This is a genomic window from Acidovorax sp. 56, assembly GCF_002749705.1.
GTDB lineage: Bacteria > Pseudomonadota > Gammaproteobacteria > Burkholderiales > Burkholderiaceae_C > Acidovorax.
This window is the reverse complement of sequence record NZ_PEEV01000001.1, coordinates 3,279,719-3,394,793: the sequence shown is the minus strand read 5'-3', so window position 1 is coordinate 3,394,793 and position 115,075 is coordinate 3,279,719. Positions and strand designations below refer to the sequence as shown.

General features: G+C 63.9%; 98 protein-coding genes. 51 read left to right on the top strand and 47 right to left on the bottom strand.

The window, feature by feature from the left end; translation table 11 throughout:
• Positions 1-11: 11 nt before the first annotated feature.
• From CLU88_RS14995 to CLU88_RS14970, 6 genes are all read right to left on the bottom strand, one after another.
• Positions 12-4,520 carry an EAL domain-containing protein gene (locus tag CLU88_RS14995; protein WP_099657273.1) on the bottom strand — a complete coding sequence of 1,503 codons (4,509 nt, stop codon included), beginning with the start codon at positions 4,518-4,520 and terminating at the stop codon, positions 12-14.
• A gap of 169 nt (positions 4,521-4,689) precedes the next feature.
• The gene (locus CLU88_RS14990; RefSeq protein WP_099658912.1) at positions 4,690-5,796 is read right to left on the bottom strand and encodes a 3-deoxy-7-phosphoheptulonate synthase; all 1,107 of its coding nucleotides are present in this window, start codon (positions 5,794-5,796) and stop codon (positions 4,690-4,692) included.
• A gap of 66 nt (positions 5,797-5,862) precedes the next feature.
• Positions 5,863-6,228, bottom strand: coding sequence for a cyclophilin-like fold protein (locus tag CLU88_RS14985; protein WP_143226012.1), 366 nt, complete (start codon positions 6,226-6,228; stop codon positions 5,863-5,865).
• Positions 6,229-6,289: 61 nt separating this feature from the next.
• Positions 6,290-6,811: a cyclophilin-like fold protein gene (locus CLU88_RS14980; RefSeq protein ID WP_233205482.1), complete on the bottom strand. Its 522-nt coding sequence runs from the start codon at positions 6,809-6,811 to the stop codon at positions 6,290-6,292.
• Positions 6,808-7,953, bottom strand: coding sequence for an MFS transporter (locus tag CLU88_RS14975; protein WP_199173534.1), 1,146 nt, complete (start codon positions 7,951-7,953; stop codon positions 6,808-6,810). Before CLU88_RS14975 ends, CLU88_RS14980 begins: the two co-directional genes overlap by 4 nt.
• A gap of 104 nt (positions 7,954-8,057) precedes the next feature.
• Positions 8,058-9,218 (bottom strand): alpha/beta hydrolase, encoded by a 1,161-nt coding sequence (locus CLU88_RS14970; RefSeq protein WP_233205481.1) that lies wholly within the window; start codon positions 9,216-9,218, stop codon positions 8,058-8,060.
• A 177-nt stretch (positions 9,219-9,395) separates the two neighbouring features.
• Between CLU88_RS14970 and CLU88_RS14965 the strand changes: the two genes are divergently transcribed.
• A complete protein-coding gene (locus CLU88_RS14965) occupies positions 9,396-10,301 on the top strand; it encodes a LysR family transcriptional regulator (RefSeq protein ID WP_099657270.1) in 906 nt (301 codons plus the stop codon).
• A 42-nt stretch (positions 10,302-10,343) separates the two neighbouring features.
• Here the strand turns inward: CLU88_RS14965 and CLU88_RS14960 are convergent, their stop codons facing one another.
• The 3 genes from CLU88_RS14960 to CLU88_RS14950 form a co-directional block, all read right to left on the bottom strand.
• Entirely contained in the window at positions 10,344-10,865 is a 522-nt protein-coding gene (locus tag CLU88_RS14960; RefSeq protein WP_099657269.1) for a C40 family peptidase, read from the bottom strand.
• 213 nt (positions 10,866-11,078) lie between these two features.
• Complete coding sequence (gene leuA / locus CLU88_RS14955) at positions 11,079-12,764, bottom strand: 2-isopropylmalate synthase (RefSeq protein ID WP_099658909.1); 1,686 nt, start codon at positions 12,762-12,764, stop codon at positions 11,079-11,081.
• Between the two features lie 330 nt (positions 12,765-13,094).
• Complete coding sequence (locus CLU88_RS14950; RefSeq protein ID WP_099657268.1) at positions 13,095-17,030, bottom strand: WG repeat-containing protein; 3,936 nt, start codon at positions 17,028-17,030, stop codon at positions 13,095-13,097.
• 198 nt (positions 17,031-17,228) lie between these two features.
• On the opposite strand from CLU88_RS14950, the gene CLU88_RS14945 reads away from it, so the two are divergent.
• A complete protein-coding gene (locus CLU88_RS14945) occupies positions 17,229-18,257 on the top strand; it encodes an IS30 family transposase (RefSeq protein ID WP_099655696.1) in 1,029 nt (342 codons plus the stop codon).
• 65 nt (positions 18,258-18,322) lie between these two features.
• On the opposite strand, the gene CLU88_RS14940 is transcribed toward CLU88_RS14945, so the two are convergent.
• Together CLU88_RS14940 and CLU88_RS14935 are read right to left on the bottom strand one after the other, a co-directional pair.
• Positions 18,323-19,003, bottom strand: coding sequence for a PolC-type DNA polymerase III (locus CLU88_RS14940; RefSeq protein WP_099657267.1), 681 nt, complete (start codon positions 19,001-19,003; stop codon positions 18,323-18,325).
• Between the two features lie 58 nt (positions 19,004-19,061).
• On the bottom strand, positions 19,062-19,382 hold the full coding sequence (locus tag CLU88_RS14935; RefSeq protein WP_143226011.1) for a hypothetical protein: 321 nt from the start codon (positions 19,380-19,382) through the stop codon (positions 19,062-19,064).
• Between the two features lie 204 nt (positions 19,383-19,586).
• Here CLU88_RS14935 and CLU88_RS14930 point away from each other — a divergent pair, with 204 nt between their 5' ends.
• Complete coding sequence (locus tag CLU88_RS14930) at positions 19,587-20,576, top strand: M28 family peptidase (RefSeq protein ID WP_199173460.1); 990 nt, start codon at positions 19,587-19,589, stop codon at positions 20,574-20,576.
• Positions 20,577-20,611: 35 nt separating this feature from the next.
• Here CLU88_RS14930 and CLU88_RS14925 read toward each other — a convergent pair whose 3' ends face one another.
• The 3 genes from CLU88_RS14925 to dinG are packed head-to-tail and all read right to left on the bottom strand — an operon-like array spanning position 20,612 to position 23,695.
• Positions 20,612-21,118, bottom strand: coding sequence for a macro domain-containing protein (locus tag CLU88_RS14925; RefSeq protein WP_199173459.1), 507 nt, complete (start codon positions 21,116-21,118; stop codon positions 20,612-20,614).
• 7 nt (positions 21,119-21,125) lie between these two features.
• On the bottom strand, positions 21,126-21,482 hold the full coding sequence (locus CLU88_RS14920; RefSeq protein ID WP_099657265.1) for a zinc ribbon domain-containing protein YjdM: 357 nt from the start codon (positions 21,480-21,482) through the stop codon (positions 21,126-21,128).
• Between the two features lie 50 nt (positions 21,483-21,532).
• The gene (dinG, locus tag CLU88_RS14915; protein WP_099657264.1) at positions 21,533-23,695 is read right to left on the bottom strand and encodes an ATP-dependent DNA helicase DinG; all 2,163 of its coding nucleotides are present in this window, start codon (positions 23,693-23,695) and stop codon (positions 21,533-21,535) included.
• Between the two features lie 1,487 nt (positions 23,696-25,182).
• Between dinG and CLU88_RS14910 the strand changes: the two genes are divergently transcribed.
• On the top strand, positions 25,183-26,262 hold the full coding sequence (locus CLU88_RS14910) for an ankyrin repeat domain-containing protein (RefSeq protein ID WP_158235606.1): 1,080 nt from the start codon (positions 25,183-25,185) through the stop codon (positions 26,260-26,262).
• Positions 26,263-26,379: 117 nt separating this feature from the next.
• Here the strand turns inward: CLU88_RS14910 and CLU88_RS14905 are convergent, their stop codons facing one another.
• From CLU88_RS14905 to CLU88_RS14890, 4 genes are all read right to left on the bottom strand, one after another.
• On the bottom strand, positions 26,380-28,299 hold the full coding sequence (locus tag CLU88_RS14905; protein WP_199173458.1) for a radical SAM protein: 1,920 nt from the start codon (positions 28,297-28,299) through the stop codon (positions 26,380-26,382).
• Between the two features lie 94 nt (positions 28,300-28,393).
• Entirely contained in the window at positions 28,394-29,449 is a 1,056-nt protein-coding gene (locus tag CLU88_RS14900) for a sensor domain-containing diguanylate cyclase (RefSeq protein WP_099657261.1), read from the bottom strand.
• 48 nt (positions 29,450-29,497) lie between these two features.
• Positions 29,498-30,043: a gamma carbonic anhydrase family protein gene (locus tag CLU88_RS14895; RefSeq protein ID WP_099658906.1), complete on the bottom strand. Its 546-nt coding sequence runs from the start codon at positions 30,041-30,043 to the stop codon at positions 29,498-29,500.
• Positions 30,044-30,221: 178 nt separating this feature from the next.
• A complete protein-coding gene (locus tag CLU88_RS14890; RefSeq protein WP_099657260.1) occupies positions 30,222-30,653 on the bottom strand; it encodes an ACT domain-containing protein in 432 nt (143 codons plus the stop codon).
• 115 nt (positions 30,654-30,768) lie between these two features.
• Between CLU88_RS14890 and argP the strand changes: the two genes are divergently transcribed.
• The gene (argP, locus tag CLU88_RS14885; protein ID WP_099657259.1) at positions 30,769-31,665 is read left to right on the top strand and encodes an HTH-type transcriptional regulator ArgP; all 897 of its coding nucleotides are present in this window, start codon (positions 30,769-30,771) and stop codon (positions 31,663-31,665) included.
• Positions 31,666-31,863: 198 nt separating this feature from the next.
• On the opposite strand, the gene CLU88_RS14880 is transcribed toward argP, so the two are convergent.
• Positions 31,864-32,505 (bottom strand): TetR/AcrR family transcriptional regulator, encoded by a 642-nt coding sequence (locus tag CLU88_RS14880; RefSeq protein ID WP_099657258.1) that lies wholly within the window; start codon positions 32,503-32,505, stop codon positions 31,864-31,866.
• A gap of 148 nt (positions 32,506-32,653) precedes the next feature.
• Here CLU88_RS14880 and CLU88_RS14875 point away from each other — a divergent pair, with 148 nt between their 5' ends.
• Entirely contained in the window at positions 32,654-33,778 is a 1,125-nt protein-coding gene (locus CLU88_RS14875; RefSeq protein WP_233205480.1) for an MBL fold metallo-hydrolase, read from the top strand.
• Positions 33,779-34,008: 230 nt separating this feature from the next.
• Here CLU88_RS14875 and CLU88_RS14870 read toward each other — a convergent pair whose 3' ends face one another.
• Complete coding sequence (locus tag CLU88_RS14870; RefSeq protein ID WP_233205479.1) at positions 34,009-35,487, bottom strand: PLP-dependent aminotransferase family protein; 1,479 nt, start codon at positions 35,485-35,487, stop codon at positions 34,009-34,011.
• Between the two features lie 76 nt (positions 35,488-35,563).
• On the opposite strand from CLU88_RS14870, the gene CLU88_RS14865 reads away from it, so the two are divergent.
• Together CLU88_RS14865 and CLU88_RS14860 are read left to right on the top strand one after the other, a co-directional pair.
• Positions 35,564-36,061, top strand: a complete 498-nt coding sequence (locus tag CLU88_RS14865; RefSeq protein WP_099657256.1) for an OsmC family protein — start codon at positions 35,564-35,566, stop codon at positions 36,059-36,061.
• A 1-nt stretch (position 36,062) separates the two neighbouring features.
• Positions 36,063-36,698, top strand: a complete 636-nt coding sequence (locus CLU88_RS14860) for an FMN-binding negative transcriptional regulator (RefSeq protein WP_099658904.1) — start codon at positions 36,063-36,065, stop codon at positions 36,696-36,698.
• A gap of 217 nt (positions 36,699-36,915) precedes the next feature.
• On the opposite strand, the gene CLU88_RS14855 is transcribed toward CLU88_RS14860, so the two are convergent.
• The 8 genes from CLU88_RS14855 to dnaA all read right to left on the bottom strand — a co-directional run bounded on the left by CLU88_RS14855 (position 36,916) and on the right by dnaA (position 46,013).
• On the bottom strand, positions 36,916-38,319 hold the full coding sequence (locus CLU88_RS14855) for a homoserine dehydrogenase (protein WP_099657255.1): 1,404 nt from the start codon (positions 38,317-38,319) through the stop codon (positions 36,916-36,918).
• A 129-nt stretch (positions 38,320-38,448) separates the two neighbouring features.
• Positions 38,449-38,643, bottom strand: coding sequence for a hypothetical protein (locus CLU88_RS14850; protein WP_099657254.1), 195 nt, complete (start codon positions 38,641-38,643; stop codon positions 38,449-38,451).
• A 99-nt stretch (positions 38,644-38,742) separates the two neighbouring features.
• Positions 38,743-39,003: an ATP-binding protein gene (locus CLU88_RS14845; protein WP_099657253.1), complete on the bottom strand. Its 261-nt coding sequence runs from the start codon at positions 39,001-39,003 to the stop codon at positions 38,743-38,745.
• Positions 39,004-39,158: 155 nt separating this feature from the next.
• Positions 39,159-39,560 carry a YkgJ family cysteine cluster protein gene (locus CLU88_RS14840; RefSeq protein WP_099657252.1) on the bottom strand — a complete coding sequence of 134 codons (402 nt, stop codon included), beginning with the start codon at positions 39,558-39,560 and terminating at the stop codon, positions 39,159-39,161.
• Between the two features lie 35 nt (positions 39,561-39,595).
• Positions 39,596-40,429 (bottom strand): DUF3883 domain-containing protein, encoded by an 834-nt coding sequence (locus CLU88_RS14835; RefSeq protein WP_233205478.1) that lies wholly within the window; start codon positions 40,427-40,429, stop codon positions 39,596-39,598.
• A gap of 29 nt (positions 40,430-40,458) precedes the next feature.
• Entirely contained in the window at positions 40,459-43,065 is a 2,607-nt protein-coding gene (gyrB, locus tag CLU88_RS14830; protein ID WP_099657251.1) for a DNA topoisomerase (ATP-hydrolyzing) subunit B, read from the bottom strand.
• 207 nt (positions 43,066-43,272) lie between these two features.
• On the bottom strand, positions 43,273-44,391 hold the full coding sequence (gene dnaN, locus CLU88_RS14825; RefSeq protein ID WP_099657250.1) for a DNA polymerase III subunit beta: 1,119 nt from the start codon (positions 44,389-44,391) through the stop codon (positions 43,273-43,275).
• Between the two features lie 143 nt (positions 44,392-44,534).
• Positions 44,535-46,013, bottom strand: coding sequence for a chromosomal replication initiator protein DnaA (dnaA, locus tag CLU88_RS14820; protein ID WP_099657249.1), 1,479 nt, complete (start codon positions 46,011-46,013; stop codon positions 44,535-44,537).
• Between the two features lie 410 nt (positions 46,014-46,423).
• Between dnaA and rpmH the strand changes: the two genes are divergently transcribed.
• The 7 genes from rpmH (at position 46,424) to CLU88_RS14785 (ending at position 52,309) form a co-directional block, all read left to right on the top strand.
• A complete protein-coding gene (rpmH, locus tag CLU88_RS14815; protein WP_005798102.1) occupies positions 46,424-46,558 on the top strand; it encodes a 50S ribosomal protein L34 in 135 nt (44 codons plus the stop codon).
• 63 nt (positions 46,559-46,621) lie between these two features.
• Positions 46,622-47,113 (top strand): ribonuclease P protein component, encoded by a 492-nt coding sequence (locus CLU88_RS14810; protein ID WP_099657248.1) that lies wholly within the window; start codon positions 46,622-46,624, stop codon positions 47,111-47,113.
• Positions 47,110-47,403: a membrane protein insertion efficiency factor YidD gene (gene yidD / locus CLU88_RS14805; protein ID WP_099657247.1), complete on the top strand. Its 294-nt coding sequence runs from the start codon at positions 47,110-47,112 to the stop codon at positions 47,401-47,403. The genes CLU88_RS14810 and yidD overlap by 4 nt, the downstream gene beginning before the upstream one ends.
• Entirely contained in the window at positions 47,400-49,103 is a 1,704-nt protein-coding gene (gene yidC / locus CLU88_RS14800; RefSeq protein ID WP_099657246.1) for a membrane protein insertase YidC, read from the top strand. Before yidD ends, yidC begins: the two co-directional genes overlap by 4 nt.
• 121 nt (positions 49,104-49,224) lie before the next feature.
• Positions 49,225-50,664: a tRNA uridine-5-carboxymethylaminomethyl(34) synthesis GTPase MnmE gene (gene mnmE / locus CLU88_RS14795; protein ID WP_099657245.1), complete on the top strand. Its 1,440-nt coding sequence runs from the start codon at positions 49,225-49,227 to the stop codon at positions 50,662-50,664.
• 85 nt (positions 50,665-50,749) lie between these two features.
• Entirely contained in the window at positions 50,750-51,241 is a 492-nt protein-coding gene (locus CLU88_RS14790; RefSeq protein WP_099657244.1) for a Crp/Fnr family transcriptional regulator, read from the top strand.
• Between the two features lie 111 nt (positions 51,242-51,352).
• Positions 51,353-52,309, top strand: coding sequence for a hypothetical protein (locus CLU88_RS14785; RefSeq protein WP_099657243.1), 957 nt, complete (start codon positions 51,353-51,355; stop codon positions 52,307-52,309).
• A 109-nt stretch (positions 52,310-52,418) separates the two neighbouring features.
• Here CLU88_RS14785 and CLU88_RS14780 read toward each other — a convergent pair whose 3' ends face one another.
• Entirely contained in the window at positions 52,419-52,721 is a 303-nt protein-coding gene (locus tag CLU88_RS14780) for a flagellar basal body protein (protein WP_099657242.1), read from the bottom strand.
• A gap of 53 nt (positions 52,722-52,774) precedes the next feature.
• The gene (locus CLU88_RS14775) at positions 52,775-53,737 is read right to left on the bottom strand and encodes a LysR family transcriptional regulator (RefSeq protein WP_099657241.1); all 963 of its coding nucleotides are present in this window, start codon (positions 53,735-53,737) and stop codon (positions 52,775-52,777) included.
• A gap of 127 nt (positions 53,738-53,864) precedes the next feature.
• Here CLU88_RS14775 and CLU88_RS14770 point away from each other — a divergent pair, with 127 nt between their 5' ends.
• From CLU88_RS14770 to CLU88_RS14730, 9 genes are all read left to right on the top strand, one after another.
• Positions 53,865-55,223, top strand: coding sequence for an aspartate aminotransferase family protein (locus tag CLU88_RS14770; protein WP_099657240.1), 1,359 nt, complete (start codon positions 53,865-53,867; stop codon positions 55,221-55,223).
• 17 nt (positions 55,224-55,240) lie between these two features.
• Positions 55,241-55,870 carry a DJ-1/PfpI family protein gene (locus CLU88_RS14765; RefSeq protein WP_099657239.1) on the top strand — a complete coding sequence of 210 codons (630 nt, stop codon included), beginning with the start codon at positions 55,241-55,243 and terminating at the stop codon, positions 55,868-55,870.
• 70 nt (positions 55,871-55,940) lie between these two features.
• Positions 55,941-57,461 carry a CoA-acylating methylmalonate-semialdehyde dehydrogenase gene (locus tag CLU88_RS14760; RefSeq protein ID WP_099657238.1) on the top strand — a complete coding sequence of 507 codons (1,521 nt, stop codon included), beginning with the start codon at positions 55,941-55,943 and terminating at the stop codon, positions 57,459-57,461.
• Between the two features lie 322 nt (positions 57,462-57,783).
• Positions 57,784-59,376 carry an ABC transporter substrate-binding protein gene (locus CLU88_RS14755; protein ID WP_233205609.1) on the top strand — a complete coding sequence of 531 codons (1,593 nt, stop codon included), beginning with the start codon at positions 57,784-57,786 and terminating at the stop codon, positions 59,374-59,376.
• Positions 59,377-59,481: 105 nt separating this feature from the next.
• On the top strand, positions 59,482-60,435 hold the full coding sequence (locus tag CLU88_RS14750; protein ID WP_099657237.1) for an ABC transporter permease: 954 nt from the start codon (positions 59,482-59,484) through the stop codon (positions 60,433-60,435).
• 13 nt (positions 60,436-60,448) lie between these two features.
• Entirely contained in the window at positions 60,449-61,384 is a 936-nt protein-coding gene (locus tag CLU88_RS14745) for an ABC transporter permease (protein WP_233205477.1), read from the top strand.
• 4 nt (positions 61,385-61,388) lie between these two features.
• Positions 61,389-62,426: an ABC transporter ATP-binding protein gene (locus tag CLU88_RS14740; protein WP_099657236.1), complete on the top strand. Its 1,038-nt coding sequence runs from the start codon at positions 61,389-61,391 to the stop codon at positions 62,424-62,426.
• A gap of 100 nt (positions 62,427-62,526) precedes the next feature.
• Positions 62,527-63,528 carry an ABC transporter ATP-binding protein gene (locus tag CLU88_RS14735; protein ID WP_099658900.1) on the top strand — a complete coding sequence of 334 codons (1,002 nt, stop codon included), beginning with the start codon at positions 62,527-62,529 and terminating at the stop codon, positions 63,526-63,528.
• 13 nt (positions 63,529-63,541) lie between these two features.
• Positions 63,542-64,726 carry an amidase gene (locus CLU88_RS14730; RefSeq protein ID WP_099657235.1) on the top strand — a complete coding sequence of 395 codons (1,185 nt, stop codon included), beginning with the start codon at positions 63,542-63,544 and terminating at the stop codon, positions 64,724-64,726.
• Between the two features lie 55 nt (positions 64,727-64,781).
• On the opposite strand, the gene CLU88_RS14725 is transcribed toward CLU88_RS14730, so the two are convergent.
• On the bottom strand, positions 64,782-65,318 hold the full coding sequence (locus CLU88_RS14725) for an ureidoglycolate lyase (RefSeq protein WP_099657234.1): 537 nt from the start codon (positions 65,316-65,318) through the stop codon (positions 64,782-64,784).
• A gap of 256 nt (positions 65,319-65,574) precedes the next feature.
• Between CLU88_RS14725 and CLU88_RS14720 the strand changes: the two genes are divergently transcribed.
• The 3 genes from CLU88_RS14720 to CLU88_RS14710 all read left to right on the top strand — a co-directional run bounded on the left by CLU88_RS14720 (position 65,575) and on the right by CLU88_RS14710 (position 69,020).
• Entirely contained in the window at positions 65,575-67,890 is a 2,316-nt protein-coding gene (locus tag CLU88_RS14720; RefSeq protein WP_099657233.1) for an NADP-dependent malic enzyme, read from the top strand.
• Between the two features lie 155 nt (positions 67,891-68,045).
• Positions 68,046-68,456: a ribonuclease domain-containing protein gene (locus tag CLU88_RS14715; RefSeq protein ID WP_099657232.1), complete on the top strand. Its 411-nt coding sequence runs from the start codon at positions 68,046-68,048 to the stop codon at positions 68,454-68,456.
• 138 nt (positions 68,457-68,594) lie between these two features.
• Positions 68,595-69,020 carry a barstar family protein gene (locus CLU88_RS14710; RefSeq protein ID WP_099657231.1) on the top strand — a complete coding sequence of 142 codons (426 nt, stop codon included), beginning with the start codon at positions 68,595-68,597 and terminating at the stop codon, positions 69,018-69,020.
• Between the two features lie 540 nt (positions 69,021-69,560).
• Here the strand turns inward: CLU88_RS14710 and rsmA are convergent.
• The 3 genes from rsmA to CLU88_RS14695 form a co-directional block, all read right to left on the bottom strand.
• Complete coding sequence (gene rsmA, locus CLU88_RS14705) at positions 69,561-70,340, bottom strand: 16S rRNA (adenine(1518)-N(6)/adenine(1519)-N(6))-dimethyltransferase RsmA (protein WP_099658899.1); 780 nt, start codon at positions 70,338-70,340, stop codon at positions 69,561-69,563.
• Between the two features lie 88 nt (positions 70,341-70,428).
• Entirely contained in the window at positions 70,429-71,871 is a 1,443-nt protein-coding gene (locus CLU88_RS14700) for a peptidylprolyl isomerase (protein WP_099657230.1), read from the bottom strand.
• A 12-nt stretch (positions 71,872-71,883) separates the two neighbouring features.
• Positions 71,884-74,295 (bottom strand): LPS-assembly protein LptD, encoded by a 2,412-nt coding sequence (locus CLU88_RS14695; RefSeq protein ID WP_369827650.1) that lies wholly within the window; start codon positions 74,293-74,295, stop codon positions 71,884-71,886.
• A gap of 115 nt (positions 74,296-74,410) precedes the next feature.
• Here CLU88_RS14695 and CLU88_RS14690 point away from each other — a divergent pair, with 115 nt between their 5' ends.
• The 5 genes from CLU88_RS14690 to CLU88_RS14670 all read left to right on the top strand — a co-directional run bounded on the left by CLU88_RS14690 (position 74,411) and on the right by CLU88_RS14670 (position 79,685).
• On the top strand, positions 74,411-75,550 hold the full coding sequence (locus CLU88_RS14690) for an aminoglycoside phosphotransferase family protein (protein ID WP_099657228.1): 1,140 nt from the start codon (positions 74,411-74,413) through the stop codon (positions 75,548-75,550).
• 227 nt (positions 75,551-75,777) lie between these two features.
• Positions 75,778-76,521 (top strand): 16S rRNA (uracil(1498)-N(3))-methyltransferase, encoded by a 744-nt coding sequence (locus tag CLU88_RS14685; RefSeq protein WP_099657227.1) that lies wholly within the window; start codon positions 75,778-75,780, stop codon positions 76,519-76,521.
• A gap of 188 nt (positions 76,522-76,709) precedes the next feature.
• Positions 76,710-77,867, top strand: a complete 1,158-nt coding sequence (locus CLU88_RS14680; RefSeq protein ID WP_369827649.1) for a GGDEF domain-containing protein — start codon at positions 76,710-76,712, stop codon at positions 77,865-77,867.
• 18 nt (positions 77,868-77,885) lie between these two features.
• Complete coding sequence (locus CLU88_RS14675) at positions 77,886-78,896, top strand: alpha/beta hydrolase (protein WP_233205475.1); 1,011 nt, start codon at positions 77,886-77,888, stop codon at positions 78,894-78,896.
• A 21-nt stretch (positions 78,897-78,917) separates the two neighbouring features.
• The gene (locus CLU88_RS14670; RefSeq protein ID WP_199173457.1) at positions 78,918-79,685 is read left to right on the top strand and encodes a DUF6882 domain-containing protein; all 768 of its coding nucleotides are present in this window, start codon (positions 78,918-78,920) and stop codon (positions 79,683-79,685) included.
• Positions 79,686-79,715: 30 nt separating this feature from the next.
• Here CLU88_RS14670 and CLU88_RS14665 read toward each other — a convergent pair whose 3' ends face one another.
• On the bottom strand, positions 79,716-81,188 hold the full coding sequence (locus CLU88_RS14665) for a sensor histidine kinase (protein WP_099657226.1): 1,473 nt from the start codon (positions 81,186-81,188) through the stop codon (positions 79,716-79,718).
• Positions 81,189-81,466: 278 nt separating this feature from the next.
• Complete coding sequence (locus tag CLU88_RS14660; RefSeq protein WP_099657225.1) at positions 81,467-82,141, bottom strand: response regulator transcription factor; 675 nt, start codon at positions 82,139-82,141, stop codon at positions 81,467-81,469.
• A gap of 195 nt (positions 82,142-82,336) precedes the next feature.
• Between CLU88_RS14660 and CLU88_RS14655 the strand changes: the two genes are divergently transcribed.
• Positions 82,337-83,506 carry an esterase-like activity of phytase family protein gene (locus CLU88_RS14655; protein WP_099657224.1) on the top strand — a complete coding sequence of 390 codons (1,170 nt, stop codon included), beginning with the start codon at positions 82,337-82,339 and terminating at the stop codon, positions 83,504-83,506.
• 23 nt (positions 83,507-83,529) lie between these two features.
• Here CLU88_RS14655 and CLU88_RS14650 read toward each other — a convergent pair whose 3' ends face one another.
• Together CLU88_RS14650 and CLU88_RS14645 are read right to left on the bottom strand one after the other, a co-directional pair.
• Positions 83,530-84,483, bottom strand: coding sequence for an N-formylglutamate amidohydrolase (locus CLU88_RS14650; RefSeq protein ID WP_099657223.1), 954 nt, complete (start codon positions 84,481-84,483; stop codon positions 83,530-83,532).
• Positions 84,484-84,623: 140 nt separating this feature from the next.
• Positions 84,624-85,589 carry a tripartite tricarboxylate transporter substrate binding protein BugE gene (locus CLU88_RS14645; protein ID WP_099657222.1) on the bottom strand — a complete coding sequence of 322 codons (966 nt, stop codon included), beginning with the start codon at positions 85,587-85,589 and terminating at the stop codon, positions 84,624-84,626.
• A 107-nt stretch (positions 85,590-85,696) separates the two neighbouring features.
• On the opposite strand from CLU88_RS14645, the gene CLU88_RS14640 reads away from it, so the two are divergent.
• Positions 85,697-86,653, top strand: coding sequence for a LysR substrate-binding domain-containing protein (locus tag CLU88_RS14640; protein WP_099657221.1), 957 nt, complete (start codon positions 85,697-85,699; stop codon positions 86,651-86,653).
• Positions 86,654-86,775: 122 nt separating this feature from the next.
• On the opposite strand, the gene CLU88_RS14635 is transcribed toward CLU88_RS14640, so the two are convergent.
• Positions 86,776-87,492, bottom strand: a complete 717-nt coding sequence (locus tag CLU88_RS14635) for a Crp/Fnr family transcriptional regulator (RefSeq protein WP_099657220.1) — start codon at positions 87,490-87,492, stop codon at positions 86,776-86,778.
• A gap of 263 nt (positions 87,493-87,755) precedes the next feature.
• Here CLU88_RS14635 and CLU88_RS14630 point away from each other — a divergent pair, with 263 nt between their 5' ends.
• Both CLU88_RS14630 and CLU88_RS14625 read left to right on the top strand, forming a co-directional pair.
• The gene (locus tag CLU88_RS14630) at positions 87,756-89,420 is read left to right on the top strand and encodes an adenylate/guanylate cyclase domain-containing protein (protein ID WP_099657219.1); all 1,665 of its coding nucleotides are present in this window, start codon (positions 87,756-87,758) and stop codon (positions 89,418-89,420) included.
• A gap of 150 nt (positions 89,421-89,570) precedes the next feature.
• On the top strand, positions 89,571-89,936 hold the full coding sequence (locus CLU88_RS14625) for a DUF4148 domain-containing protein (RefSeq protein WP_099657218.1): 366 nt from the start codon (positions 89,571-89,573) through the stop codon (positions 89,934-89,936).
• A 169-nt stretch (positions 89,937-90,105) separates the two neighbouring features.
• Here the strand turns inward: CLU88_RS14625 and CLU88_RS14620 are convergent, their stop codons facing one another.
• The gene (locus CLU88_RS14620; protein ID WP_099657217.1) at positions 90,106-90,606 is read right to left on the bottom strand and encodes a MarR family winged helix-turn-helix transcriptional regulator; all 501 of its coding nucleotides are present in this window, start codon (positions 90,604-90,606) and stop codon (positions 90,106-90,108) included.
• A gap of 235 nt (positions 90,607-90,841) precedes the next feature.
• Here CLU88_RS14620 and recA point away from each other — a divergent pair, with 235 nt between their 5' ends.
• Positions 90,842-91,912, top strand: a complete 1,071-nt coding sequence (gene recA / locus CLU88_RS14615) for a recombinase RecA (RefSeq protein WP_099657216.1) — start codon at positions 90,842-90,844, stop codon at positions 91,910-91,912.
• Positions 91,913-92,011: 99 nt separating this feature from the next.
• The gene (recX, locus tag CLU88_RS14610) at positions 92,012-92,470 is read left to right on the top strand and encodes a recombination regulator RecX (protein WP_099657215.1); all 459 of its coding nucleotides are present in this window, start codon (positions 92,012-92,014) and stop codon (positions 92,468-92,470) included.
• A gap of 77 nt (positions 92,471-92,547) precedes the next feature.
• On the opposite strand, the gene argC is transcribed toward recX, so the two are convergent.
• Positions 92,548-93,480, bottom strand: coding sequence for an N-acetyl-gamma-glutamyl-phosphate reductase (argC, locus tag CLU88_RS14605; RefSeq protein WP_099657214.1), 933 nt, complete (start codon positions 93,478-93,480; stop codon positions 92,548-92,550).
• Between the two features lie 177 nt (positions 93,481-93,657).
• Between argC and sucC the strand changes: the two genes are divergently transcribed.
• The 9 genes from sucC to CLU88_RS22830 all read left to right on the top strand — a co-directional run bounded on the left by sucC (position 93,658) and on the right by CLU88_RS22830 (position 105,011).
• Positions 93,658-94,818: an ADP-forming succinate--CoA ligase subunit beta gene (sucC, locus tag CLU88_RS14600; RefSeq protein WP_099657213.1), complete on the top strand. Its 1,161-nt coding sequence runs from the start codon at positions 93,658-93,660 to the stop codon at positions 94,816-94,818.
• A 15-nt stretch (positions 94,819-94,833) separates the two neighbouring features.
• Complete coding sequence (gene sucD / locus CLU88_RS14595; RefSeq protein WP_099657212.1) at positions 94,834-95,730, top strand: succinate--CoA ligase subunit alpha; 897 nt, start codon at positions 94,834-94,836, stop codon at positions 95,728-95,730.
• Between the two features lie 391 nt (positions 95,731-96,121).
• Positions 96,122-98,584, top strand: a complete 2,463-nt coding sequence (locus CLU88_RS14590; RefSeq protein ID WP_233205474.1) for a serine/threonine-protein kinase — start codon at positions 96,122-96,124, stop codon at positions 98,582-98,584.
• 17 nt (positions 98,585-98,601) lie between these two features.
• Positions 98,602-99,390 (top strand): Stp1/IreP family PP2C-type Ser/Thr phosphatase, encoded by a 789-nt coding sequence (locus CLU88_RS14585; protein WP_099657211.1) that lies wholly within the window; start codon positions 98,602-98,604, stop codon positions 99,388-99,390.
• A gap of 43 nt (positions 99,391-99,433) precedes the next feature.
• A complete protein-coding gene (locus CLU88_RS14580; protein WP_099657210.1) occupies positions 99,434-100,087 on the top strand; it encodes an FHA domain-containing protein in 654 nt (217 codons plus the stop codon).
• Positions 100,088-100,153: 66 nt separating this feature from the next.
• Entirely contained in the window at positions 100,154-102,406 is a 2,253-nt protein-coding gene (locus CLU88_RS14575; RefSeq protein ID WP_099657209.1) for a CHASE2 domain-containing protein, read from the top strand.
• Between the two features lie 94 nt (positions 102,407-102,500).
• Complete coding sequence (locus CLU88_RS14570; protein ID WP_099657208.1) at positions 102,501-103,295, top strand: MBL fold metallo-hydrolase; 795 nt, start codon at positions 102,501-102,503, stop codon at positions 103,293-103,295.
• A 250-nt stretch (positions 103,296-103,545) separates the two neighbouring features.
• Positions 103,546-104,079: a pilin gene (locus CLU88_RS14565; protein ID WP_199173456.1), complete on the top strand. Its 534-nt coding sequence runs from the start codon at positions 103,546-103,548 to the stop codon at positions 104,077-104,079.
• A gap of 131 nt (positions 104,080-104,210) precedes the next feature.
• The gene (locus CLU88_RS22830) at positions 104,211-105,011 is read left to right on the top strand and encodes a hypothetical protein (protein WP_143226010.1); all 801 of its coding nucleotides are present in this window, start codon (positions 104,211-104,213) and stop codon (positions 105,009-105,011) included.
• Positions 105,012-105,027: 16 nt separating this feature from the next.
• On the opposite strand, the gene CLU88_RS14560 is transcribed toward CLU88_RS22830, so the two are convergent.
• A complete protein-coding gene (locus CLU88_RS14560; protein WP_099657207.1) occupies positions 105,028-108,027 on the bottom strand; it encodes a fused MFS/spermidine synthase in 3,000 nt (999 codons plus the stop codon).
• Between the two features lie 94 nt (positions 108,028-108,121).
• Entirely contained in the window at positions 108,122-108,676 is a 555-nt protein-coding gene (moaC, locus tag CLU88_RS14555; protein WP_099657206.1) for a cyclic pyranopterin monophosphate synthase MoaC, read from the bottom strand.
• 163 nt (positions 108,677-108,839) lie between these two features.
• On the opposite strand from moaC, the gene CLU88_RS14550 reads away from it, so the two are divergent.
• Positions 108,840-110,348 (top strand): M48 family metalloprotease, encoded by a 1,509-nt coding sequence (locus CLU88_RS14550; RefSeq protein WP_369827648.1) that lies wholly within the window; start codon positions 108,840-108,842, stop codon positions 110,346-110,348.
• Here CLU88_RS14550 and CLU88_RS14545 read toward each other — a convergent pair.
• The 3 genes from CLU88_RS14545 to CLU88_RS14535 all read right to left on the bottom strand — a co-directional run bounded on the left by CLU88_RS14545 (position 110,316) and on the right by CLU88_RS14535 (position 112,155).
• A complete protein-coding gene (locus tag CLU88_RS14545; protein WP_099657204.1) occupies positions 110,316-110,669 on the bottom strand; it encodes a phage holin family protein in 354 nt (117 codons plus the stop codon). The genes CLU88_RS14550 and CLU88_RS14545 overlap by 33 nt on opposite strands.
• Before the next feature lie 105 nt (positions 110,670-110,774).
• The gene (locus CLU88_RS14540) at positions 110,775-111,272 is read right to left on the bottom strand and encodes a hypothetical protein (RefSeq protein ID WP_099657203.1); all 498 of its coding nucleotides are present in this window, start codon (positions 111,270-111,272) and stop codon (positions 110,775-110,777) included.
• A gap of 151 nt (positions 111,273-111,423) precedes the next feature.
• Positions 111,424-112,155, bottom strand: coding sequence for a TerC family protein (locus tag CLU88_RS14535; protein ID WP_099657202.1), 732 nt, complete (start codon positions 112,153-112,155; stop codon positions 111,424-111,426).
• Between the two features lie 536 nt (positions 112,156-112,691).
• Here CLU88_RS14535 and CLU88_RS14530 point away from each other — a divergent pair.
• The 3 genes from CLU88_RS14530 to CLU88_RS14520 all read left to right on the top strand — a co-directional run bounded on the left by CLU88_RS14530 (position 112,692) and on the right by CLU88_RS14520 (position 114,394).
• A complete protein-coding gene (locus tag CLU88_RS14530) occupies positions 112,692-113,384 on the top strand; it encodes a TerC family protein (protein ID WP_099657201.1) in 693 nt (230 codons plus the stop codon).
• Positions 113,385-113,574: 190 nt separating this feature from the next.
• Entirely contained in the window at positions 113,575-114,030 is a 456-nt protein-coding gene (locus CLU88_RS14525) for a DUF3717 domain-containing protein (protein WP_099657200.1), read from the top strand.
• 58 nt (positions 114,031-114,088) lie between these two features.
• Positions 114,089-114,394, top strand: a complete 306-nt coding sequence (locus CLU88_RS14520) for a hypothetical protein (RefSeq protein WP_099657199.1) — start codon at positions 114,089-114,091, stop codon at positions 114,392-114,394.
• A 101-nt stretch (positions 114,395-114,495) separates the two neighbouring features.
• Here CLU88_RS14520 and CLU88_RS14515 read toward each other — a convergent pair whose 3' ends face one another.
• Positions 114,496-115,056, bottom strand: a complete 561-nt coding sequence (locus CLU88_RS14515; RefSeq protein WP_099658894.1) for a YaeQ family protein — start codon at positions 115,054-115,056, stop codon at positions 114,496-114,498.
• Positions 115,057-115,075: the final 19 nt, after the last annotated feature.

Genomic DNA, 115,075 nt, shown 5'->3' with positions numbered 1-115,075 from the left:
CAAACAGGTTTTTAGCCCTGTGGATGGCTTTGTGGGCTGGCGCTCAAGAAGGCGTCCAGTTCAGGCTCAGGCAACGCCCTGCTGAACAAATAGCCCTGGTACAGCTCACACCCCGCCCGTGCCAGCAGGGCGCGCTGCTCGGTGGTTTCCACGCCTTCAGCGATCACTTCCAGCCCCAGGCTGCGCGACAGCCCGATGATGGTGTCCACGATGGCGGCGTCGTTGGGGTCGGTCAGCAGGTCGCGCACAAAGCTCTGGTCGATCTTGAGCTGGTCCAGTGGCATGCGCTTGAGGTAGCTGAGCGACGAGTAGCCCGTGCCAAAGTCGTCCAGCGAAAAGCCCACTCCGTAGGCGCGCAGTGCGGCCATGGTGGCGATGGTGGTTTCCATGTCTTCCACCAGCAGGCTTTCGGTCAGCTCCAGCTTGAGCTGGCCCGAAGGCGCCCCGGTGATGGCCAGCACCCGCGCCACGTCGTCCACAAAACTGGCGTTGCGGAACTGGCTGGAGCTGACGTTCACGGCCATGGTCAGGTCGCGGCGCAGCGGGTCGTCCTGCCAGCTGGCCAGCAGCTTGCACGCGTGGTGCAGCACCCAGCGGCCCAGGGGCAGGATGAGGCCGGTTTCTTCGGCCAGGGCGATGAAGTCCGACGGCGGCACCATGCCGCGCTGCGCATGCTTCCAGCGCAGCAGTGCCTCCACCCCGGCGATTTCGCCGGTCTGGCGCACCTGGGGCTGGTAGTGCAGCAAAAATTCGTCTTGCGCCAGGGCCACGCGCAGGTCGGCCTCCAGGGCGGCGCGCGCCGTCACCACGGCCTGCATCTGCGGGTCAAAAAACCGCAAGGTGTTGCGCCCGGCGGTCTTGGCCTGGTACATGGCCAGGTCGGCCTGCTTGAGCAACTCGCCCACGGTGGTGGAGGCCACGCCGGTGAACGGCGCGATGCCAATGCTGGGCGTGCTGCGGTACTGGTAGCCCTGCAATGGGTAGGGCATGGACAGCATGGCCAGGATTTTTTCGCCCACGCCGCGTGCCTGCAGCACCAGGTCGTCGCCCGCGGGGTTCAGCTCTTCCAGCATCACCACAAACTCGTCGCCCCCCAGCCGCGCCACGGTGTCCACGCTGCGCACGCACAGGCTCAGCCGCTTGGCCACTTGCTGCAGCAGCAGGTCGCCCTGGTCGTGGCCCAGGGTGTCGTTGAGCTGCTTGAAGTTGTCCAGGTCGATGAACAGCAGCGCCCCGCCCTGCTGGTGGCGCCGGGCCGCCACCAGGGCCTGGTGCATGCGGTCCATCAGCAGCATGCGGTTGGGCAGGTTGGTGAGTGGGTCGTAGAAGGCCAGCCGCTGGATCTCGCGCTCGGTGGCCTTGCGCAGGGTGATGTCGGTGTTGATGGCCAGGATGGACTGCGGCCGCCCGTCTTCGCCGCGCACCAGCGTCCAGCGGCCTTCCACGTCGATGGTGCGGCCATCGCGGTGCTGCTGCACCAGCTCGCCCGTCCATTCGCCATGCTCTATCGTGGCCTCGGTGGCCCGGAAAAACGGTGTGGGGTCTTCGTACAGCAGTGTTTGCACCGACTGACCCAGCACCTGCAGCTGGCTCCAGCCGTACATGCGCTCGGCGCTTTTGTTCCAGTAAATGATGCGGTGGTCCAGGTCGCGCACCAGAATGGCGTCTTGCGCCTTGTCGAGCAGCGAGGCCTGGTGGCGGATGCGGGCATCGGCCGTCTGGCGCTCGATCTCGGCCGAGGCACGCGCCGCAAAAATCTGCAGGGTGGAGGTGACAAAGTCCGGGTCGGCCAGGGGCTGCCTGAACAGCACAAAAATGGCGCCGATCACCTCCCCGTCTGCACTGCACAGCTGCTGGCCTGCATAGGCACGGGCGTTGATTTTGCTGCCCAGCGGCGAGCGCGGGTACTGCTGCAGCACCTGGTCGGCCACCACGTACTGGCGCTGCGTGAGCAGGTGCACGGTGGGGGTGTCGTCCATGGGCAGGTCAAAAGGCAGCTGCACCTGCCCATCGATCACGGTGGCCATGTTCACGGCCCTGGGCAGTTGCCCATCGCTTTGCTGCACCAGCCGGATCAGGCAACCCACCTGCGCACCCAGGGCCTCGGCCATGCTGCGCGCCAGTTGCACAAAAAATTCGGTGCCCGTGGTGGCCGATACGGCTGCGGCCACCTTGATGACCGAGTCCAGCATGCGCTGCTGCGCTTGGTGCGCGCGCAGGCTGTTGATGCCGAAGGCCAGGTCGTTGGCCAGCTCTTGCAGCAGCGCGACCTCTTGGGCGCTGATGTGCAGGATGTCGGGCGCGTACAGGTACAGCAGGCCAAAGGCGCGGCCCCGCTCGCGCAACGGCAGGCAAATGATGCCGTGAAAGCCGTTGTCCAGCATGCGCTGGGTCCAGTCGCCAAAGTCGTCGCTGTTGCGGATGTCGTGCACGATCACCGGCTCGCCGGTGCGCACGGCCCGCCCTGCAGGGCCCTGCCCGTTGGGGCTGTTGGTGTCCCAGCTCAGGTGCAGCTTGTCCAGGTAGCCTTGGCTGTGGCCCGCGTGGGCCACCTGGGCAATGGTCTTGTGCGCGTCGTCCTGTGCCAGGCCCACCCAGCCCATGCGGTAGCCGCCAATGTCCACCGCAATCTGGCAAATGGCCTGCAGCAGGGCCGATTCAGAGGTGGCGCGCACCAGGGTTTCGTTGCAGGCGCTCAGCAGCTTTTGGGCGCGCGCCATGCGGGCAATCTCGCGCTCGGCCTGCAGCCGCTCGGTGATGTCCACGGCCAGCACCTGGCGCGCCGCCAGGCCATTGAAGCTGATGCTGCCTGCCGTGATCTCGACATCGAACAGGCTACCGTCCTTGCGCACCTGGCAGCAGACTGAGGGCACATGCCGCCGCTCGGGGCTGATCGATTGCACCGCTGCGCGCACAGCTTCACGCTCGGTGGGGGGCCACAGGTCTAGCAGGTGCATCTGCAGCATCTCGGCCTCGGTGTAGCCGTACTGCGAGAGCATGGCTTGGTTCACGGCCAGCAGGCGCATGCTGGCGCGCTCGTACACCCACATGGGGTGCGGGTGTTCATTGAACATGAGCCGGTACTGCTGGGCCGAGGCCTGCAACTGGCTGGCCACATGCCGCAGCTGCACGGTGGTGCCCAGGGATTCGGTCAGTATCTCCAGCCGGTCCACATCGCTGCGCGAAAAGGCATCGGGCTGGTCGGAGGTGACCTTCAAGGAGCCCACGATGCTGTTGCCCGCCCGCAAAGGCGCCGCCATCACCGAACGCACGCCAAAGCGGTGGGGCATGGAGTCCATGTCCCAGCCCGCGGCCAGGGTGTCGTTGCACCACACGGTGCGGCCCTGGTGCAGCGCAGGCCACAAGATGCTGTCATGCACCGACAGCAGGTTGCCCTCGGGCCGCACCATGTCGCCCACCGAGGCTTTGGCCACCAGCTGTTCGGCCTCCAGCAGCTCAATCAGGGCGCCACGCGCGCCGGTTTGCTGTTGCACCGTGTGGGCCACCAGCTTCAGGGCCTCGGGCAGCGCCATGTCCAGCGACGAAATCTGCTGCTGCACCTGCAGCAGATCGGCATGGTGGCGGGCGTTGCGCTGGGCCTGTATCTCGGCCTGGTGCTGTGCAGACTCATCCTGAAAAGCGCCCTGGATGCGCTGGATCTCTCCCTGGGCATTGCGCACGGCCTGCCCTGCTGTGCGCACCCACATCAGCTGGCCTTGGGGGCTCACCATCTCGGCCACAGCGTTGATGGGCGTGCCCGCATGCATGCACGCTTGCCATGCGGTCTGCATGCGTTCGCGGTGGGGTGGTGTGTAGGCTGCCAGCACCTGCGCCAGCGTGGGGGCAGACTGCGCAAAGCCAAAGGCCGCCGCCATCTCGGGCGATAGGGTCAGCTGTTGGCTGGGCAGCTCCACAATCCAGCCGCCCAGGCGCGCCACGCGGCCTGCGGCCTCCAGGGCTTGGCTTTGCAGGCGCAGGGTGGCGTGCATCTGGTCGCGCTCTTGCAGCATCTGGCCCAGCAGGTGCTTTTGCCGGCGCAACTCCAGCTGGTCCATGGCCTGGCGCGCCAGCATCTGCAGCGCTTGCAGGGCCTCGGCGCTCAGGCTTCGGCTGCGGGTGTCCATCACCGCCAGCGTGCCAATGGCCTGGCCTTCGGCCGTCACCAGCGGAATGCACGCATAAAACCGGATATGGGGCTCGCCCACCACCAGCGGATTGGTGGCAAACAGCGGGTGCTGGGTCGCGTCTTCCACCACGGTGGGCACCTCGGGGGTGCGCAGTGCGTGGTCGCAAAAAGCGATGGAGCGCGGTGTCTCGCGCAGGGGCACCCCCACCGAGGCCTTGAACCACTGCCGCTCGGCATCCAGAAAGTTGACCACTGCCATGGGTGCATCGCACAAGCGCGTGGCCAGGGTGGCCAGTTGGTCGAAGGACGCCTCTTGCGGGGTGTCCAAAATGGCATAGGCCTGCAGGGCCTGCAGCCGGGCGGACTCTGCTGGCGACAGCACCGGCCCAGCCATGCTCACACGGCCCCCCTTGGCGGGAGGCTGCAGTGCATGGGCAGGGGGCTGTCAGGCAAAGTCACCGGCATGGAACGGGTGGTGAAGGTGTGTAAGGTGGGCTGCGGCCAATGCTACACCGTGACGCTGTGGTGACAGCGCGCCCCCGCCATGCCAATTGGGCTGGGGTTTATGCCTTGCGCAGCGCCCGGCGCGCACGCACCGCTGCCGCCAAGCCCTGCAGCACCGGCACCGTCTGCGCCATGCTGATGCAGGCGTCGGTCACCGACACGCCTTTTTGCAGCGCTTGCTCGGGCACGATGTCTTGGCGGCCTTCTTGCAGGTGGCTTTCGATCATCAGCCCGGTGATGCGGGCGTCGCCAGCAGCAATCTGCTGGGCCACCTCGCCCGCCACCGTGATCTGGCGCTGGTGCTGCTTGCTGCTGTTGGCATGGCTCACGTCGATCATCACCTGCTCGCGCAGGCCTGCGGCCTTGAGCACGGCGCAGGTGGCATCCACATCGGCCGCGCTGTAGTTGGGCTGCTTGCCGCCGCGCAGAATCACGTGGCAGTCCTGGTTGCCACGCGTTTCAAAAATCGCGGCCTGGCCCATCTTGGTCATGCCCATGAAGGCGTGCGCCGCCTGTGCGGCCTGGATGGCGTCGCTGGCCACTTTGACGCCACCATCGGTGCCGTTCTTGAACCCCACGGGGCACGACAGCCCGCTGGCCAGTTGGCGGTGGCTCTGGCTCTCGGTGGTGCGCGCACCAATGGCGCCCCAGCTCACCAGGTCGCTGATGAACTGCGGCGAGAGCAGGTCCAAAAATTCGGTGCCCACGGGCAGCCCGGTGGCCAGCACGTCCAGCAGCAGCTTGCGCGCCAGCTCCAGGCCTTCGTTGATGGCAAAGCTGCCGTCCAGGTGCGGGTCGTTGATGTAGCCCTTCCAGCCGACGGTGGTGCGGGGCTTTTCAAAGTACACGCGCATCACGACCAGCAGGTCGTCCTTGAGTGCATCGGCCTGGACTTTCAGGGCCTGGGCGTATTCCATGGCCTGGGCGTGGTCGTGGATGGAGCAGGGGCCCACCACCACCACCAGCCGGTCGTCCTGCCCGTGCAGCACACGCGAGATGGCGGCGCGGCTGGATTCAACCAGCATCAGGGCCGCATCGGGCGTGGGCAGCCACTCTTGCAGCAGGGCGGGCGTGATGAGGGGGCGCACGGCCTTGATGCGCGTGTCATCAATACGCGTGGTGTCGTGGGTGGAGATGGGGTTTGCGGAGTGGTGTGCGTGGGTCATGGTGGCCCCGATTGTCGCAGCGGCGGCCATCTGCAGCCTTTCAGCCGGCGCGCGAGTCGCGCAGCGTCATGCGTGGGGCGGCTGCGCCAGGGAGATCCTGACGTTGAGCGGGCCCGGTCGTTGCAAGGCCTGTGTGCCAGATACCAGGCGGCCTAGTAGCACCAGGCCTTCCGACGCCACACCGTCCCGGTAAAAAATGGCGAGATTGCCCCATGGCGCGTAGAAGCTGATATCGCCCGCTACCGGTGTCCACACCTGCGCTCCCTTGGCCGTGGTCAGCGCTCGCGGCAAGTCTGCAATCTTCTCTGTGGCGTCGTAGTCCAGCAGCCGCAGCGATATCGGCAGCAGCGTCGCAAAATCTCGCGCCGTGACGTTGTCCTGCAGCTCCCCCAGCGCGATCACCCTGCTGTCCACGCGGAACTCAATTTTCATGAACTGCATCTCCTCTCGAGGTACTGAGTGCGTTGGCATGTTTGGAGGTACAAGAGCCCGCCTACTGCCGCGAGAACGTGACGCGCACACCCTGCGTTCCCAGCGCTTGCGTGAGGGCAGCGGGATTGTCCACCTGGCCCAGGCGGGTGTAGGAATAGGATGCGTCGAACGTAGCGTAGAAGATCACCACGGTCCGGGTGCCGTACAAAAGAAGGTCGCCGCTGCGGATGGTGCCCGGCCGTGCGGCGCTGGTGGGCAGCGGTTCGCGCAGATCGGCGTGTTTTTCATTGCCGTTGAGCTCGGCCATCTCCAGCGACAGCGGCATGGCCGCTGCAAACGCCCGTGCCGCTGCCGTATCCGCCAGCGTGATGCCAAAGCGGCGCTGGCCGATGGTCATCCACGCGCGGCTGGGTGGCTGGGTTTGGGCCGCCGGGCTGGTCGCTGGCTGAGCGTGGGCTGTGCTCGAGAACGCGATCGCGGCCATGGCCCAAAGACCCATCCCCGCCAGTGCAGTACGGCGAATGCGTGCGTGGATGTGCCAGGCAACGGGCGTGAAGATTGGGAAAGCTGTGAAACAGGTCATGTCGTGTGTCCTATCGCAGTGGTGCGGTTAGCGCGCGCCGTCAGGCATACCAGAAATCCGCTGAGCAGCAGCAACCCGGCACTCAATGCAAACACGCTGGGGTACCCGTTCGTATCGAAGAGTACGCCACCAACAGTGGCACCTAGCGCAATCGACACCTGCACCACCGCCACCATCAGGCCGCCGCCGGCTTCAGCGTCGTGCGGCAGGCTGCGGGCGATCCAACTCCACCAGCCTACCGGGGCGGCTGTGGCCACCAGGCCCCATAACGCTAGCAGCGCGGTGGTGGTTGTCACCGACGAGCCAGCTGCCATCAACGCCAGTGCAATCGCTGCCATTACGGTCGGAATGATCGCAAGCGTTCCGTAAAAGCGCTTCCTCAAAAACCATCCGATCGCCACCGTACCAGCCAGACCCGATACCCCGATGACCAGCAGCACCAGCGACAGCGTGGTGGCGTCAACCTGCGTCACTGTCTCCAGAAAGGGCCGCAGATACGTGAACAGTGCAAATTGCCCCATGAAGAACACCCCCGCCGCCAGCATGCCCAGCAGCACACGCTTGCGCTGGAGCAGCGCCCACACCGAAGCACTGGAGCCCGCCTCACGCTGTCGGATCTCCATGTCCGGTAGGCTGAACCACAGCCACACATAAGCGATGACTGCGATGGGAACCAGGCTGAAGAACGCTCCGCGCCAGCCGACGACGGATGCCAGGTAGCTGCCCAGCGGCGCAGCAATCACGGTGGCCAGCGCGTTGCCGCCGTTGAAGATAGCCAGGGCGCGCGGCACGTGAGCCGGGGCTACCAGTTGTATCGCGGTTGCGGCCGACATTGACCAGAAGCCGCCGACCACCACGCCAATCAGTGCGCGCCCGGACATGTAAGTGGCATAGGTGTCTGCGAGGGCTACGACGAAGCCCGATACGCACATCAAAGCGGTCAGCGCCAGCAGCAGTGTCTTGCGGTGCACGTGGGCGGCCACGGTCGCAATGCCAAGGCTGGTGACCACTGCGAAGGCTCCTGAGATGGCCATGCCACGGCCTGCGACACCCTCGGTGATTTTCAAGTCAAATGCCAGCGGGGTGAGCAAGCTCACCGGCATGAACTCGGACGCGATCAGTGCGAACACGCACAACGACATCGCAAAGACGCCTCCCCAATGCTCTTGCCGCGCCTCTGGCTCAACCTGCAATGGGGCGTCGCACGCGCCTTGATCGGGGGCTGCTTGCAGGGCTTTCCGCTCTGTCATCCGGCGCTCGCAGCCACCAGGTGCTTGCCGAAGAACGCCGTGAGCTTGTCCCACGGGATCAGCGTCACCCGGTCATACAGGTCCACGTGGCCGGCGCCGGTCACCCAGTGCAGCTCCTTGGGTTCTGCCGCCTTCTGGTAGGCGTCTTCGCTGAACTCTCGCGAATGCGCTTCGGTGCCGGAGACAAACAACAGGGGGCGGGGCGAGATCGTCTCGATGTCGTTGAATGGGTAGAAGTTCATGAACTTGACATTGCTCGTGAGCGTGGGCTGCGTCGTCGTGCGAGGTGAAGCGCCCGGCGGCGTGAACTCGCCGCGCGGCGTGCGATAGAAATCAAAGAACTCACGCTGGATGGGGTGGGTGTCGGCTGTGAGCTCCAGCACTGTTCCGCCGGTGGTTTGCACTGGCGCGCCGTTGAACTCTGCCTGGCGCTGCTGCGCAGCGGTAGCGATGATCTGCTTGCGCTGCTCCAGCGTTTGCGAGCGGCGCAGCGCGTGGCGGTTGGCCGCGCCCATGTCGTACATGCTCACCGTCGCGATAGCTCTCATGCGCGGGTCGATCTTGGCGGCGCTGATCACAAAGCTGCCGCTGCCGCACACGCCGATGGCTCCGATCCGCTGCGGGTCAACGACGGCCTGGCTGCTGAGAAAGTCCACCGCAGCGCTGAAGCTTTCGGCATACAGGTCGGGCGACACGGCGTTGCGCGGCTGGCCCTCGCTGCTGCCCCAAAAAGGCAGGTCCAGCGACAAGGTCACGTAGCCCTGCTCTGCCATCTTGGTGGCGTACAGGTTGGCGCTTTGCTCTTTGACCGCCCCCATGGGGTGGCCCACTACCAGGGCGGCATGCTTGCGGCCACGGTCGAGGTTGTGGGGGACAAACAGGTTGCCCGCCACTGCCATCTGGTACTGGCTTTTAAAGCGCACCGGGCGCATCGTGACGCTCCGGCTGATGTAGAAGTTGTCGGCGCCGCTGGGCAAGTTTGCCGCAGCTTTCGTACCGGTGGCTGTCTGGGCCGATGCGCTGGCCGTGGCCAGCGTGCCGGAAGTAGCCGCTAGTGTCATACCTGCGCTTGCAGTTTTGAGGAATTCACGGCGATTGCCCGCACTGGCTTTGGGCTCTCTGAGAGCACCGGTGGCGTGGTCGATAAGCGTGTTCATGGGTCTATCTCCTGGGGTTGTACAAGGCGGCGAAATACCGCCGTGGACTCGTCGGGCGACGTTTGGGTCACCATGGGAGAATTTTGCGCATCTGGCCGGAAGTTGACTAGATAATGAATGCTTAATGCGCTTATTAGCCAATTAATGAATGGTGAAAAAACGAGGCGCAGCTAGTACATGCCAAGACGCAATTTCAACGATTTGCTGGCCTTCGTCACGGTGGCCCGTGATGGCAGTTTCACCAAGGCTGCGGGCACCCTGGGTGTCACGCAGTCCGCACTGAGTCAGGCCATCCGCGGGTTGGAAGAAAGCCTGCAGATTCGCTTGCTGACGCGCACCACGCGCAGCGTGGCGCCCACCATCGCTGGCGAGCGCCTGATGAAGGCCATCGGCCATCGCTTTGACGAGATCGAGTCCGAGCTGGCTGCATTGACCGAGCTGCGCGACAAACCAGCGGGCACGGTACGTATCACCTGCGGTGACAACGTAATGCATACGGTGCTGCTCCCCAAGCTCATGCCGCTTCTGAGCGAGTACCCGGACATCAAGTTGGAGTTCGATATGAACTATGGCTTTCGCAACATCGTGGCAGACCGTTTTGACGCAGGCGTGCGTATGGGCAACACCATCGACAACGACATGATCGCGGTCCCCATTGGCCCGCCGCTGCAGATGGCCGTGGTGGGCTCACCTGAGTATTTCCAGCGCCATCCCATCCCCAGGGTGCCAGGCGACCTGACCGCGCACCAGTGCATCAACCAGCGCATGCCAACGTCGGGCGGACTGTATGTGTGGGACTTCGAAAAACGCGGTCGCAAGGTGAACGTTCGCGTGGATGGTCCACTGATCTTCAACACAGCACCGCCGCAGATTGATGCAGCGCTGGCGGGGCTTGGCCTTTCGCTCCTACCGGAGGACGAGCTGATGCAGCATATCCATGCGGGCCGGCTGGTGCGCGTACTGCAGGACTGGTGCCCAAAGTTCGCTGGCTACCATCTGTACTATCCCAGCAAGCGCCAGCTGTCACCTGCCTTTCAGTTGGTGGTGAAGGCGCTGCGCTTCAATAGCGCACGGCGGCAGTAGCCGCAACGGGTGCGCCGACAAACGAGTTCCACCGCGCCTGAATTAGGGCCTGCGGAATGACGCGTTTTGTCGCGCCCAGTATTTGGATTCGAGGTGGTCCATGCGCACTTCGCCGCCGGTAGAGGGCGCATGTACAAAGCGCCCCTCCCCCACATAGATCCCGGCGTGCGAGGGGCTGCGGCCCCGGCCAAACACCACCAAGTCACCGGTGCGCAGCTCGCTGCCGTCAATCACCTGGCCCCAGCCGCTGAGCTGGGCCACCGTGCGTGGTGGGGCGGTGCCCACCTGGTTGCGGTACACGTAGCCAATGAGCCCGCTGCAGTCAAACCCCGATTCGGGGGTGTTGCCGCCGTAGCGGTAAGGCGTGCCCACCAGCCCCAGGGCGTGGATGGCAATGCCGTGGGCCTGCTCGTCTGACAGCGTGGTGCCCACAGACCGCTGCGTGGGCCAGGGGGCTGCATCTGCCGAGCCGGAGGACGGTGGGCGCACGGTGCCGCAGCCCACCAGCAAAACGGCGGCCGAGGCCAGCCACACAGCACAGAAAGATCGATGGAAAGATCGCATGGCCCGAAGGTTAACGGATGCTTGCCCGCATGGGGGCCAGGCGTTGGCTGGGGCAAGGTTATTTATCGTAAAAAGTGCCTGTAAGGCGCATCCAGAAAGCGCTAAAAGCTATGTTATTCATAGTAACCGATGCGGGGCAAAACACCGGCTTGTGACCGGTGTCTTGCATGCGTTGCCCAGTGCCCAGAACGGGCTTTGGGCCGTCACCGCGCCTCAGGCGCTTTGCGCCACCTGGGGCTGGGCCTGGGGGCGCCGCTGGGCCAGCCGGTTGGCCACGCTCACAATCGCCTGCACCGAGGCGGTGACGATGTTGTGGCTGGTGCCCGCACCGAAGGTGGAGCCTGTCACGCCGTCCATCGCGGCTTCCACAATGGCCAGCGCCTGGGCGTGGGCGCCGGTGCCGGTGGCGCGTTCTTCGTAGTGGTCTACGCGCAGGGGCAGGCCCAGTGCGTCCACTGTGGCGGCAATGGGTCCATTGCCCTGGCCGCGCAGCGTCTGGCGCACGCCTTCGATGGAGACATCCAGCTCAATGCCCTGCCCGTCTTCGTCCAGCCGGTGGCTGTGGCACACCACGGCCGGCTCGGTCGGTGCGCGCAGGTAGGTGGCCTGGAACAGCTCCCACAGCTGGGCGGCGCCCATTTCTGTTTCGCTGGTGTCGGTGTGGCGTTGCACCACGGCGCTGAACTCCACCTGCATGCGCCGGGGCATCACCACGCCGTGCTCGCGCTCCAGCAAGAAGGCAATGCCGCCCTTGCCCGACTGGCTGTTCACGCGGATCACGCTGTCGTAGGTGCGGCCCAGGTCCGCCGGGTCGATGGGCAGGTATGGCACCTCCCACAAAGCATTCGGGTCTTGCGCGGCAAAGCCCTTCTTGATTGCATCCTGGTGCGATCCCGAGAACGCGGTGAACACCAGGTCGCCCGCATACGGGTGGCGCGGGTGCACGGGCAGCGAGGTGCATTCCTCGGCCACGCGCGCCACGGCGGTGATGTCGGAGAAATCGAGGTGCGGGTGTACGCCCTGGGTGTACAGGTTGAGCGCCAGCGTCACGATGTCCACATTGCCGCAGCGCTCGCCATTGCCAAAGAGGCAGCCTTCCACGCGGTCTGCCCCGGCCATCATGGCAAGTTCTGCCGCAGCCACGCCCGTGCCACGGTCGTTGTGCGGGTGCACCGACAGCACGATGTGCTCACGCGGCACCAGGTGCCGGTGCATCCACTCGATCTGGTCGGCAAACACGTTGGGCGTGGCGTTTTCTACCGTGGTGGGCAGGTTGATGATGATGGGGCGGCCCGGGCCCGCGTTCCAGGCGGCAATGGCAGTTTGGCAGGCCTTGAGCGAGACATTGAGTTCGGTGGCGCTGAAGGTTTCGGGCGAGTACTGCAAGGTCCACTGTGTGCCCGGCTGCGCATCGGTGAGCTGCTTGAGGTAGCCCACATGGTGCGCGATGAGCTGCATCACCTGCGTCACGTTCATGCCAAACACAATGCGCCGCCACGCAGGCGCTGTGGCGTTGTACAGGTGCACGATGGCGCGGGGCGCACCCTTCACCGCCTCTACGGTGCGCGCGATCAGGTCTTCGCGCGATTGGGTCATGACCATGATGGTCACGTCGTCGGGGATCAGGTTTTCGTCGATGAGGCGGCGCACAAAGTCAAAGTCGGTTTGCGACGCGGCCGGAAAGCCGACCTCGATCTCCTTGAAGCCGATGCGCACCAGCTCGTGAAAGAGCTTCATCTTGCGCTCGCCGTTCATGGGCTCGAACAGTGCCTGGTTGCCGTCGCGCAGATCGGTCGAGAGCCAGATGGGCGCGCGGGCAATGGTGCGGCTGGGCCATTGGCGGTCGGGCAAATTGATGGGGGCGATGCCTTGGTACTTGGTAGCGGGTTTGGCGATCATCATGAAAGGCTCCACAAACGGTGGGTGCCAGGGCCGCGCAAGGTGAAGTGTGTGCGCAGTACCCCGGCACGGGGTCATCAAAGTTCAACGAACGGACGACATCCCCTACAGCCCTTTGCGTGTGCAAAGGCTGGTTTGTGGGCCGGGGTCAGGGGGAAGTCAGGTGTTGCGCGAAGTGGCAACAAAAGAGGCGAACGCAGGCAGACCCCGGCCGAGCACTAGTAGGCTTAGCGATAGGGTGGACAGGGGCAGGCTGCGTTGCATAAGAGCCAAAATGTTAGCACAGGCCCCAAACCACCTGTTTAGCCTGCCCTCCCCCGTGCCTGGGGATCAGGTGCGGTCTGGGCGTGGCGGGGCTAGCGCTTGCCCTGCCCTGCGGTACAGCGGCCACCAGCACAGCACGTAGGCGGCGACGAAGGCTGCGGTGGCGCCCAGCAGGGGGCGCGCGGGCTCGGCCCACACAAAGCGCCAGGCCCAATACAGCTCAGAAAGCCCCAGCAGCGTGAAGCTGGCCAGCCCTGCCCAGGCCCCTTCGGCCCGCCACGCGCCCACCGACACAAAGGCATGCCCCACCAGCGCACACGCGCCGCCCAACAGGTGCAGCAGCAACGCCAGCACGGGGCGCTGCTGCGCAAAGCCGACCAGGCCGCCCCGCGTGGCCGTTTGGGACGATGGGGTCAGGACCAGGCTGCCTGCCAGCAGCGCCACCCAGCCCCCTTGCCTGCGTGCGCGCTGCATCCACGGCATGCCGGGCGTGCGCTGCAAGGCCTGCCATTGCCCGGCCAATTGCTCTGCCAGCCTTTGGGCGATGGCGCCTTGCTCCTGGCTGTCGCTGATGGTCCGAACGGCCAGGGCCTGGGCGGCTTGCAGCACCTGGGGCTGCAAGCGTGCGGGCACATGCTGCAGCGCGCTGGCACTGGCGTGCATGGCCACGGCACACACCGCCACGGTGCGCCATGGCGTGGGCACATCGGCCAGCCGCCACCCCGCCTCGCGCACATGGTCGGCGCAGGCCTCTTCGCTCAGCATGGGGGCCGGGATCTGTTCCAGGGTCTTCACGCCCTGGCGCAGCGCAGCGGCATAGCGTGCGGGCGTCATCAGCCGCTTGGGCACAAAGCACACGGCGCTCTCGTCGGCCTGCAGGGCGGCATCCACCATGGCGTGGGTGATGCGCGCACGGGGCACGTCGGCCAGCGTGCGGGGGTGGCTTTGCAACTGCTGCACCAGCGTGGCCTCGTCCGCTGCCTGCATGTGCTCGCGCGCCAAGGGGGCCAGCCAGGTGGTGTCTTCGTGCGCGTCCCACTCGGCGGTGTAGGGCGATTGCAGCGAAAGCACGGTCGAGGCCTCCAGCGCCGCCTGCCGGGTGTGTCCCAGTGCCCGGTAGGCGCTGGCCAGCACGTAGTGCGCGTGCTGTGGGTAGCGTGTGTGTGGCAGACCCTGCAGCGCGTCTTCCAGCGCCTGCGCAGGTTGCTGATTCCACAGGTGGGCCCAGGCCCGCTGCACGTGCCAGTGGCTGCCATGGCGGGGCTCGCCCTGCTGGCGGGAACGGGCCAGGTCGTTGTCGATCAGCCGGGTGGTTACGTCCACGGCCAGGCGCTGGGGGACGTGGTGGAACACATCGTGCCGGTCCTCCAGCGCAGCCACGCACACCTCGGTGCTGCGCAGGGGCTCTGGGATGTCTTGCAGCGTGAGGCCGTTGGCGCGGGCCGATGCCAGGCACAGCGCGGGCGTGAGCAGTGCCAGGGGCACATGGGTGATCAGGCGGCCGTAGTCGTGTTGCACGGCGCGCTGCGCCAGTGCGGGGGTGACTTTGTCAGCAGCGATGTAGCTGATGTTGTAGATATCGGCCTGCAGCGCGGCGTGCTCCAGCGCATCGGTGCGCAGCCAGTGCGGCACATCGCGCAGCGGGGCGCCGCATTGCACGGCATGCAGGGCCAGGGCCGGGGTCAGCAGGCAGCCCCACAGGTCGTACAGGCTGTTGTGGTCCCACCGGTTGGGGGTGAGGGAGGGGACCTGGCTGCAGCGCTCGTCGTGCCAGTCCCAGTCGGGGTCTCCGGCATACCGCTCGCGTGCCAGCAGCAGCGCGTCCCGCGTCATGCAGTGCGGTGGAATCTCGCGGGCCTGGGCCAGGCCCTGGCTTACCAAGGCGTGCAGCCGCTCGGCCGTGTGCCATGCGGGCGGGATATCGCCCAGCACCTTGGGGGCTGCGGCCAATGCCTCGTCGACCAGGGCATCGTCCAGCCAGGCGGCAGGCACGTGGCCGATGGCGCTGGGGTCTTGCTGCACGGCGCGCTGCCAAGCCTCGCGTGTGGTGGGTGGGCTGTTGGCTGGCGGTGTCCCTTCAGCGCTGGGCACAGGGAGGCTGGGTGCAGCCATGGGCCGTAGTGCATCGCGTGCGTGTTGCGCGGCTTGAAGTGCGTCCACACTCGGGGCCGCCATCAGCCACAGCTCCCACCAGGCATCGCCATCGCCCGTGTCGGACCGGGGGTAAAGGCTGAGCCACAGGGTGTTGGACTCCGGTACGCACACCAGCTTGTCCGGCGTGTCTGCCACCAGGGGTTGGCGCAGCGGCAGGCTCCAGGCGGCCATGGGGGTGGCACTGTGCTGCCAGGGGGCTGCATGCTCTGGGTCGGGGTCGGCCGGGCCCCAATGGGCTTGCAAGCGCTCGTGCAGCGCTTGGCGTAGTTGCGCCACGGCGTGGGCCAGCCCTTCGCCCATGAAGGCGTAGGGCCCGTTGTGCTCTTCGCTCAGGTACGCACGGGCTACACGCCGCACGACCACCGTGTGGCGCTGGTCGGCCGCGTGGGGGTCGTTGTCTTCGCCGTCATCCTCTTCCCCATCGGCGTCGGGCGTGGCGGTGGCGCTGTGCTTCGGCAGGCCCTGGGCCAGCTGGTGCAGCCGCTCTTCGGCGTCGGTGGCCAGGGCCTGGGCGTAGCGGGCCACATCGTCAACGCAGGCGATCTGCTCCAGGTGGTCGTTGGCAGACCGATGGAAAAACGGGCGGGGTGGGCTGCAGTGCTGCAAGTTCGGCAAGGGGCCACTGCACCACAGCGTGTGGCCCTGCGTGTCGCGCAGCGACACCTGTCCCGCTTCGTACTTTGCGCGCCATACCACCTGGCCCTCTTTGTCCATCCAGGCTAAGTGGCCGTCGGTGGTCAAGAACGGCACCAGCGGTGTGTCAGGCAGGGTGTTGGGTATCCAGCCGTCACCGTCGGTCAGGGGCTCGAGCAGGCCCAGCGCTGCGGGCACCCAGCGGCCGCTGGTGTGCAGCAGCCCCCAGGCGCTGGTGGCGGGCTCTGGCCGCTGGGCGGGGCTGGCCAGCCGTGCCACGGCGCATTCGGTTTCGGCGCGGAAGTCGCTGGCGTAGCTCAGCGCGGGGCCCTGCAGCAGCTTGCCGTGGGCATCCACAAAGCGGGTGCCGTCATCGCTGTCTGCCACCAGCCCACAGGCCATATGGCGGCTGAGGTGGCGCCCGCCTTTGATCACCACCTTGCCCCGGGTGTTCAGGTAGCCGTGGCCGTTGTTCCAGCTGTCCGGCTCGTCGTAGTAGGCCAGCCCTTCGCTGTTGAAGGCCTCGATGCATGGGTAGCAGGGCTTGAGCACCCACTCCCCTTCCGCATCGATCAATCCCCAGGTTTCTCCGTCCACCGAGGCCGCGGTCACCGCATGGTCGTCAAAGGCACGGGCCTGCGCAAAGCGGGCCGCAATCACCCACTGCCCCTGGTGGTCCACATAGCCGCGCAGGCGCTGGTGGCTGCGCGGGTCCCACTGCTCGGCCAGTGCCAGGCCCACGGCTCCAAAGTTGTCCAGTTGGTGAAAGCGGGCTTCGCACGTGAAGCGGCCTTGGCGGTCGATGATGCGCCAGCCCTGCGGCCCCACCTTTACAGCGGCCAGGCCGTTGCGCAGGGGGCGGGCGTCTTCAAACTGCGGCGCAATCACCTCCTGCGCCAGCAGGTCGATGTAGCCCCAGCGCCCGTCGCGGCAAAAGCGGGCCAGGCCATCGTCAGAAAAGCCGCGCGCGTTGTCGAGCGTGGGCGCAATCAGCCATTGGCCCTGCGCATCGATGTAGCCCCAGCGGCCATCCAGGGCCTGCGCCGCGCTGATGAAACCGCCCTGCCCGTTGTCCTCAAACTCCACCACCTGGCGCAGCGCTGGGGTGGGCGCGATGGCCTGGTCGGCGTGCACGATAAGCAGCGCGTGTGCCTGCCCGTCCGCCCCCAGCGGTACCTTGGCCAGCCATGGCGTTGCCGGTGCAGTGAGTGTCATTGGGTTGTGTTCCTCCGGGCGGCATCGTAGCCACGCCCCCCGGCCCCCGTGGTAACCATTTGCACCCGTAGGCATGAACCCGACAAGCCCAGACTTTTGCCCTGCCCTCAGTGGCTTTATGAATTAGATAAAAAAGTGCCTCTAGCGCTGGCGGCCTCAAATCTGAAGTGCAACACCCCCTTCAGAATTGAGGCCTCCATGAGCAAAAGAACCTACGAGCAGATCACAGAATCCGAGCGCCACGCCATAGCGCTGGGCCTGCAGCAAAAGCAAAGCCTGCGGGCCATTGCCAGGGCTCTAGGCCGCAGCCCCAGCACCATCAGCCGGGAGATCCTCCGCAATGCAGGAGGCCATGGCTACGTCAGCCGGTTTGCCCAACAGCGCTGCCGTATTCGCCGCATCCATAGCCGCCCCCAGCCCAAGCTACTGCGCCCAGGCATCTTGTTCAAGCAGGTGTGCGAGTATCTGCGCCAGCATTGGTCGCCCCAGCAAATTGCCGGACACCTGAAGAAACTTCATCCCAACGACAGGCGCCAGAGAGTGTCACACGAGAGCATTTACACCTGCATCTATGCCCAGCCCCGGGGAGAGCTCAAGAAGGAGTTGGTGGCCTGTCTGCGCATGGCTCACGCCAAGCGCTGGCCCCGCTCCAAAGGCGAGGACCGCCGAGGAGAAATCACCGATCTTGTGAGCATTCACGTGCGCCCTCCAGAGGTAGAGGATCGCCAGCTTCCCGGCCATTGGGAGGGAGACCTCATCAAGGGGGCCCACAACGCCAGCGCCATAGGAACCTTGGTCGAGCGCACCACGCGCTTAGTGGTGCTGGTCAAGCTGCCACACCCCAACCCGGCTACGGCCGCACATGTGCTCAAGGCATTCAGCGACAAACTCAATGCAATTGCCAGCCCGATGCGCCAGAGCCTGACCTACGACCGAGGCCGCGAGATGGCCGAGCACGCCAGACTCACCCAGAACACGGGCATGAAGGTGTACTTCTGTGACCCCTACAGCCCTTGGCAGCGGGGCAGCAACGAGAACACCAATGGGCTGCTGCGTCAGTACTTCCCCAAGGGTACGGAGCTCAGTGGCTACACCCAGGAGCAGCTTGATGCGGTGGCCGATGAACTCAACGGGCGGCCCAGGATGACCCTGGGCTACAGCACGCCCTTGGAGGTCTATGCCCAGCACCTGCATCGCTTGACTCAGCAGCCTGAGTCTGTGCACTGAGCAACAGCAATCAATGTTGCACTTGGACTTGAATCCGCCGCTTGCTAATCAAGCGCTAGCAGCTATCAATCAAATAGCAAACACATCTGCTGCTGGGTGGCCTGTGCCGCTGCGGTCGCTGCCGTGGATCGGGGCTTTGCCTTGGCCTGCCGCTGTAGCCATTGCGGCAGGGCCTTGAGGGCGCAGCGCTGCATGCCTTGCAGCAGCACAAAGTCGGCCGCCGGCAGCTGCCATTGGGTGGTCAGGTCGTGCTGCATGCGCGCCAGCAGCGCGGCGGCCATCTCGGCATCGGCCAGCGCCCGGTGGGCCCGCTGCGCGCGCGGCAGGCCCAGGTGCTGCACCAGCGGCCCCAGCTTGTGGGTGGGCGCCTGGGGGTACAGCCGTCGCGACAGCAGCACCGTGCAGGCAAAGGGCTGCGGCGCGGGTGTGTCGGCCAGGGCCAGCTCGGCCTGCCAGAACTTGCTGTCGAACGACGCGTTGTGCGCCACCATGGGCGCGTCGCCCACAAACCGCGCCGCATCGCGCATCACGCTGGCAGCCTCGGGCGCCTCTTGCACCATGGCGTTGGTGATGCCCGTCAGCTCGGTGATGAAGGGCGGTATCCACACCCCCGTCTTCATCAGGCTTTGGAACCGGTCCACCACTTTTCCGCCTTCTAGCAACACGATGGCCACCTCGGTGGCACGCGCGCCTTGGCTGGGCGACATACCGGTGGTTTCAAAGTCGATGACGGCGATGGGAGGCATGGGATCTGTGTGACGCGGAGAGGGCCGCAGGCGTTGCGTGCTTTGGCAGTATCGCCGCTCAGCGGCGGCCCAGCAGCTGCCGAAGCGCACGGGCAATCGCGGTGGGCTTGTCGGACTTGTCGGCGTCGCCGCCTTCGGGATAGATGGCCTCGCAGCGCTCAGCATGCAAGGCCTCTTTCAGGCCGGGCGCCACGCTGGCGTGCAGTTGCTCACAGTCGCAGCGCAGCCGGGCCTTCACGGTGCGCTTGCGCGCATCGCGCACCTCGGCCACCCAGCACGCATCGCCGCAGCCACAAGAGCGGTAGACCAGTACCTCGCCTGCAGTAGGCCAGGGCAGCGGGTACTCGCCAGTGCCGCCTGCGGCATGGCATGAGAGCACGATGGCGCCCCAGGCCCATGCTGTGCATGCTGCGTGGCGGGCGTATCTGGTGTGTCGCGGTTTGGTTGGGGTCGGCATGGAAGGGGCGGTCTGTCGCGGAGAATCACAGGGAAGTGCCAAAGCGCTCCCCCGTCCTTCATTCCAAAGAACCTCAGATTTTCCATGCGAGTTCACCCGTTCGTGGTCCGCCTCCTGCAAAGTGTGTTGCGCATTTCCGCCGCATTGGTGGGCGTTTTGGCCGTGCTGGCGTGCGGGGTGCTGGTGATGACCACCATGCCATCGCACTCCTACCTGGGTGCATTGCCCGCCCTGACGCCGCAGGAATCTGCGCTGGCCGACCGCTTGCGTGCCCATGTATCCACCGTTGCCCAACAAGAGCACAACCTGCGCAACCCCGCAGCGTTGGATGCCGTGGCCACCTATCTGGAACAGCAACTGGCTTTGATGGGCTATGCGGTTGAACGGCAGGAATACACCGTGGCAGGCAAGCCGGTGCGCAACCTGCAGGCGATATTGCCCAGCCGCACGGCCCCAGGCCAGCGCACCGTGGTGGTGGGCGCGCATTACGACTCTGCCCACCACACCCCTGGCGCCAATGACAACGCCACGGGCACTGCCGCCGTGTTGGAGTTGGCCCGCAGCCTGCGCGACATGGGGGACGCCTCTGCCGACATCATGTTTGTGCTCTACACCAACGAAGAGCCACCCTATTTCAAAACCCCTTTGATGGGGAGCCAGGTCCATGCCAAAGCCCTGGCGGCACAAAAAACCCGCGTGGTCGCCATGTTGTCGTTGGAGACCATGGGCTATTACTCAGACGTAGCGGGTTCGCAAAAGTACCCATGGCCTCTGAGGCTGCTCTACCCCTCAGAGGGCAATTTCATCGCCTTTGTGGGGGCCACAGGCGACCTGGGTCTGGTGCGCACAGTGGTGCGCTCGTTTCGCTCGCACACCTCTTTTCCGTCGGAAGGCATTGCGGCGCCCCGGTTCATCCCCGGTGTGGACTATTCCGACCACGCGGCCTACATCGACGCAGGCTACCCCGCACTCATGGTGACGGACACGGCGCCCTACCGCTACCCGCACTATCACAGCAGCCACGACACTCCCGACAAGGTCGATTTCGAGCGCCTGGCGCGCGTGGTGTCGGGCGTGGAGCGCGTGGTGACTGAACTGGCCCGGCAAGCGCCATAGCCAGGTGCCCGTGCCGATCTTGGTCCCGGCGCTGTTTACTGCGGTGAATACCTCACCACCCTGACCTCTGCCTGAGTGGGTGTGGTGTTGAAGACCTCGTGCATCCATTGCAATGCCTGGTCGGCTTGTGCTCCGCCCGTGCCGCCACCAATCACGGGAAATGCCACAGAAGCGAACCGGTGTTGATTGACCACGGCCATGGCAGATTGCACCGATTTCTGGATTGACTGCTGCGAGGCCACCCACCACATGCTGATACCCGCCACGTGGATGATGCCTTGGTACGGGAGCCGCCCTGCCCCGGTGAGCACGGCGCTGCCTAGCGGCATGGGGCCATGGCGTGCCAGCTCACGAAAAGGCAGATACCCCGCCCGGCGTTTGATGGCTCCGGAAACGCCTTGCGGCACCAGCAACCACCACGGGATGATGTTGCGGTTCCAGGCGTTGACGATGACGTCCACGTCCTGGTTCAGCAAGTCGCCCTGCACCACCCGTACCACGGGCACCTGGGGTGCAGCATCTTGAAGTGGTGGGTGTGCCATCTGCGGCTCAGGCCTTCTTCAAAAACTCCGACTTCAGCAACATGCTGCCCAGGTCGGTTTTGCAGTCCACGTTGTGGCCGTCCGCACCATCGACCAGGCGGATGCTTTTGATCTTGGTGCCCTTCTTGAGGGTGGACGACGAGCCCTTGACCTTGAGGTCTTTCACCAGGATCACGGCGTCGCCATCGGCCAGGGGGTTGCCGTTGGCATCGCGCACGATGCCGTCGCCTGCATCTGCGTCGGTGTCTGCTGTGTCGGCCACTTGTGGCCATTCAAAACTGCAGTCGGGGCACACGTAGTTGGTGCCATCGGGGTAGGTGTTTTCCAGGCCGCATTGGGGGCAGGCGGGCACGGTGTGGGGCATGGGTTTCTTTCTGGTTGTAGTGGTGAAAAGGGCTGGCGACTTTACAGCGCTCAGAGTGGCGCGCGTTGTTCCAGCGCAAACGGTGGCAGCCCTTTGAGCAGGCGCTGGCCATAGCTGGTGCGCGTGAGGCGCTTGTCGTAGCAGTACACATGGGCCTGGTCGTCTTCGGTGCGGATGGCGCGGCCCACCCATTGCGCCAGGCGGATGGCGGTGGCGGGCACCACCAGCTCGCTGAACGGGTCGCGCCCCACGGCGCGCAGCCATTCGGCGCGGGCTTCGCCCACCGGGTCATCGGGCGGGGCGAACGGCAGCTTGGTGATGAAGACCGACTCGCACAGGCGCCCGGGCAAATCCAGCCCCTCGCCAAACGACTGCATGCCGAAGATGACCGAGGGCTCGCCGTTTTCCACGCGCTCGCGGTGGCGCTTGAGCAGCTGCGTGCGCGGCAGTGCGTTCTGCACCAGCACCACGCTGCGCATGGCGGTGGGCAATGCGTCCACGGCCTGTCGCATCTGCTCGCGCGAGGTGAACAGCACCAGCGCGCCGTATTCCACGCGGGCAATGTCGTGCAGCAGCGCATTGACCATCTCGGTGGTGAACTGCGCGGCGTTCTTGGGGTCCGCCCGGGTTTCGGCGGCAATCAGCGTGCCCTGCGCGGCGTAGTTGAAGGGGCTGGGCACCTCCAGCGTGGTGGCCGCCTCGTCGCCATGCAGGCCTGCCTCGCGCAAGAAGAAATCAAAGTGCCCGCAGCTGGTGAGCGTGGCTGAGGTCAGCACCGCACCGCGCACCGCGCTCCAAAGGTGGTTGCGCAGCGTGGTGCCGGGCAGGATGGGGCTGGCATGCGCTTTGACCACGATGAAGTCGCCATCCACCTCCAGCGTGAACCATTTGGCGGCCGGTACCGCGCCTTCGGGCGCATCCTGCAGCAGCAGTTGCGCGGTGGCGTGCAGCTCTTCCAGGCGCGGGGCCAGCATACCGATTTGTGCGTACAGCGTGGACAGGCGCTTGGCCTCGTCGGGCTTGTCACGCATCTCGGCGCGCAAGGCCTTGCTGATGGCGCGCAGGGCGTCGAGGAAGCCCTCGGCACTGGCGGCCAGCAGGCCCAGCGGCGCAATGAGCTGTTCGGGCAATTCGCCGCGTGGCACGCGCACGCGCGCCGGGCCCCAGGCGCTGGGCTGGCTCTTGAGCTGGGCGCCATACACCTCCATCACGATGCGCGCCAGGTCCTGCAGCGTCTGCCGCAGCTGGGCGGAATGCTTGGGGATGTCGGCAATCTCTTCGACCTCCAGCAGCGCCCCAATGCGCAGGCCCCGGCTGGACAGCCGCTCGATCCAGGTGATGCGCGACAGGTCCATGTTGCACGCGAACTGGTCGAGCGCCGTGGCGGGCAGGTGGTGGGCTTCGTCCAGCACCAGCAGGCAGTTGTCCAGCTCAGGCAACACCCGCGCGCCCAGCGACGACAGCAGCAAGTCGTGGTTGGCCACGATCACCTGCGCGCCCACCAGCTCCTTGCGCTTGTCGTAGTAGGTGCACTGGCTGAAGGCGGGGCAGTGCTTGCCGGTGCACGAGGCACCCTCGGCTGCCACGGGGCTCCACACCTCGGGCTCGGGCGGTGTGTCCAGGCTGTCGCGGTCGCCATCCCACGCGCCTTTCGACAAGGTTTGCGCCATCGTCGAATAGAACTGGATGCGCGCCTCGGTTTCGTGCCGGGGGCGTTTGGCGCGGGCGGCGGCTTCTTCCTCGGCAAACAGGTCGTCTTCGCCCTCTTCTGCCGCCTCGCCCGTGCCCGCCAGGCGGTCGAGCTTGAGCTTGCACACATAGCGCCCGCGCCCCTTGGCCAGCGCAAACTTGAAGGGCTGCGGCATCAGTGCGGCCAGTGCGGGCAGATCTTTGTTGACCAGCTGCTCTTGCAGCGCCACCGTGGCGGTAGAGATCAGCACCCGCGTGCCGCGCGACAGCGCCAGCGCAATGGCTGGCGCGCAATACGCCAGCGACTTGCCAACGCCCGTGCCCGCCTGGATGACGGCGATGGAACGCGTGGGCGCCGCCTCGCCACTTTCTTCATCCACCTTGCCCAGCGTGGCGCTGCTGAAGGTGCGCGCCACCTGCTCGGCCATCAGCCGCTGCCCGGTGCGGCTGCGAAACCCTTCGGTGGCCTGCACCACCGCATCAAACGACTGCAGGGCCGCCTGGGCCCATTCTGTAGAAGACATAACCACCTGCTGTAAGGGCGAGAGTGTGGCATGGCCGCTCTGGCCGCCTTGTTTGGCGGTTGCAGAGGCCGTTGGATGGATGGGAGGTGGCTTGGTTGTTGCTATGTTTTTTATAGCTGCTGGCGCTTTCAAGGTAAGCGCTAGAGGCCTTTTTTGCTTCATTGGCGACGGCCGCCATTTTTCCAAGCGCTTGCCGAGGCGCCCTACCCCCAAAAAAGCGCAAAACCCCGAAAAAGCAGTAGCTCGCGGAAGAGCGCTTTCCTCTGTTGGGTTTTCTGCGCCCGGCCACCGGCCTGTTCGGGTCAGTCCGCAGGCCCGTCCAAGGCCATGTAGCCGCCAATCGCCAAAAAACGGCCCTTCTGGCTACTTTTGAACCCCTGTGTTGATTAGTGAAAATTATTAAAAATAATCCTGGAAAAATATGAAAACCTGTTTTTCAAAAATCTACAAGGTCGAAAAATTCAATTTCTTAATTCGATTTTTAGATGAATTTTGATTTTTCTGAACTCATGTTGTTAATTTTTGGATTTTGTATTGTTGGCGAAATTATTGATTTTTTCTAATAAAATCCATGTTCTGCCAGTCAATTTTTAGGTGGATGTTTTGGTATTTTTTGATGACATTGGATTAGCCGTCTCATGGTTAATGCACAACGCATAAAAATATCCAAATTTCATGAAAATTGGATGAATCAAAAATACAAATAAAATTGATGAAGTGCCGAAACGCTTTCAAAAACGCCGTACCTCAGTTTGAAATGAGTTGGGGGTGAAGCGATAGGGTTGGGCCTCTGCGGCCGGGTGCGTGGTCGCCGTTTGAGGTAAGCCCATGGTCTGGGGATGTACGGGGGGCTGCCGTGGCCCGCGTGTGTACCCCCTCACCTTGGGCACGCAATTCGAGCAGACATAAAAATGATGATCTATTGTTTGGTAAGGATTTTTGAGAGAGTGAGCACTGGCGTTTTACTTTTTCGCAAGAGGACCAAGATGACCTGCTGTGCGTTGCATCCGCTTTGCAATGGGTTGAGATGTGCGGCTGCTGTGGATTGACCCTGTTGAGACGGTACAGGCTCAGATGTTCCATCTGCCTGTGGGTCACTGTTTCTAATCAAAAATCAATCCGCTCATTTGAATTTGGCATTAGACATTTTTAGATTATCTGAATTTAAGAGAGGTTGTTTCATGTATTCAGTTGTTTTGCAAAAACTATTTTATGGAATTTGCAAATGGCGGGCTCAACTTAAAAACAATCTTTGAAAATCCCTAAAGCCGATTTGCGGATCAACCCGCAAATCAGCGTGGCGGTATCCCTCTTGCGATGAATACACCGCCCATCACAAAAATCGGTGGATGCTCCCTGCGCTGCCGCGTGCCGGGCATGGGCTGGGCTGCCCGCGTGGGTTTGCGTGGCGCTGAGCTCCTATCATGGCCACTGCAGGCTTCCTGACAGTCCAGCCCGTGCAAGCGCCTGCCCATCGACGAGGGAACATGGAATACACGACGCGATTCACCTTGGTTTGCCATCACACCGACGATGCCGATGCGCTGCATGCAGCGTTCAGCGCCCCGCCTGGCGAGGCGTTGGAGGACTCCATCAAGGCCTTCTTTGCCGCCCGCAAGGTGGCTATCTATCCGCCGGATGGCATGGGGTTCGACCATTGCGAGCGCGCAGGCCTGGTGATCGATGCGGCCTTCACCTCGGGCTCCACGCATGCCGACGAGTTCATTGGGCCGTTGTCGAGGGTGTGCCACGCGCTGCATGCCGACCTGCGGGACGACGAAATTGCGCGCACCATGGAATACGGCTTTGTGCATGGCAAAAAGAAGCCGCCAGCCGATGTGATGGCCCTGATGAAGACCTTGGCCCCTGTGGCGCAACTGGGGCGCGTGGGCCGCACCATTGCTGCAACGGACCGCGCAGAAAACGACCTCAGCGATGCGCTGACCGTGGCCATCGGCCTTGCCAAGAACGCCGCCACCGTGCAGGCCCTGCTCGAAAAGGGGGCCGATCCCAACAGCAAGCTGCCCTCTGGCACCTCGTGCCTGAACCGGGCGGTGACCAAGAAGAATGCCAAGATCGTCCAGCTGCTGTTGCAGCATGGTGCCGACCCCAACCTGCTGCACCGGGGCTATCCCAACCTGTATGAAGCCTGCCGTTTTTCCGCGCCCAAGATCGTGGATCTGCTGCTGCAGTACGGGGCGGACCCGAATGTGCGCAACAAAGACTTTTCAGAGCACAGCTACCCCATCGAGATTGCCATTTACTACCACCAGTCCAAGGCGGTGCGGTCGCTGTTGGCCAAGGGGGCCAAGACCACGGGCATGCCCAAGATGGGCAACCTGCTGGACTTGAACGCCGGGTATTTCCACGACAACCACAGTGGCCACCTGCTGGAAAAGCAGGCCATCTTTGAACTGCTGGTGCAAGACCCCGTGCACCAGGCCGACTTGGTGCAGCGGCGCGAGCACCTGGTGGGGCTGCTGCACAAAGGCTTTGAACCCATGGACAAGACGCCCAAGGACCGCGCGGACTTTGACGCCCTGCTGGCCTACATGGCCACGGTGTGATGGCCGGAATGAGCGCGGAGCCTGCCCAGGGGCTTTCACCGGGGCGCACCCTGGCTTCGACGGGCTCAGCCTGAACGCATTTCGTTTGCCGAGCGACAGGGTGCTAAGCCCTGCGCTTTACCCCCGCTCGCGCAGTGCCCGCTCGATGCGGTCGCGCCGCACCGTTGTCTTGGGCACCTTGAAGGGGAACCAGCTGCGCACGTCTTCTTCCAGCCCGATGCCGTGCATGTAGTTGTAGATGGCCTTTTTGAGCGCGCTGCCCAGCGCGTCGTGGTCTACGCCCGTGGGGTCGATAAAGGCCACATCGTTCTTGGCAAAGTCGCCTGGTGGCAGCGGTGCCAGGGTCACGCCGTATTCCTCGGGGTTTTTGCCCACGGGTGAGTGCACGGTGCAGGCAAAGCGGTGAAAGAAGCCGCTTTGGATGCAGCCATTGGCAAACAACTGCCGCACGTACTCGAGCGCGTCCACGGTGTCCTGCACCGTCTGCGTCGGAAAGCCGTACATCAGGTACGCATGCACCAGGATGCCTGCATCGCTGAACGCCTTGGTCACCCGCGCCACTTGGTCCACCGACACACCTTTTTTCATGAGGGTGAGCAGCCGGTCCGAAGCCACTTCGAGCCCGCCGGAGATCGCGATGCAGCCGCTGTCGGCCAGCAGCTCAGCGAGGTCAGGGGTGAAGGTTTTTTCAAACCGCACATTGCCCCACCAGCTGATGCCCGCGTTGCGCTCAATCAGCTCGGTGGCCAGCGCCTTGAGCGCCTTGGGGGGCGCAGCCTCGTCCACAAAGTGAAAGCCCGTCTGCCCCGTCTCGCGCACGATCTGCTCGATGCGGTCGGCCAGCACCCCAGCACTCGCGCCCTCGTAGCGGCTGATGTAGTCCAGGCTCACATCGCAAAAGCTGCACTTCTTCCAGTAGCAGCCGTGCGCCACCGTCAGCTTGTTCCAGCGCCCGTCGCTCCACAGGCGGTGCATGGGGTTGAGCATGTCCAGCAGCGACAGATACCGGTCCAGCGGCAGGCCGTCCCAGGTGGGGGTGCCCACCTCGGCAAAGGCGATGTCGGCTTCCATCATGTTGATGTACTGCACCGCTGCGTCTTCGCTGCGCACAAAGGTGCGCACCAGCCGCTGGCGCCCGCGCTCGCCGCGCAGGTGTTCCAGCAGCGCCAGCAGCGGGCGCTCGCCCGCGTCCAGCGTCACGTAGTCAAAGTGGTCAAACACGCGCGGGTCGGCCAGCTCGCGCAGTTCGGTGTTCACAAAGCCGCCGCCCAGCACGGTGGCAATGTGCGGGTGCCGCGCCTTGATGGCCTGCGCAATGCGAAACGCCGCGTACACCGAGCCAGGGAAGGGCACCGACAGCAGCACCACGGTGGGCTGGTGTCGCGCGATGGCCTCGTGCGTGAGCTGCTCCAGCAACTCGTCCACCAGCGTGGGCGCGACCTGGGCTTTGGCCAGTGCCTGGGCCAGCGGGTCAAACGTGGGCTGGCTGCCCGCCAGCGATTCGGCATAGCGCACAAATTCAAAGCGCTCGTCCACCGCGTCGCGCAGCACGTCGGCCAGGTCGTTCAAATACAGCGTGGCCAGGTGCTTGGCCTTGTCCGTCAGCCCCAGTGCGCCAAAGGCCCAGCCCAGCGGGTCGCCACCGTCGTCGTCCACATACACATCCAGCGTGGCAAAGCGCGGCCCCTCGGGCAAAAAGTGCCGGCCCACGATGCGGTGCGCCAGGGTGCTGTCGCGCCCTTGCAGGAAGGCAATGGCGGGGCCGATGGTGGCGAGGTAGCGGTCTTGCTGCGCGGCAAAGGACTGCACGGCGGGGCTGCGCTGCTTGGCGGGCAGGGCTTGTACGCGCGCCGCCACATCCTGCAGGCCCTCGGGCGACAGCAGCCGTAGCACCAGCGCCAGCGCCAGATCTTCCTGGAACGCAGTGATGCCGCGTGAGCGGAGAAAGCCCGTGAGGTACGCGGTGGAGGGATAAGGCGTGTTCAGCTGCGTCATCGGCGGGATGACGGCGAGCACGCGGCACGGGGAAGAGGCCATGGAATCTCGGGGGTGGTATGCCCCGATTATCCCGGGCCCCCGGTTCTGCACCGGGTGTGTGGCTACTGCCGCCTGCGAGGGGCCGTTGCCAGGGTCAGCCGTGGGGGTCGGTCCCGCTGCGCGTTTGGGCCAAGGCGGCCTGGGCCTGGCGGCGTGCGTGCTTGACCTTGTACATGGTCTGGTCGGCCGTGCGCAGGGCGTCTTCGGTCTCTCGGTGCTGGTCGGGTGCAATGGTGGTCACGCCCACGCTGGCACCGGCGTAGTCCAGGGCTACGCCCGGCAGCGCAAAGTGACCCTGGGTGGCCTGGGTGATGCGTTGGCTGAGCACATCCTGGGCAGACTGCGCGACCTCGCCCGCATGGGCGCTCAGGCTGATCACCACAAATTCGTCGCCGCCCAGGCGGGCGGCCAGGTCCTCGGCGCGTAGCACGCCCCGCAGGCGCTGGGCAATGGCCACCAGGAACTGGTCGCCCACCGCGTGGCCGTGGGTGTCGTTGATCGCCTTGAATCCGTCCAGGTCGATGAACGCGATCTGCACACCCATCTTGCGCCGCAGCCCCTGCGCCAGCATGCGCTCCAGCGCCTCCATGAGGGCGCGGCGGTTGGGCAGCCCCGTGAGCGGGTCGGTGGCGGCCACGGTGGCCAGCTGCTCGTTGGCGGACAGTAGCTTTTGGATCAGCCGTTCGCGCTCCACCTGCTGGCCGATGAGGTACGCGAACAGGGTGAGGATGCGTTCGGCCTCGGGCGTGCGCGGGCGGGTGTGGGTGCTGGCCGCGCACAGCGTGCCGTACAGCACGCCGTCGCCCATGCGCACGGGTTTGCTCGCATAGGTGCGGATGCCCAGATCGCGTGCGGCTCCCGAATCGCCCCAGCAGGCGGGCACATCGTCGGTGAAGGTGCGGCCCTCTTCCAATGCGCGCTTGCACAGGGTGTCGTTCCACGGCACCACGAGGCCCTCGGGGATCTGCATGGCGCTGGAGTTGCGGGCATACAGCACATGCTGCACCCCCTGGGCCTCGTCGATGGAGGTGAGGTAGGTGGATTCCAGCCCCGTCACCGCCTCCAGCATTTCCAGCAGCGGGCGTGTCAGCTCCTCGACGGACCGGGCCGCAGAAACGGATTCGGAGAGTTGCTCAAGAATTTCGCTCATACGCCGGAAATTATGGCCGGGGCCGTGGCGCGTGCGGCAGCGCCGGGCTCAAAGACCGGGCGTGGGTGGGGCCAGGTAGTTGTTCTTCACCCGCACATAGTGCTCGGCCGAATACTTGAGGTAGGCAATCTCGGCGTCGGTCAGCGCCCGCTGGCGCACCGCCGGGCGGCCGATGTAGAGGTAGCCGCTTTCCAGCACCTTGCCGGGCGAGACCAGGCTGCCAGCGCCCAGCATCACGCGGTCTTCGATCACGGCGTCGTCCATCACGATGGAGCCCATGCCGATGAGGCATTCGTTGCCAATGCGGCAGCCGTGCAGGATGACCGAGTGGCCCACGGTGACGTAGTCGCCAATCACCAGTGGCGATCCCTCGGGTTTGCTGGCATTGCGGTGCGAGACATGGCCCATGGTCAGGTCTTGCACGTTGCTGAAGCGGCCCACGGTGATGCGGTTCACATCGCCGCGCAGCACGGCGTTGCACCACACCGAGCTGTCATCGCCCAGTTGCACATCGCCAATCACTTGCGCACTGGCATGGATGAAGACGTTGTGGCCCAGTTGGGGCGCAGTGTTGAGGTAGGGGGACGTGGGCATGTTTTGGCGTCGCGCAGGGCGAATAGGCAAAGTGGGGATGGGGTCGAAGTGTGCCTGCGTCTGCCGCAGGCGCTTGGGGGCCAGCATCATCCCATGAGCGCAAGCCCGTGGCGACACATGGCCGAACGCGCTTCGTTTTCACCTCGCGCGCCGGGCGCTGGGCCCGCTGCGTGCATGATCAACCCACTGCTGGCAGCACGGTGTGGCCAGCTCCAGCCAGCAGCACACAGGCGCGCTCACTGTCCGCCCTGGATAGCAGCAGGTGATCCCCGTCAAAGGTCGAAACGACAAAGACGCCGATGCCGTTCTCCGACAGGGGGCGTATCACCGACAAAACGATGCCCGTTTCGCCAAAAGCGAAGGGGCCTACAAAGCGGAATGCCACCCAGTCCCGGTCAGCCTGCACGCCATCGAGGACACGCGCCTGAAGGCAGGTGATGGACAGCTCTTCGCTGCTGCGGGAGATGGAAACGAACCCTTCACCATCGGCCCATGGCGGTATGGCCGCTTGGGGGGCGAGGCGGGCGATGGCATAGAGCGAAGGCAAGGCTTGCAGCGTGATGCTGCGGGCGCTGGCCCAAGCAGAAGTGATGGCGGGTGTCGTGGTCATAAGTGGGCGAAGAAGAACATCCCCAAATTGTGGAGGCCGCGCTGCCAATGTTCACCAAAGTTTGGAAAATCTCAGTTTGGCTGAGAATTTCTTAACTTTGAACGCTAAAGCTCCTATGGCACTGGATTCAAAACAATGTGATGCATTCCTGGCCGTGGCGGAGGCGGGTAGTTTTGAGCAGGCTGCGGCGGCGCTGCACATCACGCCTTCGGCAGTGTCTTTGCGCGTGCGGGGCCTGGAGGAGCGGCTTGGCCAGCCACTGATCGTGCGCGGCCGGCCCAGCCGTGCCACCCATGTGGGGCGGCAGCTTTTGCAGCACCTGCAACGCGCCCGTGTGATGGAACATGACCTGCTGGCGGGGATCATGGGCAGTGAGGGGGGCGGAGATGCGTTTTTCCCCATCACACTTGCGGTCAACGCTGACTCGCTCGCTACCTGGTTGCTGCCGACGCTGTCGGCTGTGGTGCAGCGTGAGCGCATTGCCATCGAGCTTTTGGTGGATGACCAAGAGCACACGCATGCGCTGCTGGAGACGGGGGTGGCCCATGCCTGCGTATCGGCCCAGCCGCATGCCATGCGTGGGTGCATGGCCGAACCATTGGGGCGCATGCGCTACCGGCTGGTGGCCACACCCGCGTTTGCCGCGCAGTGGTTCGGCCCACGTGGGATCACGCGGACCTCGGCGCGCCGGGCACCCGCTGTGGTGTTCAATCGCAAGGACTCGCTGCACGCCAATGCGTTGCTCAATGCGTTTGGCCTGCAGGGTAACGCCTATGTGAGCCACTACGTGCCTGCATCCGAGGCCTTTGTTGCGGCGATCCGGTTGGGGCTGGGCTACGGGATGGTGCCTGAGCTGCAGATCGGAGATGCCATTGAGCGCGGGGAGCTGGTGGATGTCATGCCCGAAGCCGTGACAGAGGTTGCCCTGTACTGGCATGGCTGGGCCCAGCAGCCGCCGCGACTGGAGCGCCTTGCTCAGCGGGTGATGGAAGTTGCCCGGCAGCTGCTCTAGGGATCCTCTGCACAAATCACCGCGCCGTGTGCATTTGCGGCCTCGGGCGGTCTGCCGCGTTGCAAATGCTCGCAATAGCTACAGCTATTGCTGCGCTTTGCGCTTTGCGCTTTGCGCCTTGCAGTCCATCCCGATCCGCAGCGCACACTTTCCGCTCGATTCGTGCAGAGGATCCCTAGCTGGCCCGCAGGCGGTGGTTCAGGCCCTGGCGTTCGGTGCCGGTGGGGCATACAGCCCCAAAAACATGTCCACCGCGTCGCCCATCACCTGCGCCTGCTGTGCGGGTGTGAGGGGCGGCTGGCCCATGGCCAGCTGGGGCCAGAAGGCAAAGGCCTTGATCATGCCCTGCAGCAAGTTGGCGGCGTAGGCCACATCCATACCGGGGCGCAGGCGCCCGTCTTGCTGGGCGGCGCGCAGCCAGCGCGGCAGGCCTTCCTCTTTGGCCGAGAGCTTGGTGGCGATGGCGCGTGCGCGCTCGGGCGTGTGCATCATGTCGGCCATGGCCACGCGGCTCAGGTCAATGAAGCTGGCGTCGTCCAGCAGGCGCATCTTGTGGCCCAGCAACTCCAGCAACTGGCCCCGCAGCGGTTGGTGGGGGTTGTAGACCAGCTCCTCGGGCGAGCGGCTGCGCTCCCACATCAGCATCAGGATGGCCTCGAACAGGTCTTCCTTGCTGGGGAAGTGGTTGTACACCGTGCGTTTGGAGACCTCGGCCGCTGCGGCCACGCGGTCCATGCTGGTGCCGTTGAAGCCGTGCTGGCGAAACTCCTCAATGGCGGCTTGCACGATGGCATCGCGCTTGCGGTCCGTCAGGCGGGTGGGGGAAGGCTGGGCACTCATGGGGGAAATTTTACACCGTGCAGTTTACTTTTATTAAAACTAAACTACACTGTGCAGTGCACATTTGCAAAACCACCGGAATTTGCCCATGCCCCGCCGTCTTTCCCGGGTCTGGACCATTGCCACAGTCTTGATCGGAGCCCTTGCCATGGCCGTTGTCACGTCGTCCTGCACCACCTTCCCTGCCACCACGCACACCGAAAACGCGCTGCAAGAGGGCGGCAAGTACCGCAATGCCAAGCCGCGCCAGTCGCTGGGGGCGGCCAAGACAGCCAAGGTGCTGTGGAACTTTGCGACGGGCAAAGACGCCGACACCGTGCCCCGCGCGCCCATCCCCGTGCACCCGGTGCTGCGCACCGACCTGCTGGCCGCGCCCGATGGCAGCCTGTGGCGCCTGGGGCACTCCACCATGCTGTTGAAGGTGGGCGGGCAGTTCTGGCTGACGGACCCGGTGTTTTCCGAGCGTGCCTCGCCCTTCCAGTTCATGGGCCCCAAGCGCTTCCATGCCCCGCCCATCAGCATTGACGAGCTGCCCCCCATCGAAGGCGTGGTGCTGTCACACGACCATTACGACCACCTGGACTACAGCGCCATCCAGAAGCTGGCACCCAAGGTGGCGCACTTCATCACCCCGCTGGGCGTGGGCGACCGGCTCATCGGCTGGGGCGTGCCTGCGGCCAAGGTGCAGCAGCTCGATTGGTGGCAGAGCACCACCGTGGGCGCGCTGGAGCTGACGGCCACGCCCGCCCAGCATTTCTCAGGCCGTGGCCTGACGGACAGCGACCGCACGCTGTGGGCATCGTGGGTGCTGCGCGTGGTGGGGGCTGGTGACGGTGGTGAATCCGCATCCAACGGCTTGCGCGTGTTCTTCAGCGGCGACTCAGGTTACTTCGATGGCTTCAAAGCCATTGGCGAGCGCTTTGGCCCGTTTGATTTGACGATGGTGGAAACCGGGGCCTACAACAAGGACTGGCCCGACGTGCACATGCAGCCCGAAGAAAGCCTGCAGGCCCACCTGGACCTGAAGGGCCGCTACCTCATGCCCATCCACAACGGCACGTTCGACCTGTCGCTGCACCCCTGGACCGAGCCTTTCGAGCGCATCACCGCCCTGGCCGAAGCCGCCCAGGTGCCCCTGGTGGCGCCGGTGATGGGCGAGCGCATTGACCTGCGCCAACCGGCCTTGTCTCGCCACTGGTGGCGCAGCGTGCAGGCCACGCAGCCCAGCGCAGCGCAGGGCCCAGCGCTGGTGGCCCCGGCGTCTGGAGTCTAGGGATGTCCTGCATAACTCCCTGCGGTCTGTGATAGCGCGGCCTCGGGCAGTCCGCTGCGTTGCTTTTCTTGCCAATAGCCCGGCTATTGGCTGCGAAAAGACGCCTTGCGGCCTATCCCGATCCGCACTATCACCGACTCGCGAGGGTTATGCAGGACATCCCTAGGGGCTCATCAAAGCGCGTATCCGGCTGGGGTGGTTTTGCAGGCGTCTTTGAACAGGCGCTGAGACTACCGCCCTGCCAGCGCCCCCACCACACGCGCCGCCGTGCGGATTTCCTCGTCTCCATAGCCTGCGTAGCCCAGCAGCCAGCCGCGCCGGGGCGAGTTGATGGCGTAGCGCGAGAGCGGGGCCAGCATCACGCCTGCAGCCTGGGCGCTGCGGGCCAGGGGCTCGTCATCGCTGCCTGTGGGCGCTTCGTGCAGCAGGTGCATGCCCCGGTCGCACGGGGGCAGTTGCCAGTGGCCACCGCTGGCTTCGGCCAGGGTGTCAATCAGCAGCTGCTGGCGGTGCAGGTACAGCTCGCGCATGCGGCGCAGGTGGCGCAGCAGGTGCCCTTCGGCAATGAAGCGGGCCAGCACGGCCTGCGTGTCGCCAGGCGCGTGCCGGTCGGTGATGGCGCGGGCCATGGCAAAGGCCTCGACCAGCGCGGGCGGCACCACCACAAAGCCCAGGCGCAGGCCCGGGTGCAGGGTTTTAGAAAACGTGCCCACGTACAGCACCCGCTCCGACCCCGGCAGGCTGCACAGCGCAGGCACGCGCTGGGCGGCGTTGCCGTACTGGAACTCGCCGTCGTAGTCGTCTTCCACCACCCAGGCATCGTGCTCGCGCGCCCATTGCAACAGGGCCTGGCGGCGCGGCAAATCCATGCGCACACCGGTCGGGAACTGGTGCGTGGGCGTGACCACGGCCATGCGCGCAGCGGGCCACTGCGCGGCGCCCTGGGCAATGCACAGGCCGCTGGCATCCAGCGGCACGGGCCGTGCCAGGGCGCCGTGGCCCAGCAGGCTGGCGCGGATGCCGGGGTAGCCGGGGTCTTCCACCAGCACCTCGTCGCCCACGTCCAGCAGCAGGCGCGCAATCAAATCAATGCCCTGCTGTGAGCCCGAGCACACCACCACCTGCGCCGCATCGCAGCGGATGCCGCGCGATGCCCACAGCCACTGCGCCACGGCCTGGCGCAGGTCGGGGTCGCCCGCCGGGTCCAGGTAGTGGGCGCGGGCGGCGCGCTGGGCTTGGCTGGCCTGGCGCGCCAGGCGGTCCCACACGGCAAACGGAAAGCTGGCCACCTCGGGTGCACCAATGCGAAACGCCCTGGCGGCCACCAGCGGCGGGCGCCAGCGTGCCGCCGTGTCGGCCACCAGCTGCCCGCGCCGCGACAGGCCCCGGGGTGGCGCTACCAGCGCGGGGGTGCTGGACGGCGTACTCGGTGGCGTGTGGGTGGGGCGCTGCGCCAGGGCCTGCGCCACATAGGTGCCATCGCCCACGCGGGCTTCGACATAGCCCTCGGCCAGCAGGCGCTGCACGGCCCACAGCACCGTGTTGCGCGACACCCCCAGCAGCCCCGCATGCGCACGCGAAGGCGGCAGCCGCATGCCCGCAGGCCAGCGGCCCTGCTCAATGGCGCTGCGCAACTGCGCATACACCTGCTGGCGCAAGGTGGCCGACGAAGGCGTGGCGCTGGGTGGATTGGCTCTGGCAACGGACACGAATTGGCTCCTTGTGAATGCGCTACGGCGCCTAAACTGAAGAACCATTGTAAAAACCCTTGCCGGAACTTCACCCATGGCTGCACCGCACACCGCCACCATCGTCTGGACCCGTGGCACCGATGACTTTCTGGACAAGCGCTACCACCGCAGCCACCAGTGGCAGTTTGATGGCGGTGCCACCGTAGCGGCGTCGTCGTCGCCGCATGTGGTGCCCCTGCCCTACTCGGATGCGGCGGCGGTGGACCCTGAAGAGGCCTACATCGCCGCCCTGGCCAGCTGCCACATGCTGTGGTTCTTGGACATTGCCAGCCGCGCGGGCTGGCGCGTGAACCGCTACACCGACGCTGCTGTGGGCACCATGGCCAAGGACGCCGAAGGCCGCCTGGTGGTAAGCCACGTGCAACTGCGGCCCGTCACCGCGTTCGATGCCGCCCATGCCCCCACCGCCGCCGTGCTGGCCGATCTGCACCACCAGGCGCATGCGGCCTGCTTTTTGGCCAACTCGGTCAAGACGCAGATCGACTGTGCGCCGGTGCTGGAAGTGGAAGCCGCTGCAAGGCAAGGAGCCTGACATGGCCAACGCGAACCGGCAGTTTCACGTGACCGATGCCCCCACCCTGCACGCGCTGGTGCGTGCGCAACCCTTGGCCACGTTGGTGATGGCGCATGCCGGGGCCCTGCACGCCAACCACGTGCCTTTGTTTCTGGACCCCACCCGTGGCCCGCATGGCACGCTGGTGGGCCATGTGGCGCGGGCCAATGGCTTGTGGCCGCTGCTGCCGCAGCAGGCCGTGGCCATCTTCCACGGGCCGCAGGCGTACATCTCGCCGTCGTGGTACCCGTCCAAAGCGGTGGATGGCAAGCAGGTGCCCACCTGGAACTACGCCGCAGTGCACGCCCATGGCGCGCTCACGGCGGTGGACGACCCGGCGCGCCTGCGCACCCTGCTGCACACCCTGAGCGAGCAGCACGAAGCCCACCGTCCCCACCCGTGGCGCATCGACGATGCCCCGCCCGACTACATCGACAAGCTGCTGCGCGCCATCGTGGGCATCGAGCTGGAGGTGCAACGCTGGGAAGGCCTGTGGAAGGTGAGCCAGAACCGCACCGACGAAGACCGCGCGGGCGTGGTGCAAGGCCTGCTGGCCGAAGGCACCCCAGCGGCCGAGGACATGGCGGCGCTGGTGTTGGGGCGGCTGATGGGGTGAGGCGCAGAGCCCATCGCCGCAAATTGCTATCAAATAAATAGCTGCTAGCGCTTTTCAATCAAGCGCTAGGGCCATATTTGATTAAAAGTTTCAGCCGCACCCTTTCACCCAGGCGGGGCTTGCCGATGCCTGGATGCGCCGTGTGGGCCGCGCTTCAACAGGCTTGGGGCGACGAGGGATGGGGGCACCAAGCAGCGCCCCGCAATCCCCAGGGCCATCACCCTTCCAGCGCCTCCACCCGCAGCGTCACCACCGGCCCAGCCACTGCTGGGTTGGCGGCCAGCGCGTGCACGGCCAGGTCCACCGTGGCTTGGGGGGCGGCGTCGGTCAGCACCAGCACCTGGGGCCCGCTGCCTGTGGGCAGTGCCTTCTCGCAGGCCAGCTCCACACGCTGCACGGGCACCTGCTGCGCCGCCAGCCAGGCGCCCACGGCCTCCACCTGCTGGGCGGTGTGCACCGGCACGCGCAGGTAGTGGCGGGTGTGCACGGCAGCGCGGGGCAGCACGGCCAGTTGCTCGTTCATCGCCTGGGGATGAAAGCCCAGGTGCGGCACACGCTGCGGTGCCCGGGTGCCCTCCAGGCGCGCCACGTCCACCAGGTCGGCAATCACGGCCGATGCGGTTTGTTCAGACCCAGCCCCCGCGCCGTAGAACATCGTCACCCCCGCCGCGTCGCCCTTGACCATCACCGCGTTCATCGAGCCGTTCACATGCGCCAGCAAATGCGTGGCGGGCACCAGGGCAGGCTGCACGCGCAGCTCCACACCGTCCACCTCCGCACCCACTGTCTCGTCTTTGCGCCGCCGGGCCACGCCCAGCAGCTTGATGCGATAGCCCAGTTGCTCGGCACAGGCCACGTCCAGCCCCTGCAGGCGGGTGATGCCCTCCACCTGCGCGTCGGCAAAGCGCACGGGCATGCCAAACGCATTGGCCGCCAGCAGCGTGATCTTGTGGGCCGCATCGATGCCCTCGATGTCAAACGTCGGGTCCGCCTCGGCATAGCCCAGAGCCTGCGCTTGCGACAGCGCCTCGGCAAAGCCCAGCCCCTCGTCGCGCATCTTGCTCAGGATGAAATTCGTGGTGCCGTTGATGATGCCCGCCACCCACTCAATGCGGTTGGCCGTCAGCCCTTCGCGCAGCGCTTTGACGATGGGGATGCTCACAGCCACCGCGCCCTCATACGCCACGGCCACGCCGTGCTGGCGCGCAGCGGCAAAAATTTCGTTGCCATGCACGGCCAGCAGCGCCTTGTTGGCCGTGACCACATGTTTGCCCGCACGGATGGCGGCCAGCACCCATTCCCGCGCCGGGCCGGTGCCGCCAGCGGCCTCCACCAGCACATCCACATCGGGGTGGGTGGCGACCTGCATCGGGTCGTTGGTCAGCGCCACATCGGTGCCCACCACGCTCATCGCCCGCGCCAGGCTGCGCGCGCACACCATCACCAGCTTGATGCCCCGCCCGGCGCGGCCTGCAATCTCGGCCTGGTTGCGCGCCAGCACCCTGAAGGTGCCAGCCCCCACGGTGCCAATCCCGATCATGCCCACGCGCAGCGGGCGTGTGGCCACCGCAACGGCGGGGCTGGACTGGGGCTCAAGACTCTGGACTGGATCGCGGTACATCGGCTTCTCCAAACATCAAACGAACAAACAAAAAAACCCAGCTGCCAGAGCTGGGTTTCGTGCATTCGTCTTGGAAGAGAAGAGAGAGCGATCACCAGGTGGCTGCCGAAACGGCCACCTGCGCTGCGCTCAGGTGGCCGCGGTGGTAATGGTGATCATCATTCGTGCACCCATTGCCCGCGTAAACGCAGGCAGCATCATGCCCATGCACGCAAAGGCTGCGGCAGGTGCGATGACGGAGGATGGAGTGAACGACATGACCGCTGCAGTGTAGCGCACAGCCCGGCGCGTGGCCAACGCGCACTGCGCGGGCTGCTTGGCCATGCATCGCTTTCTCTTCCCATCGCAGAAAGCGTTGCTACGTTATCTGTAGCTGCCAGCGCTTGTGGGGTAGGCGCTAGCGGCCATTTTGGCAATTTCTATTCAAAGATCAGGCACCGCAGGCCGCTCGGTGCGCACCATTGCAATCGCATCAAACGGGCAGCGCACGGCGCACAGTGCACAGCCCGTGCAACCCGCTGCATCGTCGAGGTGAGAGCGCTTGGGGCCCCAGGCTTTGGGCTCAGCCCCCGTGCCCTGCGTCTGCACTTGCAGCGACAGCACATGCGGCGCACACACCGCCACGCACCAGCCGCAGCCCGTGCAGCGGGCGGGGTCAATGGCGGGCAGGGCTTTGGCAGGCATGGGGTGCAAAGAACCTTATCAACGGCGTGGCGCCGCCGTGCGGGTGGGGCGGCATTGGGGCAGCTGCCACCGGGGTGCCAAGGCCCCTTCATTGGCGCCAGCGGCGGTGGGTGCAGCACCGCCAGCAGCCATGTTCCCGCCCCAGCGCAGCGCCGTCAACCGCCCCGGCGCCCGTAGGCGCAGTACCCCGGCTTGGGGCTCTTCTTTTGCGGGTGCAGGCGGCAGGTCTCGGGTCGCTGGTCGTACACGGTGCACAGCCGCGTCTTGGGGTCTAGAAAGTTGCAATCCCCACTGGCCCGCCGCGCCATGGTGAACACCACGTTCTTGTGGTTGAAGTGGTCAATCAGCCGCGCTTTTTGTAGCCGCTTGGCAATGTGCCGGGGCTCTTCGTGCTCCGCCTCAAACGCATCCACCAGCCCCAGCCGCACCAGGTCAGACAGCTGCACCTCCAGCGGCATGGTGCAGCAATTGGCCGCACAGGTGTCGCACAGGCCTGCGCGGTAGCGGGTCCAGGTGTCTAGGCGGTCAACGTCGACGATGGAGATGGGGGAGCGCATGGGTGAAAGTCTGCGGCCAGTGGTTTGTGAGGGGACTAAGAAAAGCTGGCGCGATAGGTGATGGGATCCAGGTCACAGTGCTGATCCAGTGCGCCTTTCAGAGAGAACAACTTTGGAGTCTGCCGAAACTCAAACAGCCGACACAGCGTGAAGTCAGGACCTGCGTCTCTGGAGAAATGCAATTCGTTCTTGGATACGAAAAACGGTGTGTCTTTGCCAAACGCCGTAGTTTTCACTTCGATGAATCGCTCGCGACCATTCGTATCGAAAGACAGGATGTCGTAGCCAAGGCCATCCCCCTTTGTTTGCGAAACATGCTCCACCCGTTCAGCCAGATCGAGCTTGCCGATATGAGCCAGTCGCCATTGCTCGTAACGGAAAACGAACTCTTCACCAGCCTGACCTAGCGAGCGATTGCGGGACTCGATCGCTAGGTAGTCACGCTTGATGGGTAAGTTGCCGTAGCGCGGGCTTGATTCGCCGACATGGTGGCGCTTTTGCGGTGCTTCGGTTTCAACCTTGGAGAAATCCACAATTTCATGGGATATCGCAGGCTGGTGCGCCGCCGCAAGTGCCAGTGAATCTAGTGCGGAGAATCGGTCAACTTGCCGCTCCACTACTTCAAGCAGCAGGCGTTGGTAATTGGCTCGTGGTTGATATCCGCGCAGGTACGGGCAGCCCAGATGGATGAGCACCGCACTGATATTGCAGTGCTTGAATTCAATCGAACCGGCAGAGCGGCCATTGAGCTTTTCAAGCAAGGCGCGACGGTGCGCAGCCTTGCTGTAGGCCTGACCAGCCAGTTCAAGACTGAGCATCTTGAGGTAGTCGGCAACAACGGCTTCTACCTCGGCCTGAGACCAGTCCACGATCGGTTCAACCGAGTCGGCTGACTATGTCAAACGTCAATATTCCCCGCACGCAGCGCATTCGTCTCAATGAAATCCCGGCGCGGCTCCACCTCATCCCCCATCAGCATCGTGAACACGCGGTCCGCTTCGATCGCGTCGTCGATCTGCACGCGCAGCAGGCGGCGCACGTTGGGGTCCATCGTCGTTTCCCACAGCTGCTCGGGGTTCATTTCGCCCAGGCCCTTGTAGCGTTGGCGGGCGGTGGTGCGTTCGGCTTCGCTGATCAGCCACTTCATGGCCTGGCGGAAGTCGCCCACTTTTTCTTCCTTCTGCTTGTCGCCTTCGCCGCGCAGGGCCTTGGCGCCATCGCCCAGCAGGCCGCGGAAGGTTTCGGCGGCTTCGGCCAGGGCGGCGTAGTCGGCGCCGTGCACGAAATCTTGCGTGATGACGCTGCTCTTGATGTTGCCGTGGTGGCGGCGGCTGATGCGCAGCAGGGGCTTGTCGGTGCGCGCGTCAAATTCGCCAGCCACTTCGGCGGGGGCGCCGGTGGTGTTCAGCTCGCGCAGCTTGGCCTGCAGGGCCACGGCGCTGGCTTCGGCATCGGCCACGGTGTCGAGCTTGAGGCTCACGCCGTCGGCAATGGCGCGCAGGGCTTCGGCGTCCATGAAGTTACCCAGGCGGGCGATGACGCTTTCAGCGATCTGGTGTTTGCGCGCCAGCTCGGCCAGTGTGTCGCCGGTCAGCGTTTGCGGGTTGGCGCCGCCGGTGGTCACGCTGGCGTGGTTCAGCGCAATGCGCAGCAAGAAGCCGTCGAGGGCGGGAGCGTCCTTCAGGTACAGCTCTTCTTTGCCGGCCTTGACCTTGTACAGCGGCGGCTGGGCGATGTAGATGTGGCCGCGCTCCACCAGTTCGGGCATCTGGCGGTAGAAGAAGGTGAGCAGCAAGGTGCGGATGTGGGCGCCGTCCACGTCGGCGTCGGTCATGATGATGATGCGGTGGTAGCGCAGCTTGGCCACGTCGAAGTCATCACCCCCGGTGGTGCCGCCCGCCTTGCCGATGCCGGTGCCCAGGGCGGTGATCAGCGTGAGGATTTCATTGCTGGTCAGCAGCTTTTCGTAGCGGGCTTTTTCCACGTTCAGGATCTTGCCGCGCAGGGGCAGGATGGCCTGGAACTTGCGGTCGCGGCCCTGCTTGGCGGAGCCACCGGCGGAGTCACCCTCGACGATGTAGATCTCGCACATCGCCGGGTCTTTTTCCTGGCAGTCGGCCAGTTTGCCGGGCAGGCCCATGCCGTCGAGCACGCCCTTGCGGCGCGTCATTTCGCGGGCTTTGCGGGCGGCTTCGCGGGCGCGGGCGGCTTCCACGATCTTGCCGCAGATGATCTTGGCGTCGGCTGGGCGCTCTTGCAGGTAGTCGGTGAGCAGCTTGCCCACGATGTCTTCCACGGGGGCGCGCACTTCGCTCGATACCAGCTTGTCCTTGGTCTGGCTGCTGAACTTGGGCTCGGGGACCTTCACGCTCAGCACGCAGCACAGGCCTTCGCGCATGTCGTCGCCAGTGACTTCGACTTTGGCCTTCTTGGCCAGCTCGTTTTCTTCGATGTACTTGTTGATGACGCGGGTCATCGCGGCGCGCAGGCCGGTCAAGTGGGTGCCGCCGTCACGCTGGGGGATGTTGTTGGTAAAGCAGAGGACTTGCTCGGTGTAGGCGCTGTTCCACTGCATGGCCACTTCGACGCCGATGTGGGTGCCGGGGATGCCGCCATACGTCTCAGCAGGGCGCTCGCCTGCGGCGTAGAACGACGTGGGGTGCAGCACCGTCTTGCCCTTGTTGATGAACTCGACAAAGCCGCGCACGCCGCCAGCGCCCGAGAAGTCGTCTTCCTTGCCGCTGCGCTCGTCCTTCAAACGAATGCGCACGCCGTTGTTCAGGAACGAGAGTTCGCGCAGGCGCTTGGCCAGGATCTCGTAGTGGAAGTCGTAGTTCTCTTTGAAGATCTCGGTGTCGGGCAAGAAGTGCACTTCGGTGCCGCGCTTTTCGGTCTCGCCGGTCACCTTCATGGGGCTGACTTCAAAGCCGTCCACGGTGTCGAGCAGGCGGTCTTGCACAAAGCCGCGTGCAAATTCGATCTGGTGCACCTTGCCTTCGCGGCGCACGGTCAGGCGCAGCCATTTGCTGAGCGCGTTCACGCAGCTCACGCCCACGCCGTGCAGGCCGCCGGAGACTTTGTAGCTGTTCTGGTTGAACTTGCCGCCTGCGTGCAGTTCGGTCAGGGCAATTTCGGCCGCACTGCGCTTGGGCTCGTGCTTGTCGTCCATCTTCACGCCGGTGGGGATGCCGCGGCCGTTGTCCGTCACGCTGATGGAGTTGTCGGAGTGGATGGTGACGACGATGTCGTCGCAGTGGCCCGCCAGGGCTTCGTCGATGGAGTTGTCGACCACCTCGAACACCAAGTGGTGCAGGCCAGTGCCGTCGGACGTGTCGCCGATGTACATGCCGGGGCGCTTGCGCACGGCCTCCAGGCCTTCGAGGATGGTGATGGAGCCTTCGCCGTAGCTTTCGCTGGCGCCAGCCTGGTTGGTGTCGATCTTGTGCGGAACAGGCTCACCCGTGCCGGTAGGTTCTTGCTCGGGCAGGTTGTTGTCAGCGGTCATGGTGGGCCTTGGGATCCGTGCAGACCTCGGGGTCTCGCACTTGGTAAAAGGGTTCAATACAGGTCAAATAACCTTCTAGGGCACGTAAAGTAAGCGCTAGAAGCTATCAAATTGATAGTATTTGCAACGGGTTGCAGTCTGTTGCAAAAGTGCGTTGGTAAAAGGCTTGCGGCACCCGCAGGTGCCGCAATGCCCATCACGTGTGCGTCATATGCGCATGGGCATGACGACGTATTTGAAGGACTCGTTGTCTGGAATGGTCATCAGCGCAGAGCTGTTGCCGTCGGCCAGGTCGATCTTGACCATGTCCTGGCCCATGTTGGCCAGGGCATCGATCAGGTAAGTGACGTTGAAGCCGATCTCGATGGTGTCGCCGCCGTAGTCGATGTCGAGCTCGTCCACGGCCTCTTCCTGCTCGGCGTTGTTCGATGCCACGCGCAGGGTGCCGGGCTCAATGTTCAGGCGAACGCCCTTGAACTTGTCGCTGGTCATGATGGCCGTGCGCTGCAGGCTGGCCAGCAGCGGGGCGCGGCCCAGCGTTACGCTGTTGTGGTGGTTCTTGGGGATGACGCGGTTGTAGTCAGGGAATTTGCCTTCGACCAGCTTGGTCACGAACTCCATGCCGCCAAAGGTGAACTTGGCCTGGTTGTTGGCGAACTGCATCTCGATGTGAGGCTGGTTCTCGCCACCGGCATCGCTGAGCAGGCGTTGCAGCTCGATCACGGTCTTGCGCGGCAGGATGACTTCCTGCTTGGGCACTTCCACATCCAGCGTGGCGCTGGCAAAGGCCAGTCGGTGGCCGTCGGTGGCCACCAAGCTCAGGGTTTTGCCCTCGGCCACGAACAGGATGCCGTTGAGGTAGTAGCGAATGTCTTGCACCGCCATGGCAAACGACACCTGGCTCAGCAGGTCCTTTAGCGTCTTTTGCGGCACTGCGAACACGGGGCCGAAGGCGGCGGATTCCTGCACCAGCGGGAAGTCTTCGGCGGGCAGGCTTTGCAGCGTGAAGCGGCTCTTGCCACCCTTCAAGATCAGCTTGGACTGGCTCGACTCCAGGCTCACGGTCTGGTCGCCGGGCATGGTCTTCAAGATGTCGATGAGCTTGCGCGCGCCCACGGTGGTGGTGAAGTCACCAGTGTCACCGCCCAGTTCGGCGGTGGTGCGGATCTGGATTTCGAGGTCGCTGGTGGTCAGTTGCAGCGCATTGCCCGTCTTGCGGATCAGCACGTTGGCCAGAATGGGCAGTGTGTGGCGGCGCTCAACGATGCCAGCCACGGACTGGAGTACCGCGAGAACCTTGTCTTGTGTTGCCTTCAGGACGATCATGTCATCAACCTCTTGTGGTTTTTAGGACGGTGCATGGGCAGCAGCGGCGCTCCTCGCGCCTTCCCCGTGCTGCACAGCACGCCATTTTGCCCTTGAACGGGGGCTTTGAAGATGTTTGTGGTGGGCGTGGTTTGCACGGGGGATCAGCCTTTCAGAGTCTGCTCCAGCACATGCAGCTGCTGGTTCAGCTCGGTCAGCTGCTGGCGCTCGCCAGAAATCTTGCGCACTGCGTGCAAAACCGTGGTGTGGTCGCGCCCGCCAAACAATTCTCCGATTTCTGGAAGGCTTTTTTGCGTCAGTTCTTTGGCCAGGTACATCGCAATCTGGCGCGGGCGGGCAATGCTGGCCGGGCGCTTCTTGCTGTACATGTCGGCGACCTTGATCTTGTAGTAGTCGGCCACCGTTTTCTGGATGTTTTCCACAGAAATTTGCCGGTTCTGAATCGACAGCAGATCTCTGAGGGCTTCGCGCGCCAGCTGGATCGAGATTTCTTTCTGGTTGAAGCGCGAATACGCCAGGATTTTGCGCAGCGCGCCTTCGAGTTCGCGCACGTTGGAGCGCACGTTCTTGGCCACGAAGAAGGCGACTTCCTCGGGCATTTCGGTGGCTTCGGCGCGGGCTTTGTTGATCAGAATGGCCACGCGCATTTCCAGCTCAGGCGGCTCAATCGCTACCGTCAGGCCCGAGTCAAAGCGCGAGACCAGCCGCTCATGGATGTTGGCCAGGCCCTTCGGGTACGTGTCCGAAGTCATCACGATATGGCTCTTTTTGGCCAGCAGGGCTTCGAAGGCGTTGAAGAACTCTTCCTGGGTGCGGTCTTTGTTGGCGAAGAACTGCACATCGTCGATCAGCAGCAGATCGAGCGAGTGGTAGCGCTCTTTGAACTCGTCAAAGGTGCGGCGCTGGTAGGCCTTGACCACGTCCGACACGAACTGTTCGGCGTGGATGTAGAGGATCTTGGCGTCGGGTTTGTCTTGCAGCAGGCGGTTGCCCACGGCGTGCACCAAGTGGGTTTTGCCCAGGCCCACGCCGCCATAGATGAACAGCGGGTTGTACAGGTGCCCCGGCATGCCCGCCACGTGCATGGCCGCAGAGCGTGCCATGCGGTTGGCCGTGCCTTCCACCAGGGTTTCAAACGTGAGGGCGGCGTTCAGGCGGTTGCGAAACACGCCTGCCGAGGACTCGTCGCTGCCGGTGCTGCTGCCCTGCCCTTGCCCAGAGTGGTTGCCTTGGGCAGACCCGTGGTTTTGCGTCTGGCCGGAAGACTGCGAGTGCTGCGGTTCCTGCTGCTGTGAGGCTGGGCGCACATAGGTGCGGATGACCGATTCGCGTTGGGCAATGGCCAACTCCAGCGTGACCGGCTGGCCGTACAGTCCCTCGAGCAACGCCGCAATGCGGCCTGCGTATTGGGCGCGAATCCAGTCCAGTTTGAAGCGGTTGGCCACCAGCAAGGTGACCTTGGTGAAGTCCTCTGCCACCTGGGCCACCAGGGGTTTGATCCAGGTGTTGAACTGCTGTTCTGGAAGGTCCTGGGCCAGTTGTTCCACACAGGCCTGCCACAGGCCTTGTCCGGCGTCCGAGCCGGTGGGTGCATTGGGGTTGCGTTGGGGTTCCTCGGTCATTTCAAGGGGTGTTTTTATTGTGGATAGGAGGAACGTAGCAAGGGGTGGGATTGTAGCTTGTCAAGGAGTTATCCACAATTTGCAGTCTGGGTAAGAATGGGGGCCTTGGTGGGCTGTTGCAGCCTGCCGCGCTAGGTGTTCCGCAGGCATTTGAGCGCTCGCGGCGCGGGGCTGTGCAGGCGTCTTCCGGGTCGCCCACCCGGGTGTTACACAGCCAGGGCATTGCCAGAACCGCAATAGCCTGCGATAATTTTGGGTTTCCCTGAATGTGTTCAGGGCGATTTGACCCGGCGCGCCGTTATTTCTGCCCCAGAGGTCTGTGCTCATGGCACTGCAATTGCAGTGCGGCGGCGCGGGATTCAGGGGGTTCAAGAGCAGCAGTCCGGAACTGAACCTCAAGGAATAGCACCATGAAACGTACTTACCAACCTTCCAAGACCCGCCGCGCCCGCACCCACGGCTTCCTCGTTCGCATGAAGACCCGCGGTGGCCGCGCTGTGATCAACGCACGCCGCGCCAAGGGCCGCAAGCGCCTGGCCGTCTAAGGCCAAACCACCCACCGGCCTGCTCCCCGGTTTGTACCGTCAGGTCCTCAACGGGGTGCGCGCATGCAACGGCTGAAAACCCGTCCGCAGTTCCAGGCCGTCATGGCGGGGGGCACTGTCTCTCGCACAGCGCATTTTGCGTTGCACCGCTTGGTACTCACGGCAGGCAGTTCGCCAGCAGCGTCCACGTCACCTTCAGGGCCCGGTCCCTTGCCTTCTGGGCAAGGGCCGCAGGCCCTGTTTGTCGTGCCTGATGTGTGGCTGGGGGCCATGGTGCCCAAGCGTTGGGCCCGCCGTGCCGTTACACGCAACACCATCAAGCGTCAGATTTACACCGTGGGCGCTGCGTTTGAGGCCCAATTGCCGCAGGCTGCCCATGTGGTGCGCTTGCGCACGGCGTTTGATCGCAAGCAGTTTGTCAGCGCTACCTCGGACCAGCTCAAACAGGCTGTGCGTGCCGAACTGCTGCAATTGTTTGGGCAGGCCACCAAGCGCCCACCCAGCGCAGGTGCCAAGGCCGGGCCTGCGGTTGTGGCCCCAGAGGCTGCGCCATGATGCAAGCCCTGCTGATCGGTGTGGTCAAAGGCTATCGGTTGATACTCAGCCCCTGGCTGGGATCGGCCTGTCGGTTTGAGCCCACCTGCTCTGCGTATTCTCTTCAGGCCCTGGAACAGCATGGCGCTGCCGTGGGGAGTTACCTCACGCTGCGCAGGCTGGTACGCTGCCACCCCTGGTGTGACGGGGGGCATGATCCGGTGCCGCAGGAATTGCCGCGCAGCTTGCGGTTGTTCTCGCGACTGAACCCTTCCAACACCCAACCATCCTCACCAAAGAAGTCTTCATGAACGACATTCGCCGCACCATCCTGTGGGTGATTTTTGGCTTTTCCATGGTTTTGCTGTGGGACAAGTGGCAAGTGCACAACGGCAACAAGGCCACGTTTTTCCCATCGCCAGCAGCCGTGGGTGCTGCGGCCCCAGCGGTTGGCGCATCGGCACCCAAAGCTGGGGTTGCCAGCGTGCCTGGCTCCACCGCGCCAGCCGTGGCCTCCATCGGGGCTGCTGCTGTGCCTGGAGCGCCTGCTCCGGCAGCCTCCGTGGCGCGCGAAAAAATCGAAGTCACCACCGACGTCTATCGACTGACGTTTGACGGCGAAGGCGGTTCGCTCGTGCATGCCGAGTTGCTCAAGCACGCAGACATGACCGACAAGACCAAGAACTTTGTGCTGTTCGATGAGAGCACGCAACGGGTCTATGCCGCACAAACCGGCCTGATTGGCGGCAGCTACCCCACGCACAAGACCGTGATGACGGCGGTGCCCGGCCCGCGTGCGCTCAAGGATGGCGAGAACGAGCTGAGCATCCGCTTCGAGTCGCCAGAGCAAGGCGGCGTCAAGCTGATCAAGACCTGGACGCTCAAGCGCGGCGCCTACGACATCGCCGTCAAGCACGAAGTCGTGAATGCAGGCAGCACCGCCGTGTCGCCTCAGCTGTACCTGCAGTTGGTGCGTGACGGTAACAAGCCGCCAGGAGAGTCCTCGTTCTACTCGACCTTCACAGGCCCTGCGGTGTACACCGAGGCCAAGAAGTACCAGAAGATCGAGTTCAAGGAAATTGAGAACGGCAAGGCCGACATCCCCAAGGAGTCGACCAATGGTTATGTCGCCATGGTGCAGCACTACTTTGCCAGCGCCTGGCTGGTGGCCGACGGCGTTCAGCGTGATCTGTTCACCCGCAAGGTGAGTGACAACCTGTACTCGGTGGGCATGATTGCCTCGCTGGGCAGCCTGGAGCCAGGCAGCAGCAAGTCGGTGGATGCGCGCCTGTTTGCCGGCCCTCAGGTCGAAACCATGCTCAAAGAGCTGTCGCCTGGCTTGGAGCTGGTCAAGGACTACGGCATGCTGGCCATCCTGTCCAAGCCCCTGTACTGGCTGCTGGACCAACTGCATGCGCTGTTGAACAACTGGGGCTGGTCCATCGTGGCGCTGGTGCTGCTCCTCAAGATCGCGTTCTACTGGCTCAATGCCAAGGCCTATGCCAGCATGGCCAAGATGAAGGCCATCAACCCCAAGATCATGGAGTTGCGTGAGCGCCTGAAGGACAAGCCGCAGCAGATGCAGCAGGAGATGATGCGCATCTACCGCGAAGAGAAGGTCAACCCCATGGGGGGCTGCTTCCCGATCATGATCCAGATCCCGGTGTTCATCGCCTTGTATTGGGTGCTGCTGTCCAGCGTGGAAATGCGCAACGCGCCCTGGATCGGCTGGATCCAGGACCTGTCGGCGCCAGACCCGTTCTTCATCCTGCCTTTGCTGATGACGGCCAGTTCCTTGCTGCAAACCGCACTGAACCCCGCACCCCCAGACCCGATGCAAGCCAAGATGATGTGGTTTATGCCGCTGATCTTCAGCGTGATGTTCTTCTTCTTCCCTGCCGGCCTTGTGCTGTACTGGCTGACGAACAACATCCTGTCGATTGCACAGCAGTGGATCATCAACACCCGCATGGGCGTTCCACCGCAGTTCAATCTGCCGAAGTTCAAGTGAACTTTGCGATCCTGAGAAGCCGTTCTCAACCCCTCCAAGGCCGCGCAAGCGGCCTTTTTCATTCTTGCAAGGTGTGTTGCCTCTCGTTGGCATGGCCTTGCCTTGTGTAAAGTGCCTTCCCATGCTTGCCCGTCACGTTGATCCCATCGTTGCCATTGCCACCGCTCCCGGCCGAGGGGCTGTGGGGATCGTCCGAGTCTCTGGCAAAGGACTGGTGCCATTGGTGCAGGCGCTGTGCGGGCGGGAGCTGCGCCCACGGGAGGCCACCTACCTGCCTTTTCGGGATGCGCAGGGCCAGGCCATTGACCAAGGGCTGGCGCTGTACTTTCCTGCGCCCCACTCCTACACCGGCGAAGACGTGCTGGAGCTGCAGGCCCATGGTGGCCCTGTGGTGCTGCAATTGCTGCTTGCGCGTTGCTTGCAGGCGGCCCAGGCACCCGCAGCGCACGCCGGTGCCGTGCTCCCAGGCTTGCGTGTTGCCCAGCCAGGCGAGTTCACTGAGCGCGCTTTTTTGAATGACAAGATCGACCTGGCCCAGGCCGAGGCGATTGCCGACCTGATCGATGCCAGCACCGAAGCGGCAGCGCGCAGTGCCAGTCGGTCGTTGACGGGGGCGTTCTCGCAAGAAATCCACGCGCTGCGCGATGCGCTGATCCACCTGCGCATGCTGGTGGAAGCTACGCTGGATTTTCCGGAAGAGGACATCGATTTTCTGGAAAAAGCCGATGCACGCGGCCAACTGGAGCGCCTGCAGGCCACGCTGGCCCAGGTGCGGCAGCGTGCGCAGCAGGGGGCCCTGCTGCGCGAAGGCATCAAGGTGGTCATTGCTGGCCAGCCCAATGCGGGCAAGAGTTCGCTGCTCAATGCCCTGGCAGGGGCTGAGTTGGCCATCGTCACTCCGATTGCGGGCACTACACGCGACAAGGTGCAGCAAACCATCCAGATCGAAGGGGTGCCGCTGCACGTCATTGACACCGCAGGCCTGCGCGACAGTGACGATGAGGTCGAGCGCATCGGCATTGCGCGTGCCTGGAGCGAGATCGAGGGTGCAGACGCCGTGCTGTTTTTGCACGACCTGTCGCGCGCCCACCTGCCGGAGTACTGCGCTGCCGATGCTGCGGTGGCGGACTCCATGCAGCAGAAAATCCCGGCCTCCGTTCCGGTGATCGATGTTTGGAACAAAACCGATTGCGCCAGCCTGGGCACCGAAGCCGTTGCCAAATCGAATGGACCGAACGAAGCGAGCCGACGCTCGGTAAGGATTTCTGCGCGTACGGGTGATGGCTTGGATGCATTGCGTCGGATACTGTTGGAAGTGGCTGGTTGGCAGTCGGCTCCTGAAGGCATTTACATTGCGCGGGCACGCCATGTGCAGGCTTTGGCGCAAGTGCAAGGCCACCTGGAGCAGGCATCGGCCCAATTGCTCATTGCCTCGCCGGCACTGGATCTGCTGGCCGAGGAATTGAGATTGGCGCAAAACGCCTTGGGCGCCATCACTGGCGAGTTTTCGTCCGACGATCTGTTGGGCGTAATTTTTTCGAGCTTCTGCATCGGCAAGTGACGCTGCGTGCGGGGCGCTCTTTGTTGTAAACGGACGTAAGCAGCGCTTGTGTCCATGCTGTAACGCAGGTACTTTCCGCATCACCATGAATGCCATAACGCCCACAGCCCCCCGAGTTGACCTTCGCGGTCTCATTGACGCCATTGCCCAGGCCAATGCAGACGACGCCATGACCAACCCTTTGTCGCCAACGCAGTGGGAAGCCATCGCACCTTATTTGCAGCCCACGGTGTTTCCAGCGGGCCACACCGTGTTCACTCAGGGCACCACAGACCGCACCCTGTATCTGGTCGAGAGCGGCAACCTGAGCGTGCACTACCAAGACGAAAAAGAGCGTTTGCGCCTGGCTGTTGTGGGCCCAGGTTCCGTGGTGGGTGAAGGTGCTTTCTTCTCGCACCGCCCGCGCTCTGCCACGGTGCAGACCAGTGTTCCTTGCAAGCTCTGGGCGTTGCATGCGCTGCGGTTTACAGAGCTGGCGAACCGCCAGCCTGCCATTGCCTTGGCGCTGACCATGGCGGTGGGCTCGGTGCTGGCCAAGCGGCTGGGCAACCGCAAACGCCGCGTTGCGGCCACCTGACACTGCGCACTGTTTGGGTGCGCCTGCGGGCACTACGCACCTTGGGCACCCAAACACCACGTTACACTCGATTCGGATTTATTACGGGCGCCCTTCCGAAGAAAGCAAGCCATGTCTCTGTTCAGTTGGTTCAGTCGCAAACCTGCACCGCCCAAGGCCAAGCCCCGCAGCGGCGGGGCAGAGCCCTCCGGGCTGATGAATGCCGATGCCACTGTGCCTCTGGCGCCTGGGCGACCAGGACAGCCGCTTTTGGAGCCCAACCCCCCAGAGCACGCAGCCAACCGCAAAAATGAACGCATGGAGCGGCGCGAGTTGCTCTACACCGTGGTGCGCGATGCCATGGTGCGCGCAGGCGTTTTGTCGGCCAGCTACAAGTTCAAGGTGTTGTCGCTGGACCAGCGGGGCCGCCAGTTTCTGGTGATGATGGATTTGGCCCGCGAGTACGGTGGCGAAACCACCCGCCTGAGCGAAATCGAAGCCTTGATCGCCCAGACGGCCAAAACCCGCTACGACATCGTGGTGACCGCGGTGTACTGGCGCATCAATGACCACGTGGCGGTGGGGCTGCCCCAAAAAGGCATTACGCCCACCCAGCCGCAGGGCTCTTTGTCTGCCCCCAATCTGGCGCGCAAGCCCGCTCCGGCCCCAGTGCCAGTCGCTGCGCCCGCGCCAGTCCCCGCATCGTCTTCTTCGCTGCTGTTCCCCGCCGAGCCTGCTGCACGCTTCCCGGCCACGCCCACTGCTGCGGCACGTCCCTCCACAGGTGCCACAGCGCCTGCGCCGCTGCTCCCCGCGTCCAACACCGGCCCTGCCCCATTGGCCCGCGCCACGCCGTCGCGCTACGAGCCCATCGAGGCCGACGAAGTGGCCGCTTTCAAACGTGCACTGGCCGATGCTGCCAGCAGCCCCACCGCCGCCCCGGCGGCAGCGGCCCGCCCTGGGGTTCCCGTGCGCTCGGGGCCTTTGCTGCCACCGTCCAGTTCCACAGGGTTTGCCGACACCGAAATGCCAGGCTCTGACGCGCCCAGCCCGGATCTGAGCAGCACCCAGTACGGCGAATTGAATTAGGCAAGCCAGCGCTACGCGCCATGCAAAAGGGGCTCCATCCGCAAAGATGGAGCCCCTTTGTTTTGGGTGCTAGAAGGTTTTTGGCGCGGGTCCGTATGCGTGTATGCGCCTATGCCTTGGTGTTGAGCAAGGCGCCCATCATCTGGTCATTGGTCTTGATCACCTGCACATTGGCTTTGAAAGCGTAGGTGGCGGACATTTGCTCCACCACGTCTTTTTCGAGCGCCGAGCCCACTTGCCCATCGCGTTGCACGCTGGCTTGCACTCCGTTGCTGCCGGGGGCTTCTGTTTGTTCGACCACCTGGCGGCGAAAGCCAGGGGTGTTGAGGTTGGCCACGTTGTGGGCCGATGCATCCAGCCTCAACTGGGCTGCTTGCAGGCCAGAGTTGCCAATGGAAGAAAGGCTTGCCATAAAAAGGCCTCACAAAATGTTGCAATTGGGAGGATTGTCGGACGCTTGCTGCGTCAAGGCAAGTGGGCCCGCGCCAGGCAATCCTGAAACGCCTGGGTGGCCCGCGATGGGGCGGGTGAGCGGCGCACCAGGCTCACGAACTTGCATTCGTAGTGAAACTGGTCGGGTTGCACCGCCTGCATGCGGCCCGCGCGCTCAAAGGCTTCTGCGTAGTGGTCAGGCAAAAAACCCAGAAACCGCCCCGACAGGATCAGCGTTGCAATCGATTCCTGGTCAAACCCCGTGGCAGCCCGGGTGAGTTCAGCACGGTGGCTCAGCTCCATGTTGGGCGAGTGGTAGCCCAGCCCGGCAAACGGGTGGTGGCGCACGCTCTCCCAGTCCAGGCTGGTGTGCGGCGTCCCAAACAAGGGATGCCCGGGGCCGCAATACAGCAGCATGGTTTCGGTGAACAGATCGGTGTAGATGAGGCTTTGCGAGCTGCGATGGGCGGGGATGATGCCCACGTGGTAGCTGCCGTCCATCACGCCGCGCTCAATGGCGTTGATCGAGCCCACATGCAATTGCAGGTTCACGCCCGGCGCCTGGGCGGAGAACGCCGCGATGGCTTCGCTGATGCGTGCTGCTGGGTTGCTGGCCGTTTTGTCAAACACCGCAATGGCCAGTTGCCCTCCCATGCGCGAATGGATGTCGTCAATGCTGCTGCGAAACGCGTCCACCGCGCTGAGCAAGCGCAGGGTCTCGTCGTACACGCGCTGCCCTTCTCCTGTCAGCGCAAAGCCCGCACGGCCCCGGCGGCACAGCGTCAGGCCCAGTCGCGTTTCCAGGTCCTTCATGTGGCGGCTCACGGTGCTGGTGCCGATGTTCAGCTCCAGTTCGGCGGCAGACATGCCGCCGCACTCCACCACCGCCTTGAACACTTGTAAGAGGCGCAAGTCCATGTCGCTGAGCTGGCCCAGCACCGCGCGGTGTTTGGCTGGGGTGGCGGGGGGCAGCGCGGTTGGGGCTTTTACTTGCATAAAACCTCAAGTAAACATTGATATTGCATTATTTGAGAGATTAACACCCACCCCAACAATGGCAGCTTCGACCCGCCCGTCTGGGCCCGATCGATTGCCCACCACTTGCACTTGCCAGGAGAACGCCATGAGCTTCGCCGTCATCGACCCCCATCCCGAAGCCGCTGTGCGCACCGACGCCGCCTGGCTCGACGCCCACTGGATGCCCTTTACGGGCAACCGCAACTTCAAGGCCAAGCCGCGCATGATCGTGAGCGGCCAGGGCGCCTATTACACCGACGCCGAAGGGCGCAAGATTTTTGACGGTCTCTCGGGTCTGTGGTGCTCGGGCCTGGGCCATGGCCGCAAGGAAGTGGCCGAAGCCATTGGCCGCGCCGCCGCCACGCTCGACTATTCGCCCGCGTTCCAGTTTGGCCACCCCGCCTCGTTCGCGCTGGCCAACAAGCTCAAAGAGCTGACGCCTGCGGGCCTGGACTACGTGTTCTTCACTGGCTCGGGCTCCGAGTCGGCCGACACCTCACTCAAGATGGCCCGCGCCTACTGGCGCGCCAAGGGCCAGGCGAGCAAGACGCGCCTGATTGGCCGCGAAAAGGGCTACCACGGCGTGAACTACGGCGGCATCTCCGTGGGCGGCATCGTGGGCAACCGCAAGACCTTTGGCCAGGGTATCGAGGCCGACCACATTCCCCACACCCAGCCGCCTGCGGGCTCGTTCTTTCGTGGCATGCCCGACACCGACGGCCGTGCGCTGGCCGACAAGCTGCTGGACGTGATCGCCCTGCACGACGCCTCCAACATCGCCGCGGTGATCGTGGAGCCCTTCTCCGGTTCGGCCGGTGTGGTGATTCCGCCCAAGGGCTACCTGGAACGCATCCGCGAGATCTGCACGCAGAACAACATCCTGCTGATTTTTGACGAAGTCATCACAGGCTTTGGCCGCTGCGGCGCCTGGACGGGCTCCGAGGCTTTTGGCGTGACGCCCGACATCCTGAACTTTGCCAAGCAGGTCACCAATGGCGCGCAGCCGCTGGGCGGCCTGATTGCCACCAAGGAGATCTACGACACCTTCATGGCGCAGGGCGGTCCCGAGTACATGCTGGAGTTCACCCACGGCTACACCTATTCGGCCCATCCTGTGGCCTGCGCGGCGGGCAACGCGGTGCTCGACATCCTGCAAAAGGAAGACATGCCCGGCCGCGTGAAGGCGCTGGCACCCTACTTTGAGAACGCCGTGCATGGACTCAAGGGCGCCAAGCATGTGGCCGACATTCGCAACTATGGCCTGGCCGCTGGCATCACCATCAGCGCGCTGCCCGGTGAGCCTGCCAAGCGCCCGTACGAGATCGCCATGAAGTGCTGGGACAAGGGCTTTTACGTGCGCTACGGTGGCGACACCATCCAGCTCGCGCCCCCCTTCATCAGCACCGAGGCTGAGATTGACCGCATGGTCAGCGCGCTGGGCGATTCCCTGCAAGAAACGGCATAAGCCGCCAGGCCCTGCCCATGCGCATTTCCATCCTCACTTTCGATGCCTTCAACGACCTGGATTCGCTGGTGGCGTTTGGCATGCTGAACCGTATCGCCCTGCTGGGCGACAAGGACTGGCAGGTGCGCATCGCAAGCCCCACTCCGCGCGTCACGTCCATGAACGGGCTGACCATCGACGCCCATGAAGACCTGGGCCAGCTGGCCCAAGCCGACGCTGTGCTGATTGGCAGTGGCATGAAGACGCGCGAAGTGGCCAACACCCCAGCGCTGATGGAACCGTTGCGCTTGCTCAACCCCGCACGCCAGCTGCTGGCGGCGCAGTGCTCTGGCACCTACCTGCTGGGCCGCCTGGGCCTGCTGGGTGGTGTGCCCGCCTGCACCGACCTGACCAGCAAACCCTGGGTGGTTGAGTCGGGCGTGGACGTGGTGCCCCGTGCCTTTGCCGCCCGCGGCAACGTGGCCACGGCGGGCGGGTGCATGGCGTCGCAGTACCTGGTGGTTTGGCTGATCGCGCGCCTCAAGGGGCTGGACGCCGCGCGCGAGGTGTCGCACTACTTTGCCCCGGTGGGCGAAAAGCAGGAGTTCATCGACCGGGCCTTGGGGCACGTGCTGCCCACGCTGGAGACCCAGGCTGTTGCGGCTTGAATACTATTAATTTGATAGCTGCTAGCGCTTATTCAACAAGCGCTGGAGGCAATTTTTACTTGAAATCACCATGAACCACGACAAGAACGTCACCACCACCGTCGGCCACCTGATCGACGGCAAGCTCGTTGCCGACACAGAGCGCACGCAGCCTGTGTTCAACCCCGCCACCGGCCAGTCGACCACCAGCGTGGCGCTGGCGAGCAAAGCCACGGTGGAAGCCGCCATCGCCTCCGCCGAGGCCGCCTTCCCCGCCTGGCGCAACACGCCGCCGCTCAAGCGCGCGCGGGTGATGAGCAAGCTGAAAGTGCTGCTCGAAGAGAACGCCGACAAGATCGCTGCGTTGATCACTGCCGAACACGGCAAGGTACTGGCCGACGCGCACGGCGAGCTGCAGCGCGGCATCGAGAACGTGGAATACGCGAGCTACGCGCCCGAACTGCTCAAGGGCGAGCACAGCCGCAACGTGGGCCCCAACATCGACTCGTGGTCTGAATTCCAGGCGCTGGGCGTCACCGCAGGCATCACCCCCTTCAACTTCCCGGCCATGGTGCCGCTGTGGATGTGGCCCATGGCCGTGGCCTGCGGCAACACCTTCGTGCTCAAGCCCTCTGAGCGCGACCCCAGCAGCACCCTGTTCATCGCCCAGCTCGCGCTGGAGGCGGGCCTGCCCCCCGGCGTGCTCAACGTCGTCAACGGCGACAAGCTGGCCGTGGACACGCTGCTGCAAGACCCGCGCGTGAAGGCCGTGAGCTTTGTGGGCTCCACCCCCATTGCCGAATACATCTACGCCGAAGGCTGCAAACACGGCAAACGCGTGCAGGCCCTGGGCGGTGCCAAGAACCACGCCGTGCTGATGCCCGACGCCGATGTGGGCAACGCCGTGAGCGCCCTGATGGGCGCGGCGTATGGATCGTGCGGCGAACGCTGCATGGCCATACCGCTGCTGGTGGCCGTGGGCGACGAAGTGGGCGATGCCGTGATTGCGGGCCTCAAGACCGAGATCGCCAAGATGAAGGTCGGCCCCGGCACCGACAACGGCAACGACATGGGCCCGCTGGTGACCAAGCCCCACTTCGAGAAAGTGAAGGCCTATGTGGACAGCGGCGTGGCCGAAGGCGCCACGCTGGTGGTGGACGGTCGTGGCGTGAAGGTGGCGGCAGGCCACGAGAACGGCTACTTCCTGGGCGCCTGCCTGTTCGACAACGTCAAGCCCGGCATGAAGATCTACCAGGAAGAGATCTTCGGCCCCGTGCTCGGCGTGGTGCGCGTGAAGACGCTGCAGGAAGCCATGCAGCTCATCAACGACCACGAATACGGCAACGGCACCTGCATCTTCACCCGCGACGGCGAGGCTGCGCGCTACTTCACCGACCACATCCAGGTCGGCATGGTGGGCGTGAACGTGCCCCTGCCCGTGCCCGTGGCCTACCACTCCTTCGGCGGCTGGAAGCGCAGCCTGTTCGGCGACCTGCACGCTTACGGGCCTGATGCTGTGCGCTTCTATACCAAGCGCAAGACCATCACGCAGCGCTGGCCGAGTGCCGGTGTGCGTGAAGGCGCGGTGTTCAGCTTCCCGAGCAGCCGATGAGCAGGCGCTAAGAAGCGCAGCGCGCTCCCGCAGAGACGGCCCCTTGTGGGCCGTTTTCTTTGGTGCGCGGACGTTGGGGATGGGGTCTGAGGCAGCGGTTTACGCACCAGTGTGGTGGGACCTGGGTGCGAGGGCTGCAGCGTGGTGCAACGGGGGCTGTGCTGGCGTATTTCGCGTGGCATATCAATTGCTTGAAGGGTGTTGCATCCATCAACCCGCAACCCCTTTTGAAGGTGAATCCATGCGCAATGTCCTGACGTCGCAATCTCTCCCCCAGCGTCGCAACGCGTTGGTATTGGCCCTGTTCTCGGCCCTCACGCTCATGGGTGGCAGCGCTGCGGTGGCGCAGGACAAAGTGCTGCGCATCGCCATGACGGCTGCCGACATTCCGCGCACGCTGGGGCAGCCTGACCAGGGCTTTGAGGGCAACCGCTTCACCGGCATTCCCATCTACGACTCGCTCACGCAATGGGATTTGTCAAAGGCCGATGCACCGAGCGTGCTGATCGAGGGGCTGGCCACCGCGTGGGCGGTAGATGCCAAGGACAAGACCAAGTGGGTCTTCAAGCTGCGCCCTGGTGTCAAATTCCATGATGGCTCGGCCTTCAATGCCGATGCGGTGGTGTGGAATGTGGCCAAGGTGCTGGACAAGGACGCCGTGCACTTTGACGCCAGCCAGGTGGGCGTGACGGCGTCGCGCATGCCCACGCTGCGCTCGGCCCGCAAGATCGACGACCTCACGGTAGAGCTGACAACCAGCGAGCCCGATGCCTTTCTGCCCATCAACCTCACCAATCTGTTCATGGCCTCGCCTGCACATTGGCAGAAGAAGTTTGATGCAGCCTCTGGCGCCACACCGGCCGACAAGTCCAAGGCTGCGTGGACCGCCTTTGCGGCCGATCCCGCGGGTTCGGGCCCCTTCAAGGTGACGCGGTTTGTGGCGCGTGAGCGCCTGGAGCTGGCCGCCAACAAGGCGTATTGGGATGCCAAGCGCACCCCCAAGATCGACAAGGTGGTGATGTTGCCCATGCCTGAGGCCAATGCCCGCACGGCCGCGTTGCTGGGCGGCCAGGTGGACTGGATCGAGGCGCCTGCGCCCGATGCCATGCCGCAGATCACGCAGCGTGGTTTCAAGATTTACTCCAACGCCCAGCCCCACGTATGGCCGTGGCAGCTGTCGTTTGCTGAGGGCTCGCCCTGGCTGGACAAGCGCGTGCGCCAGGCAGCCAACCTGTGCATTGACCGTGGCGGCATGAAGCAGCTGCTGGGCGGCATGATGGCCGAGCCCAAGGGCACGGTGCCGCCCGGCCACCCCTGGTGGGGCAACCCCAAGTTCGACATCAAGTACGACGTGAAGGCGGCACAGGCCTTGATGGCGCAGGCGGGCTACTCGGCTGCCAAGCCCATCAAGGTGAAGGTGCAGATCTCGGCCTCGGGCTCGGGGCAGATGCAGCCACTGCCGATGAATGAGTTTGCGCAGCAGTCCCTCAAGCAGTGCTACTTCGATGTGCAGTTCGACGTGATCGAGTGGAACACCTTGTTCACCAACTGGCGCAAGGGCGCCAAGGACCCGTCAGCCAATGGCGCGAACGCCGTGAACATCAGCTTTGCCGCCATGGATCCGTTCTTTGCCATGGTGCGATTTGTGAGCACCAAGGCCTTCCCGCCGGTGTCCAACAACTGGGGCTACTACGGCAATGCCGAGGTGGACAAGCTGGTGGCCGATGCCCGCACCAGTTTTGACGACAAGGCCCGTGACGCTGCCCTGGCCAAGTTGCATGCCCACATCGTGGAAGACGCACCGTTTGTCTGGATCGCCCACGACGTGGGGCCGCGTGCCCTGTCGGCCAAGGTCAAGAACGTGGTGCAGCCCAAGAGCTGGTTCATTGACATCGCCACGATGACGATGGATTGATGCCCGGGCAGGGTCACACCGGCCAGCCCGGCGTGAACCCTGCACCCCGCGCCCAGCCCCTGCGGGCGCGCAGCTTGACCCTTCACCCCGTTGCAGGACTGTCCCATGGTTGCTTATCTGCTGCGCCGCATCGTCTATGCCCTGCCCATCATGCTGGGCGTGGCGCTGGTGTGCTTTTTACTGGTGCACCTGGCCCCTGGCGATCCGCTGGTGTCTATCTTGCCTCCCGACGCCTCGGCCGAGCTGCAGGCCCAGTTGCGCGAGTTGTATGGGTTTAACCGATCGCTGCCTGAGCAGTTTGCGATGTGGGTGTGGCGCGCACTGCACGGTGACCTGGGCGTATCGATTGCCAGCAACCGCGCCGTGGCGGGCGAAGTGATGACGGCCGTGGCCAACACCCTGCGCCTGGCCGTGGTGGCCACAGCCATTGGCTTTGTGCTGGGCAGCCTGTTTGGCTTTGTGGCAGGGTACTTTCGCCACTCGTGGGTAGACCGGCTGGCGTCCCTGCTGTCGGTGCTGGGGGTGAGCGTGCCGCACTACTGGCTGGGCATGGTGATGGTGATCGTTTTCAGCTCGCAGCTGGCCTGGCTACCCGCCACGGGGGCGGGCCCGGGGGGCTCGTCCGACTGGGCCTGGGACTGGGAGCACCTGCAGTTCCTGGTGCTTCCTGCCATCACGATGTCGGTGATCCCGATGGGCATCATCGCGCGCACCGTGCGTGCCCTGGTGGCCGAAATTCTGGACCAGGAGTTCATTGTGGGCTTGCGGGCCAAGGGGCTCACGCACTTTGGTGTGTTTCGCCACATGGTCAAGAACGCAGCGCCTACGGCGCTGGCGGTGATGGGGCTGCAACTGGGCTACCTGTTGGGGGGCTCTATCCTGATCGAGACCGTGTTTTCCTGGCCGGGCACGGGCTTCTTGCTCAACTCCGCCATCTTCCAGCGCGACCTGCCTTTGCTGCAGGGAACCATCCTGGTATTGGCCTTGTTCTTTGTGTTGCTCAACTTGCTGGTGGACATGCTGCAAACGCTGCTGGATCCGCGCATTGCCCGCGCTTGAAGGAGGGACCTCCATGACCATCTTGACTGCCGCGTCTTCACCCCATTCTTTGCCGCCTGCCCCATCGTCACCGGATGCCTTGGCTGCAGGCGCGTTGCCAGCGCAGCGATCGCGTGGGTACTGGACGGCGGCCTTCATCCGCTTCACGCACGACCCCGTCGCCATGGGGGCGGCCCTGGTGGTGGTGGTGCTCATCGCCCTGGCCGTGTTCGGGCCGTGGATTGCGCCCGCTGACCCGTATGCATCGTCCATGCTCAAGCGCCTCAAACCCATCGGCACCGAGGGCCTTCCGCTGGGCAGCGACGAGTTGGGGCGCGACATGCTCTCGCGCTTGATTGTGGGTGCCCGGTTGTCCCTGTTCATTGGCATCACACCGGTGGTGTGTGCGTTTGTGATCGGCTCGGTCATCGGCATCGTGGCAGGGTATGCCGGTGGCCTGGTCAACACCGCCATCATGCGCACGGTGGATGTGTTCTATGCCTTCCCCTCGGTGCTGTTGGCCATTGCGCTGTCGGGTGTGCTGGGCGCGGGCATGGTCAACTCGCTCATCTCGCTGACCATCGTGTTCATCCCGCAGATCGTGCGCGTGGCCGAGAGCGTGACCACCCAGGTGCGCAACCGCGACTATGTGGAGGCCGCGCGCGCGTCGGGGGCCAATGCCTTCACCATCGTGCGGGTGCACGTGCTGGGCAATGTGCTGGGCCCCATCTTCGTGTATGCCACCAGCCTGATTGCGGTGTCGATGATCCTGGCCTCAGGCCTGTCGTTTCTGGGCTTGGGTGTGAAGCCGCCCGAGCCCGAGTGGGGCCTCATGCTCAACACCTTGCGCACGGCCATCTACGTGCAGCCCTGGGTGGCTGCACTGCCCGGGTTGATGATTTTCATCACCTCCATCTCGTTCAACATCCTGTCGGACGGCCTGCGGTCGGCCATGGACAACAAGGGCTGATGCCATGCATGTGAACCTGGATGTCGGCGGACCTGCGCAGCCGTTGCTCACCGTGCGGGGCTTGGTCAAGCACTTCCCGCTCAAGAAGGACGCGTTCGGGCGCGGCGGTGGCGTGGTGCACGCGGTGGACGGCGTGGACTTTGAGGTGCTCAAAGGCGAAACACTCGGGGTGGTGGGGGAGTCGGGCTGCGGCAAGTCCACCACGGCGCGGCTATTGATGCAGTTGATGGAGCCCACGGCGGGCGAGGTCATTTTTGACGGCCGCACGGTCGGCAGCCGTGACCTGCCGCTCAAGGAGTTTCGGCGGCAGGTACAAATGGTGTTTCAGGACAGCTATGCATCGCTGAACCCGCGCCTGACCATTGAAGACTCGGTGGCCTTTGGACCGCAGGTGCACGGACTGCCAAGGCGCGATGCCGTCGCCCGCGCCCGCAACCTGCTGGACCGCGTGGGTCTGGCGCCTGCGCGCTTTGCAGAGCGCTACCCGCACGAGCTTTCAGGCGGTCAGCGGCAGCGGGTGAACATTGCACGGGCGCTGGCTTTGCAGCCGCGCATGGTGATCCTGGACGAGGCCGTTTCCGCCCTCGACAAATCGGTGGAAGCCCAGGTGCTGAACCTGCTGACCGACCTGAAGGCGGAGTTTGGCCTGACCTACGTCTTCATCAGCCACGACCTGAATGTGGTGCATTACATGAGCGACCGGGTGATGGTGATGTACCTGGGCCAGGTGGCAGAGATCGGGCCTTCGGATGCGCTCTTTGAGCAGCCTGCGCACCCCTACACCGCAGCCCTTTTGTCATCCATGCCGTCGATGGACCCCGACCGCCGCACTGAAGAAGCCCCGCTGGCGGGAGACCCGCCCAACCCTATCCAGCCGCCTGCGGGGTGCCGGTTTCACCCGCGCTGCGGCCTGGCGGCGCCCGTGTGTGCGCAACAGGTGCCGCAGCGTACGTGGGCCACGCCCGTGCGCATGGTGGCCTGCCTGCAACACGAATCCGGCAGCGGCCATCCCAACGCCTTGCCTTTGCGCCAGGTGGCATGAAAGCCCGGCACGCCTTTGGTGGCCTTCCTCAATGCCGTCCCGTCGCTGAACTCATCCAGAGAAAAATCCGACCATGATCTCCACATCCAACGAAGAGCCTATGGTGGTGCTACGCGACCTGAGTGTCACCTTCACCGGAGGTCGCAAGCCTGTGCAGGCCGTCAGCGGAGTGAGCTTGCAGGTGGGCCGGGGCGAAGTGGTGGCACTGATTGGTGAGTCCGGCTCGGGCAAAAGCGTCACCTTGCGCACGCTGCTGCGTTTGCACCCTGAGCGGCGCACGCGCCTGGGTGGTGAGGTGCGGGTGGCGGGCATGGATGTACTGGCCCTGTCGGGCAAGGCTTTGGCGGACTACCGGGGCAAGGTCACTTCCATGATCTTCCAGGAGCCTTTGCTGGCGCTGGACCCGGTGTACACCGTGGGTGCGCAGATCGTGGAAGCCATCCGGCGCCATGAGCCTGCCGCCACCGCAACCCAGGCCCAACAGCGCGCGCTGGCGTTGTTCGAGCGCGTGCGCATCCCCAGTCCAGAGCGCCGTCTGCAGGCCTATCCCCATGAAATGTCGGGCGGCATGCGCCAGCGCGCCATGATCGCTTTGGCCCTGGCCTGCCACCCGCAGCTGCTGTTGGCGGATGAGCCCACCACGGCGCTGGATGCCACGGTGCAGATCCAGATCCTGCTGCTGTTGCGTGAGCTGCAGCGTGATCTGGGGCTTTCGGTCATCTTTGTCACCCATGACATTGGTGCCGCGGTGGAGGTGGCCGACCGCATTGCCGTGATGTATGCCGGGCGCATTGTGGAAGAGGGCACGGCCCACGACTTGATCCGCAACCCACGCCACCCCTACACGCGGGCCCTGTTGCAAAGCCGCGCCCACGGTGCCATGGCGCGCGGCCTGCCGCTGCAGACCATTGGCGGGGCTCCACCGGACCTGTCTGCATTGCCGCCAGGGTGTGCATTTGCTGAGCGCTGTGCACTGGTCGCCGAGGCATGTCGATTGCAGCAGCCCCCGCTGGTGGCTATCGTCCCCGGCCACCAGGCCCGCTGCCTGCGCACCGATGCGCTCGATGCCGCAGCCCCCGCTCCCGCTTTGTTCACCCATTAACGCCACTGCTGCCATGCCCTTGCACGACCCTGCCCATGCCTTTGTGCCTTATCCCGACGTGCCTTTGGCTCATGCTGGCTCCGGCCCACTGTCGGGCCTGACTTTCGGGGTCAAGGATTTGTTCGATGTGGCTGGCTACCCCACGGGGGGCGGCAATCCGCTCGTGCTGGCCCAGTCGGGTATCAAGGCGCAGACGGCGCCCACGGTGCAAAAGCTGCTGGACGCAGGTGCTCGCGTGGTCGGCAAAACGGTGACAGACGAACTGGCGTTTTCCATGAATGGCAACAACGCCCACTTTGGCGCGCCCATCAACGGTGCTGCGCCCACACGCATCACAGGCGGCTCTTCATCGGGCTCGGCTTCGGCGGTGTCCTCCGGACTGTGTGACTTTGCCTTGGGCACAGACACAGGGGGGTCGGTGCGTGCCCCGGCCAACCACTGCGGTCTGTATGGCTTGCGCCCTACGCACGGGCGTATCAGCCTGCAAGGCGCTCTGGACTTGGCCCCCAGCCTGGACACTTGCGGTTGGTTCGCCCGCGATGTGCACACCTTTGCCCGCGTTGCCGATGTGCTGCTGGCGGCAGATGTGCCGCCCCTGCCGCCCCAGGTACGCGTGCTGTGGCCTGCCGATGTCTGGGGCCTCTTGGCGCCCGGTGTGGTGGATGCGCTCCAGGCCGCCACCCAGCGCGTGACCGCTGTGCTGGGAGCGCCCAGCCGCGTAGAGGTGGCGCTGGATTCGTTCGATGCGATGTTCTGGAACTTTCGCTACCTGCAAGGCCGTGAAGCCTGGATGACGGATGGTCCACTGATCGAGCGCTTTGCCCCACCTTTGGGGTCTGGTGTGGCAGAGCGGTTTACGTGGTCGCGCGCCGTGACCGATGCGCAGGTGGCCGCTGCAGGTGCCTTTCGCGGTCGATTCAAGCAGCATCTGGCCGACCTGTTGGGAGCCGACGGGGTGTTGCTGATGCCAACCATGCCCGATGTGGCGCCCTTGCGGGTTGCACCCGAGAGCAGCCTGGAGGACTACCGCAACCGAGCCATCCAGATGCTCTGCATTGCAGGGCTGGCAGGCTTTCCGCAGTTGTCCATGCCGATGGCGCAGCGCGATGGAGCGCCGTTGGGGCTGTCCTTGCTGGGCCCCGCTGGCAGCGATAGATCACTGGTGGGGTTGGCGGAGCGGATCGCTGCAGCGGCCTGAGTTCGGTGAACGGGGAATTTGTCCAGCCACCTGTCACGGCCCGCATCGCAGCGGTTCAGTCCTCTGGGCTCCATTGCAAACAGGGCGGGGTGGTCAAAAGCCACGTATCGCAGTCGGCTGCGGAACTGGCCCGTTCCACCACCAGGAAATCGCCCGCATCCACCGCCATTAAGGCGTGGTGCCATGTACCTGGCGCCAGGGTGACCCCTTGCAGTCCATTGCTTACAAAAGCGCGCAGATCGGATGCTTGTGGGGGCAGGCCTGCGGCGGCCACCACGATCACGAAGCGGCGGCGTCCCAGGGGGATGAACGACTGGCTGCCCAGTTGGTGGCGCTCCATCTCTTCCAGCGCGACGGGAAATCGCCGCGCCTGGGCCCGGAACAGCGCCATTTGTGCCCGCCCGCCTTGTTGGCCCAGGCACAGGTCGTCCACCAGGTCAAACCGCTCACTGGTGCCTGCATTGATCAGGCGGCCTGTGCCAGGTGGCGCTTGCAGCACGGTGCCAAAGGCTGCGAAAGCTGCAGGTGTGAGGGCTGCGGGTGCCAGCTGCTGTGCAGGTGTTGCCAAAGTGGAGGTGTTTAAGGTGGGCATAGGCTCTGTTAGTGCAAGAAGCGCGCCTGTTGGGTGTAGTCGCGCTCAGCGCAATTCCCTATGGCTTTTACGCATTGGCCATTGGACAAAATCGCTCCTGACCCAGGCCACAATGCGTTCCCGAGAAGTAAGCAGATCCGCTTACTAGGGTTTTTACGTAACGGCGCCTACAATCTCAGACCCTTACAAAGCTGACAGCCTTCGCCGGGCGTGTGCCCGGTGTTCCTTTCGCCTTACCCCAAGCTGGAGACACTGCATGCCCGAGAACACCACGGCCCAGAACAACAACCCAGACAAACGTGCCCAACTGCGCCGCGCGGCACTCGAATACCACGAGTTTCCCAAGCCCGGCAAGATCGCCATCGCAGCCACCAAGCAGATGGTCAACCAGCACGATCTGGCGTTGGCTTATTCGCCGGGTGTGGCTGCTCCTTGTGAAGAAATCGTCAAAGACCCGAACGCGGCTTTCAAGTACACCAGCCGAGGCAACCTGGTGGGCGTGGTGACCAACGGCACCGCCGTGCTGGGCCTGGGCGATATCGGCCCGCTGGCGGGCAAGCCGGTGATGGAAGGCAAGGGCGTCCTCTTCAAGAAGTTCTCTGGCATCGATGTGTTTGACATCGAAATCAACGAGAAAGACCCTGAGAAGCTGGTCGAAATCATTGCCAGCCTGGAGCCCACTTTCGGCGGTATCAACCTCGAAGACATCAAGGCCCCTGACTGCTTCTACATCGAGCGCAAGCTGCGCGAACGCATGAAGATTCCGGTCTTCCATGACGACCAGCACGGCACGGCCATCGTGGTAGGCGCAGCCATCTTGAACGGCCTGAAGGTGGCAGGCAAAGACCCCAAGAGCGTGAAGCTGGTGACCTCGGGCGCGGGCGCTGCGGCCCTGGCCTGCCTGGGCCTGCTGGTCAAGCTGGGCATCCCCCGCGAAAACATTTGGGTGACCGACCTGGCTGGTGTGGTGTACGAAGGCCGCACCGAGCTGATGGACGAGGACAAGATCCAGTTCGCCCAAAAGACGGACCAGCGCACCCTGAGCGAAGTGATCGAGGGCGCGGACGTGTTTCTGGGCCTGTCGGCAGGCGGCGTGCTCAAACAGGACATGGTCAAGAAGATGGCGGCACGCCCCTTGATCTTCGCGTTGGCCAACCCCAACCCTGAAATCCAGCCCGAAGACGTGAAGGCGGTACGCGACGACGCCATCATCGCCACGGGCCGCACGGACTACCCCAACCAAGTCAACAACGTCTTGTGCTTCCCGTACATCTTCCGTGGGGCGCTCGATAGCGGCGCCACCACCATCACGCTGGAGATGGAAATTGCCGCCGTGCACGCCATTGCCGAGTTGGCCCAGGCCGAGCAAAGCGAAGTGGTGGCTGCGGCCTATGTGGGCGAGCAGCTGGCGTTTGGCCCCGAGTACCTCATCCCCAAGCCGTTTGACCCCCGCTTGATGATGATGATTGCGCCCGCCGTGGCCCAGGCGGCTGCCGACAGTGGCGTGGCCCTGCGCCCCATCGCTGACATGGATGCCTACCGCGACCAGCTGCAAAGCTTTGTGTACGCCTCGGGCACCATGATGAAGCCCATCTTCACGGCCGCCAAGAGCGCCACGAAGAAGCGCGTGGCCTATGCCGAAGGGGAAGAAGAGCGCGTGCTGCGCGCCGCGCAAATCGTGGTGGACGAGCGCGTGGCCCGCCCCACGCTGATTGGCCGCCCCACGGTGATCGCCGAGCGCATCGAGAAGTTCGGCCTGCGCCTGCAGGAAGGGCGTGACTACGACGTGGTGAACGTGGAGCAAGACCACCGCTACCGCGACTTCTGGCAAACCTACCACCGCATGACCGAGCGCAAGGGCGTGACGGTGCCGATTGCCAAGATCGAAATGCGCCGCCGCCTGTCGCTGATTGGCGCCATGCTGCTGCACAAGGGCGAGGTCGATGGCCTGATTGCAGGCACCTGGGGCCATACCAACCTGCACCTGAATTACATCGATCAGGTGATTGGCAAGCGCGCTGGCGTGACCACGTTTGCGTGCATGAACGGCCTGCTGCTGCCCGATCGCCAGGTGTTCCTGGTCGATACCCACGTCAACTACGACCCCACGGCCGAGCAGCTGGCGGAAATCACCGTGATGGCGGCCGAGGAAATGATGCGCTTTGGCATCAAGCCCCGCGCTGCACTGCTGTCGCACTCCAACTTTGGCTCCAGCAACCAGCCCAGCGCCGTCAAGATGCGCCAGACGCTGGAGCTGCTGCGTGTGCAGGCGCCCTGGCTGGAAGTGGATGGCGAGATGCACGGCGACGTGGCCCTGGACAGCAAGGCCCGTGCGGCCATCATGCCGCACAGCGACCTGATCGGTGACGCTAACTTGCTGGTGCTGCCCAACATCGATGCGGCCAATATTTCCTACAACCTGCTCAAAACGGCAGCGGGCGGCAACATCGCCATTGGCCCTGTGCTGCTAGGCGCGGCGCAGCCGGTGCACATCCTCACCGCCAGCACCACGGTGCGCCGTATTGTGAATATGACGGCTTTGACGGTAGCCGACGCTAACGCGTCGCGATAAGCCCCCAAAAGATAGTAACTGCCAACTTTTTTGGCTGCCACCCACGCCAAGCGCCTGCCTAATTATTGGGCAGGCGCTTGCTTTTTGGGGGGTATTGCGTCACACTACGGGCTCGAAATTTCGGGTTAACCCGTGGTTTCTGAAAGGTGTCGTTGATGCTGAAGGCTTTTGCCACCCAGGTTCGCAAAGCAGGGGTTTTGTGGGTTTTGGGTGCCGCGTTTGTGTTGGCCCCGGTGGTGGGTCATACCCGCCAAACTCCGTCTGCCGCTGGTTCTCTTTCCTCCATTGCATTGGCCGAGTTGCCTGCCCAGGGGCGGGTCACTTATGCGCTGATCCGGGAGGGTGGGCCGTTCCCGTACGACAAAGATGGATCGGTCTTTGGCAATCGTGAGCGCATCCTGCCAGCACAGCAACGCGGCTACTACCGCGAATACACCGTCAGAACGCCTGGCGCACGCAACCGGGGGGCGCGCCGCATTGTGTGTGGAGGCCAGAAGCCCCGGACGCCGGACGCTTGCTACTACACCGGCGACCACTACGCCAGTTTCCGCGAAATCGTCGAGTGACCCCTTCCATGCCGTGTGTGCCAGTCCTATCTTGGCTGTGCACGGTATGCCCTTTGAATCCTCCCACCCGCAAGGTGCATGCACCGGCCCTGCGGAATGCCAGAAGTTTGTGGACTTTATTTAGAAAGAGTAGCGGAGATGCAGACGCCACTTCGTAAAGACCTGGAAACGCCCCTGCGTGGCGTGCGTGCCAACATCGTGCAATCCATTCGCGCATTCCGCGTGCAGGACCTGCAGGATGCGGCCACCTCCATGGGCCACCATTTTCTGTATGCCAACCTGGCCCACGCACAGACCAAGCAGGACGTGCTTGACCTCATCGCCGGGCAATTCACCTTCCCGGCGCACTTTGGCAAGAACTTCGATGCGCTGTACGACTGCATGACAGACCCCTTGCACAAATCGGGCCCACAGCCTGGTTTCATCGTGGTGCTGGAGCAGATTCCGGCCACCGTGAAGTTTGACAAGGAAGCCCGGGAGCAGCTGCTCGATATCTTCCGGGATGCGGCGGACTACTGGAGCGACCGGAAAATACCCTTCCGCTGTTTCTATTCTTTTCTGTAGCCCGTTCTGCATCCAACAGCCAAGCAGAACGGGCGAACGAGGCCAGTGAAGCACCCAAAGTCCAACGGATCGAGATTGCAGCAGAGCCCGCAGAAAAAATGCCCACCGACAAACTGGTCGATGTGTCCCCCTTGGCGCTGCGCATGAGCAGCCCGTTCAATGCTGGTTATTGGCTGAGCGCGGCATAATTCGGTACATCCCCCTGAGCGGCTACGCCGCTTCCCCCTTCTCTCGGCTTCGCCGGGAAAGGGGGACGACACCAGCGCGGCGGGGCGGCCCTTGCGCGGTGTCTCTCGCCTTGGCCGCGCCAGTTGCGAAGGTGAGTGACGACATTGGCGCGAGCGACTGAAGCCCGGGACCTGCTCCCAGCCTGTTTCGTTAACACCCTTTGATGCTTGACTGACGGATTTGGCATCGCATCAAGACCGGTGCGATGTTGGTGGGCGCGCCTGCTGCGCGACCAGCCTGGGCCCCTAGACTTCGTAATACTGATCAAATTGGCCGCTGCCGGTTGTCCCGCAAGCGCTAACAGCTATCAACTCAAGAGCAAGCCTGCGCCAGTGCCACGTACTCATCCACGGGCACTTCTTCGGCGCGGCGTTGGGTGTCGAAGGTGCCGGTGAACTGGCGGGCTTCGAGCCAGCGGCCCAGGGTGTGGCGCAGCAGCTTGCGGCGCTGGCTGAAGGCGACTTGCACCAGTTCTTCGAGCAGCTTCACGTTGACCTGGGCAGGGGCCTCGCGCGGCACCATGCGCACCACGGCGCTGTCCACGCGCGGGGGCGGATCAAAGCTCTCGGGGGGCACGAACAGCACGTTCTCCATGGCGTAGCGCCACTGCAGCATCACCGACAAGCGTCCGTAGTCGCTGGTGGAGGGCCCCGCCACCATCCGGTCGATCACTTCCTTTTGCAGCATGAAGTGCTGGTCCCGGATCGCGTCCACATGCTCCAGCAGGTGGAACAGGATGGGGGTGGAGATGTTGTACGGCAGGTTGCCCACCACGCGTAGGCGCAGGGCGGGTTGGTTCAGGCGTTCGCGAAAGGTCTGAGCCAGGGCCGTGAAGTCGACTCTGAGCACATCCGACTCAATCACGTCGAGCTGCCCGTGCAGGCGCAGTCGCGCTGCCAGATCGCGGTCCAGTTCAATGACGGTGAGGCGGCCCAGGCGCTCGACCAGGGGCTGCGTGAGGGCGGCCAGCCCGGGGCCGATTTCCACCATCGGGTCGCCCGGCTGCGGGGCGATTTCCTGGACGATGCCTTCGATGATGCCCTGGTCAGACAGGAAGTGCTGTCCGAAGCGCTTGCGCGGGATGTGCTTCATGGTTTTGTCGCCGGGCCGCCCCAAGGCAAAACGCGGCCCCCTCGGGGGGCAAGGAGCCACACGCAGTGGGCGACTGTGGGGGTCATGTTCATTGGGGGGGCTCGCGGTATTCCACATAGGCGCGGCCACGCAGTTCCTGGGCCCAGGTGGCGTAGGCTTCGTCCAGCTTCTTTTCACGCACGGCGTCGCGCATCATGTCGCGTTGCTCGCGCTGGTTCAGCTTGGCTTCGCGGCGGTCCACCAGCTGGATCAAGTGCACGCCAAAGCGCGACACCAGAGGCTCGCTGATTTCGCCGGGGCGCAGGGCGCTCAGGGCCTGTTCAAACTCGGGCACGTAGCGGCCGGGGTTGGCCCAGCCCAGGTCGCCGCCTTGCTTGGCGCTGCCGTCTTGTGAATGTTCGCGCGCCAGCGTGGCAAAGTCGGCCTGGCCTGCCTGAATGCGGCGGCGGTAGTCGCTCAGGCGCGCTGCGGCCGCGGCCTCGGTCAACTGGGGGCCGGTGCGCAGCAGGATGTGGCGCGCGTTGGTTTGCACGACGGTGGGGCCAGAGCCTGCCGCAGAGCGCTCCACCACCTTCAGGACGTGAAACCCGGCGGGCGAGCGCACAGGCCCGGCAATGCCACCCACTGCCAGCGCTTGGGTCGAGGTGACGAACAGCTCGGGGTATCGGTCGGTGGGGCGCAGGCCCAGCAGGCCCCCGTCGCGGCGGCCTTCGGGCGCGTCGGAGTATTCCTGGGCCACCTTGGCAAAGTCTTCACCTGCGCGGGCCTTGTCGGCCGCTTGCTGCGCGCGGGCCTGGCGCTCGGCCACCACGGCGGGGCTGGCGTCTTCGGGCACGCGCACCAGCACGTGGGCCAGGTTGATCTCGGCGGCACTCACTTCGGTGCCTTGTTGTTCGCGGATGAACTGGTCAATGTCCAGATCGCTCACCTTGACCTTGGCGTCCACTTCGCGCTCGCGCACGCGCTGCATCAAGAGCTGGTTGCGCAGCTCTTCGCGAAAGCGGTCGCGGTTCAGGCCCTCGCTCACCAGCCGGCGTTGCAACTCGCTCACGGTGAGTCCGTTTTGCTGGGCCACAGCGGCCTCGGCCTGGTTCACGGCGTAGTCGTCAGCGCGGATGCCGGTTTCGCGCGCCAGCTGCAGCTGGGCCTTTTCCAGAATGATGCGTTCCAGCACCTCGCGGGCGATCAGCTCGCGCGGGGGCGTGGGGGCGTTGCCGCCTTGCTGGGCCAGTTGCTGCTCCACCCGGGCGATGCGCGAGCGCACTTCGTAGTTGGTGACGGGCTCGGAGTTGACGATGGCCACGATGTAGTCGGCCGAGCGCGGGCCGGTGTCGGCCGCCGAGGGGGTGGGCAGCGCCAGTGTGGGCTTGGCTGCGGGTTTGGCGGCAGGCGTTGCCGCAGCCGCCGCGGGTTGCTGTGCCAGCCCCTTGCTGGCGCCGCTGGAGGGGCGCAGCCCTTGCGCCGCAGCGCCTTGGGGTGCGAGGCAGGCCAGGCTGGCCGCCAGGGCCAATGTCATCACGCGGTGGTTCATGGCTGTGTCGATTTAGTCGTAGTTGCTGAAACGGCTGGGCGTACCGACCTGGTCTCGCAGGTACTGGTAGCGCGGCACGTGTTGCTTGAAGGTTTCGAGGGGGCTGGAGCCCAGGCTCAGGCGGGAGAAGCCCACGAATTCGATTTGAAAGAGCAGCCGTGTGTTGGAGGTGGAGGTGCTGTTTTGCAGGCGTTCCAGCACCACGCGGCCAATCCAGCAGCAGCTGTCGTATTCCAGGCCCACCACGGTGTCCACCAGCTTGCGGTCTTGCATGCTGTAGTTCAGGCGCGCCACGCTGTACCAGCGGCCACCACCTTGCCCGCGCCCGGCGCCCAGGTCCTGGCCCTTGTCGCCCCACAGGTCGTTCAGTGGCCATTGCCAGCCAATGTCGATCTGTTCGCTGGTGCCGCGCTGGAAGCGGTAGGCCGCGCTCACGGTGCGGTAGTTGCCGGGGCTGTAGCGGGCGCTGATGGTGGAGCGGATGGAGCGCTGCGTCTTGGGGTTGTACTGGGTGGTGGAGTCAAACGCCCACTGCTGCGTCCAGTTGATGCCCGCGCCCACCAGCACGTCCGACAGCCGTTCGCTCACCGGGGCCACGCCGGGCAGCGTCACGTTCTGGTCGGTAAAGCGCAGGCGCTGGGCCACGCCAAAGCGCACGTTCTCGGCGCCGGTGTCCGGGTCCAGCAGGCGGGTGGTCATGCCCAGCGTCAGCAGGTTGTTGTCGGCAATGCGGTCGTTGCCGCCGTAGGCGTTTTCGGTGTAGACGGTGGCGAAGTTGAAGTCGTTGGCGGCCGTGTCGTACACCGGCAGGCGGCTTTGGTCGCTGAACGGCGTGTAGGTGTAGAACGCGCGGGGCTCCAGCGTTTGCAGGAACGAGCGGCCAAAGAAGCTGGTATCGCGCTCAAACACCAGCCCGCTGTCCAGGCTGAAGGTGGGCAGCGTGCGGCTGGCCGAGCGCGAGCCGTTGGACAGCGCACTGTCAAACTGGTACTGCGTTGTGTGCAACTGCAGCTTGGGCGTGATGAACCCGCCCGGTGCCAGGAAGGGGCGGCTGATCTGCGCGATGGCGTACGAGCGGTCGGCATTGGGCTGGCCCGTGAGCGCGCGTGCGGCCTCAAAGCGCGTGGTGTCCAGCTCCACACTGGCGTCCAGCCCCGCAGGCAGGGTCGATGGCGTGTAGCGCCAGTTCAGCTGCGGCATGCGGTCGTACGGCGGCACGATGGGCGAGGTGGCGTCTTGCAGCGTTTGCCACTTGAGCGTGCGCACCTGCGCCGAGATATCGCCCGAGCCCCAGGACAGCGAGGCGTCGTTGGGCAGCAGGCGCTGGCGCAGCGGCTCTGAGGCGCGGCCAAAGTCGCGCCAATAGTTGTCGTCGCTCACGCGGTTGAGGTTCAGGTTCAGGCCCAGGCCGCCAATGCTCGATTCAATGGAGCCCTGGTGCTTGGCCGTGATGCCCCAGCGGGAGCGATCACGCAGGCTGTCCGATGGCATCACATCGCCGCTGATGGCGCCCTGGTAGGTGGGCTCCAGGTAGCGGAACTCGCCCCCCAGGTTGGCGCCGCGTTTGCTCATCAGCGCTGCGCGCAAGGTGGCGTCGCGGTTGGGGGCAATGTTCCAGTAGTACGGCTGGGCGTATTCCAGGCCGTCGCGGCTGTCCAGCCCGATGGTGGGGGGCAGCAGGCCGGATTTGCGCTTGTCCGACAGCGGGAAGGTGATGTACGGAATGGGCAGGACGGGCACGCCCTGGAATTCGAGCACCGCGCCTTCGGCCGTGCCCACTTCTTCCTCGTTGTCGATGCGGATCGTGTCGGCCCGCAGCACCCAGGCTGGGCGCCAGCTGGCCTCGTCATCGCGCTGGCAGGTGGTGTAGGTCGCGCTGTGCACCAGGGCACGATCGCGGTCCAGGAAATCCACGCGCGTGGCCTCGCCATGGGCCTGGGTGGCCAGGAAGCGGTAGCGCGCTTCGGTGAAGAACCCCTCAAACGCGTCCACCTTCAGGTCCAGCGCCGAGCCCTCGTAGGTGTTGCCTGCGCGGTTGATGCGCACATTGCCGCGCGCCTTGGCCAGGTCCTCGGGCACCGTGTAGTCGAGCCGGTCGGCACGGATCACCGTGTCACCCCGGCGCAGCTCGGCGTTGCCTTCGATGGTGGCGTTCAAGTCGGTCTGGCCGCTGATGCGGTCACCCGTGACGAACACCGGCAACTGCGAGCGCACGGCTTCGGGAATCGTCTCTTGCAGCGCGGGGGATTTGCGCAGCGTGATGGGGGCATCCCAGGCGCTGGGCGCGGCGTCCTGAGCCTGGGCAGTCAGGGGCAGGCCGCACCATGCCAGCGCCACGCAGTAGGCCAGTGCGGTGGGCGCGGGGGGGCGCAGCCGCAATGCAGCTGCCGTAGCGGGCCGGGTCCGGAGGGAGGGGGTCTGCACGGTGGTGGGCTTGCGGCGTGGCACGTGGGGCGTAGGGGGCGAGGGCGGATGGAATCACCCGCGCCGATGGCCCATGGATAGGCGGTGGGGGCGGGTTTGTAAAATCCGATTATCCATGAGCCACCCCTCTTCCCCCTCATCCCCTGTTTCTTCCACCCACACCACGGGGGCCGCGGCCCCCGGCGCGGTGGTTTGGCCCGATGCTGCCCGCCAAAAAGCCTTTGAGGCCTGGCTCGCCCCCCTGGTGGCCAGCCACCAGCTGGTGCCCGCCAGCCTGCGCCCGGCCTCGGCCGATGCAAGCTTTCGCCGCTACTTGCGCATCGACACCGCTCAAGGCGCCAGCTGCATCGTCATGGACGCCCCGCCCGACAAGGAAAACTGCCGCCCCTTCGTGCAGGTGCAGGCCCTGATGGCTGGCGCGGGCCTGAACGTGCCGCAAATTCTGGCGTGGGACGAGGTAGGTGGCTTCATGCTGCTGACTGACCTGGGCAAGCAGACCCTGATCGAGCTGCTGAAGCCCGAAAACCCCCAAGCGGCACTGCCTTGGTACCAGCAGGCCGCCGACGTGCTGTTGGACTGGCAAAAAGCCTCGCGCCCCGGCGTGCTGCCCGTGTACGACGAACCCCTGCTGCGCCGCGAGCTGTCGCTGTTCCCGGACTGGTACCTGGCCCGCCACCGGGGCGTGGCGCTGACCGACAAGCAGCAGGCCACGCTGGACAATGCCTTCAACCTCATCGTGGCGCACAACCTGGCCGTGCCCAGCGTGTTTGTGCACCGCGATTTCATGACCCGCAATCTGATGGTGCCGCTGCAAGAAGGCGGCCCGCTGGCGGTGCTGGACTTCCAGGACGCCGTCTACGGCCCCATCACCTATGACATCGCCAGCCTGCTGCGCGACGCGTTCATCAGCTGGGAAGAGGAATTCGTCATCGACGTTACCGTGCGTTACTGGGAGAAAGCCCGAAAGGCCGGGCTGCTGGGGGCCAACAGCGCCAGCGGCTGGGGTGCTGACTTTGGCGAGTTCTACCGCGCGGTGGAGTGGATGGGCCTGCAGCGCCACCTCAAGGTGGCTGGCATCTTTGCCCGCCTCACCTTGCGCGACGACAAGCCCAAGTACCTGGCCGACGCCCCGCGCTTCCTCCACTACATCCGCTCCACCGCCAACCGCTACCGGCAGCTCGGCCCGTTGCTGCAGCTGGTGGATGAGATCGAGGGCACCACGCCCGTCACCGGCTTTGCTTACGGGCGCATGTGAAGCAGTAAACACCCCCTGAGTCGCTGCGCGCCTTCCCCCTCTCTCGCTGCGAGGGGGGCAACGCCAGCGCGGCGGGGCGGCCGGCATAGGCCCTTGCGCGGCGTTTGCTGGTACAGGGTTGTGAGAGTTTCGAGGCTGTGCTCCACGCCAAGCGCGTACGCAGTCGATATAAAAACAGGCTCTAGCGCTTTATTTATAAGCGCAAGCAGCTATTAATTAAGTAGCAAATGCCCCGTTTCCACTGCCCCGCTGACCTGGCCCCTGGTGCCGAAATCGACCTGCCCCCCGGCGCTGCGCGCCATGTGCAGGTGCTGCGCCTGCAGCCGGGTGATGGCATCACCCTGTTCCACGGCGGCGCCGATGGCCCTGGTGGCGAATTTGAGGCCACCGTGCTGCGCATGGGCCGCAGCGACGTGCGCGTGCAGGTGGGTGCCCACCATGCGGTGGAGCGCGAGGCGCCCCGCGCCATCCACCTGCTGGCGGGCATCACCGCCAACGAGCGCATGGACTGGCTGGTCGAAAAAGCCACCGAGCTGGGCGTGGCCAGCATCACCCCGCTGGTGGCCGAGCGCAGCGTGCTCAAGCTCAAGGGCGAGCGCGCCGACAAAAAGCTCGCCCACTGGCAGGCCGTGGCCGTGGCCGCGTGCGAGCAATGCGGGCGCAACCGCGTGCCCGTGGTGCACGACGCGCTGGACCTGGCCGCCTGGGTGCGCGCCCATGCTGGGCCTTCTGCGGCTGAGCCCAGCGCCCTGCGCCTGCTGCTGTCGCTGCGTGAAGGCACCCGCCCCCTGCTGCAGGCGGCTGCAGGGGCGGGGCCGGTGTGGTTCCTCTCGGGCCCCGAAGGTGGCCTGAGCGCGGCCGAAGAAGCCCTGGCCGTGCAACACGGCTTTGCCCCCACCACCCTGGGCCCGCGCGTGCTGCGGGCCGAAACCGCCCCCCTGGCGGCCTTGGCCGCGCTCACACTGGTCTGAACGCAGGGAACCGGCGGGCGCCCCCCCTGTCCGCTGGTGCGCAGGTATCGAGGCTGCGTGGAGGCGCTCGCCTGGCCCGGCAGCACATTCAGTGCTTGCTGTTGTGCCTATGCGCCGTAGAATTTGCCAACAACAGCGATAGCGAGCGCGTCCTCACATTGCAAGGCCCTGCGCCACGGTGTGCGGCCATGCACCACAACAGCGGGGGAGACCACTTGCATCTGAGCGCGTACTGCCGGCGTTGGACCGACTGGGTGCTGACCACCGACAAGCGCCAGCGCATTCGCCTGGCCATGGCGGGGCTGGCGGCGCTGCTCATGGTGTGCTGCCTGTTGGTGATGAACGCCGTGGCCGCAGCGGGCCTGGCCAACGCCGCGCATGTGCGGGTGTGGACGGTGTGCTCGGTGATCGGCCTCATCCTGGTGTACGTCGCCATTCGCAGCGGCTGGTCGCGCCGCTTCAAAGACCCCTCCCTCACGCTGGCGCAAATCCTGTACTCCATCGCCTGCTGCGCCGTGGCCTTTGTCATCGCCGGGCCTGCGCGGGGGGTCACCTTGCCCATCCTGGCCATCATCCTCATGTTCGGCATCTTCGGGCTCACCACGCGGCAGATGCTGGGCATCTTGCTGTACGGCCTGGTGGTCTTTGGCGTGGCCTCTGGCGTGGTCGCGTTGCGCGACGAGCCCGGCTACCCGCCCGTGGTGGCCGGGGCCTACGTGGGCATGGTGGTGGTGGTGTTGCTCAGCAGCACCTTTCTCACCACCCGCGTGCAAAGCACCCGCGAGCACCTGCGCCGCCAAAAATCCGAACTCGCCCGTGCGCTGGAGCAAATCCGCGAGCTGGCCACCCACGACGACCTGACGGGCCTGCTCAACCGCCGAGCCATGTTTGAGCGCATGCAGCTAGAGCAGCGGCGCAGCCTGCGCACCGGCCACCCCCTGCTGGTGGCGCAACTGGACATCGACCACTTCAAGGTGGTCAACGACACCCACGGGCACGGCAAAGGCGACCTGGTGCTGCGGGCCTTTGCCGACACCGTGCGCCACAGCGTGCGCGACACCGACGTGCTGGCCCGCTGGGGCGGCGAAGAATTTGTGCTGATGCTGTGCGACACCCCGGCCGAGGAGGCGCTTGCCCTGCTGGAGCGTGTGCGCCTGGCCGTGCAGGCCATGCGGGTGCCACTGCCCCAGGGGGGCGATCCCATCGCCATCACCGTCTCCATCGGGCTGGCCCGCCACCCCCCGGCCGATACCCTGGCGCACACGTTGGAGCGTGCCGACCAGGCCCTGTACGCCGCCAAAGCCCAGGGCCGCAACCGGGTGGTGCTGGAGCCCGGGTTGGCGTGATGCGGTCAGCCGACGCAGGTGCCACCACCGCGCAGGGCATGGTCCACGCCGCCGGGTCCGGCGTTGGTGCTGGTGCTGGTGCTGGTGCTGGTGCTGGTGCTGGTGCTGGTGCTGGTGCTGGTGCTGGTGCTGGTGCTGGTGCTGGTGCTGGTGCTGGTGCTGGTGCTGGTGCTGGTGCTGGTGCTGGTGCTGGTGCTGGCGCTGGTGCTGGTGCGATCCTCCCCGTCTTCTTCACTTCCCCTTGAGCCGATCTCCATGCCTTCTTTCCCCCGTTCTCTTGCTGTGGCCCTGGGTGTGGGGGCGCTGGTGTATGTGGCCCTGTGCGCGGCCCTGTGGGGCTTTCAGCGCTCGCTCATCTACTTCCCCCAGCCGCGCAGTGCGGGGCCACAGGTGCCCAGCTTTGGCCTGGCCGTGCCGGGGGCTCAACTGGTGGTGACCCACCGCCCACGCCCTGGCGCACCCGCGCTGGTGTACTTTGGCGGCAATGCCGAAGATGTGTCCGCCAGCCTGCCAGAGCTGGAGACCGCCTTTGCGGGGCATGCGCTGTATCTGCTGCACTACCGGGGCTATGGCGGCAGCACCGGCCAGCCCACACAAGATGCCCTGTTCGCTGACGCGGCTGCGCTGTTCGACCACGTACATGCCCAGCACGCCAACGTCACCGTGGTGGGCCGCAGCCTGGGCACGGGCGTGGCCGTGCACTTGGCCAGCCAGCGCCCGGTGCAGCGCCTGGTGCTGGTCACCCCTTACGACAGCATTCTTGGCATTGCCAGCGCGCAGTTCCCGTTTTTCCCCGTGCGCTGGCTGCTGCGCGATCCGTTTGATTCGGGCCGCTACGCCCCTGCCGTGACGGCGTCCACCCTGGTGCTGATGGCGCAGCACGACGAAGTCATCCCTGAAGCCAGCACCCGGCTGCTGCACACGCGCTTTGCGCCCGGCGTGGCCACGCTGCAGGTGGCCGATGGTGTGGGTCACAATTCCATATCGCAGCACCCCGCCTACGCGCAGTGGCTGGCAGGCCTGCGTTGACCGCCTTGAAACCCCGTTCCGATGACCGAATCCACCTCCACTCCGACCCCTGTCGTCGCTGCCACCGAACTCCATTGCGACACCCACGGCCCGTCGGCAGGCGCCTACCTGTGCGACCACCTGCTGCAGCAGCCCGTACAGGCTTGGCACTGCAACCCACCCACGGCCGAAGAGCCCTGCCCCGACGCCTGGTGCGACGCGTGCGAGCGCCTGTTTCAGCAAGAGGGCGAGTGGAACGAGAAGAACGAGGGGCAGGTCAACATCCGCCTGGTGTGCCAGCACTGCTACCAGAATGCCCGCGCCGCCAGCGTGCAAGCCATGGACGACGAGGTCAAAGCCCTGTGGGTGGACACCGTCACCGTGTGCCACCAGGCGCTGGCAACACGCCAGGGGCGGTTGACCGAGGCGTACGGCCTGTCCACCCACGAACGCTTTGACTACGACCAGGCCAGCGCCACGCTCACCTTCTCGAGCGGTGGCGTGCCCGTCGTGGTGGCCGATGTGGAATTCATCGGCTCCCTCTCCAACACCAGCGGCACCTGGCGCTGGTCGTGGGCCAACTTCAGCCTGCACCCGCAGGTGGTGGGCCGCATCAGCGCCGTGCGCCAGTACGGGCTGGACAACGGCTTTGCCCCGCTGGTGGTGCCGCAGTGGAAGGCCGACGTGGTCGATGCCTGGGAGCTGGCCGGTGTGGCCGCCTACGTGCTCGAAGCCCAGGGCGTGTACCGCGCACCCACCGACAACGGCTACCTGTTCATGGCCCTCATGGGCATTCGCAAGGTCGTCTGAAACGGCGGGCCCGCGCCCAGAGGTTCTGACTCAGCCCGCGTCTTCCGTGCGCGCCGGAAACCGCACGCTGAACCGTGCCCCCGGCGGTTGCTGGCCGGGGTGGGCGTCTTCCAGCAGCACCTCGGCGCCGTGCTTGGCCGCAATCTCCATCACGATGGGCAGGCCCAGGCCCGAGCCATCGGCCTCGCTGCCCAGCGCCCGGTAAAAGGGCTGGAAGACCAGCTCGCGCTCGGCCTCGGGCACGCCGGGGCCCGAGTCTTCCACCTGCAGCATCAGCACATGGCCAAAGGTGTCGGCCAGCACGCGGGCCGTGACCACGCCGGGCTTGTCGGGCGTGGAGGGCGTGTAGTTGATCGCGTTGTCCACCAGGTTGCGCACCAGCTCCTTGAGCAGCGTGGGGTTGCCGTCCAGCCACACGCCGGGCGATCCGGGGTCGGCCCCGTCGTAGCCCAGGTCGATGTGCTTGTCGAGCGCACGGGGCACCGAGTCGCGCACCACCTCAATGGCCAGCTCGGCCAAGTCACACGGCTGGCGCGCAATGCCCACGCCGCTGCCCTCGGCCCGCGCCAGTGCCAGCAGCTGGTTCACGGTGTGTGTGGCGCGGATGCTGGAGCGGCCAATCTGCTGCAGCGAGCGTTTGAGTTCCTCGGTGCTCGTGCCTTCGCGCTGCGCCAGGTCGGCCTGCATGCGCAGGCCCGCCAGCGGCGTCTTGAGCTGGTGGGCAGCGTCGGCCAGGAAGCGCTTTTGCGTGGCCAGCGATTCGTTCAGCCGCGTGAGCAAGTCGTTGACGGACGACACCAGCGGCGCCACCTCCAGTGGCACGGCGTGGTCGTCCAGCGGCGAGAGGTCGTCCGGGCTGCGGGCGCGGATGCGCTGCTCCAGCTGGTTCAGCGGCTGAATGCCCCGCGCCAGCGCCAGCCACACCAGCAGCACCGCCAGCGGCAAGATGACGAACTGCGGCAGCATCACGCCCTTGATGATTTCGGTGGCCAGCACGCTGCGTTTTTCGCGCGTTTCGGCCACCTGCACCAGTGCCAGCGGGCTGCCCTGCAGCGGCAGCCGCACCCAGATGTAGGCCACGCGGATTTCCACCCCGCGCAGCTCGGCATCGCGCAGGCGCACCTCGCCAGACATGGGGGTTTCATCGGCGGGGGGCTCGGGCAACTCGCGCTCACCCGAGAGGAATTCGCCCCCCGGCCCCATCACCTGGTAGTAGACGATGTCCGAGTCATCGGCCCGCAGGATCTCGCTGGCGGGCTGCGGCAGGTTGAACTGCACCTCGCCGCCCTTTTCTCCCTTTTCGCCGTCTTTTTGCACGCTCACCAGCTGTGCCAAGGCGTGGGCGTTGTACTCCAGCGCGCGGTCAAACGGCTTGTTGGCCAGGCCCTGCGCCACCAGCCAGGTCAGCGCCAGACTCACCGGCCACAACAGCAGCAGCGGCGTTAGCATCCAGTCCAGGATTTCGCCGAAGAGGGAGCGCTGCTCGCGCTGGAAGATTTTCAAGATTTATAGCCTTTTTAGCCTCTAGCGACCGTCCATAAAGCGCTAGCAGCTATCATTTTTGATGCGATTGGTTGATATGCCACGCATCGCCGTTGCCGTTGAGGCGGGCGCGGTTCATGCCAGTGCACCCGAGGAGCTGGCTTTGCCAGGCCACCGGGTGCGTCCCCCTGGGGGCTGAGATGCCGGGGCTCCAAGCCTGCCGGTGCAGGCTTGGGCGGCATCGAAGAGACACCGCCTGTGGCGGTGGCACCGAGCGGGTCGCGACTCAGGGGGGCCTCCTATCCCGGAATCTTTTCCAGGCAGTAGCCCAGCCCGCGCACCGTGGCAATGCGGATCGGGCCCTTCTCAATCTTCTTGCGCAGGCGGTGGATGTAGACCTCGATGGCGTTGTTGCTCACTTCTTCGCCCCACTCGCACAGGCGCTCCACCAGCTGCTCCTTGCTCACCAGGCGGCCGGCGCGCTGCAGCAGCACCTCCAGCAGGCCCAGCTCGCGGGCCGACAGCTCCACCATCTTGCCGTCAATCGTCGCCACCCGCCCGGCCTGGTCGTACACCAGCGGCCCGTGCTTGATGGCGCTGCTGGCCCCGCCCATGCCCCGGCGCGTGAGGGCACGCACCCGCGCCTCCAGCTCTTGCAGGCTGAAGGGCTTGGCCATGTAGTCGTCCGCGCCGTAGTCCAGCCCCTTCACCCGCTCTTCCACGCTGTCGGCTGCCGTGAGGATCAGCACCGGCAGCGCCGAGCCCCGGCCGCGCAGCTTTTTGAGTACCTCCAGCCCATGCAACTTGGGCAGGCCCAGGTCCAAGATCAGCAGGTCAAACTCGTTGTTGGTCATCAGCGCCGCATCGGCCTCGCTGCCGCTGGCCACATGGTCCACCACCGCCCCCGAGGCCCGCAGCGTGCGCAGCAGGCCATCGGCCAGCACTTGGTCGTCTTCGGCGATAAGGATGCGCATGAAAAAGGTCTCCTGGTGCGGCGTGGTTTCTTGCTGATTCTAGGGCGCTGCATGGAGGCAAGCCGTGGCTGGCCGCCCAGAGGCCCCCACAGCAACACCCGCCTGGTGTCTGCTTGGCTGGCTGGGGTGTCATACCTTTGACGCACTCCCCGGCCAAACTCCCGGGCTTCCTCCATCACCGCGTAAAGACTTGATATGGGCTCCGTACTCCACTCCTTCTGGGGTCGCTTGGCTGCGGCTTCTGCCTTCACCGCCCTGTCGGTCGCCTTGGTCGCGTGCGGCGGCAGCGACGATGGCAATCACGTGGGTGAGTCCCGCGTCGCCTCGCTCAAATTGCTCGGCACAGCCTCTATTCCCACCGGCACGCTGTTTGAGGGGGTGGAATTTGGGGGTATCTCGGGGCTGGACCAGGCCACGGATGGCAGTTTCTGGGCCATCTCGGACGACCGGGGCGGCGAGCGGGGCACGCCGCGCTTTTACAACCTGAGCATTGACTATGCAGACACCGGCCCTGTCACCGTCAAGATCAACCGCCAGACGTACATGCAGCGCGAGGATGGCTCTTCTTTCCCCGCCACTGCGCGCACGGTGGACCCAGAGGCGATTCGCCTGGCACCCAATGGCAACCTGTACTGGTCGTCTGAGGGCAATTGGGGCACGACGGCTGCTACTTTGTTCCAGCCTTTTGTGCGAGAGATGACCACTGCGGGCAAGTTTGTGCGCGAGTTCAAGACACCGGCGATCTACAACTACGTGGACAACACCACCACGGGCGGGCGCAGCAATAAGCTGTTTGAAGCGTTGACCGTGGCGCCCGATGGCACCGTGTTCGTGGCCAATGAGGACGCGCTGATTCAGGACGGCCCCATCACCACCCTGCAGGCGGGCAGCGTGGTGCGCGTGACGGCCCTTGACCCGGCCACGGGCTCAGCCAAGGCGCAGTATGCGTACCAGTTGCCGAAGATTCCGGTGGATGCTCCGGCGGGCGCGCCTTTCGGCCCGGACAATGGCCTCTCGGACTTCCTCGCCATTGGCAACAAGAAGTTCATCGCGGTGGAGCGCGCTTTTGCCTCAGGTATTGGCAACACCATCCGTCTGGTGCTCACCGAAATCACCGATGGCACGACCAACGTGACCAGCATGGCGAGCCTCACGGGCGCAGCAACTTACACACCCATGAGCCGGAAGCTGCTGCTGGAGATGCCCATCAACTACCAGGGTGTGAAGCTCGACAACATTGAAGCCATCACCTGGGGGAAAACCTTGCCGAACGGGCACCGGACCATCGTGCTGGCGGCAGACAACAACTTTACGGTCAATACCCAGGCTAATCAGTTCATCGTCTTTGAGGTCATTCCGGACTGAGTTGTTGCGCAGGCATTTTCAAGTCATCCGCCGCGCGGATCCGTCCCCAACAACTTCTCCGTCAACGCCTTCAAATCCCCCTGCAGCCGTGCCATGCCCTCTGGGTGCTCAGCCAGCGTGTCTTCATCCATGTACAGCTTGCGGTTGATCTCCAGCTGGATGCTGTGGCGGTGCTGGGCGGGGTTGCTGTAGCGGCGCACCAGCTCTACGCCTTTGTAGGGGTGGTTGTATTCCACGCTGTAGCCACAGGCGCGCAGGTGCTCGCACACCAATGCCGACAGGGCGGGGCTGGCGGTGGTGCCGTCGCGGTCGCCCACCACAAAATCGGCGTGCACGAGGCCCGGAAAGTCGGTGGCGTGGCTGGCCGATATGGCGGGCATGGAGTGGCAGTTGATGTGGATGCTGTAGCCGTGGCGGGCGTGGGCTGCGTCAATGGCCTGGGCCACGGCGGCGTGGTAGGGGCGCCAGCAGCGGTCAATGCGGGCGCGCACCTCGTCCACGGTGAGCAGGCGGTTGTAGATGGCCTCGCCTTCGTCTGTGAACTTCCAGATCAGGCCCTTGCCCAGGCGCACTTTGTTCAGCACGGTGGGGTCGGTGGCCACGGCGTCGGGCCAGGGGGCGTCTAGCAGGGTGGTGTCCAGTTCCAGCGTGTCGCGGTTGGCGTCCAGGTAGATGCGGGGGAAGTGGGCTTCGACCCAGGCCACGCCCAGGGCGGGGGCGAAGGCGTAGATTTTTTCGACGTGGGTGTCTTCGGCGCGGCGCAGCGTGGGCAGGCTGCAGGCGGAGCGGAAGTCTGCGGGGTAATGGGTGCCGCTGTGGGGCGAATCAAACACCAGGGCGCTGGTGCCGGGCACGGTGCTGACCATGGCGGGCGTGGCCGCTGGGGTGGTTGCCGCTGCGGGGCGTCCGGGCGAGCCGGTGGCGCCGGGCTGGGCTTGTTGGAATCGGTGGTGGATCAGTTTCAAGGCTGCATGCATAGGCAAGGCTCTGTGAATGGGGGCGGCTGGCCTGGCCGCCCGGACCGGCATCTGGGCATGAACGCATGCGCAGTATGCCGACTTATGGCCTGTGTGGGTGAGGTGCGTGGGGGGCCTGGTGGTGGCGTGCGGGGGCGGTGTCAGTCCAGCTTCACCTTGGCAAACTCGGCCACGTGCTTCATTTTTTCAATTTCGCGGCCGATCTGGGCCGTGAAGTCTTTGGATGGGGTGCCTGAAGGATACAGGCCCTGCCCCGCCAGCCTCTCGGCCACGGCCTGCTCTTTCAGGGCCTGGGCCACGGCGTGCTGGATGCGGTCGACGGCGGCGGCAGGCGTGCCTGCGGGCGCCACCAGGCCAAACCACGAAGGCTCGTTGGCCTGCTTGTAGCCCAGCTCGGCGTAGGTGGGCACCTCGGGCAATACGTCCAGTCGGCCAGGCCATGACACTGCCAGCGCTTTGAGTTTGCCCGATTTGATGTGCGGCAGCGACGAGGCCACCTGGTCAAAGTACACCGCCACCTGGCCTGCCAGCACATCGTTGATGGCCGGGCCTGCACCACGGTAGGGGATGTGCACCATGGAGGTGCCCGTGCTGCTCTTGAACAGCTCGCCCCACATGTGGCCGATGGTGCCGTTGCCCGGCGTGGCGTACGACACTTTGCCGGGGTTGGCCTTGAGGTGCTTGACCAGATCGGCAAAGTCTTTGACGGGCAGCACAGCGGGGTTGATGACGATGACGCCGGGGGCTTTCACGATCTCGGTCACGCCCACAAAGTCTTTGGTGGGGTGATAGGGCAGCTTGCTGTACACGGCCGGGTTCACGCCGTGGGTGGAAAGAGTGGCCACGCCGATGGTGAGGCCGTCTGCCGGGGCGCGGGCCACTTCGGCCATGCCGATGGAGCCACCCGCGCCCCCGCGGTTTTCCAGCACCACGGGTTGCTTGAGGATGCGCGCCAGCGGCTCTTGCAGGCTGCGGGCGGTGATGTCGGTGGCGCCCCCTGGCGGGAAGGGAATGATGACGCGCAGCGGTTTGGCTTCTTGGCCCCAGGATATTCCAGGAGCGACAGATGTAGCGGCCAGCGCGGCAAGCAATTGACGGCGTTGCATAGCGGTTTTCCTTTTGCGTGAGAGGAGGTTAAAGGATGAAGTGCCAGTTACCAAGCAACGGATGTGCCTGATAACATTCCAATATGGAATGATTTAAGAACCTGCCGATGTCTTCCCTGCGCCGCCTTTCGCCCCCGCTGCACCTGCTGCGGGCGTTTTCTACCGTCACCCGGTTTGGCGGTGTCTCGCGCGCGGCCGAGGCCTTGCACCTCACGCAAAGCGCGGTGAGCAAGCAGATCAAAGAGCTGGAAACCTGGGTGGGCGTGCCCCTGTTTGAGCGCAGCCGCAAGCGCCTGGCCTTGACCCCGGCGGGCGAGCGGTATGAAAAAGCCGTGCGCGGCCTGATGGCCCAGCTGGAGGCCGCCACGCTGGAGCTGATCACCAGCGATGACGGCGGCGGTGCGCTGCACTTGTCCAGCCTGCCCACGTTTGCGGCCAAGTGGCTCATTCCGCGGCTGCCGCAGTTCCAGCAGTTCCATCCACAAATCACGCTGCATTTTGTGCCGTACGTGCACAGCTACGACTTCACCCGGCCCGAGCTGGACTGCGCCATTTTGTTTGGCGATGGCCACTGGCCTGGGGCGCATGCCCACTACCTCACGGGCCAGGATGTGGCCCTGATCGCGCCGCGCACCAAGGTAGCGGACTGGCCCCTTCACACCCCGCGCGATGTGGCGCGCTACACCCTGCTGCGCCATGTGACGGTGCCCGAGGCCTGGCTGCGCTGGAGCCAGACGCACGGGGTGGAGGGTGCCATCGACCCGCTGGCCGGGCCGCAGTTTGACCAGTTCCAGACCATGATCCGCGCGGTGATGGCGGGCATGGGCCTGGCGTTGGTGCCGCGCTGCCTGGTGCAAGACGAGATCACCTCGGGCCTGGTGCGCGAGCCGCTGGCCCCGCTGGCGCAGGCGGGCGGCTACCAGGGCGATGTGGGCTACTGGTTTTGCTACCCGGAGGGGCGCACCCAGTTGCATGCGCTGCAGTGCTTTCGGCAGTGGCTGCTGCAAAGCGCCGAGGCAGGCGCCCCCGCTGCGGTGCAGGCAGCGGGATTAAAGGGTAAATAGGCCTGCAGCGCTTATCTGGTAAGCGCTAGAAGCTATGAATATATGAGCATTCAGCGCATTCGCAGCGCGCTTGTGCACGCTTGGGTGTCTGCGGGCGGCGCAATGCCCCGCTGGCTGCGGGCTCAGTCCCCGCGCACCTCGGTCACTAGGTCGGCGAGGGCTTGCACATTGGTCACCACCAGGGCGTGCAGCCCTTCTTTGCGCAGCAGGCCGCTTTTGGTCAAGGCGCTGATTTCGCGGGTGACTTGTTCGCGGTTGGTGCTGATCTTGCTGGCCAGCGCGGCATGGGCGGGGGCGGGGTCGATGCGGGCGGTGTTGTCGCTTTGCACCCCGCCCGCATGGGCCAGGCGCAGCAGCTCGGCGTGCAGGCGGGTTTGCACGCCCAGGGTGCTCAGGTCAATCACGCGCTCGGTCAGGCGCCGCACCAGGGCCGTGAGGTTCCTCATCATGCGCATGGCGACGATGGGTTCGCGCTCCAGCATCGCGATGAAGGCGGGGGCCGACAGGCTGGCCAGCACGCTGGCCTCCAGCGCCACCACGTCGGCCGAGCGGGGTTGCCCGTCAATCGCCGACAGGTCGCCAAAGTGCTCGCCCGCCTCGCAGTCCCGAAACGTGACCTCGCGCCCGCTGGCCGCGTAGGTGGTGATGCGCGCGCGCCCCGCGCACAAAAAGTACACCTCGCCACCCGGCGACGCGCGGGTGAAAAGGGGCGTGCGGGCCTCTACCGTGCGCCAGTCGCACTCGGCGGCAATGCGGTCCAGGCAGGCCTCGCCCAGGCCTTCAAACAGGGCGATGCGGCGCAGGGCCAGGGTGGAGCGGGGGGATTGCGGTGCGTTCATGGAACCAAAGGGGTGGGCGCAGCCCCCAAGGCTGGCGCCGCAGAGGTGTGCGAAGTGGGCGGATTATGCTCACAAGCTTCAGAATTCAGTGCTGCGCTAGGCTTCTGTGGTGGGCTTCTTGGCGGGTGGGCCGCGTTGTCGGCACCGCCGCCTGCGGGGCCTTTCTTTGTGAGGGGGCTCGTCCTCGCATTCCTCCCTGGCATTTCTCCCTCGCATTGCATCTTTGTGCCCTGTGTTTTGACTTTTTCCATCACCTCCCTTCCATGTCCCTTGCCTTGATCCGCTCGCGCCTGCCTTCCCTTCGCCAGGTGCGCTGGGCCAGTGGCCTGGTGCTGTGGTGCTACGTGGCCCTGCACCTGGGCAACCATGCCACGGGGCTGGTGTCGCTGCAGGTGGCCGATGCGCTGCTGGAGGTGATCAGCAGTGGGTGGCATTCGGTGCCCGGCACGGTGCTGTTGTATGGCGCGCTGCTCACGCACCTGGCGCTGGCAGGCGTGGCCCTGTGGCAGCGGCGCAGCCTGCGCATGCCGTGGGTGGAGGGGGTGCGGCTGGCACTGGGTCTGTGTCTGCCGCTGCTGCTGGCCGGGCACTTTGTGGCCACGCGCTGGGCGTTTGAATCCATGGGCGCATCGCCCCCCTACGGCCGCATGGTGAATGGCCTGGCCCGGCCCGAGAACCTGGTGCTGCAGTCGCTGCTGCTCATCACGGCGTGGTGGCATGGCTGCCTGGGCCTGCACATGGCGATGCGCGGGCGGCCGGGGTGGCGGCGCTGGCAGCCCGCCTTGCTCACGGGGGCCGTGCTGCTGCCGGTGCTGGCGGCGCTGGGCCTGTTGTCGATGGCGCGCGAGATTGCCTGGGAGGTGAGCGCGCTGCCGCCGCCGCCCTCGGGCCGCACCGCGCAGGCCGTGGCGGCGTCGGCCTGGCTGGAGGATGCCTTGCGCTGGGGCTGGGTGGCCGCTGTGGCCGCCTTGTTGGCACTGCGCTGGGCATGGCGCACCTTGCGGCGCTGCCGTGGGGGCGGCCCCATCACCCTGCGCTACCCCGACCGCGCTGTGCAAGTGCCGCGCGGTTTTACGGTGCTGGAGGCCAGCCGCAGCCACGGCATTGCCCACCTGGCGCTGTGCGGTGGGCGGGCGCGCTGCTCCACCTGCCGCGTGCGGGTGGATGGGCCCAGTGCCCATGTGCCTGAGCCCGGCCGCGACGAGCGCACCACGCTGGCCCGCGTGCAGGCCCCGCCGGGCGTGCGCCTGGCCTGCCAGCTGCGGCCCACCGGCGATGTGCAGATTACGCCCCTGTTCCAGCCCGGCCAGGCGCCGCTGCCTGGGCGCCTGGGGCAAGAGCGGCAGGTGGCCATCTTGTTTGTGGACCTGCGCCGCTGGTCGGGCATGGCCGAGCGGCAGTGGCCGTTTGACCTGGCCTGGATGCTGGACCAGTACTTCGCCCGCGTGGGCGCGGCCGTGCAAGACAGCGGCGGCCTGGCCAACCAGTTCATTGGCGACAGCGTGATGGCCATTTTTGGGCTGGAGACCGATTTGCCCACCGCCTGCCGCCAGGCCGTGCAGGCCGCCGCGTTGATCGAGCAGCGCATGGACGCCTGGAGCGAGACCTTTCGCACCCAGTTCGGCCAGGCGCTGGACTTTGGCATGGGCCTGCATGCAGGCCGCGTAGCGCTGGGGCAAGTGGGCTACGAAGACACCACCACCTTCAGCGCTGTGGGCGAGGTGGTGAACACGGCCAGCCGCCTGCAAGACCACTCCAAAGTGGTGGATGCGCGGCTGGTGCTGTCGCTGGACGCCGCCCGCCTGGCCGGCGTGGCCGACGCCTTGGGTACGCCCGAAGAGGTGCAGGTGCGCGGACGCTCGCAGCCCTTGCAGGTGCTGCACGTGAAGCAGCCTTCGCAGCTGTGGGCTGCGCCGTTGGGTGCGTGAATGCAGCGGCCTTGCAGTGGCTGAGCGGGGTTGGCGACCTCGCAAAACCTGTGCGTTTACGCACATACGCCAAGGTGCCAAAAACGGAAACTTCTTCCCATGCAGAACGCAATCACGCACTGCAGGAATCACTCCAAAGGAAGAACTGCCATGACCAACGCCAAGACTGCCGCCAAGACCCTGATCGCTATCGCCACTGTGGCTGCCGCCACTTTTGCCGGTGCTGCATCGGCTGCCACACCGATCAACGAGCAATGGGGCGGCGATGAGTCCGTCACCCAAGGCCCCGCACTGAGCCGCGCTGAAGTGCAAGCCGACCTGAACCTGTGGAACCGCGCTGGCCTGGGCCAAGCCAACGCAGGCGATCGCACCCCCGACGCCGATCCCGCCTACCAAGCCAGCCTGGCCGAATACCGCCGCCTGCGCAGCGGCCCCGAGTTTGTCGCCGAAGTGCGCCGCTTGGGTGGCGATGTGAGCCGCATTGCCGGCCAAGCGGGTGCCTCCACGGCACATTGATGCGCAGGCTTGCAGGGCCGCCATAGGCCGTCAGCGCAGTGCTGTCCGCGAACTCTGCCCTGCAAATTTTTTCACTGAACCCCAGGGCGCTGCTGTCAATGGCAACAGCGCCCTGGGGTTCAGTGCTTTGGCAGGTACATCGTTGCGACTCTGTTTTGAGAACAGGCTCTTAAGGCGGGTTACTGCCGCCCGCATACGCCTCCAGCCCAATCGCCACCACCGTGGCCACGTCATCGTCCACCTCGGCGCGAAACTCCGCTTCGGCCTGTGTCACTGCATCACGAAATCCCTGTAGCCAGGCCAGCCCGGTGGGGGTAAAGCACACCCGGCGTGCCCGGGCGTCGTGCGGGTCGCTCTCGCGGGTCACCAATCCCCACGCTTCGCACTGGTCTACCAGTTGCGCCATCGACTGTTTGGTCATGCCTGCGCGTTGCGCCAGGTCGGTCAGCCGGTCGCCCCCCAGCGCCAGGTGCCGCGTCAGGTGGATGTGCGCAGCCCCCACTTGGTTGCGGGCGGCCAGGTTCGACAATGCCAAGGGCACTTCCACGTTGCGCGCCATGAGCTGTAGCACGCGGGCATCAAAGCGGCGCATGGCATGGCCCAGCAGGCGCCCCAGGTGGGTCTGGCGCCAGGCATCGTCGGGTGGGATCGCAGTGGGGGTGGTGTGCATGGGGCTCCAGATGCCCGGGTGGGGTCATTCCACAGGCTTGGCAAACTGCGCGGAGGCGTTGTCTTAAATAGTAAGGCAAACTGACTAAAAAACTGTTTACTTGGTTCTATAGGACCTCTACATTACTGGTCAAGCAGCCAGTGCTGTTGTTAAAGACAGTATGTTTTGACCCGCTGGCCCCCTATAGATCACCGCAGATCATTTCAGACACTTCGTTTTATTCAGGAGCCATTCCATGGACGTCAAAGGTACCAACCCCGCCCTTCCCGTGAACGCTGAAAAGGCCAAGGCCCTGGCGGCAGCGCTGGCGCAGATCGAAAAGCAGTTTGGCAAGGGCACGATCATGCGCCTGGGTGAAGGCGAAGCGATCGAGGACATCCAGGTGGTTTCCACCGGTTCGCTGGGCCTGGACATTGCCCTGGGCGTGGGCGGCCTGCCCCGTGGCCGGGTGGTCGAAATTTACGGCCCGGAATCCTCGGGCAAGACCACGCTGACCCTGCAAGTGATTGCCGAGATGCAAAAGCAGGGCGGCACTTGTGCCTTCGTCGATGCAGAACACGCCCTGGATGTGCAGTACGCCCAAAAGCTGGGTGTGCAACTGTCTGACCTGCTGATCAGCCAGCCCGACACTGGTGAGCAGGCGCTGGAGATTGTGGACAGCCTGGTGCGTTCGGGCGCTGTGGACCTGATCGTGGTGGACTCGGTGGCTGCCCTCACGCCCAAGGCCGAAATCGAAGGCGAAATGGGCGATGCGCTGCCCGGCCTGCAGGCCCGCCTGATGAGCCAGGCGCTGCGCAAGCTCACCGCCACCATCAAGAAGACCAACTGCATGGTCATCTTCATCAACCAGATCCGCATGAAGATCGGCGTGATGTTCGGTAGCCCTGAAACCACCACCGGCGGCAACGCGCTGAAGTTCTACGCCTCGGTGCGCCTGGACATCCGCCGCACCGGCACCATCAAGAAGGGTGACGAAGCCATCGGCAACGAGACCAAGGTCAAGGTGGTCAAGAACAAGGTGTCGCCACCGTTCAAGACGGCCGAGTTCGACATCCTGTTCGGTGAAGGCATCAGCCGCGAAGGCGAGATCATCGACATGGGCGTGACGGCCAAGATCGTGGAAAAGAGCGGTGCCTGGTACGCCTACAACGGCGAAAAAATCGGCCAGGGCCGTGACAACGCGCGTGAGTTTTTGCGCGAGAACCCCGACCTGGCCCGCGAGATTGAGAACAAGGTGCGCGAAGGCCTGGGCATTGCCCTGTTGCCTGGCGCGTTGCAGGCCCCAGCGGCCACTGCCGACGAGTGATGTGTCACGCTGGATGTTTCTGGATTTGAAAGAAATTGGCCGCTAGCGCTTATCCAATAAGCGCTAGCAGCTATCAAAACAGAAGCATTCGAGGCCTATATGGGATTCACCACGCTATCGCTCAAAGGCCGCGCCTTGCGGTTGCTGGGCCAGCGCGAGCACTCGCGGGCCGAGCTGTTGCGCAAGCTCAGTCCCCATGTGCAAGAGGGCGAAGACCTGAACGCGGTGCTTGATGATCTGCAGTCCAAAGACTTCATCAACGAGGCGCGGGTGGTGGAGTCGGTGCTGCATCGGCGTGCTGGCCGTCTGGGCGCAGCGCGCATCCGGCAAGAGCTGCAATCCAAAGGACTGGGCGCAGAGGCCGTGCAGGACGCTGTGGCCCAGTTGCAGGGCAGTGAGCTGGAGCGCGCCCGCGAGGTGTGGCGCCGCAAGTTTGGTGAGCCCGCGACAGACCCACAAACCCGTGCCAAGCACATGCGTTTTTTGCTGACGCGGGGGTTTTCAGGCGATGTGGTGCGGCGCGCAGTGCAGGGCGCCGAGGCGTCGGACGAGGAGTGACCGCGCCGTCGAAGGGCCGTTGGGCATCCCCGCTCTCGGGCCTTGACCGGCGCTGATCGCGGGGCTTACCTGCCCCGTTACATACCCAGCATCAGCTTCATGTTTTGCACCGCAGCGCCACTGGCGCCCTTGCCCAGGTTGTCCAGGCGCGCAATGACGACGGCTTGGCGGTGTTCCTCGTTGGCAAACACGCGCAGCTCCAGTTTGTTGGTGTCGGCCAGGGTGTCGGCGGCCAGCTTCAAGTCGTCGGTGGGAGCCAGCACGCTGACCCATTGCTCAGGGGTGTTGGTGCGGGCGTAGTGGCTGGCCAGTGCATCGTGCAGATCGCTGGCTTTGGGGGCGCCGGGCAACAGGTCCAGGTGCAATGGCAGCTGCACCAGCATGCCTTGGCGGAAGTTGCCCACGGCCGGAATGAACACTGGGCGGCGTGTGAGCCCGGTGTAGCGCAGGATCTCCGGGATGTGCTTGTGCGTGAGGCCCAGCGCGTAGGCCTCATAGGGTGCTGCCGTGCCCGCTTCGTAGGCCTCGATCATGGTGCGGCCACCGCCCGAGTAACCCGACACCGAGGGCAGGCTCAAGGCAGCGTCTTTGGGGACCAGGCCCGCATCCACCAGCGGGCGCAGCAGCGCAATGGCGCCTGTGGCGTAGCAGCCGGGGTTGGAGACGCGGGTGGCTTGGCGCACGGCCTGGGTTTGCGAGGCGTCCAGCTCCGGAAAGCCATACACCCAACCTGCGGCCGTGCGGTGGGCGGTGCTGGCGTCAATGATCTTGATCTTGCGGCCACCTGCAGCCTCGATAGCGTCCACCATGGCAGCGGTTTCGCGGGCGGCGTCGTCGTGCAGGCACAGCACCACCAGGTCCACGGTCTCGATCAAAGCGCGCTTGGCGCCTGGGTCTTTGCGCAGTTCGGGGGCAATGCTCACCAGCTCGATGTGCGGCATGGCTTGCAGGCGTTCGCGGATCTGCAGGCCTGTGGTGCCAGCTTCGCCATCAATAAAGACTTTGGACATGGAACAGCTCCGGGGAGGGTAAAGGGGCACCTGGAAGGCCTGCGGCGTACGTAAGTTTGCTACAAGGATGGTGCGTTGCAGCATGATACAGTCGCGGGTTGCCATGTCCCAAGCCCGCGGCCAGACAATCTGTTCATGGCAAACGGGTAATTACCACCCTTCCCTGAGAGAGACCTCATGAAGATTCACGAATACCAAGGCAAGGAAATCTTGCGCAATTTTGGTGTGCCCGTTCCGCGCGGCATCCCTGCATTCACGGTGCAAGAAGCCGTGGAAGCTGCTCAAAAACTCGGCGGCCCCGTGTGGGTGGTCAAGGCCCAGATCCACGCTGGTGGCCGTGGCAAGGGTGGCGGCGTGAAGGTTGCCAAGACCATTGACGACGTCAAGCGCATCTCTGGCGAGATCCTGGGCATGCAGCTCAAGACCCACCAGACCGGTCCCGAAGGCCAGAAGGTCCGTCGCCTGTACATCGAAGACGGCGCCGACATCAAGAACGAACTGTATGTGTCGCTGGTCACCGACCGCGCCACGCAGAAGGTGGCCCTGATCGCTTCGAGCGAAGGCGGCATGGACATCGAGGAAGTGGCCCACTCCACCCCCGAGAAGATCATCACCGAAATGATCGACCCCATCGTCGGCATCACCACCGAGCAAAGCAAGAAGGTGGCAGCCGCCATCGGCCTGACCGGCGCTTCCATCGACCAAGCCGTAGACATCTTCGCCAAGATCTACAAGTGCTACATGGAAACCGACGCGTCGCTGGTGGAAATTAACCCCCTGAACTGCGACTCCAAGGGCAACCTGATGGCCCTGGACGCGAAATTCAACTTCGACGCCAACGCGCTGTTCCGCCACCCCGAAATCGTGGCCTTCCGCGATCTGGACGAAGAAGATCCAGCCGAAGTGGAAGCCTCCAAGTTCGACCTGGCCTACATCAGCCTCGATGGCAACATCGGTTGCCTGGTGAACGGCGCTGGCCTGGCCATGGCCACCATGGACACCATCAAGCTGTTCGGCGGCGAGCCAGCCAACTTCCTGGACGTGGGCGGCGGTGCCACCCCCGAGAAGGTCACCGAAGCCTTCAAGATCATGCTGAAGAACCCCAAGGTCGAAGGCATTCTGGTCAACATCTTCGGCGGCATCATGAAGTGCGACACCATCGCCACCGGCGTGATCACCGCCTGCAAGGCCGTGAACCTGAACGTGCCGCTGGTCGTGCGCATGAAGGGCACGAACGAAGAGCTGGGCAAGAAGATGCTGGCCGAGTCCGGCCTGCCCATCATCGCTGCAGACACCATGGCCGAAGCTGCGACCAAGATCGTTGCTGCCGTCAAGTAAGCCCGGAGAACAAACATGTCGATCTACATCAACAAAGACACCAAGGTCATCACCCAGGGCATCACGGGCAAGACGGGCCAGTTCCACACTGAAAAGTGCCAGGAATACGCGAATGGCAAGAACGCCTTCGTCGCCGGCGTGAACCCCAAGAAGGCTGGCGAGTCCATCTTCAATATCCCAATCTACGCATCCGTCAAGGAAGCTGCTCACCAGACCGGCGCCACCGTGTCGGTGATCTACGTGCCTCCAGCAGGCGCTGCCGCCGCGATCTGGGAAGCTGTGGAAGCCGACCTGGACTTGGCCATCTGCATCACCGAAGGCATCCCAGTGCGCGACATGCTGGAAGTGCGCAACAAGATGAAGGCCAAGGAAGCTGCTGGCGGCAAGAAGACCCTGCTGCTGGGCCCCAACTGCCCTGGCCTGATCACGCCTGACGAAATCAAGATCGGCATCATGCCCGGTCACATCCACCGCAAGGGCCGTATCGGCGTGGTGTCCCGTTCGGGCACGCTGACGTACGAAGCCGTGGCCATGCTGACGGAAGTCGGCCTGGGCCAGTCCAGCGCTGTGGGCATTGGTGGCGACCCTATCAACGGCCTCAAGCACATCGACGTGATGAAGGCTTTCAACGACGATCCAGACACCGACGCCGTCATCATGATTGGTGAAATCGGTGGTCCGGACGAAGCCGAAGCCGCCCAGTGGTGCAAGGCCAACATGAAGAAGCCGATCGTCGGCTTCATCGCTGGCGTGACGGCCCCTCCCGGCAAGCGCATGGGCCACGCCGGCGCGCTGATCTCTGGCGGTGCCGATACGGCCGATGCCAAGCTGGCCATCATGGAAGAGTCGGGCTTCATCATCACCCGCAATCCTTCGGAACTGGGCAAGCTGCTCAAGGCCCAACTGAAGTAATCAGAGCCCTGCAAGGTCTGCCTCTGGCGGCCTTGCGCAGGTGCTGAAAGCATCCGCTACCGATTTGGTGGCGGGTGCTTTTTTTTATTTTGGTGATTTCTGCGCGGTTTGTCTGTAGAACGCAGAGATGGGGTGGTGTTGACAATTTTGTCGCTGACCGTGGTGTGTCCGACAAAGAGCGGCAACGCCGCCTTATTCGGCCGCCGAATACGTGCGATAAGCCCGTTTCGGCAGGGTTTGGAAGCCCGGTTTGGGCGGGCGTGAAATTTGCTTTTTTACAAACATTCACAGATTTACACATTGATTGCAAGTGGCCAGACACACATCGGAGCGAAAGCCAAAAACAGGGCGATTGGACGGGTGGATCTGTGCGGCGATCGCTCTCGTACTGGTGGGCGCTTTGTGGCTGGTGGGCGCACTGTCGGCGTTGCAGCGGATGGTGTACGACTCTGCCTTGGCCCAGACCACGGTAGTGGCTCCTGCCGATGTGGTTCTCGTCGATATTGATGCGCGCAGCCTGGCCGCTGTGCGAGGCGGCTGGACTGATGAGACGCATGCGGCCTTGATTGACCGATTGGCCCTGGGTGGCGCTAAAACCATCGTCTACACCGCCCCGTTGGCTCAAACTGCTGCGCCGGGTGCCCAAGAAGCCTTGGCACGCAGTGTGGCGCTGGCTGGCAATGTGCTGTGGCCCGCTGGCTTTGCTTCCACCGGCGCGCCCGCGCCATTGCCACCTTCTTTTTACCGCAGTGTCGTGCCTGAGCTTGCCGGTCTGGGTCCAGCCGCTGTGCCCGTGCAGCTGGCGGGTTTGGCGGCAGGTGCGGCAGGGGTCGGTCATCTGCAATGGGCTGCTGACAGCGACGGGGTGCTTCGCCGTGTTCCGCTGCTGCTCAGCCATGACAAGGCTGGGGTTCCTTCACTGGCCATGCTGGCGGTGCTGCGTGCGCTGTACCTGAGCCCTGCCGATGTGCGTTGGAATGCCCAGGCCCATAGTTTGCTGTGGGGGGGCTTGTCGGTGGGGGTGGATGCTTCGGCAGCCTTGCGCCCGGTGTTTGGTGCTTCGGTGCAGCGTTGGGTGGCTGCAGATGTGTTGTCCCAGAAGGTGCCCGTTTCAGCGCTGCGTGACAAGACGGTGGTGGTGGGCGTGACGGCTGGGCCGCAGGCTGCTTCCTGGCCTGTGCCTGGAGGGGCCACGCTGCATGTGTCGGATGTGGTGGCGCAATCTTTTGTGGGGCTGCGCTTGGCGCGCGCAGTGACCCAGCCGGGTTGGGGGCACCCGGCGGGCTGGGCTGCAGCGCTGGCCATGGCTTTGCTGGTAGTGGTCATGCCTCGGGCAGGCAAGGCTGTGGCTTGGGGGGCGGGTGCAGCCGTGCTGCTGCTGCTGGCGCAGTGGCTGTTGCTTCAGCAGACTTTGCATGTGGTGCCGCTGCTTCCTGCCGCTGGGGTGGCGCTGTTAGGAGGGCTTTTGTGCGCGATGTTGGCAAGGGTGCCTCAGCGTGCTTCTGCCGCTTCTCCGCAAGAGTCTGCGGATGCCGAGCGCATGATGGGGCTGGCGCTGCATGGGCGTGGGGATTTGCTGGAAGCGTTTGCGCGGTTTCGTCCGCTGCCCACCAGCGATGCTTTGAAAGACAACCTGTACCACCTGGGCAAGGACTTTGAGCGCAAGAAGGACTATGCGCATGCCAAAAAAGTCTTCAAGCACCTGCTGCGCCGGGACATGGAATACAAGGACGCCCGTGCATGCTACCGCCGGGCCAAAGCGCACCTGCTGGCGCAGGCGGGCATGGCTGCGGACTCGGTGGCCAGTGGCATTTCGGTGACGGGCGCTTCGTCATTGCCAGCGTCAGTGCAAGAGACCTTTCCGCGCCATAAAGTGCCGGGGCCGCTCGCGCACTACGATCTCAAACATGAGCTGGGCCAGGGCGCCATGGGGGTGGTCTACCAAGGCCGTGATCTGCGCTCCGGGCAGATTGTGGCCATCAAGACGCTGGCATTGCAGCAAGAGTTTGATGGGGCGGCACTGGTGGACGCGCGTGAGCGTTTTTTCAAAGAGGCTGAGGCCGCCAGTCGGCTGCAGCATCCCCATATCGTTGCCATCTATGGCAGCGGCGAAGAGCAAGGTTTGGCCTACATCGCCATGGAGTTTGTTGCGGGGACCGATCTGAGTGCATTCACGCAACCGGCCTACCTGTTGCCCGTGGCCCAGGTTTTGTCTATCGCACACCGCGTGGCGCAGTCGCTGGACTACGCGCATGCGCACAACGTGGTGCACCGCGATGTCAAACCTGCCAACATCATGTGGGACGCCGCGACGGATACGGTCAAGGTGATGGATTTTGGGGTGGCACGCATCACCGATGCAAGCAAGACCCGCACGGGCATTGTGCTCGGCACGCCCAGTTTCATGTCGCCTGAGCAATTGTCCGGCGCCAAGGTCGATGGGCGTGCAGACCTGTATGCCCTGGGTGTCACGTTATTCCAACTGTTGACAGGCTCTTTGCCCTTGCGTGCCGACTCCATGCCGGAGCTGATGCGCAAAATCGTCCATGTGGACCCTCCAGATATCCGTACCCTTCGTACCGATTTGCCAGAGGCCGTGGCGCGGCTGGTAGCCAAGGCCCTGCGCAAGCTGCCCGCTGAGCGGTATCAGACGGGGCAGCAGCTGGCGCAAGACTTGGCTTATGTGATGGGCATTGTTGCGTCAGAGGTTCCCGGATCTTCGGCGTCAGCAGTGGTCTATGATTCGGGCCGCACCCCGACAGGGCAACACATGGTGGATCTGGAGAAAACAGTGCTGGAGTACCCGACAGAGCGGGCGCCGGAACAAAGGTCTGTGGTGGCCTCTGTGGGATGACGTGCAGCCCAAAATCCATGACCTACGAATTTTTCGCCCAAACCGACCGTGGGCGCGTGCGCGCCAACAATGAAGACGCAGTGACCGTTGACCGGGATACCCAGGTGGCCATCCTTGCGGACGGCATGGGCGGATACAACGCTGGCGAAGTGGCCAGCGGTATGGCCATCACTTTCATCCGCACAGAAATGAACCGCTGGCTGGCGCAGGCAGGGCCAGAGCCGTCTTCCACGGATTTGCGCCGGGCGTTGGAGTTGTGTGTGGAAAACGCCAACCACGCCATTTTGGGCGCGTCGCTGTCCAATCCTCAGTATGCAGGCATGGGCACCACGCTGGTCGTGGGTGTGTTCCAGGGCGATCGCTTGATTTTGGGTCACATCGGGGACTCCCGTTGCTACCGCCTGCGCGCCGGAGTGTTGCAGCAAATCACGCGTGACCATTCGTGGTTGCAGGAACAGGTGGATGCAGGCATATTGACGCGGGAACAAGCAGCCGCCTCTTCCAGCCGCAATCTGGTCACCCGTGCGCTGGGGGTTGAGCCCAATGTGCAGATGGAAGTAAATGAGTTTCAGGTGGCGCCCAGCGATCTTTTCGTGATGTGCTCAGATGGCTTGACGGACATGGTCAACGATGACGATCTTGCGCAGCTGATGCGCACCCCCGCACCTCTGGAAGAAAAAGCGGCGTTGCTAATTGATACAGCCAATGCACACGGTGGGCGTGATAACGTTAGCGTATTGCTTGTGCAGGCTGCGGCGGGAGGGAAAAAACGCAGCCTCATGTCCCGTCTCTTGGGTGCCGCATGACGGGTTGCAACAAAACAAATCATCAAATCAGGAGTAGATCATCATGCCCAGAATGATCGTTTCAATCGACGGCGTTGTTATCAAAGAAGTGCAGCTCACCAAAGAGCGCACCACGCTTGGCCGCCGTCCCTATAACGACATCGTTATCGACAATCTGGCGGTGAGCGGAGAGCATGCAGCGATCCACTTGGCACCCAATGGGGTCGAGATCGAAGACCTGGGAAGCACCAACGGCACGTACGTGAACGCCAAGGCTGTGAAGCGCCAGGAGTTGCGCAATGGCGACACCGTGGAAGTGGGCAAGTACAAAATTCGATTCCTCCAGGATGCCGAGGCAGAGAACTTCGAAAAGACCATGGTTTTCAAGCCTGGGATGCTGCCTGCCCTGAACGCGGCAGCGCGACCTGGAGGGGTGGCCGCTCCGCAACCCGTGCCTTTGCATGCAGTCATCCGGGTGTTGTCCGGGGCGGCTGCTGGACGCGAGGTGTCCTTGCAAAAGGTGGTGACCACCATCGGTAAGCCAGGGGTCGCCGTGGCATCCATTACCAAGCGCATCCAGGGTTTTGTGCTGGCCCATGTGGAAGGCCCCGACATGCCCACGCTCAACGGCGTAGCGATCGGTGCAAGCCCTGTTCCTCTCAAGAGCGGCGACAAGCTGGAATTGGCCGGCACAGAGATGCAGTTCGAACAATCCTGATGGTTGTTCTGGGGGCCTTGCTGGAATTGCAATGGCCCCGCTCATCCACTGAACAGGTCTAGGTCCATGCGGAGCCTTCTGCTGTTTCGTCGCTGGCGCCGCATCTTGCTCACGCTGGTTCCACTGGTGTTTGCACTTTTGCACGTGTCCGGCAAGTTGCCCCTGCCGTTGCTCGACCGGCTTGACCAGATTTTTTACGATGCCCGCCTGCGTCTGAGCATGCCCAGGACGTTGGACGAGCGCATCGTCATTGTGGATATTGACGAGAAAAGCATCGAGCGCATTGGCCGTTGGCCCTGGGGACGGGACAAGCTCGCCATCCTGACGCAAGAGTTGTTTGCGCGCCAGCGTGTGGCCGTGCTCGGTTTTGATGTCATTTTTGCTGAGCGCGACAACAGCTCGGGACTTGCCGCGCTGCAAGCCCTGGAGCGTGGCGCGCTGGCAAAAGCCCCGGGCTTTGCCGAGCAGGTGGCCAGGTTAACGCCTTCGCTTGATCACGATGCTCTGTTCGCGCGCAGCCTGCAGGGGCAGGCGGCCGTCCTGGGTTACTACTTCACCAGCGATCGAAAGGGACACACGCAGGGTGCGCTGCCTTCCCCGGTCGTTACTCCTGCCCAATTGCGCGGACGGCCTTTGGCCGCCACGACTTGGAATGGATTTGGTGCCAACCTGGATGTGTTGGGCCAGGCGGCCCCGGTGGCGGGTTTTTTCAATACCATCAGTGACTCGGATGGTGTGATCCGCAGTCTGCCGTTGCTGGCCGAGTACCAGGGGCAGTATTACGAATCTCTGGCCCTGGGGATGTTCCGCTCCATGATGGGCATGCCAGGCGTGGAGCCCGGCTTTCCAGCCACGCCGTCGCTGGGCACCCATGAGACACTGGAAAGCGTGGTGCTGGTGGAGGGCACACGCCGCATGCCCCTGCCAGTGGACGACCGCCTCTCGATGTTGATCCCCTTTCGCGGCCCCGGTGGGCCAGATGGCGGTTCATACCAATACATTGCGGCCAGCGATGTGATCGAAGGCCGTCTTGCAGAAGGCGCTCTGGCCGACAAAATGGTGCTGGTCGGAACCTCGGCCCCAGGGTTGCAGGATGTTCGCGTCACGCCAGTCGGCCTGGTTTACCCCGGCGTAGAGGCCCATGCCAACATGTTGTCCGCATTGATGGATGGCAATGCCATAGCGATACCAGACTACGCCCGTGGCTTTGATGTACTCCAGCTGGTGTGCGCTGGGCTGGTGCTGGCCTTGGGGCTGTCGCTGCTCCCTGCGGGCGCGGGCTTGGTGCTCAGCCTGGCTGTGATCGCTGCATTGCTGGGACTGAACCTGTGGCTGTACCGAGTCCATGGCTTGGTCATGCCGCTGGCGGCCGCAGTTGCTATAGCCCTCTGTGCATCGGTGCTGAATATGGCCCACGGTTATTTTTTTGAAAGCCGTTCCAAGCGAGCCCTGGCTTCCAGGTTTCGCTCCTATGTGCCCCCCGAGCTGGTCGATGAGATGCTCAAACACCCTGAGCACTACAGCATGCAGGCCGATAACCGCGAACTCACGGTCATGTTCTGTGACATGCGCGGCTTTACGGCCCTGTCTGAATGCATGCCGCCCTTGCAACTGCAGGCGCTGCTCAATGGCGTGTTCACGCGCCTCACCCAGGTCATCCAAAGCCAGCGCGGCACCATCGATAAGTACATGGGCGATTGCGTCATGGCCTTTTGGGGAGCCCCCGTGCCCTCGCAAGACCATGCTACCTGCGCAGTGCAGGCAGCAATGGGCATGGCGCAGGCCGTGCAGCAGCTCAACCAAGAGCACCGCGCCCAAGGCTTGCCCGAGGTCGGGGTCGGCATTGGTTTGAACACCGGCACCATGTGTGTGGGCGATATGGGGTCCGACATTCGGCTTAGCTACACCGTCATTGGCGATGCAGTGAACCTGGGTTCTCGCCTGGAGGGGCTCTCCAAAACCTACGGAGTTGCGGTCATCGCCAGCGAATTTACCCAGACCCAAGCCCCGGAATTTCTTTGGCAAGAACTTGACCGGGTACGGGTCAAAGGCAAAGCCCAGGCCGTCGCGATCTACACGCCAGTGGCCGTGCATGCGCTGGCCACCCCTGAGCAAATCAGACTGGTAGAGATTTGGCGGCAATTTCTCACAGACTATCGTGCCCAAGACTGGGCAAAATGCATTGCTGCGCTGCATTTGCTACTGCAGGGTGATCCTCAATCTACGCTGTATGCGTTGTACGCAGAGCGCTTGCAAATGCTGGCAACGCAGCCTCACCTGCCGAACTGGGATGGCGCTACCAACTTTGATACCAAATGATCTGCCGTTCTCGCCCCCATTTTTTGCGACAAGACTACATGCTGGACGGCTGTGCTGATGCTCCTGTTTGCCGCTTTGTTACAGGCATGTTCCAGTGAAAGTCCGCGTCCTCGGCTGCTCAGGCGCCATTGCCCGTGATTGCCGAACCACCTCTTTTCTGGTTAATCACAACATCCTGATCGATGCAGGCACTGGGGTGGGTGATTTGACCCTGGACGAAATGTGCCAGATCGACCATGTCTTCCTGACGCACTCCCATCTGGACCATGTGGCAGCCCTGCCTCTTATGCTGGATGCGGTGTCTTCTCTGCGCAGTCAGCCCGTTCAGGTGCATGCCTTGGCGGCCACCATTGCTGCGCTGCAGGCCCATATCTTTAATAACGTTATCTGGCCAGACTTCAGCCGCATTCCGTCAGCCCAGGTTCCGTTCTTGCAGTATCGCCCTGTTGCGGAAGGCGATGTGATCCAAGTGGAAGGAACGTTGGTAAGTGTGCTGCCCGCCGTGCACACCGTGCCTGCCGTGGGCTACGCCGTGCAAGGCTCAAAAGGCTGGTGGGCTTTCAGCGGCGACACCGAGCGCAACCCTGGCCTTTGGCGTCAGCTTGAGCAACTTCCCCTGCTAAAACCATCGTTGCCCGTGGGCATGCTGGTCATTGAAACAGCCTTCAGTAACCGCGAGAGCGAACTGGCCCGCCGTAGCCTGCATTTGTCGCCCACCTCGTTAGCGGCGGAACTGGCAGATGGAGCGGCAGGGGCCAGCTACCCCATCTACATCACCCATACCAAACCCTCGGAAACCGACTTGATTCTTCAGGAGATCAACCAGATGGGACTCACCGCAAAAGCAGACATCCATTGGCTGCAGGCGGGGCAAGTGTTTGACGTGTAACGAGATATGTGCTCCGTGACATTCATGGCAGAACAAAAATGTCAATGTGACGCATGCAAGGCATCAACAAGCGAGCGTTTGACGGGCAACTGATCAGATTTTTGACCTAATCAGTGGAATTCATGGAGTCACGCAAGCTGGCACGCTATCATTCATGGAGTCACGCAAGCTGGCACGCTATCTGCTTTTGTAGAAGCAGCCTGAAGAACTTCGACAGGTTTCACTTGCAATTTACCCCGAGGAGAGATTTATGAAGCGTTTTATGCAAAAAGGTTTTACCCTGATCGAACTGATGATCGTGGTTGCGATTATCGGTATCTTGGCTGCTGTGGCCTTGCCTGCTTACCAAGACTACACCGTTCGCGCACGCGTGACTGAAGGTTTGTCGCTGGCCCAAGGCGGTAAGAAGCTGGTTGAGACGGATGCACAGACTGCAGATGAGCTCAAGGCAGTTGCTACTGCATTTAATGCGCAGGTTGGTGGCAAGGGTGCTGTCAGTAAGTACGTGTCGCAAGTTAAAATTGCTGATGACACTGGCATTGTTACCGTGGAATTCAATAAGGCCAATATTGGTGCAATTCCTGCAAACTCCACTCTCAATTATGCCCCTTACGTGCAGCTCAAAGGTGGTCCTGTTGATTTGAAAACAGCATTGGCTGGTTCTGATACGGGCTCTATTGATTGGGGCTGCGCTTCGGACGCGCAAGCAATCTCCAAAGCTCGCGGCTTGACCACCGCAGTGGGTACTCTCCCTGCCAAATACGCTCCCAGCGAGTGCCGTTGATATTGCAAAGGGTGGTTTGAATATATAACCGCTAAAGCAATAATGCAAAACGCCCGCTATGCGGGCGTTTTGCATTATTGGGCGAAAATAAATAAATTCCAAAATAAAATTGAATCCCCTGTGGTGGGTGCTTGCTTTTCTTTGAAGGGCGTGATATGTCTCGAACTAGGGCTGTAGTTTTGCATTTTTCAATTTCATTAATGCTGACTGTGGCGGTGGCGCTATTGGTTTTTTTGATTTGGTTTCCTGCCAATCTCCGGGAGCTTGCTGGGGGGCAGCATTTATTTTTGACAATAGTGGGAGTAGATCTTGTATGTGGTCCATTGCTTACTTGGCTACTTTTTAAAACCACCAAGACGCGCTTGGCATTGTGTATTGATCTGACACTGATTGCAGTGATACAGCTTGTTGCGTTGGGGTATGGGCTGTACAGCCTCGCTTGCGCGCGCCCCCTTGCTTTTGTATTTGAAGTAGATCGATTTCGCTTGGTGAGCTATGCCGATGTGCCTGCTGCTGACCTGTCTCACTTACCTGATTGGGCCAGGCCTTGGGGTTTGGGAAGTCCACGTACCGTAGGACTGAGAACCCCGGTGTCCTCGGAGGAGCGAATAGAGAGCTTTGACGCAGCCCTGCAGGGCATAGAAATTAGCCAGAGGCCCCAGCGCTGGCAGGATTACCGTTTGAACTCCGATGCGGTGCGGAGCAGGTCGCAGTCGATTGCAGCCCTGAGGTTTGCGCGTGCAGATAAAGCTGCTGTGATTGAGCGTGCGTTGAGGGAGGCAATTTCCAACAGACAAGAGGGAGAAACAGCCGATCCTAGTGCATTACTTTGGATACCTTTGGTGTCGCGCAGCACCCTTGATTGGGTAGCCATCCTTGATCCATCCACGCTGCGTATCCGAGCCTACGCCCCAGTGGATGGATTTCTCTGATTGGAAATTGAGATGTTTAATTTGAAGATTTTTCGAGTGAAAGTCCTTTGGTAATTGAGGTAAAGAACGAAAATTCTGGGCTCACAGAGGAGCTTTGTTCCATTTTATTAGTAATTTCTGGCAATTCTTCCCATTGCTGCTTAGATATTTTGTTGAGTGCAATGCCAGTCCACGCATAGCCATCCATATACCTTGCCATGAAATTATCGGTTGGGCGGTTATTAATCCAATCTTCACCTAATAGTTGCATGCTTTTGTAATCCCTGAGTGAGTGGGCTTCCAAAATGGCCAGTGCACGATTCATGTCGGCGGGCATTGATTTGCATGTCACCCATTTTGGTTTAATCCACACACCCTCTAATAGGGAGGGGGGCAAATACTTAATCGTTCTGTCTGCGAGATCAGTCAGGTTGAAGGCCAATTGGCGGCGCTGGTTTTCGGTCCAGGGTCTTTGGCAATCTCGCATGGCAGATTGAACCGTAAGTACATTGGCAGAATAGTCTTGGCGTTCTCCGCGCAATTCCAGTGCGATATTTCTGGCGCGCAATGTCAAACCATCCGCGGTGAAATGTTGGATGCTCGGCGGTGGTGTATTTCCTGGGAGTGCTGATCCTACTTGAAGTGCTTCAAGTAACGGTCGATTGACGACAGGCAAGGTTAGTAGCGTGTCTGCTGCGATGCTTTTAAATCGCGTCTTGGGGGCATCTAGGCCTAGTATGGGAAAGAAGTCCGAGTTGACGCGTTGCTCTGGATGGATGTTTCCGATGGCTCGCAGTATCCGCGCATCGGCAATCTTGCGAAATTCCAATTGGGCTGGGTGATCAATACCTTGCCTAGCGAGGTCTGCCTGCACCTTTTCATTGGCCATCAGAGAGGCCAGATCCACTTTGGGCAGCGGTCCTTTCGGGCTGGCCACAATCAAGAGATCAGACGCATTACTGAGCCATGCGCCATAGTCGGCGAATGCAGGCGTAAGTCCCTTCAAAATTGAGCCCACCAAGGCATCATCGATTTCGTAGAGTTGGATCCACTGAACAAAGAGACCGTTTTCGTTCAAGTGGCGCGGTACGAACTCATAAAACTCCTTGGAGAACAGGGCTCCAACACCGCTGATCCAGGGGTTGGAGGGTTCGGAGATGATGATGTCGTATTTGCTGCGCTGCCCGGAGAAGTAAGACTTCGCATCGTCAATGACGATGTGGGAGCGTGGGTCTTTGTAAGCACGCTCCACCCTTGGTCCGAAGGCCCTCGCGCCCTCAATCATGGCGGGCTCGATTTCAATGGTGTCTACGCTCTTGATGCGAGGGTCTGCCAGAAGGGTATGGGTGGTTAACCCAGAGCCGAAGCCAATGACTCCGACCCGCTCTGGCGCGGAATGCATTGCCAGAGGCAATGTGCCCAAGAAGACCATGGTGGGCTCATCGAGAGCGGCCGGGCGGTCGTTCTGCATCTGGATGGCAGCATCTGTTTTGCCGTTGGTCGCAATCTGTATGTTCCCGTTCGGCGACCTGACAGCCGCCACGCTGGTAGTTTTGCCATCGCGGTAATAGACGACTTCATCTGCCTTTTGCAAGGTGGCGCGCCCATGGCGGAAAACGCCCGATGCCACTGTCATCGGATCAAAGGGAATGCGCACGGCGATGATCAATGCCACCGCCACCAATGCTGCTCCCATACCGAAGCGGAGCATGTGCTTTTGGCTGTCGGCATGCATGCGCAGCAACACGAGCCCGATGATCATGTCCACCAGCGCTGCAATGCAAAGCGACAGCTTGAGGCCTAAAGTAGGGATGAGCAGGTGAATGGCGGTGAACACTCCAACAATCGAGCCCAGTGTGTTCCATGCATAGACACGGCCAATAGCGCGCTCTCCTTGCCCGTTGCGTAGCAGGGCTACGGTGAACAATGGCAATGTAGTGCCTGCAAAAAAAGCGGCAGGCAGCATGATGGCGATAGCAATGGAGGCTGTCCCTAGGTTGAACAAACCGTAGCCAGCGTCAGTCTTGGCAAGTCCCTGTATCAGCCAGCCAACCCAGGCGAAGGTGTTGGCATACACCGCCAGCGATGCCAGTGCTGCAACGCCCATGAACACCTGCATCCAGCCAGCTAGGCGGAGTGGAGAGTCTGTCTGGTCCGCACGCTTTCTAACCCACAAGCCACCAAGAGCGATGCCCGCGATAAATGAGGCCAGCATGAGCTCGAACGCATGCATGGTGCTGCCTACAGCCATGCTCAGCATGCGGATCCAAATGATTTCGTATGCAAACGATGCGGCACCGGACAATGCCGTGCTGAACAGCACTACGCGTAGCAAAGGATTGCTTGAGAGCCGATGGTCGGAGGGCGTAGACGTCACTTTGGCAACAGGGGCCTCGGGCTCTGGTTCAAGCGCCAGCCACCATGCTAGGCCAGCCACAACAAAGTTCAATACTCCAGCGACCTTCATCGCTCCGGGCAGCCCAATGGTGGGCAACAGCACAAACACGGCGACGAGTGCGCCGATCGCAGCACCGATACTGTTGGTGAAGTAGAGTCCTCCAAGGGTCTGTCCATCACTGCCTGAAAAGCGGCGGATCAAGCCCCCGCTCATCAGTGGAAATGTCATGCCGAGCAAGATGGTTTGAGGAAGGATCAGCGCGGCGGCAACGAGCCAGCGTGCGAGGTTGATCGACCAAGGCTCACCCAGCGCAGGAATCAGGGTGTCATAACTGAAGGCCGCCACGCTGGTGAACAAGGTGTGGAACAACAGGCCAAGGACGCCAATCACTGCTTCGATGATGGCGTAGCCACGGATAAGGTTGCGCCAGCGCTGTCCCGCATGGGCAATCCAGGCGGCACCAATGGCCATACCCCCCATAAAAATGGCCAAAACCAATGCTTGTGCGTAAGCAGCATGCCCTAGAAATAATCCAAGGTAGTGTGTCCAGATAGATTGATAGATCAACCCTGCAAAGCCAGAAAGGACAAAAATGGCTAACAGACCTGTCCGTAATCTCTCAGGCGATAACTTTTTCAATTAAATGACTCCCTGTGTTTTTGAATGAGGTATTGCAAGCAAAATTGGGCCCAGCCAGCTCAATGGCAAACCTTGCTTGGTAAGTTCTGGGCTATCAGCTGGTGTGGAGCGTCTGCGCTTTCCATTCGCCACTCTTCCCTCCCCGCTTCTCCCTTACCCCCACCTCCGTAATCACCATCCCCCGATCTGCCGCCTTGCACATGTCATAAATCGTCAGCAAGGCAATCTGTACGGCGGTCAGCGCTTCCATCTCCACCCCGGTTTGCCCCACGGTCTCTACCGTCGCTGAACAAAATATGCCTGTAGCGCCCTGTACACGGACGCTGGCAGCTTCAAATTCAATAGCAACCCGCGTTAGTGCCAGGGGATGGCACAGCGGGATCAAATCGCTGGTTTTCTTGGCGGCCATGATGCCGGCGATGCGGGCGATGCCCAGAACATCCCCTTTTTTGGCGGTGCCCGATTCAATCAGTGCCAAGGTTCCGGGCTGCATTTCGATGCGGCCGGTGGCTACTGCGATGCGGTGGGTGGCTGCCTTGGCGCCTACGTCGACCATGTGGGCCTGGCCTTGGGCGTCGAAGTGGGTGAGGGGGGATGTGGGGTGGGGGGCGTTGGCGGTTTCGGAGGTGTTTGGTGTTTTGGAGGTCATGGTCTTGGCCTGGGCAAGCACGTTGGGTTGCAAACGTGTGCGAAACAATTGGGATGTCGGGGCATCATACGGTCATGCATCGCCAAGTGAGCGTTGTGGCCGATGGACGGCGCCAGGGAGACCACAAGTGTTGATATTGGGTAAAAAAAGGCCGCTAGCGCAGGTGTGTCAAGCGCTGGCAGCTTCTCTTTTGATAGCGACAAGCGCATTTGCCCCGGCGGTGGCGCATGCCCAGGCTGGGCTGCCCACGCTGGGGGATGGCAGCGATTTGACCAGCAGCGAGGAGCGGCGCCTGGGCGACCGCATCATCCGTGAGCTGTACCGTGACCCGGATTACATCGATGACCCGGTGATTGCCGAGTATGTGCAGGGCATTTGGCAGCCGTTGATTGCAGCGGCGCGTTCGCGGGGGGAGTTGTCTGCCGAGTTGGACGAGCGTTTTGCCTGGGAGGTGCTGCTGGGCCGAGACCGCACGGTGAACGCATTTGCGCTGCCTGGGGGCTACCTGGGGTTGCACCTGGGGTTGATCGGCGTGGTGGGCACGCGCGATGAGTTGGCTTCGGTGCTGGCGCACGAGCTGAGCCATGTCACGCAGCGGCATATCTCACGGCTGCTCACGCAGCAAAGCCGCCAGACGCCGCTGCTGCTGGGGGCGATGGTGCTGGGCGCGCTGGCGGCCAGCAAGAACCCTGGCGCCACACAGGCGCTGGTGGTGGGCGGGCAGGCCGTGGCGATGCAGAACCAGTTGAATTTTTCGCGCGATATGGAGCGCGAGGCGGACCGGGTGGGCATGGGCCTGATGGAGCCTGCCGGGTTTGCTCCCGAGGGGTTTGTGGGCATGTTTGAAAAACTGCAGCAGGCCAACCGCATCAACGACAACGGCAGCTGGCCCTATTTGCGCAGCCACCCGCTCACCACACAGCGCATGGCCGACATGCAGTCGCGTCTGCCCTCGGGTGGGCTGACGGCAGGCCGTGCATCGGTGTTGGTGGCGGAGCACGCCATGGTGTCAGCGCGGGCGCGGGTGCTGTCCAACCCCGGCGTGGATGTGTTGCGCCAGTGGATTGCCGAGCCGCAGGGCACGGGCTTTGCAGCCCTGCCCCTGGCGCGCAAAGCGGGTGTCTTGTATGCGGCAGCGCTGGGCAGCAGCCAGTTGCGCGATGGGGCTGCGGCCCGCCGTTGGGCAGGGCAATTGCAGCAACTGGTGAAGGGGGATATGGCTGCGGCCCGCGTGGCGCAGTTGTTGGTGGCCGAGCTGGAGCTGGCCGCTGGCAATGCCCCAGCCGCCCTGGCCGCCATGCCTGCGGGGGATACCCGCCGCCCCGAAATCTTGCTGCGCACACAGATCGTCTTGCGCACGGGCCAGCCAGGTTTGCAGGAGGTCACCAGCCCGTTGCAAACCTGGCTGGCCACTCACCCCCGCGACGCTGGGGCCTGGCAGGCCTTGGCGGGGGTGTGGAATGCACAAAACCAGCCTTTGCGCGCCGTGCGGGCCGAGGCCGAGGCGCAAGTGTCGCGCTACGACTACGCGGCGGCGGTAGACCGCTTCAAGGCGGGCCAGGATCTGGCGCGGCGCAGCACCTTGGCCGACGATCACTTCGAAGCGTCGATCATCGACACCCGCCTGCGGGCGATGCAGCTACTGCTTCGTGAACAGGCCGCCGAGCGCTGATTCGATCACCAGGCCGAGCGCTGAGTAAATCAACGACCCGAGCAGCGCTGCGCCGAAGCCGTTGACGTGGAAGCCGTCGAGCACCCCGGCGGCGGCCCAGAACATCAGCGCGTTGATGACAAACAGGAACAAGCCGACGGTGACCACGGTGACCGGCAGCGTCAGGATAACCAGCACCGGTCGCAGCACGGCGTTGAACAGACCAATGACAAAGGCCGCAATCAGCGCCGAGCCAAAGCTCTGCACTTGCACGCCGCTGTAGATGTAGGCCACACACAGCAGCGCTGCGGCGCTGAGCAGCCATTTCAGAAGGATTTTCATGGCGCCAGAATAGCACCGCAGGGGGCTTGTGGGGGCTTGCAGATGGCCCTGCGGCGAAGGCGATGGGCGCCTGCTTTGGAGGCAGTTATTGGGGCGAAGCCGCGCTCAGTCCAGAGCCAGAGCCCACAAGGTGCCGCAGCCGGTGAGCACGCTGCCCAGCACGCGGGGCCAGTGGCTAGGCCTGGGTGCAGGCTTGGGCGCCAGCTCGGTGGCGGCCCGGGGTGTCAGGGGCTGCGGCGCAGCCTCGGTGCTTCTGGGCTTGCGCGCATCCATCACCGGTGCTGTGCGGCTTCCGTTGGCTTGCAAATCGGCTTGCAGTTGCTCGGTCAGTTCGGCCAAAGGGCCTTTGGCCAACACCGTGGTGACCTGTGCGGAAGACAGGCCCACGGTGGCGATGATCTGAGCAAACAGCTTGTCGGCCCATTTGGTGCGCCAACTCTCGCGGGCGCTGTGGCTGACCCACTTGCTCACGCGGTGTGTCATGCGGGGCGCGCAGGCCACCAGTACCCAGTGCTGGTGGGCCGCAGGGGTGCGGGCTAGCAGGGGGGCCAACAATTGCTGCGCATGGTCAGCGTCGTCCACGTACACAATGATTTTGTCCATGTCGTTGACCGCCTGGGTGGATGGTTTCAAGAATGCAGCTGAGCGTGCTGGGCCGCTCTGCCCTGGAGGCGAGCCAGGTGGGGCATGGAGTGGCCCGACCTGGCTTGTTGTGGCCACCAGGCGCAATGGCGGCGCCTGGTGTCTTGGAGTATCAGCCGTGGGCTGCGTCGCCGCCGGTGGTGCGGCGAGACACGATGAACTTGCCTACTGCCAGGACGATCAAGGCACCGGCCACGCTGGCGCCGTACTTCACGACGTCAGACTGCGGCATCTTGAACATCCACTGCCACTTGTCAGGGTTGGCGAAGACAGGGTCGGTGACCAGCATGCCGCCCGCAATCCAGCCCAGCAGCATGCCGCCCAGCGTGATGATGAGGGGGAAGCGCTCCATCAGCTTGATGACCAACTGACTGCCCCAGACGATGATCGGGATGGAAATCAGCAGGCCCAGCACCACCAGCAGGAAGGAGTGCTCGCCCGCATTCTGTGCGGCGCCGGCGATGGCAATCACGTTGTCCACGCTCATCACCAGATCGGCCACGATGATGGTCTTGATGGCGGCCAGCAGCTTGTCGCTGCCTTGCACGTCGCCATGGCCGTCTTCATCCGGGGCCAGCAGCTTCACGCCAATCCATACCAGCAGCAGTGCGCCGACGAACTTGAGGAAAGGCAGTGCCAGCAGCGTCATGGCGAAGGCGATCAGGATGACGCGCAAGATGATGGCGCCCGCAGTGCCCCAGATGATGCCCTTGGTGCGCTGCGCGGGGGGCAGCTTGCGGCAGGCCAGGGCGATCACGACGGCGTTGTCGCCGCCGAGCAAGATGTCGATGATGATGATCTGGCCCAGTGCAAGCCAAAATTCGGGCGAAGCCAAAAAGTCCATAAAGTCCTCGGTGTTCTAGGTCAAAAGGAGTTTTCCGTTGCCATTGCGGCGCCGGATCTGTCCGTCAGAGTGCTCTGGCCAGCTTCGAGGAAATCAGGGAGCCTGCCAGCAAACGAACCGCTTGGGCGAAGGACGACCTTGATCACCCCGCGACGGGGCCATCAAAGGTCTTGCTCGGCACACTGGATGGGTGTGCACAACGGGCCGGGTGGCTTGTGGGCGCCACCGTACTGACGACCCGTTGACTTTGCTGCAAGACCTGATCGACACAGGCTTTGCAAGCGATGGGAGCTACTCCCCTTTGGAGTGTGGGGCATTGTAAGAATTTCCTTCACGCCGTAGGTTTTTTCTAAAAAACCATTCGCAGCGAGCGGGAATGGCCAGAAAAACGGGGGGTGTGCTGTACGAACAATTACGCATAGGGTGAAGGGGTTTACTTACCTAAACTCTTCGCCCACGGCTGCGACTTGCGCATCCCCCCAACGTGGGCGGCTTCCCCAGCGCAAGCAGCCCTCTACCCCAGGACGGAGACATCAATGGAATTACTTTCGAGCCAAGCATTCTGGATCGGGCTGGCCCAGATCATCTGGATCAACATCATCCTCTCTGGCGACAACGCCGTGGTGATCGCCCTGGCGGCCCGCAGCCTGGAGCCGCGCCAGCAAAAACTGGCCATTTTCTGGGGCACAGCGGCGGCGGTGGTGCTGCGGGTGGTGTTGACCGTTGTGGCCGTCAAGCTCATGGCACTGCCTTGGTTGCAACTGGTGGGCGGCATCTTGCTGCTGTGGATTGGCGTGCAATTGCTCAATGACGGCGATGACGAAGAAGACGAAGGCGAGAACAAGCAAAGTGGTTTGATGGCGGCCATTCGCACGATCCTGGTGGCTGACTTGGTGATGAGCCTGGACAACGTGATTGGCGTGGCCGCAGCGGCCAACGGCGACATGGTTTTGCTGGTGCTGGGCTTGGCCATCGCCATTCCGATTGTGATTTTTGGCAGCACGCTGATGATCAAGGTGATGACGCGTTATCCCGTCATCGTGACCCTGGGCGCGGCCCTGATTGGCTGGGTGGGCGGTGAAACCATCGTCTCCGACAAGATGCTCGAGCCCATCGTGCCCCACCACTCGGTGGGCTTTTACGCCGCCGCCGCGCTGGGTGCCGTGCTGGTGGTGGCCACAGGCAAATACCTGCAAAGCCGCAAGACCTCCAAGGTCGCTGCCGCCTGACGCCACTGACGCACCTCCAGGCTTTGGCCTGACCATCCCCGCCACGGCCTGCGCTGTGGCGGGGATTTTTCATGGGGAGACCCTGCAGCGGTGGCGGTGCCCTGCGGCGGCTATGATCCAGCCCCCTTTCCTCCCGCCCCGGTTTTGCCATGCCCCTGCTGCGCGCAGCGGCCCGGCCGTCCTTGCGTCCATGACCGCCATTCACATCACCGACATCGAAGCAGCCATCAACCATTGGCGCGAGCGCGCGCCTGCCTGCACGGGCATGGCGCTGGCGCCGCAGGTGCAGGCGCTGGCCGAGGTGTATGCGTTGATGGTGTACCGGCACGACGATGCGGTGGACGAGGACCGCTTGCCGCCCGAAGCGCTACAGGCCTGGATGGGCTGGTACGACACCACCCCCGACACGCCCTGCATCGCCATTTGCTCCACCAGCCAGGGCGATGATCTGTGCAAAGGCTGTGGCCGCACCTTTGACGAGGTGCAGCATTGGCCCGCCATGACGCCTGGTGCCAAGCGCCAGGTGTGGCGCCGGATCACACTGGAGCACTCGGCTTGGCGCTTCAACCGCTATGCCGAGCGAGCGGCGGAAGGTCGCTTCACCGGGCCAACATCGCATGCACCTGTGCGCGCACCCTCGGCCTGAGAGGGCGTCCGGGTCCGCAGGCCTGTACGTGCGATGCTCCAACGGTTAAGGTGGGTCTATGCTGCGCCTGACCCAAGCCCCCAACATCGCGATTGCGACTGTGTGGGCCGACTTGTTGTGTGAAGCAGGCATGACCGCTTCGGTTCAGCGCCAATACCTGGGGGCTGCCGCCGGGCACCTGCCGCCCGACCAATGTCTGCCCGAGATTTGGCTGGACTACGACGAACACGCTGACCGCGCCCGGGCGTTGCTGCAAGACCTTCAGAACCTGCCCCAGCGCCTGTGGGCCTGCCGTTGCGGAGAGACGGTGGAGGGCGGCTTTGAGCAGTGCTGGCAATGCGGTGCTCTCATGCCGCGCGACTGAGTTTTGCTATCAAATAAATAGCTTCTAGCGCTTGATTTTCAAGCGCTAGCGCCTGTTTTTGTCAATAATGCAGCGCTGCTGGGTTGCGTCGCCTATGGGCGTCACTTCCAGCGCACCGGCTCCACGTGCACGCTGCCCAGGTTGCTGCTCAGCGTCAGCGCACCCTCTTGCACGGTGGCTTGCAGTTGCATGCTGCGCTCGGCCATGGCCGCCATGGCCTGTGATGCCTCGGTGGGGATGCGCCAGACCTGCAGCTTGTCCAGGCGCGACAGCTTGGATTCCATGCCCTTCCACCACACTTCTGACGCGTGGTTGAAGCAGTAAACGAGCACCGAGTCGGCCTTGCTGCAGGCCTTGGTCAGCGGCTTGTCCTCGGGCTGCCCCACCTCGATCCACACGCGCTTGCGGCCCGTGAAGTCGGTGAGCGATGCATCCGGGTCATCCGGGTCCGACAGCCCTGCGCCAAAGGCCAGTGTGGCATCGCCATTGCACAGGTCGTTGAGCTGGTGCGCCTGGATGGCCAGGGCCGCCAGCCGCACCATCATGCGTTCATCCGTCTCGCTGGGGTGGCGGGCCAGGGTGAGGGCATGGTCGGCGTAGTAGCCGTGGTCGATGTCGGCGATTTGCAGGTTCGCCTTGAAGATGGTGGATTTGATGGCCATGGGGTGTATCAAAAACAAG

Bases quoted from the DNA above. Each gene is read 5' to 3' on its own strand.
- gyrB (WP_099657251.1), bottom strand. From the start codon at position 43,065: ATGACCGCTGACAACAACCTGCCCGAGCAAGAACCTACCGGCACGGGT.
- moaC (WP_099657206.1), bottom strand. From the start codon at position 108,676: ATGACCTCCAAAACACCAAACACCTCCGAAACCGCCAACGCCCCCCAC.
- CLU88_RS14525 (WP_099657200.1), top strand. From the start codon at position 113,575: ATGACCGCCATTCACATCACCGACATCGAAGCAGCCATCAACCATTGG.
- CLU88_RS14765 (WP_099657239.1), top strand. From the start codon at position 55,241: ATGCGCATTTCCATCCTCACTTTCGATGCCTTCAACGACCTGGATTCG.
- CLU88_RS14645 (WP_099657222.1), bottom strand. From the start codon at position 85,589: ATGCAACGCCGTCAATTGCTTGCCGCGCTGGCCGCTACATCTGTCGCT.
- CLU88_RS14700 (WP_099657230.1), bottom strand. From the start codon at position 71,871: ATGAACCACCGCGTGATGACATTGGCCCTGGCGGCCAGCCTGGCCTGC.
- sucC (WP_099657213.1), top strand. From the start codon at position 93,658: ATGAAGATTCACGAATACCAAGGCAAGGAAATCTTGCGCAATTTTGGT.
- CLU88_RS14940 (WP_099657267.1), bottom strand. From the start codon at position 19,003: ATGCCTCCCATCGCCGTCATCGACTTTGAAACCACCGGTATGTCGCCC.
- CLU88_RS14690 (WP_099657228.1), top strand. From the start codon at position 74,411: ATGAGCCACCCCTCTTCCCCCTCATCCCCTGTTTCTTCCACCCACACC.
- CLU88_RS14985 (WP_143226012.1), bottom strand. From the start codon at position 6,228: ATGAAAATTGAGTTCCGCGTGGACAGCAGGGTGATCGCGCTGGGGGAG.
- CLU88_RS14565 (WP_199173456.1), top strand. From the start codon at position 103,546: ATGAAGCGTTTTATGCAAAAAGGTTTTACCCTGATCGAACTGATGATC.
- CLU88_RS14625 (WP_099657218.1), top strand. From the start codon at position 89,571: ATGACCAACGCCAAGACTGCCGCCAAGACCCTGATCGCTATCGCCACT.
- dinG (WP_099657264.1), bottom strand. From the start codon at position 23,695: ATGTCTTCTACAGAATGGGCCCAGGCGGCCCTGCAGTCGTTTGATGCG.
- CLU88_RS14530 (WP_099657201.1), top strand. From the start codon at position 112,692: ATGGAATTACTTTCGAGCCAAGCATTCTGGATCGGGCTGGCCCAGATC.
- yidD (WP_099657247.1), top strand. From the start codon at position 47,110: ATGATGCAAGCCCTGCTGATCGGTGTGGTCAAAGGCTATCGGTTGATA.
- CLU88_RS14540 (WP_099657203.1), bottom strand. From the start codon at position 111,272: ATGGACAAAATCATTGTGTACGTGGACGACGCTGACCATGCGCAGCAA.
- CLU88_RS14725 (WP_099657234.1), bottom strand. From the start codon at position 65,318: ATGCCCACCTTAAACACCTCCACTTTGGCAACACCTGCACAGCAGCTG.
- CLU88_RS14670 (WP_199173457.1), top strand. From the start codon at position 78,918: ATGACCGAATCCACCTCCACTCCGACCCCTGTCGTCGCTGCCACCGAA.
- rsmA (WP_099658899.1), bottom strand. From the start codon at position 70,340: ATGAAGCACATCCCGCGCAAGCGCTTCGGACAGCACTTCCTGTCTGAC.
- CLU88_RS14750 (WP_099657237.1), top strand. From the start codon at position 59,482: ATGGTTGCTTATCTGCTGCGCCGCATCGTCTATGCCCTGCCCATCATG.
- CLU88_RS14875 (WP_233205480.1), top strand. From the start codon at position 32,654: ATGGCCGTTGTCACGTCGTCCTGCACCACCTTCCCTGCCACCACGCAC.
- CLU88_RS14680 (WP_369827649.1), top strand. From the start codon at position 76,710: ATGCACCACAACAGCGGGGGAGACCACTTGCATCTGAGCGCGTACTGC.
- CLU88_RS14710 (WP_099657231.1), top strand. From the start codon at position 68,595: ATGCAGACGCCACTTCGTAAAGACCTGGAAACGCCCCTGCGTGGCGTG.
- CLU88_RS14840 (WP_099657252.1), bottom strand. From the start codon at position 39,560: ATGCGCTCCCCCATCTCCATCGTCGACGTTGACCGCCTAGACACCTGG.
- CLU88_RS14880 (WP_099657258.1), bottom strand. From the start codon at position 32,505: ATGAGTGCCCAGCCTTCCCCCACCCGCCTGACGGACCGCAAGCGCGAT.
- CLU88_RS14990 (WP_099658912.1), bottom strand. From the start codon at position 5,796: ATGACCCACGCACACCACTCCGCAAACCCCATCTCCACCCACGACACC.
- recA (WP_099657216.1), top strand. From the start codon at position 90,842: ATGGACGTCAAAGGTACCAACCCCGCCCTTCCCGTGAACGCTGAAAAG.
- CLU88_RS14650 (WP_099657223.1), bottom strand. From the start codon at position 84,483: ATGCATGCAGCCTTGAAACTGATCCACCACCGATTCCAACAAGCCCAG.
- yidC (WP_099657246.1), top strand. From the start codon at position 47,400: ATGAACGACATTCGCCGCACCATCCTGTGGGTGATTTTTGGCTTTTCC.
- recX (WP_099657215.1), top strand. From the start codon at position 92,012: ATGGGATTCACCACGCTATCGCTCAAAGGCCGCGCCTTGCGGTTGCTG.
- CLU88_RS14925 (WP_199173459.1), bottom strand. From the start codon at position 21,118: ATGGCACACCCACCACTTCAAGATGCTGCACCCCAGGTGCCCGTGGTA.
- CLU88_RS14630 (WP_099657219.1), top strand. From the start codon at position 87,756: ATGTCCCTTGCCTTGATCCGCTCGCGCCTGCCTTCCCTTCGCCAGGTG.
- CLU88_RS14900 (WP_099657261.1), bottom strand. From the start codon at position 29,449: ATGAGCGAAATTCTTGAGCAACTCTCCGAATCCGTTTCTGCGGCCCGG.
- CLU88_RS14865 (WP_099657256.1), top strand. From the start codon at position 35,564: ATGGCTGCACCGCACACCGCCACCATCGTCTGGACCCGTGGCACCGAT.
- CLU88_RS14960 (WP_099657269.1), bottom strand. From the start codon at position 10,865: ATGCGATCTTTCCATCGATCTTTCTGTGCTGTGTGGCTGGCCTCGGCC.
- argP (WP_099657259.1), top strand. From the start codon at position 30,769: ATGGCACTGGATTCAAAACAATGTGATGCATTCCTGGCCGTGGCGGAG.
- CLU88_RS14920 (WP_099657265.1), bottom strand. From the start codon at position 21,482: ATGCCCCACACCGTGCCCGCCTGCCCCCAATGCGGCCTGGAAAACACC.
- CLU88_RS14760 (WP_099657238.1), top strand. From the start codon at position 55,941: ATGAACCACGACAAGAACGTCACCACCACCGTCGGCCACCTGATCGAC.
- CLU88_RS14580 (WP_099657210.1), top strand. From the start codon at position 99,434: ATGCCCAGAATGATCGTTTCAATCGACGGCGTTGTTATCAAAGAAGTG.
- CLU88_RS14715 (WP_099657232.1), top strand. From the start codon at position 68,046: ATGCTGAAGGCTTTTGCCACCCAGGTTCGCAAAGCAGGGGTTTTGTGG.
- CLU88_RS14660 (WP_099657225.1), bottom strand. From the start codon at position 82,141: ATGCGCATCCTTATCGCCGAAGACGACCAAGTGCTGGCCGATGGCCTG.
- CLU88_RS14740 (WP_099657236.1), top strand. From the start codon at position 61,389: ATGCATGTGAACCTGGATGTCGGCGGACCTGCGCAGCCGTTGCTCACC.
- CLU88_RS14945 (WP_099655696.1), top strand. From the start codon at position 17,229: ATGAGCAAAAGAACCTACGAGCAGATCACAGAATCCGAGCGCCACGCC.
- CLU88_RS14755 (WP_233205609.1), top strand. From the start codon at position 57,784: ATGGGTGGCAGCGCTGCGGTGGCGCAGGACAAAGTGCTGCGCATCGCC.
- CLU88_RS14975 (WP_199173534.1), bottom strand. From the start codon at position 7,953: ATGTCGTTGTGCGTGTTCGCACTGATCGCGTCCGAGTTCATGCCGGTG.
- CLU88_RS14640 (WP_099657221.1), top strand. From the start codon at position 85,697: ATGTCTTCCCTGCGCCGCCTTTCGCCCCCGCTGCACCTGCTGCGGGCG.
- CLU88_RS14775 (WP_099657241.1), bottom strand. From the start codon at position 53,737: ATGCAAGTAAAAGCCCCAACCGCGCTGCCCCCCGCCACCCCAGCCAAA.
- CLU88_RS14810 (WP_099657248.1), top strand. From the start codon at position 46,622: ATGCAACGGCTGAAAACCCGTCCGCAGTTCCAGGCCGTCATGGCGGGG.
- CLU88_RS14655 (WP_099657224.1), top strand. From the start codon at position 82,337: ATGGGCTCCGTACTCCACTCCTTCTGGGGTCGCTTGGCTGCGGCTTCT.
- CLU88_RS14905 (WP_199173458.1), bottom strand. From the start codon at position 28,299: ATGGCCTCTTCCCCGTGCCGCGTGCTCGCCGTCATCCCGCCGATGACG.
- CLU88_RS14585 (WP_099657211.1), top strand. From the start codon at position 98,602: ATGACCTACGAATTTTTCGCCCAAACCGACCGTGGGCGCGTGCGCGCC.
- CLU88_RS14635 (WP_099657220.1), bottom strand. From the start codon at position 87,492: ATGAACGCACCGCAATCCCCCCGCTCCACCCTGGCCCTGCGCCGCATC.
- CLU88_RS14970 (WP_233205481.1), bottom strand. From the start codon at position 9,218: ATGAACACGCTTATCGACCACGCCACCGGTGCTCTCAGAGAGCCCAAA.
- CLU88_RS14520 (WP_099657199.1), top strand. From the start codon at position 114,089: ATGCTGCGCCTGACCCAAGCCCCCAACATCGCGATTGCGACTGTGTGG.
- mnmE (WP_099657245.1), top strand. From the start codon at position 49,225: ATGCTTGCCCGTCACGTTGATCCCATCGTTGCCATTGCCACCGCTCCC.
- CLU88_RS14515 (WP_099658894.1), bottom strand. From the start codon at position 115,056: ATGGCCATCAAATCCACCATCTTCAAGGCGAACCTGCAAATCGCCGAC.
- CLU88_RS14535 (WP_099657202.1), bottom strand. From the start codon at position 112,155: ATGGACTTTTTGGCTTCGCCCGAATTTTGGCTTGCACTGGGCCAGATC.
- CLU88_RS14855 (WP_099657255.1), bottom strand. From the start codon at position 38,319: ATGTACCGCGATCCAGTCCAGAGTCTTGAGCCCCAGTCCAGCCCCGCC.
- CLU88_RS14720 (WP_099657233.1), top strand. From the start codon at position 65,575: ATGCCCGAGAACACCACGGCCCAGAACAACAACCCAGACAAACGTGCC.
- CLU88_RS14860 (WP_099658904.1), top strand. From the start codon at position 36,063: ATGGCCAACGCGAACCGGCAGTTTCACGTGACCGATGCCCCCACCCTG.
- CLU88_RS14620 (WP_099657217.1), bottom strand. From the start codon at position 90,606: ATGCACACCACCCCCACTGCGATCCCACCCGACGATGCCTGGCGCCAG.
- CLU88_RS14770 (WP_099657240.1), top strand. From the start codon at position 53,865: ATGAGCTTCGCCGTCATCGACCCCCATCCCGAAGCCGCTGTGCGCACC.
- CLU88_RS14910 (WP_158235606.1), top strand. From the start codon at position 25,183: ATGGAATACACGACGCGATTCACCTTGGTTTGCCATCACACCGACGAT.
- CLU88_RS14895 (WP_099658906.1), bottom strand. From the start codon at position 30,043: ATGCCCACGTCCCCCTACCTCAACACTGCGCCCCAACTGGGCCACAAC.
- CLU88_RS14745 (WP_233205477.1), top strand. From the start codon at position 60,449: ATGACCATCTTGACTGCCGCGTCTTCACCCCATTCTTTGCCGCCTGCC.
- CLU88_RS14850 (WP_099657254.1), bottom strand. From the start codon at position 38,643: ATGGCCAAGCAGCCCGCGCAGTGCGCGTTGGCCACGCGCCGGGCTGTG.
- CLU88_RS14845 (WP_099657253.1), bottom strand. From the start codon at position 39,003: ATGCCTGCCAAAGCCCTGCCCGCCATTGACCCCGCCCGCTGCACGGGC.
- CLU88_RS14995 (WP_099657273.1), bottom strand. From the start codon at position 4,520: ATGGCTGGGCCGGTGCTGTCGCCAGCAGAGTCCGCCCGGCTGCAGGCC.
- CLU88_RS14735 (WP_099658900.1), top strand. From the start codon at position 62,527: ATGGTGGTGCTACGCGACCTGAGTGTCACCTTCACCGGAGGTCGCAAG.
- CLU88_RS14545 (WP_099657204.1), bottom strand. From the start codon at position 110,669: ATGAAAATCCTTCTGAAATGGCTGCTCAGCGCCGCAGCGCTGCTGTGT.
- argC (WP_099657214.1), bottom strand. From the start codon at position 93,480: ATGTCCAAAGTCTTTATTGATGGCGAAGCTGGCACCACAGGCCTGCAG.
- CLU88_RS14950 (WP_099657268.1), bottom strand. From the start codon at position 17,030: ATGACACTCACTGCACCGGCAACGCCATGGCTGGCCAAGGTACCGCTG.
- CLU88_RS14965 (WP_099657270.1), top strand. From the start codon at position 9,396: ATGCCAAGACGCAATTTCAACGATTTGCTGGCCTTCGTCACGGTGGCC.
- CLU88_RS14980 (WP_233205482.1), bottom strand. From the start codon at position 6,811: ATGACCTGTTTCACAGCTTTCCCAATCTTCACGCCCGTTGCCTGGCAC.
- dnaA (WP_099657249.1), bottom strand. From the start codon at position 46,013: ATGACCGAGGAACCCCAACGCAACCCCAATGCACCCACCGGCTCGGAC.
- CLU88_RS14575 (WP_099657209.1), top strand. From the start codon at position 100,154: ATGCGGAGCCTTCTGCTGTTTCGTCGCTGGCGCCGCATCTTGCTCACG.
- rpmH (WP_005798102.1), top strand. From the start codon at position 46,424: ATGAAACGTACTTACCAACCTTCCAAGACCCGCCGCGCCCGCACCCAC.
- CLU88_RS14790 (WP_099657244.1), top strand. From the start codon at position 50,750: ATGAATGCCATAACGCCCACAGCCCCCCGAGTTGACCTTCGCGGTCTC.
- CLU88_RS14780 (WP_099657242.1), bottom strand. From the start codon at position 52,721: ATGGCAAGCCTTTCTTCCATTGGCAACTCTGGCCTGCAAGCAGCCCAG.
- CLU88_RS14785 (WP_099657243.1), top strand. From the start codon at position 51,353: ATGTCTCTGTTCAGTTGGTTCAGTCGCAAACCTGCACCGCCCAAGGCC.
- dnaN (WP_099657250.1), bottom strand. From the start codon at position 44,391: ATGATCGTCCTGAAGGCAACACAAGACAAGGTTCTCGCGGTACTCCAG.
- leuA (WP_099658909.1), bottom strand. From the start codon at position 12,764: ATGATCGCCAAACCCGCTACCAAGTACCAAGGCATCGCCCCCATCAAT.
- CLU88_RS14890 (WP_099657260.1), bottom strand. From the start codon at position 30,653: ATGACCACGACACCCGCCATCACTTCTGCTTGGGCCAGCGCCCGCAGC.
- CLU88_RS14730 (WP_099657235.1), top strand. From the start codon at position 63,542: ATGCCCTTGCACGACCCTGCCCATGCCTTTGTGCCTTATCCCGACGTG.
- sucD (WP_099657212.1), top strand. From the start codon at position 94,834: ATGTCGATCTACATCAACAAAGACACCAAGGTCATCACCCAGGGCATC.
- CLU88_RS14685 (WP_099657227.1), top strand. From the start codon at position 75,778: ATGCCCCGTTTCCACTGCCCCGCTGACCTGGCCCCTGGTGCCGAAATC.